This is a genomic window from Paenibacillus taihuensis, assembly GCF_003386535.1.
Lineage (GTDB): Bacteria > Bacillota > Bacilli > Paenibacillales > Paenibacillaceae > Paenibacillus_Z > Paenibacillus_Z taihuensis.
In genome coordinates this window covers 1-97341 of record NZ_QTTN01000025.1, presented here as the reverse complement: position 1 = coordinate 97341, position 97341 = coordinate 1, and the positions used below count along the sequence as shown (strand labels likewise).

The 97341-nt window shown below is 51.2% G+C and carries 98 protein-coding genes and 3 pseudogenes; 21 read left to right on the top strand and 80 right to left on the bottom strand.

The annotated features are described in order from the left end of the window. Together A8990_RS19855 and A8990_RS19850 are read right to left on the bottom strand one after the other, a co-directional pair. Positions 1 to 181, bottom strand: a pseudogene (locus A8990_RS19855) (IS4 family transposase); the annotation flags it as partial. A gap of 205 nt (positions 182 to 386) precedes the next feature. Then, a complete protein-coding gene (locus A8990_RS19850; RefSeq protein ID WP_116190787.1) occupies positions 387 to 719 on the bottom strand; it encodes a winged helix-turn-helix transcriptional regulator in 333 nt (110 codons plus the stop codon). 184 nt (positions 720 to 903) lie between these two features. On the opposite strand from A8990_RS19850, the gene A8990_RS19845 reads away from it, so the two are divergent. After that, complete coding sequence (locus A8990_RS19845; RefSeq protein ID WP_116190786.1) at positions 904 to 2112, top strand: MFS transporter; 1209 nt, start codon at positions 904 to 906, stop codon at positions 2110 to 2112. 33 nt (positions 2113 to 2145) lie between these two features. Here A8990_RS19845 and A8990_RS19840 read toward each other — a convergent pair whose 3' ends face one another. The 4 genes from A8990_RS19840 to A8990_RS19825 form a co-directional block, all read right to left on the bottom strand. After that, the gene (locus A8990_RS19840) at positions 2146 to 3015 is read right to left on the bottom strand and encodes a DUF5666 domain-containing protein (protein WP_116190785.1); all 870 of its coding nucleotides are present in this window, start codon (positions 3013 to 3015) and stop codon (positions 2146 to 2148) included. Further along, on the bottom strand, positions 2996 to 3493 hold the full coding sequence (locus A8990_RS19835; RefSeq protein ID WP_116190784.1) for an RNA polymerase sigma factor: 498 nt from the start codon (positions 3491 to 3493) through the stop codon (positions 2996 to 2998). The genes A8990_RS19840 and A8990_RS19835 overlap by 20 nt, the downstream gene beginning before the upstream one ends. A 234-nt stretch (positions 3494 to 3727) precedes the next feature. Next, positions 3728 to 4378 (bottom strand): alpha/beta hydrolase, encoded by a 651-nt coding sequence (locus tag A8990_RS19830; RefSeq protein ID WP_116190783.1) that lies wholly within the window; start codon positions 4376 to 4378, stop codon positions 3728 to 3730. Positions 4379 to 4431: 53 nt separating this feature from the next. Then, entirely contained in the window at positions 4432 to 5532 is a 1101-nt protein-coding gene (locus A8990_RS19825) for a sensor domain-containing diguanylate cyclase (RefSeq protein WP_116190782.1), read from the bottom strand. A 236-nt stretch (positions 5533 to 5768) separates the two neighbouring features. On the opposite strand from A8990_RS19825, the gene A8990_RS19820 reads away from it, so the two are divergent. Further along, positions 5769 to 6419 carry an MBL fold metallo-hydrolase gene (locus A8990_RS19820; protein ID WP_116190781.1) on the top strand — a complete coding sequence of 217 codons (651 nt, stop codon included), beginning with the start codon at positions 5769 to 5771 and terminating at the stop codon, positions 6417 to 6419. 242 nt (positions 6420 to 6661) lie between these two features. Here A8990_RS19820 and A8990_RS19815 read toward each other — a convergent pair whose 3' ends face one another. From A8990_RS19815 to A8990_RS19795, 5 genes and pseudogenes are all read right to left on the bottom strand, one after another. Next, a complete protein-coding gene (locus A8990_RS19815; protein WP_116190780.1) occupies positions 6662 to 7069 on the bottom strand; it encodes a DUF1398 family protein in 408 nt (135 codons plus the stop codon). 52 nt (positions 7070 to 7121) lie between these two features. After that, a complete protein-coding gene (locus A8990_RS19810; RefSeq protein ID WP_116190779.1) occupies positions 7122 to 7880 on the bottom strand; it encodes a helix-turn-helix domain-containing protein in 759 nt (252 codons plus the stop codon). Between the two features lie 132 nt (positions 7881 to 8012). Beyond that, positions 8013 to 8267: pseudogene (locus A8990_RS19805) on the bottom strand (macrolide family glycosyltransferase); the annotation flags it as partial. Between the two features lie 50 nt (positions 8268 to 8317). Further along, complete coding sequence (locus A8990_RS19800; protein ID WP_116190778.1) at positions 8318 to 8896, bottom strand: TMEM175 family protein; 579 nt, start codon at positions 8894 to 8896, stop codon at positions 8318 to 8320. Next, on the bottom strand, positions 8893 to 9279 hold the full coding sequence (locus tag A8990_RS19795; RefSeq protein ID WP_116190777.1) for a winged helix-turn-helix transcriptional regulator: 387 nt from the start codon (positions 9277 to 9279) through the stop codon (positions 8893 to 8895). The genes A8990_RS19800 and A8990_RS19795 overlap by 4 nt, the downstream gene beginning before the upstream one ends. 147 nt (positions 9280 to 9426) lie before the next feature. Between A8990_RS19795 and A8990_RS19790 the strand changes: the two genes are divergently transcribed. Continuing rightward, positions 9427 to 9780, top strand: a complete 354-nt coding sequence (locus tag A8990_RS19790; RefSeq protein WP_116190776.1) for a DoxX family protein — start codon at positions 9427 to 9429, stop codon at positions 9778 to 9780. A 64-nt stretch (positions 9781 to 9844) separates the two neighbouring features. On the opposite strand, the gene A8990_RS19785 is transcribed toward A8990_RS19790, so the two are convergent. Beyond that, a complete protein-coding gene (locus A8990_RS19785) occupies positions 9845 to 10294 on the bottom strand; it encodes a YdeI/OmpD-associated family protein (protein WP_116190795.1) in 450 nt (149 codons plus the stop codon). A 127-nt stretch (positions 10295 to 10421) separates the two neighbouring features. Between A8990_RS19785 and A8990_RS19780 the strand changes: the two genes are divergently transcribed. Next, positions 10422 to 10805: a MerR family transcriptional regulator gene (locus A8990_RS19780; protein ID WP_116190775.1), complete on the top strand. Its 384-nt coding sequence runs from the start codon at positions 10422 to 10424 to the stop codon at positions 10803 to 10805. After that, complete coding sequence (locus tag A8990_RS19775; RefSeq protein WP_116190774.1) at positions 10802 to 11560, top strand: SDR family oxidoreductase; 759 nt, start codon at positions 10802 to 10804, stop codon at positions 11558 to 11560. The genes A8990_RS19780 and A8990_RS19775 overlap by 4 nt, the downstream gene beginning before the upstream one ends. Before the next feature lie 251 nt (positions 11561 to 11811). Here A8990_RS19775 and A8990_RS31630 read toward each other — a convergent pair whose 3' ends face one another. From A8990_RS31630 to A8990_RS19750, 5 genes are all read right to left on the bottom strand, one after another. Further along, the gene (locus A8990_RS31630) at positions 11812 to 12201 is read right to left on the bottom strand and encodes a hypothetical protein (protein WP_181909681.1); all 390 of its coding nucleotides are present in this window, start codon (positions 12199 to 12201) and stop codon (positions 11812 to 11814) included. A gap of 26 nt (positions 12202 to 12227) precedes the next feature. Continuing rightward, positions 12228 to 13424: a ParM/StbA family protein gene (locus A8990_RS19765; RefSeq protein ID WP_116190773.1), complete on the bottom strand. Its 1197-nt coding sequence runs from the start codon at positions 13422 to 13424 to the stop codon at positions 12228 to 12230. 338 nt (positions 13425 to 13762) lie between these two features. Next, positions 13763 to 13942 (bottom strand): hypothetical protein, encoded by a 180-nt coding sequence (locus A8990_RS31280; RefSeq protein WP_147306836.1) that lies wholly within the window; start codon positions 13940 to 13942, stop codon positions 13763 to 13765. Between the two features lie 76 nt (positions 13943 to 14018). Next, the gene (gene dnaN / locus A8990_RS19755) at positions 14019 to 15152 is read right to left on the bottom strand and encodes a DNA polymerase III subunit beta (protein WP_281272516.1); all 1134 of its coding nucleotides are present in this window, start codon (positions 15150 to 15152) and stop codon (positions 14019 to 14021) included. Between the two features lie 16 nt (positions 15153 to 15168). Next, positions 15169 to 15405 carry a ribbon-helix-helix domain-containing protein gene (locus A8990_RS19750; RefSeq protein ID WP_245996109.1) on the bottom strand — a complete coding sequence of 79 codons (237 nt, stop codon included), beginning with the start codon at positions 15403 to 15405 and terminating at the stop codon, positions 15169 to 15171. 213 nt (positions 15406 to 15618) lie between these two features. Between A8990_RS19750 and A8990_RS19745 the strand changes: the two genes are divergently transcribed. Further along, positions 15619 to 16386: a class I SAM-dependent methyltransferase gene (locus A8990_RS19745; RefSeq protein ID WP_116190769.1), complete on the top strand. Its 768-nt coding sequence runs from the start codon at positions 15619 to 15621 to the stop codon at positions 16384 to 16386. A 119-nt stretch (positions 16387 to 16505) separates the two neighbouring features. Here A8990_RS19745 and A8990_RS19740 read toward each other — a convergent pair whose 3' ends face one another. The 4 genes from A8990_RS19740 to A8990_RS19725 form a co-directional block, all read right to left on the bottom strand. Next, complete coding sequence (locus A8990_RS19740) at positions 16506 to 16706, bottom strand: hypothetical protein (protein WP_116190768.1); 201 nt, start codon at positions 16704 to 16706, stop codon at positions 16506 to 16508. 3 nt (positions 16707 to 16709) lie between these two features. Further along, a complete protein-coding gene (locus A8990_RS19735) occupies positions 16710 to 17069 on the bottom strand; it encodes a VOC family protein (RefSeq protein ID WP_116190767.1) in 360 nt (119 codons plus the stop codon). A 175-nt stretch (positions 17070 to 17244) separates the two neighbouring features. Further along, positions 17245 to 18648 (bottom strand): MDR family MFS transporter, encoded by a 1404-nt coding sequence (locus A8990_RS19730; RefSeq protein WP_116190766.1) that lies wholly within the window; start codon positions 18646 to 18648, stop codon positions 17245 to 17247. Positions 18649 to 18792: 144 nt separating this feature from the next. Continuing rightward, on the bottom strand, positions 18793 to 19371 hold the full coding sequence (locus tag A8990_RS19725) for a TetR/AcrR family transcriptional regulator (protein ID WP_116190765.1): 579 nt from the start codon (positions 19369 to 19371) through the stop codon (positions 18793 to 18795). A gap of 166 nt (positions 19372 to 19537) precedes the next feature. Here A8990_RS19725 and A8990_RS19720 point away from each other — a divergent pair, with 166 nt between their 5' ends. Next, complete coding sequence (locus A8990_RS19720) at positions 19538 to 20242, top strand: SDR family oxidoreductase (protein WP_116190764.1); 705 nt, start codon at positions 19538 to 19540, stop codon at positions 20240 to 20242. An 86-nt stretch (positions 20243 to 20328) separates the two neighbouring features. On the opposite strand, the gene A8990_RS19715 is transcribed toward A8990_RS19720, so the two are convergent. Continuing rightward, on the bottom strand, positions 20329 to 20844 hold the full coding sequence (locus A8990_RS19715) for a GyrI-like domain-containing protein (protein WP_181909680.1): 516 nt from the start codon (positions 20842 to 20844) through the stop codon (positions 20329 to 20331). A 171-nt stretch (positions 20845 to 21015) separates the two neighbouring features. On the opposite strand from A8990_RS19715, the gene A8990_RS19710 reads away from it, so the two are divergent. Next, complete coding sequence (locus A8990_RS19710) at positions 21016 to 22098, top strand: bifunctional transcriptional activator/DNA repair enzyme AdaA (protein ID WP_245996108.1); 1083 nt, start codon at positions 21016 to 21018, stop codon at positions 22096 to 22098. Positions 22099 to 22173: 75 nt separating this feature from the next. Here the strand turns inward: A8990_RS19710 and A8990_RS19705 are convergent, their stop codons facing one another. The 5 genes and pseudogenes from A8990_RS19705 to A8990_RS19685 all read right to left on the bottom strand — a co-directional run. Continuing rightward, a complete protein-coding gene (locus tag A8990_RS19705; protein ID WP_116190761.1) occupies positions 22174 to 22776 on the bottom strand; it encodes a class I SAM-dependent methyltransferase in 603 nt (200 codons plus the stop codon). A gap of 73 nt (positions 22777 to 22849) precedes the next feature. Continuing rightward, the gene (locus tag A8990_RS19700; RefSeq protein WP_116190760.1) at positions 22850 to 23176 is read right to left on the bottom strand and encodes a YciI family protein; all 327 of its coding nucleotides are present in this window, start codon (positions 23174 to 23176) and stop codon (positions 22850 to 22852) included. Positions 23177 to 23204: 28 nt separating this feature from the next. Continuing rightward, positions 23205 to 24128: a GNAT family N-acetyltransferase gene (locus A8990_RS19695; RefSeq protein WP_116190759.1), complete on the bottom strand. Its 924-nt coding sequence runs from the start codon at positions 24126 to 24128 to the stop codon at positions 23205 to 23207. 41 nt (positions 24129 to 24169) lie between these two features. After that, entirely contained in the window at positions 24170 to 24520 is a 351-nt protein-coding gene (locus A8990_RS19690; protein ID WP_116190758.1) for a nucleotide excision repair endonuclease, read from the bottom strand. 85 nt (positions 24521 to 24605) lie between these two features. Then, positions 24606 to 24857: pseudogene (locus A8990_RS19685) on the bottom strand (TetR/AcrR family transcriptional regulator C-terminal domain-containing protein); the annotation flags it as partial. A gap of 8 nt (positions 24858 to 24865) precedes the next feature. Here A8990_RS19685 and A8990_RS32760 point away from each other — a divergent pair. Genes A8990_RS32760 through A8990_RS19670 form a run of 3 tightly spaced genes read left to right on the top strand, consistent with a single transcriptional unit; the run spans position 24866 to position 26205 of the window. Then, entirely contained in the window at positions 24866 to 25153 is a 288-nt protein-coding gene (locus tag A8990_RS32760; protein WP_116190756.1) for an MFS transporter, read from the top strand. Next, the gene (locus tag A8990_RS19675) at positions 25057 to 25683 is read left to right on the top strand and encodes an MFS transporter (RefSeq protein WP_116190755.1); all 627 of its coding nucleotides are present in this window, start codon (positions 25057 to 25059) and stop codon (positions 25681 to 25683) included. The genes A8990_RS32760 and A8990_RS19675 overlap by 97 nt, the downstream gene beginning before the upstream one ends. A gap of 3 nt (positions 25684 to 25686) precedes the next feature. Next, positions 25687 to 26205, top strand: coding sequence for an MFS transporter (locus A8990_RS19670; protein WP_116190754.1), 519 nt, complete (start codon positions 25687 to 25689; stop codon positions 26203 to 26205). A gap of 61 nt (positions 26206 to 26266) precedes the next feature. Here the strand turns inward: A8990_RS19670 and A8990_RS19665 are convergent, their stop codons facing one another. The 6 genes from A8990_RS19665 to A8990_RS19640 all read right to left on the bottom strand — a co-directional run bounded on the left by A8990_RS19665 (position 26267) and on the right by A8990_RS19640 (position 32750). Continuing rightward, positions 26267 to 27814 (bottom strand): ATP-binding protein, encoded by a 1548-nt coding sequence (locus A8990_RS19665; RefSeq protein ID WP_116190753.1) that lies wholly within the window; start codon positions 27812 to 27814, stop codon positions 26267 to 26269. 245 nt (positions 27815 to 28059) lie between these two features. After that, positions 28060 to 28680, bottom strand: a complete 621-nt coding sequence (locus tag A8990_RS19660) for an NADPH-dependent FMN reductase (protein WP_116190752.1) — start codon at positions 28678 to 28680, stop codon at positions 28060 to 28062. A gap of 141 nt (positions 28681 to 28821) precedes the next feature. Next, on the bottom strand, positions 28822 to 29502 hold the full coding sequence (locus tag A8990_RS19655) for an ABC transporter ATP-binding protein (protein ID WP_116190751.1): 681 nt from the start codon (positions 29500 to 29502) through the stop codon (positions 28822 to 28824). After that, entirely contained in the window at positions 29499 to 30629 is a 1131-nt protein-coding gene (locus A8990_RS19650) for an ABC transporter permease (protein WP_116190750.1), read from the bottom strand. The genes A8990_RS19655 and A8990_RS19650 overlap by 4 nt, the downstream gene beginning before the upstream one ends. Positions 30630 to 30696: 67 nt before the next feature. Beyond that, a complete protein-coding gene (locus A8990_RS19645; RefSeq protein WP_116190749.1) occupies positions 30697 to 32076 on the bottom strand; it encodes a sensor histidine kinase in 1380 nt (459 codons plus the stop codon). Further along, positions 32073 to 32750 carry a response regulator transcription factor gene (locus A8990_RS19640; protein WP_116190748.1) on the bottom strand — a complete coding sequence of 226 codons (678 nt, stop codon included), beginning with the start codon at positions 32748 to 32750 and terminating at the stop codon, positions 32073 to 32075. Before A8990_RS19640 ends, A8990_RS19645 begins: the two co-directional genes overlap by 4 nt. A gap of 116 nt (positions 32751 to 32866) precedes the next feature. Between A8990_RS19640 and A8990_RS19635 the strand changes: the two genes are divergently transcribed. After that, a complete protein-coding gene (locus A8990_RS19635) occupies positions 32867 to 33514 on the top strand; it encodes a Dph6-related ATP pyrophosphatase (RefSeq protein ID WP_116190747.1) in 648 nt (215 codons plus the stop codon). A 129-nt stretch (positions 33515 to 33643) separates the two neighbouring features. On the opposite strand, the gene A8990_RS19630 is transcribed toward A8990_RS19635, so the two are convergent. After that, a complete protein-coding gene (locus tag A8990_RS19630) occupies positions 33644 to 34579 on the bottom strand; it encodes an aldo/keto reductase (RefSeq protein WP_116190746.1) in 936 nt (311 codons plus the stop codon). 280 nt (positions 34580 to 34859) lie between these two features. Between A8990_RS19630 and A8990_RS19625 the strand changes: the two genes are divergently transcribed. From A8990_RS19625 to A8990_RS19615, 3 genes are read left to right on the top strand one after another with little or no spacing between them, the layout of a single operon-like run. Beyond that, on the top strand, positions 34860 to 37103 hold the full coding sequence (locus A8990_RS19625) for an EAL domain-containing protein (RefSeq protein ID WP_245996107.1): 2244 nt from the start codon (positions 34860 to 34862) through the stop codon (positions 37101 to 37103). Position 37104: 1 nt separating this feature from the next. Next, on the top strand, positions 37105 to 38766 hold the full coding sequence (locus A8990_RS19620; protein WP_425463919.1) for a thiamine pyrophosphate-binding protein: 1662 nt from the start codon (positions 37105 to 37107) through the stop codon (positions 38764 to 38766). Positions 38767 to 38784: 18 nt separating this feature from the next. Then, positions 38785 to 39177 carry a carboxymuconolactone decarboxylase family protein gene (locus A8990_RS19615; protein ID WP_116190744.1) on the top strand — a complete coding sequence of 131 codons (393 nt, stop codon included), beginning with the start codon at positions 38785 to 38787 and terminating at the stop codon, positions 39175 to 39177. Between the two features lie 450 nt (positions 39178 to 39627). Here A8990_RS19615 and A8990_RS19610 read toward each other — a convergent pair whose 3' ends face one another. The 7 genes from A8990_RS19610 to A8990_RS19580 all read right to left on the bottom strand — a co-directional run bounded on the left by A8990_RS19610 (position 39628) and on the right by A8990_RS19580 (position 49511). Next, the gene (locus A8990_RS19610) at positions 39628 to 40575 is read right to left on the bottom strand and encodes a DUF1861 family protein (RefSeq protein ID WP_116190743.1); all 948 of its coding nucleotides are present in this window, start codon (positions 40573 to 40575) and stop codon (positions 39628 to 39630) included. Between the two features lie 13 nt (positions 40576 to 40588). Next, on the bottom strand, positions 40589 to 42973 hold the full coding sequence (locus tag A8990_RS19605) for a hypothetical protein (protein ID WP_116190742.1): 2385 nt from the start codon (positions 42971 to 42973) through the stop codon (positions 40589 to 40591). 17 nt (positions 42974 to 42990) lie between these two features. Continuing rightward, complete coding sequence (locus A8990_RS19600) at positions 42991 to 44649, bottom strand: hypothetical protein (RefSeq protein WP_116190741.1); 1659 nt, start codon at positions 44647 to 44649, stop codon at positions 42991 to 42993. 148 nt (positions 44650 to 44797) lie between these two features. Next, complete coding sequence (locus tag A8990_RS19595) at positions 44798 to 46486, bottom strand: extracellular solute-binding protein (RefSeq protein WP_181909679.1); 1689 nt, start codon at positions 46484 to 46486, stop codon at positions 44798 to 44800. Between the two features lie 55 nt (positions 46487 to 46541). Then, entirely contained in the window at positions 46542 to 47426 is an 885-nt protein-coding gene (locus tag A8990_RS19590; RefSeq protein WP_116190739.1) for a carbohydrate ABC transporter permease, read from the bottom strand. 16 nt (positions 47427 to 47442) lie between these two features. After that, a complete protein-coding gene (locus tag A8990_RS19585) occupies positions 47443 to 48408 on the bottom strand; it encodes an ABC transporter permease (RefSeq protein WP_181909678.1) in 966 nt (321 codons plus the stop codon). A 41-nt stretch (positions 48409 to 48449) separates the two neighbouring features. Then, on the bottom strand, positions 48450 to 49511 hold the full coding sequence (locus tag A8990_RS19580) for a glycoside hydrolase family 130 protein (RefSeq protein WP_116190738.1): 1062 nt from the start codon (positions 49509 to 49511) through the stop codon (positions 48450 to 48452). A 266-nt stretch (positions 49512 to 49777) separates the two neighbouring features. Here A8990_RS19580 and A8990_RS19575 point away from each other — a divergent pair, with 266 nt between their 5' ends. Continuing rightward, a complete protein-coding gene (locus tag A8990_RS19575; protein ID WP_116190737.1) occupies positions 49778 to 50794 on the top strand; it encodes a LacI family DNA-binding transcriptional regulator in 1017 nt (338 codons plus the stop codon). Between the two features lie 145 nt (positions 50795 to 50939). Here the strand turns inward: A8990_RS19575 and A8990_RS19570 are convergent, their stop codons facing one another. From A8990_RS19570 to A8990_RS19550, 5 genes are all read right to left on the bottom strand, one after another. Continuing rightward, entirely contained in the window at positions 50940 to 52496 is a 1557-nt protein-coding gene (locus tag A8990_RS19570) for an SAM-dependent methyltransferase (protein WP_116190736.1), read from the bottom strand. A 69-nt stretch (positions 52497 to 52565) separates the two neighbouring features. Then, a complete protein-coding gene (locus A8990_RS19565; RefSeq protein WP_245996111.1) occupies positions 52566 to 54167 on the bottom strand; it encodes an ATP-binding protein in 1602 nt (533 codons plus the stop codon). An 8-nt stretch (positions 54168 to 54175) separates the two neighbouring features. After that, positions 54176 to 54640 carry a MarR family winged helix-turn-helix transcriptional regulator gene (locus tag A8990_RS19560; protein ID WP_116190735.1) on the bottom strand — a complete coding sequence of 155 codons (465 nt, stop codon included), beginning with the start codon at positions 54638 to 54640 and terminating at the stop codon, positions 54176 to 54178. Positions 54641 to 54882: 242 nt separating this feature from the next. Further along, entirely contained in the window at positions 54883 to 55311 is a 429-nt protein-coding gene (locus A8990_RS19555; protein ID WP_116190734.1) for an SRPBCC family protein, read from the bottom strand. A gap of 65 nt (positions 55312 to 55376) precedes the next feature. Continuing rightward, positions 55377 to 56366 (bottom strand): sigma-70 family RNA polymerase sigma factor, encoded by a 990-nt coding sequence (locus A8990_RS19550; RefSeq protein ID WP_281272515.1) that lies wholly within the window; start codon positions 56364 to 56366, stop codon positions 55377 to 55379. Positions 56367 to 56456: 90 nt separating this feature from the next. On the opposite strand from A8990_RS19550, the gene A8990_RS19545 reads away from it, so the two are divergent. Continuing rightward, on the top strand, positions 56457 to 57623 hold the full coding sequence (locus A8990_RS19545) for an MFS transporter (protein WP_116190732.1): 1167 nt from the start codon (positions 56457 to 56459) through the stop codon (positions 57621 to 57623). A 140-nt stretch (positions 57624 to 57763) separates the two neighbouring features. Here A8990_RS19545 and A8990_RS19540 read toward each other — a convergent pair whose 3' ends face one another. From A8990_RS19540 to A8990_RS32755, 7 genes are all read right to left on the bottom strand, one after another. Then, positions 57764 to 58606 (bottom strand): N-acyl homoserine lactonase family protein, encoded by an 843-nt coding sequence (locus tag A8990_RS19540; RefSeq protein WP_116190731.1) that lies wholly within the window; start codon positions 58604 to 58606, stop codon positions 57764 to 57766. Positions 58607 to 58774: 168 nt separating this feature from the next. Further along, a complete protein-coding gene (locus A8990_RS19535) occupies positions 58775 to 59254 on the bottom strand; it encodes a DinB family protein (RefSeq protein ID WP_116190730.1) in 480 nt (159 codons plus the stop codon). Positions 59255 to 59366: 112 nt separating this feature from the next. After that, positions 59367 to 60203, bottom strand: a complete 837-nt coding sequence (locus tag A8990_RS19530) for a PPK2 family polyphosphate kinase (RefSeq protein ID WP_116190729.1) — start codon at positions 60201 to 60203, stop codon at positions 59367 to 59369. A 352-nt stretch (positions 60204 to 60555) separates the two neighbouring features. Beyond that, the gene (hemG, locus tag A8990_RS19525) at positions 60556 to 61962 is read right to left on the bottom strand and encodes a protoporphyrinogen oxidase (protein WP_116190728.1); all 1407 of its coding nucleotides are present in this window, start codon (positions 61960 to 61962) and stop codon (positions 60556 to 60558) included. 479 nt (positions 61963 to 62441) lie between these two features. After that, on the bottom strand, positions 62442 to 63149 hold the full coding sequence (locus A8990_RS19515; RefSeq protein WP_116190727.1) for an ABC transporter ATP-binding protein: 708 nt from the start codon (positions 63147 to 63149) through the stop codon (positions 62442 to 62444). Further along, entirely contained in the window at positions 63149 to 64270 is a 1122-nt protein-coding gene (locus A8990_RS19510) for an ABC transporter permease (protein ID WP_116190726.1), read from the bottom strand. Before A8990_RS19510 ends, A8990_RS19515 begins: the two co-directional genes overlap by 1 nt. Before the next feature lie 183 nt (positions 64271 to 64453). Further along, the gene (locus A8990_RS32755) at positions 64454 to 64888 is read right to left on the bottom strand and encodes a DDE-type integrase/transposase/recombinase (protein ID WP_220376827.1); all 435 of its coding nucleotides are present in this window, start codon (positions 64886 to 64888) and stop codon (positions 64454 to 64456) included. 152 nt (positions 64889 to 65040) lie between these two features. Between A8990_RS32755 and A8990_RS19500 the strand changes: the two genes are divergently transcribed. Continuing rightward, positions 65041 to 65940 (top strand): hypothetical protein, encoded by a 900-nt coding sequence (locus A8990_RS19500; RefSeq protein WP_116190725.1) that lies wholly within the window; start codon positions 65041 to 65043, stop codon positions 65938 to 65940. Positions 65941 to 66053: 113 nt separating this feature from the next. Here the strand turns inward: A8990_RS19500 and A8990_RS19495 are convergent, their stop codons facing one another. The 7 genes from A8990_RS19495 to A8990_RS19470 all read right to left on the bottom strand — a co-directional run bounded on the left by A8990_RS19495 (position 66054) and on the right by A8990_RS19470 (position 74333). Next, a complete protein-coding gene (locus tag A8990_RS19495) occupies positions 66054 to 67967 on the bottom strand; it encodes a collagen-like triple helix repeat-containing protein (protein WP_116190724.1) in 1914 nt (637 codons plus the stop codon). 26 nt (positions 67968 to 67993) lie between these two features. Further along, positions 67994 to 68455: a BclA C-terminal domain-containing protein gene (locus A8990_RS31275; protein WP_147306835.1), complete on the bottom strand. Its 462-nt coding sequence runs from the start codon at positions 68453 to 68455 to the stop codon at positions 67994 to 67996. A 172-nt stretch (positions 68456 to 68627) separates the two neighbouring features. Beyond that, positions 68628 to 69941: a YheC/YheD family endospore coat-associated protein gene (locus tag A8990_RS19490; RefSeq protein ID WP_116190723.1), complete on the bottom strand. Its 1314-nt coding sequence runs from the start codon at positions 69939 to 69941 to the stop codon at positions 68628 to 68630. 560 nt (positions 69942 to 70501) lie between these two features. Beyond that, positions 70502 to 71203 (bottom strand): TetR/AcrR family transcriptional regulator, encoded by a 702-nt coding sequence (locus A8990_RS19485; protein ID WP_245996106.1) that lies wholly within the window; start codon positions 71201 to 71203, stop codon positions 70502 to 70504. A 470-nt stretch (positions 71204 to 71673) separates the two neighbouring features. After that, positions 71674 to 72171 (bottom strand): DinB family protein, encoded by a 498-nt coding sequence (locus A8990_RS19480; RefSeq protein WP_116190722.1) that lies wholly within the window; start codon positions 72169 to 72171, stop codon positions 71674 to 71676. Positions 72172 to 72184: 13 nt separating this feature from the next. Then, positions 72185 to 73000 carry an alpha/beta fold hydrolase gene (locus A8990_RS19475; protein WP_116190721.1) on the bottom strand — a complete coding sequence of 272 codons (816 nt, stop codon included), beginning with the start codon at positions 72998 to 73000 and terminating at the stop codon, positions 72185 to 72187. 94 nt (positions 73001 to 73094) lie between these two features. Beyond that, complete coding sequence (locus tag A8990_RS19470) at positions 73095 to 74333, bottom strand: YbfB/YjiJ family MFS transporter (RefSeq protein ID WP_116190720.1); 1239 nt, start codon at positions 74331 to 74333, stop codon at positions 73095 to 73097. Between the two features lie 117 nt (positions 74334 to 74450). Here A8990_RS19470 and A8990_RS19465 point away from each other — a divergent pair, with 117 nt between their 5' ends. After that, entirely contained in the window at positions 74451 to 75326 is an 876-nt protein-coding gene (locus A8990_RS19465; protein ID WP_116190719.1) for a LysR family transcriptional regulator, read from the top strand. Positions 75327 to 75474: 148 nt separating this feature from the next. Here A8990_RS19465 and A8990_RS19460 read toward each other — a convergent pair whose 3' ends face one another. The 6 genes from A8990_RS19460 to A8990_RS19435 form a co-directional block, all read right to left on the bottom strand. Continuing rightward, complete coding sequence (locus A8990_RS19460; protein WP_116190718.1) at positions 75475 to 75900, bottom strand: DUF6157 family protein; 426 nt, start codon at positions 75898 to 75900, stop codon at positions 75475 to 75477. 44 nt (positions 75901 to 75944) lie between these two features. After that, a complete protein-coding gene (locus A8990_RS19455) occupies positions 75945 to 76247 on the bottom strand; it encodes a putative quinol monooxygenase (RefSeq protein ID WP_116190717.1) in 303 nt (100 codons plus the stop codon). Positions 76248 to 76384: 137 nt separating this feature from the next. Beyond that, positions 76385 to 77242, bottom strand: coding sequence for a helix-turn-helix transcriptional regulator (locus tag A8990_RS19450; protein WP_116190716.1), 858 nt, complete (start codon positions 77240 to 77242; stop codon positions 76385 to 76387). 139 nt (positions 77243 to 77381) lie between these two features. Continuing rightward, on the bottom strand, positions 77382 to 77861 hold the full coding sequence (gene rlmH / locus A8990_RS19445) for a 23S rRNA (pseudouridine(1915)-N(3))-methyltransferase RlmH (RefSeq protein ID WP_116190715.1): 480 nt from the start codon (positions 77859 to 77861) through the stop codon (positions 77382 to 77384). A gap of 4 nt (positions 77862 to 77865) precedes the next feature. Next, positions 77866 to 78033, bottom strand: coding sequence for a CxxH/CxxC protein (locus tag A8990_RS19440; RefSeq protein WP_116190714.1), 168 nt, complete (start codon positions 78031 to 78033; stop codon positions 77866 to 77868). Between the two features lie 132 nt (positions 78034 to 78165). After that, the gene (locus tag A8990_RS19435; RefSeq protein WP_116190713.1) at positions 78166 to 79611 is read right to left on the bottom strand and encodes a S1C family serine protease; all 1446 of its coding nucleotides are present in this window, start codon (positions 79609 to 79611) and stop codon (positions 78166 to 78168) included. A gap of 166 nt (positions 79612 to 79777) precedes the next feature. Here A8990_RS19435 and A8990_RS19430 point away from each other — a divergent pair, with 166 nt between their 5' ends. Next, complete coding sequence (locus tag A8990_RS19430) at positions 79778 to 80011, top strand: hypothetical protein (protein ID WP_116190712.1); 234 nt, start codon at positions 79778 to 79780, stop codon at positions 80009 to 80011. On the opposite strand, the gene A8990_RS19425 is transcribed toward A8990_RS19430, so the two are convergent. The 14 genes from A8990_RS19425 to A8990_RS19360 form a co-directional block, all read right to left on the bottom strand. Beyond that, positions 79980 to 80786, bottom strand: a complete 807-nt coding sequence (locus A8990_RS19425; protein ID WP_116190711.1) for an MBL fold metallo-hydrolase — start codon at positions 80784 to 80786, stop codon at positions 79980 to 79982. The genes A8990_RS19430 and A8990_RS19425 overlap by 32 nt on opposite strands. Positions 80787 to 80873: 87 nt before the next feature. After that, positions 80874 to 81590 carry a two-component system regulatory protein YycI gene (gene yycI / locus A8990_RS19420; protein ID WP_116190710.1) on the bottom strand — a complete coding sequence of 239 codons (717 nt, stop codon included), beginning with the start codon at positions 81588 to 81590 and terminating at the stop codon, positions 80874 to 80876. A gap of 69 nt (positions 81591 to 81659) precedes the next feature. Further along, entirely contained in the window at positions 81660 to 83159 is a 1500-nt protein-coding gene (locus A8990_RS19415) for a YycH family regulatory protein (RefSeq protein ID WP_116190709.1), read from the bottom strand. Further along, on the bottom strand, positions 83159 to 84997 hold the full coding sequence (gene walK / locus A8990_RS19410; protein ID WP_116190708.1) for a cell wall metabolism sensor histidine kinase WalK: 1839 nt from the start codon (positions 84995 to 84997) through the stop codon (positions 83159 to 83161). The genes A8990_RS19415 and walK overlap by 1 nt, the downstream gene beginning before the upstream one ends. Then, positions 84994 to 85770, bottom strand: a complete 777-nt coding sequence (yycF, locus tag A8990_RS19405; protein ID WP_116190707.1) for a response regulator YycF — start codon at positions 85768 to 85770, stop codon at positions 84994 to 84996. The genes walK and yycF overlap by 4 nt, the downstream gene beginning before the upstream one ends. A gap of 184 nt (positions 85771 to 85954) precedes the next feature. Next, entirely contained in the window at positions 85955 to 87472 is a 1518-nt protein-coding gene (locus A8990_RS19400; protein ID WP_116190706.1) for a M23 family metallopeptidase, read from the bottom strand. 134 nt (positions 87473 to 87606) lie between these two features. Then, entirely contained in the window at positions 87607 to 88323 is a 717-nt protein-coding gene (locus A8990_RS19395; protein ID WP_116190705.1) for a hypothetical protein, read from the bottom strand. A gap of 137 nt (positions 88324 to 88460) precedes the next feature. Beyond that, complete coding sequence (locus A8990_RS19390) at positions 88461 to 89747, bottom strand: adenylosuccinate synthase (protein WP_116190704.1); 1287 nt, start codon at positions 89745 to 89747, stop codon at positions 88461 to 88463. A 189-nt stretch (positions 89748 to 89936) separates the two neighbouring features. Then, positions 89937 to 91301 carry a replicative DNA helicase gene (gene dnaB / locus A8990_RS19385; RefSeq protein ID WP_116190789.1) on the bottom strand — a complete coding sequence of 455 codons (1365 nt, stop codon included), beginning with the start codon at positions 91299 to 91301 and terminating at the stop codon, positions 89937 to 89939. 34 nt (positions 91302 to 91335) lie between these two features. Then, positions 91336 to 91779: a 50S ribosomal protein L9 gene (rplI, locus tag A8990_RS19380; RefSeq protein ID WP_116190703.1), complete on the bottom strand. Its 444-nt coding sequence runs from the start codon at positions 91777 to 91779 to the stop codon at positions 91336 to 91338. Beyond that, positions 91776 to 93737 (bottom strand): DHH family phosphoesterase, encoded by a 1962-nt coding sequence (locus tag A8990_RS19375; protein ID WP_116190702.1) that lies wholly within the window; start codon positions 93735 to 93737, stop codon positions 91776 to 91778. The genes rplI and A8990_RS19375 overlap by 4 nt, the downstream gene beginning before the upstream one ends. A gap of 19 nt (positions 93738 to 93756) precedes the next feature. After that, entirely contained in the window at positions 93757 to 94671 is a 915-nt protein-coding gene (locus A8990_RS19370; RefSeq protein ID WP_245996110.1) for a DUF2232 domain-containing protein, read from the bottom strand. A 148-nt stretch (positions 94672 to 94819) separates the two neighbouring features. After that, complete coding sequence (locus A8990_RS19365) at positions 94820 to 95260, bottom strand: CBS domain-containing protein (RefSeq protein WP_116190700.1); 441 nt, start codon at positions 95258 to 95260, stop codon at positions 94820 to 94822. Positions 95261 to 95325: 65 nt separating this feature from the next. Beyond that, positions 95326 to 96414: an LCP family protein gene (locus A8990_RS19360; RefSeq protein WP_116190699.1), complete on the bottom strand. Its 1089-nt coding sequence runs from the start codon at positions 96412 to 96414 to the stop codon at positions 95326 to 95328. A gap of 203 nt (positions 96415 to 96617) precedes the next feature. Here A8990_RS19360 and A8990_RS19355 point away from each other — a divergent pair, with 203 nt between their 5' ends. Next, on the top strand, positions 96618 to 96965 hold the full coding sequence (locus A8990_RS19355) for a DUF4870 domain-containing protein (protein ID WP_181909676.1): 348 nt from the start codon (positions 96618 to 96620) through the stop codon (positions 96963 to 96965). The last annotated feature ends 376 nt before the right edge of the window (positions 96966 to 97341 follow it).

Below are 97341 nucleotides of genomic sequence, written 5' to 3'. Positions count from 1 at the left end.
GCTCCTTGTATAGGCTGTTTCCGCCCATTGAGATCAGGAGCTGCATAACCGTTTCAAAGGGTAACTTTTTCTTTCGCGTAAAGTCTTTTTCGGGGTTTTTGACATACAGTGCTGGTGCGGCTGACATTTCTTGAATAAGGGATGTCAGCTTTTGTTTTAGTGAATTCGCGTACGTATTCATGGGCGAAACCTCCTCGTTTTTTCAAGGGGCTTCGCCACACATTTTCAACTGCTTGTCAAGTTCTTTTACTCTTTTTCACGCAAAAAAGGAGCAGGCTATCTTTCGATAACCTGCTCCTTTGCATAGATATTTGGTTCAACACCTTAACTTAATGACATTGCCCTCTCACGGAGGGGCCTTCTATCCTCATGTTCCACCTGCAAATTCATTCTTCTTTGGCCCCCCACTTCACGGCCCACTTCTCCATCTCCTGTAGGGATAGCTGAAAGTCCATTCCTTTTTCCGTCAATGAATATTCGACAGTTACCGGTACGGTAGGGAATACTTGCCGCCGAACGATACCGTTCTGCTCCAGGTGCCGCAGTGCATCCGTTAACGATTGTGTCTTCACAATCGCCAGGTCCCGGTGGAGCTGATTGAACCGCTTTGGCCCTTTCGATAACTCTGCGATCGCTAGAAACGCCCATTTCGCGCCGAGAATCTGCAGCACTGCGCAGATGTTAGGATACCCTTGTGCTTCTTCCTTCTGTGGCTCCATTCGTCACCCACTTACTTCAAGTATAGTAAGTCCATATACTTTGATTATATCCAAATACTTTGCCTTCTTACTAAAATAATGTAACCCCATTATACTGCAATTAGATCGCAAATAAGTTTTCTCTGCTCAGCAGTGAAACTTATTTCGAGTAACAGAAAAAAAGACCACGAAAGGACGGATTATCATGAATCGACTGGCGATTTATGTTCTTGCTCTGGGGGTATTCCTGACGGCGACCTCCGAGCTCGTCGTCTCTGGTATTCTTCGTATAATTGCTGGAGATTTGCACATTTCCATTGCCCTTGCCGGGCAATTAATTACAGCCTATTCGCTATCGTTTGCCATTGGCACTCCAGTCTTCGTATCGCTCACTTCGCGCATGGAGCGCAAAAAAGTGCTGTTAGGCTCACTTGCGATCTTTATCCTAGGCAGCATACTCTCCACTGCAAGTTCGACTATTGTACTCTTGATGATCTCACGCATCATCTTAGGGATAAGCGCTGGAGTCTATCTTGTCGTTACCTTTGGTACAGTTGCTAAACTTGTACCCGCTGATAAGCTGGGCGGTGCAATCAGCATTATTGTTCTTGGCTTCAGCAGTGCTATGATTCTTGGCGTACCTGTGGGAATTATCATTTCCAGCTGGCTGAATTGGCGGGCCATCTTCCTTATTCTAAGCTTACTCAGCTTGTTAATTGCCTATATCATCTACCGGCACCTTCCCCAGATCGATGGTGATGCACCAGTATCATTCAGGCAACAATTTAAGGTGCTCGGAAGCGTCGTTATCGTTAGCGGTTTGTTTCTCACTTTCTTGAAGGAGTCCGGAAATTCGATTTTCTTTACGTATCTAACATCCTATCTCCAAGACATCCTTCATCTGAAAACCTCTAACATTAGCGTCATGATGCTTGCATTCGGCATTGTTGGTGCGGTCGGTTCCCGACTAAGCGGATATGGCGTTGATAGATGGGGTGCTGCTCGCATGATTACAGCGAGTATGGTCGCTCATGTCCTCGTTTTAGCAATTCTACCGACAGCAACAGGATCTCTCGTCTTCGAAATCGTGCTTCTCTCCCTTATGGTAATGGCTATGTTCACATCCGGCCCCGCTATCCAGACTTATTTCATTCAGCAGGCACCACTGTCCTCCAATCTCGTCCTTAGTCTTAACACCTCCATCATTCATTTGGGCTTGGCCTCCGGAGCTGGGGCTGGCGGCGTCATGTTAGATGCGACCTCCACACTGCGTTATCACCCGTGGCTGGCGAGCACCATTGTCGCCCTAGGGTTAGCAGCTGCTGCCGTTAGTTTTACGATGCGATTTACCGCTCCGCGTGCTGATCGCAGCAGTAAACGGGACTTCTTCATACAAAAAGAAGGACACCGTTAAAGGTGCCCTTGCTGTTCATTCCGCGATCTCTCTTTATTTTTGCGGAGCCATGTTGTTGTAGATGCGAGCTGCATGTACTTTGCCCGTGCTCAGATCGTCTGTTGTAAAGCCGGATACGAAGTTGCCGACTTTATATTCCTTCTGCAGCAGGTCCTCGGATGGCGCAGCAGCATTAGGACCGCCGATACCCAGCTGCGTGTCATCCGATACCGTCACCCAGAGATCGCCCACCTTGAAGCTTTTGCCGTCCGCGCTTACTTCGGTGATTTCTCCGTTAATATTGGCAGCCATTTTGCCGCCTTTAGTAGGCGCGGTCGCACCGTTATCCTTCTGCGGCGCCATATTGTTGTAAATGACAGTTGCATTTACTTTGCCCGCGCTTACATCCTGCGATGTGAAGCCGGAAACGAGATTGCCCACTTTAAACTCCTTCGACAGGAGATCCTCGGATGGCGTAGTCGCTGTCGGTTCGTTGCTGCCCCACTTCGTTTCATCCGTAACCGTTACCCACAGATCGCCCACTTTGAAGCTCTTGCCGTCCGCGCTTACTTCCGAGATCGTGCCGTCGATATTAACCGCTACTTTGCCTTGGATTGGCGGCTTTGTTGAAGTCGCGGCTGGCGGCGGAGTCACGTTTGCTGCCGTATTCGTCGGCGAAGTCGAATCATTTCCGTTCAACGCGAAAATACTTACTGCCAATACCGCACATGCTGCAACTCCTGTCCAGCCGATCATCACTTTTCTTTTTTTTGCTTTTTCCATATGAAATCTCTCCCTCGATTTGTTTTTATAGGTTCCAGCATTCTTTGCCATCTCGACAAGCAGCTTCTGATACGTCTTCGCTTCAAAATCCTCGCTTGTCTTCACTTTCGACATTGCTGATTTATACACTGATTTCTTCATTATCCAGGCCTCCGATCTTCTCTTTTAGGAGCTGGCGTCCTCTAGCAAGCCACGTTCCGACCGTTGCGGGCTTTGCCTGCAAAATAACCGCAATTTCCTGGATTGAATAACCTTCGTAATAGTGCAAATGGATCGGAATCCGGTACTTCTTATCCAAAGAGAGCACGGCCTGCAGAACCTCGCTCTCTTCCCTTGGGAGGTAGCTGAGGTCTTCCGGAACCGGGTTTCTGCTTCTGAACCAGCCGGTTTTCAGCATGTTTTTGCTTTTGTTAATGGTTGTTCGGATCAGCCAAGCTTTCTCATGCTCACTGCTTTGGAAGACAGGACGCTTCTGCAAATAAGCGAGAAACACATCCTGAGCGACCTCTTCCGCGTCAGCGGTATTCTTCAAATAGGCAAAAGCGACTTTGATCATGCTTTGCGAATATTTATCCAAGGCCCGTCGCACGGATTCATTGAGCTCATATGAATCGTACACCTCAAGCACCTCCTTACACTTGTAATACAACTGAGCAGGCTGCTATTTTTCACAGCGGCAAAATTTTTTTGAGAGAACACTATTCCAGACGGTCCAGCGGAGGGAAAGGAATGCAAATACGAGGCTAGTAAATTCGACCAAAACAAAAAAACCAAACAAAAAAGGCAAACTCCCGTACCTGCAAGCAGGACTAGGAATTTGCCTCTTTTTCTCTCTCTTACGAAGTGCCTGTGTTTATTCGACCGCAGCATCCTTCTTCAGCCAATGCACGAAATCCTGCTGATTCTCCTCGGAGACAGCATGGTCGATCGGATAGAGCTTGAAGGTCAGCTTAGACGTCAGCGGTTCGAAATACTTCGCCGTCTCATGGCCGATTCGAACCGGGAATACGCCGTCGAATTCTCCGTGCGAAATGAACATCGACACGTCCTGGACGCTCTTCAGCGGATACTCCGCCTTCACGAACTCAGGCACGTAGCCGTTCAGCGCAACGATCCCTTTCAGTTGGTCGCCCATCGTAAGCGCAAGCGTCATCGACAGGATGGCGCCTTGACTGAAGCCGAGCAGATACCGCCGAGCCGCGTCGATCGGGTATTTCTCCGTTGCATACGGGATGAAACGCTGCAATTGCTGAATCGCCTGATTGAACATCAGCCGGACCGGGTTGCCAAGACTGTGCAGCTCATAGTATTGAAACCCTGCGCCGAGCGTCAGGTTGCCGCGAATACCGACAATAATGAATTCATCTGCAAGCGGCTCCACTAGGCCAAACATATTCCGCTCATTGGACCCTTTGCCGTGCAAGGTGAATATAACCGGATATCGTTTATTCGGGTCCATATTGGCCGGAAACCGAATGTCGTGTTCATAAGCTGGACTCGTCATGCGTACATCTCTCCTTTTGCGCGTTGCATGGACATTATTAGTTATAGAGATTTTTATTTATTATAACTAATATAGAGCTCCCCATCAACCGCAATCCGATTGGTGCCGCTCGACTTGGCGAGATACATGGATTGGTCCGTCACACGTATGAGATCGAGCTCCGTCCTGCCCTCTGCCCATAGCGTACATCCGACGCTGGTGGTCATCGGGAGAAGAAGCTCTTTCATCTGCATTGGCGACTCCATCTGCTCGATTATTCGCTCGGCAGCCTGCATCAGGCCGTCGTGGCCGTTCTGCACCCATGCCGCCACCACGAACTCATCGCCGCCTACGCGCGCGACCAGATCGGTCTCGCGAACTGCATTCTTGATGCGATTCGCGAATTCGACAAGCACGAGATCACCGACTTCGTGTCCGTAAGTATCGTTGCATTGCTTGAATTTATTCAGATCGAGATAGAACACGCCGAATAAGCCTTCCCCTTGGCCGGCTTGATTAATCCAGTCTTGGATTCGAACGCTGAAGCCTCTGCGATTCAGTAATCCCGTCAGAATGTCGCGCTCTGTCAATTGGATCAGCTCGCGCTCCAGTTTCTCGCGTCTTTCAATTTCCGCTCGTAATTGAATCAATAGTTGCTCGTAATCGTTCAGGATTCGAACTTTGTCGTCGTAGTTGATTTGCTTGCCCAGCTCCGAGCCCAGAGCGAGCGATAGCAGCTGCAGCGTCTCGATATCGCGGGTGGAGAACGCATTAGGACGGCCGGAGATGATTTTCAACACGCCGACAGAATTGCTGGTTTCAAACAGGGGAACGCAGACCATGCTCCGCGCGCCGACTCTCAAACACGCTTCCTTGTTGACGCGATCGTCCTGCTGCGTATCCTTCGAGTACAAGATTTCTTTCTGCATTACGCACAGGCCTGACAAACTCCCGTTCTTATGAAGCCGAATGCCACGATGAGGCTGCAGAGAGCCGCTCACGGCAGCATACACCATCTCATCGCCTGCCAGCATCTCAATCGTAGAACCATCGGCTTCTGTTAATAGGCACATTCGATCGCATATCGTCTGCATAAACCGATTTAGATCAAAGTTAGATAGCAGCATGTGCTGCTGCACTTCCATGATGACTTTCAGGCGGCGGTTCTCGATCATCGACCCTATTTCCCCTTCATGCTCGCATAGTTATCTGCCTTTTATTATTAAAATACATGCTAGCATTTTTAAATAGGTTTGTCAGCCGAGTGATATGGGTTAATTTTCCTATAATAATTACACCGATGCTCCACCGCCTTGACAGGCGGAGACATCTCCGTTTAATATTTAATATTAAGTGGAGATATCTCCGCTTAATATAATCCATCGCCATAAACGTGAGGAGTGCGTTACTGATGCAGATTAAATGGTATGGCCATTCTTCTTTTCTACTAACTTCGGATGCCGGCACAAGAATTCTCATCGATCCCTACTATAAGTTTCTTGGCTACCGCATGCCGGTTCCGATTGAATCGGATATTGTCGTCGTTACGCATAATCATGGCGATCACAATAAAATTAACGCTGCTTCAGGAGATTACTTACTCGTGAACGAGCCGAAGGAATACAGTCGCGGCGATGTGAGCATTAGCGGGTTCAAGACTTTCCACGATAAGGTGAACGGCAAGAAACGAGGGCCAAACATTGTGTTCCGCTTCCAAATCGACGGACTGACCATCTGTCACTGCGGGGATCTGGGGCATCTGCTTACCGAAGAACAAATCAAAGAAATCGGCAAAGTGGACGTTCTCATCGTACCCGTAGGGGGAAGGATGACGCTCGACGGGCCAGAGGCCGTCCAAGTGATGCGTCAATTGCAAGCGACTGTGGCGATTCCGATGCATTACAGCACGAAGGCACTCGGGCTTCTCGGAAGGATCATCTTCGCTAAGGTGGACAAATTCATCAATGCTGCAGGGACGCGGACGACAGACGTGAGAACCTTAAGTCTGTCCAAGGAAAATCTCCCCGGATATGCTGGCATTGTTACTATGCAGTATGAATAGAATCGTTTGAATTAAAAACGGAACTAAGCGGCTTGTATATGAACTCTGAGAGACGGAAAATCCGACTCTCACAACGACAAAAGCCGCCAATCGCGGCGGCGCAATCCCCGATCGTCGGAATTGCCGACTCTCAGCGGTGGATTCCTCTCTCGGGCCGAGAGTCGGAATACCCGACTCTGGGCAAACTAAGCCGCCCAGCAAGTCGCACAACAACGCAGGCTTGCGGGATAGCCTCCTAAAGTTTACTCAAATGGCGGTATCGCCTCGACATACGACTCGCCAGGTCTGCCGCTGGTATAGTTAATCGTCCGCTCTTTCATATTTACCTCGTAATAGTGCACGCCCGCGTCTGCCATGTCTTTTATAAAATCCGTGAACGGCGTCCGGTGCTGCTTATGATGCGCGAGCCCTCTCCTGACAGCGTCGGACTGGAACTGCTCCGCTACCTCCAAGCTCGATGCCGCCGACTTATCGTTCGGCTCCTCATACGAGCTGCTTCCAGCTTCGCCCATAAACACGGTTTGGTTGTCCGCAATGCACGTCCGGTAGGAAGCAACCCCGGCATCCTGCAGCTCCTGGAACGTTCGTGGATAAGGCCATTTCTCCTGCTTAGACACCTTGCTGATTCGCTTCACTTCTTCGATATTCATTCCCTATCTCTCCCTTCGTGGTTACCGCTAGTATAACCGTGAAGGAATCCGATCAATTGTACAAATGCGACATCTGACCCGGCGTCGCTCCGGTCTTCTTCCGAAACTCCCGAATCAGGTGGGATTGATCGTAATAATCCGCATCATGCGCCAGCTGCGTGAGCCGATCCGCCGTTTGCAGCGATTGCAGGACGCGCTGGAACTTCACGATCTGCGCCAGCGATTTCGGCGTGACGCCTACCCGCTCGACAAACCGCCTTTCGAACTGTCTCCGGCTCAGCGTGGACTCTTCGGCCAGCTGTCCCACACGTATGGAGCCATGTTCAGCGCATATCCGATCAACAGCCCAAGCAGCCCAGAGGTCAACTTCATTCCCGTTAAAAAGCTTCCAGAGCAGCTCTTCGATGACGCGCAGCAGCTTCCAAGGATCGTCCGCAGCCTCAGGGTCGAGAAGCCGATCCCAATGCGCCCGGTTCAGCCCCAAGTCGGCAAGCGCAACGCTCGTATCCGACAGCTCCTTCGGACTGCACAGCCTCCACTTGAAGAGTGCTTCCGGTCGGAAATAGACAAGGATCGACGAGTATGCAGCGGTGGCCTGAAACACCTTGGGTTGCCCGTGAATCCCCGTCAGACCTGCCGGTTCAAGAGGCTGGGTCTCATCGCCGTTTACGAGCGCGACTTGTCCGATATTTTGGAAGCCCATCACAGGATAGATATCGGGGTACACCGTGAAAGGTGCCGTGCTGCCGCTCCCGAGCCAGACCAGCTTCTCGACATAGGGCGCAAGCCGCTCCGGACGCCAAGTGATCATTTTCCCACCCCCTACTCTAGCTTACTTACCAACCTTATATGCGAAAATCTCATCGACCGCCTGTCGATATCCGCCCGATGCCGCCAAAGACTCTCTAATACCCGCGGCAGCCGTCTTGAATGACTCGTCGCCCAGCACCTGATCTACCGCTTCGCGCAGCTCCGCCGTCAAGCTCTGCATGTTCAGACGAACACCCGCGAAAGCTTGAATGAACCGTTGATCGTCCAGCGTCAGCACGGTTGCGCCCGTCTTCTCCATCCGCTCGCGATACGCATCCACACAGACGTACACGACCTCTTCCCCGCGCGATATCAGCTCCTTCACGACGCCAATGGTCGGATTAATATGCCCCTCCGAGCCCGCATTGATAAAAAGTGCACGTGCCACAACCGCCACTCCTCCCTTTAACGTCGCTTTCACCACCATAGCATCACCTATCAGCGGCTTCTCAAAGCATGCTCGATCCGCTTATCCGGCACAAACCAGATCACGGCAACCAGAACAAAGAAGAAGCCTGAAATCCATGGACTCACATATGCGGTAAGAATCGCGATCAGGTACAGGAACGGCGATATTTTACCTTTAATATCTCGTCCTACCGCCATCACGAAGGCCGAATCGCTCGTATGCTGCTTAATGATGGCGCGCTGCAGCAGCCAGTAGGCGAAAGCCGCCAGCATTAGAATAATGCCGTACAGCGCCGTCGGCGTCCCTGCAAAATGGCTCTCCCCCATCCATGCCGTCGTGAACGGCACAAGAGATAGCCAGAAGAGCAGCAGCAGGTTCAGCCACATCAGCCGCCCGCTCATATTTCGGACCATGTGCAGCAGGTGATGATGATTGTTCCAATAGATGCCGACGTAAACAAAGCTGAATATGTAGCTGAGAATCTTCGGTCCGAGCTCGACTAATGCGCCCCAATCATGATCTTCCGGCACTTTGAACTCCAGCACCATAATCGTAATAATAATGGCCAATACGCCGTCACTGAAGGCTTCCATCCGATTCGCTTTCAGATTGCTCCCCCTCCCTCTGCTTCTGCTCTCGCTCCTGATTCGTACTCTGAGCGGCCCTCCCCGTACAAAGCATCCATGTGCTCGACATGCGTCGCACCCCAGTCATTCAATGCTTGCAGGACGGTGCTTAGCCCTTTGCCATACTCCGAAATCGAGTATTCCACCTTCGGAGGAATTTGGCTGTACACCTCCCGGCGCACGATATCGTGATATTCAAGCTCTCTTAACTGCTGCGTAAGCATTCTCTTGTTGATATCCGGTATCGCTTTCTGCAGCTCGCTGAATCTCATCGTTCCATTCGCAATGAGCCGAAGCAGAATGACCGGCTTCCACTTGCCGATCAGAATGCTCAGCGCCGACTCGAACTTACAGTATTGCTTCACTGACGCCGTCCCCTTCCCCTTGAGATATGCACGGTAACTTTTTCATAACCAAGTCTAAATAAAGTGCCTACTTCCGGCATACGAATACTACAATCTATTATACCTGTAGAGGGTATCGAAAAAGTAGTCGGGAGGCTTGCAGCATTTATGAATATTACATTGTGGATTGTCCAAGGGCTTGCAGCTTTGGCTTTTGCCTACGGAGGCTGGCTGAAGGCGTTTCAGTATGAGAAGGCGAGGTCGGAATGGGGATGGGTAGGGACGGTTCCCCGAGCGTTTGTCATCTTCATCGGGCTAGCCGAGCTGATCGGGGTGATCGGGCTCATCCTTCCTGAAGCGACGGGAATCGCGCCGATATGGACGCCCATTGCCGCGACCACGCTTGCCGCAGTCGTGCTGCTCGGCGCCTTGCTCCACCTATCGCGCAAGGAGTATAAGGAGGTTGGGATCAACTTGGTCTTCATTGCGCTGGCGGTCATTGTGGCAGTTGGGCGGTTTTAAGCGAGCTTCGTGAAGTTGGGAGATGGAAAAGGGACATCCGCCGTGGATGTCCCTTTCGTCTCTATTATTGGAGCTTGCCCTCTCGGAGCAGCTCGACCGATTTCTCAATGCGCCGCTGCCTCGTGTCGGCATTCTTCGTACCTTCAATATTCAGGATGAACCGCCGCTTGTTGCTGTAGGACAAGCCTTCGAAGAACCGCAGCGCCTCTGCATGGCGACTGAGCGCCTCCTGAAAATCTCCCGGCACGCTCAGCTCGCGCGGTTCCGTGTCCAGCTCAAGCTCGACCACAACCTCGTCCCCGGCCTCTATGCCCGCCCCTTCACGGTTCTCCTTGCTGACAGGCAGCATGAATACTCTGCCCATCGTACCGATTGAAGTCCGGTAGGAATAAGAACCGATCGTCACTTTAACGGCCGGCTTCTTGCTCCCGCCAAGCGCTTCCACCATTTCATTCGGCACCTGGATGCCAGTAGCCGTTTTTCTGCTAAGCTCTAGCGTTGCTGTAAATTTCATAGGCGATCCCTCCTCCTGCGCAATATTTTCGTTGTTCTCGAAGCGATCTCCTGCCTGTTGACTTGAACCAAGGTTTAAGTCGTATACTAGCTCTGTCGACGCGAAAGAGTAGTTGGAGGTCTCCATCATGAAGTACTGTTCCATTGGCGAAGCTGCTTCCAAGCTTAACATACCTGAATCTACGATACGCTATTACGAGAAGAAAGGACTGCTCCCCCTAATGGAGCGCGATGGAGCTGGCAGACGGTTATTCTCAGAAGACCAGATGGCCCTTCTCGAAACCGTAATGCGTTTGAAGAACACACTGATGCCAATAAGCAAAATTAAGCAATATGTGGATTGGGTCATAGAGGGCAGCAGCACCAATGACCGCCGGCTTGATATGATGACCAAGCATAAGCAGGCCGTGCTTGCTCAAATTGCGCTGATGACTGAATCCTTAATCGGGATTGACGTGAAGATTGCACGATATACGAAGCGAAAACATGAGGAGAAAGAGGGATTGGAATGAAGCTGACAGGGAACACCATACTCATTACTGGCGGAGGCGCGGGCATCGGACTTGCTTTTGCAGAACGGTTTATGAAAGCCGGGAATACCGTCATCGTTACGGGACGACGCGAGCATGTCCTTCAAAGCGCGCAAGAGAAGCTGCCCGGACTCATTACGCATGCAAGCGATTTGAATACAGAATCAGAACGTGCGGCGCTGTTTGATTGGGTCACCTCGAATTATCCGGACGTTAATGTGCTTGTGAACAATGCAGGCATCCAGCAGCGATTTCATGTGTTGAAATCGGACGCGAAGCAGGATTGGGCTTACTTCAATCAGGAGCTGACGACAAACATTGAAGCTCCTTTCCATCTTGCGATGCTGTTCGCGCCTTATTTTGCAGGCAAAGAGGCTGCTGCGATCATAAACGTGACGTCGGGGCTCGCTTTCACGCCGCTCGCGATTGCACCGATATATTCCGCCACGAAGGCGGCGCTTCACTCGTTTACCGTCAGCCTGCGGCATCAGCTTGCCGGCACATCTGTCGAAGTTATTGAGGTTGCGCCTCCCGCCGTTAACACGGATTTAGGCGGGACCGGTCTGCATGTGCATGGAGAGCCGCTTGATGCCTTTGCCGATGGAATCTTCAACGGGCTGGAAGAAGGCAAAGAAGAGATCGGTTACGGCACTTCCGTCAATCGACTGCGCATGTCGCGCGATGAGGTCGACGAGCACGTCGCCAATATGTATAAGATGCTTAGAAACACAATTTAATAAACGGTATGTATGTTAGGTTAACCCAAAAAGACTCAGCCACCGTGGTTGAGTCTTTTTTTGGTACCTGGTAAGACAACCGTTAGCGATCACGAGGATCCTCGGCATGACTAGGTATTACCGAGCAAGGCCTGAGCATCGGCAGGTATTGCTTGGTGTTACCTAGTGTTACTTGGCATGACTTGGTGTTACCGAGTGTTACCAAGTACGCCTTCATGATACTCGGTGTTACTCAGTGTTACCACGTCCTACTAACTCCAAGCTTCAATATCCTCATCGTCAACTTCATCCTGATTATCGGAGAATCCATCCTCATGGTCGGCCGCTCCAGCATCGCCCACGAATTCCGCGACTTCCTCTGCCTCTGGTGCTTGTCCAACTTCCTCAGCTGTAGCCGCCACTGGGCTAGAGAATGCTGCAGCATGTCCTTGTCCCTGACCCTGGCCTTGAATGCCCGCCCGCTCCATCGGAATAAACATCTGCAGATTCCGAACGCCGTGCTGCATGATTTCATTCTCCACCAGATAGCGAAGCGAATCCATCAGATTCGTCTGCGCATTCAGCCACGCCATGACAAGCGGATCCTCTGTCTTCCTCGTCTTCAGGCTAATGTTCTCGCCCGCCAGCTTGGTCTTCTTCATCGACATCACCTGCTTGCTCCGCCCGATTATGCGGGCTGCTCCGCCTTATTTTTCAGCGCCTCATAGATCTTGCCTCGTACGAAAGCATCAAGTCCCGTTGCATTCAGCTCGACAGCGTACTCCGCTGGAATGTAGAACAGCTTGATCTCGCGCACATCACATAGCTCTTTCAGGTACGGGTACAGAATCGTCCGCATCAGAATGCTGCCTCCGCCGTATACGCAGATCAAATCGATCTCATTCCGCGCCTTCGTCAGCTGCTTCTTCACATGCGCCACGATCTGCTTGACCTGACTCTCAAGCGGTCGACGCAGTGTCTTCAGTGCACGCGCATGGTACTTATGCTTCGGATTCTTGAGCACGTCGCTGAAGAACTGTCTCGGACTGTCCGGCAGATGGATCAGTCGGTTGAATTCTTGAAGTGCCTCCTCAATGGCATAGCCCGCTCCGTGATGGCTGCCGTGCACGAACTGCCGCAGGAAGCGATTCCCCTCCGTAATCGGATACTCCGTCGACCCGTCGCCGATATCGACATGCAGAATTCGTTTATCCTTAAAGAAGTTTCCGTTGAACTTCTTCTCCATTCCATATGAGGCAGCAAATTCGGCAAAAATCTCGCCTTCCCGCCAATTGCCCGCAGCATCCTTTTGCAATGTGAAAATAACAGGGGTCGCTTCCGGAACGACCTTCACGAACGGAAAACCAATATTGACCGACACGCGAAGCGTGCCAAGATGGACCGTCACATGATGCCGGCCTGACGTAAACCGCTTCTCGAATCTTGCCGATGTTTCGTCCGTATGCTGCGTCACCGGCAGCGCCGTCGCCATATCGACTTCGATGTCGAGCTGAGCCGGGATTTTCTTCTCCTCTTCGTAGGACTTCTGCACCGCGACCGCGGCGATTTGCGCCAATGTGTTCACAACCGGCAGATCCATCTCGCTCTTGGAGTCGATGCCGATCTGGATATTATCAAGAATTTCGCCGCTCTCCAGCGCAAACTTGCCGATATAGTACATCCCCGGCTGAGCGGAAGGCGAGTCGATCGTGACGACAAGCTGGTCCTGCAGATTCTTGATGAAGCTCTCCGGCACCTGCTCCTCCCGCCACGGCAGCTCGTCCACTCTGCAATTGACATTAGGCTGCTGAATCAATCGACCGTCGATCATCAAATCATGCTCGCTGTTCCCATTATCGTTACCTACAAAGAAGTGATAGTTCATGATTACGTCCTCCTATCGTTAGGTTCGCATGGCCCTCGCATGCCTTGGTATTACTTTGCCATACCAGGTGTTAGCAAGCATCATGCTGTGGTCCCACGATAGATTAGGGTTCTCTCATTGGAAATTGTCGAATGGAATTTACGATATGGACTCGCTGTCTAGATCAATCGGATGAATTCTGCGGAATATGTCCGCAAACTGATCCTCTTCAACGAAGTGGCTTACGACCTCTGCTATTTCTGCTCTGCTGCACGCTTGGACAAGCACCATATCACTCGACCAAAAGTATCTGCCCTGCAGGCATTCACCCGTCCCCCTGTTTATCTCAATTAAGGCAGTCAGGTTCTTGTAGGTAAAGAATGAAGCAACCCAACGGGACTTGTCTTCAAATTCCACAATGACATCGGCATTGCAGACGAGCTCGTTCCATTCTCCATCCGCCCATCGCTGAAGAACAATATGAACATGACGCCCATTACAAGATCAAGCGCAAACTTTACGATATTGATTTTCTTCAAAATCATTCACCCTCCATACACGTATGTATGCAGTATGGGACCTGAAGCTTTAGTGAACCTTAAATGGTTTGGTCGGCTAGTTATGAGTTCTCACCGGAGTAACCAAGAAAAGCGCCGATATGTTCGGATCATCAGGGAGGATGACAATTGGACTGGTTGGACCTGCATATCGAACTCGGACACCTGAGCAATCGCTGTGGCGCAAAATATCAGTTAGAAACTTGCCGTTCACTGATATGGCGAATCCCTCTCCGCTCATCTCCGTTAGAGGAACAGCATTTTCAATATCCCCCACCTCGGGCGTTCTGGACAATAGCTTTAATAAATGATGACTAGCCACTAGCTTGATGATATTATCACTTGCCAATACCGTTACACATTCAACCGCCGCTAACAAATGGGCCCTTTCTACTGTGAATTCACAAAGATACGCCTGTGGGATTGCATTCATTATTGATGGGAAAGCCCCCTCGATACGTGCAGACTCGACCTTCAATCCATGCGTAGCAAATCTTACTCGACTGTTGCTCACTTCGATTCCAGTTATCTCATCCTCGCTGCTTAGCATTTTGGACATCTCATAAAGGTTTTTTGCTGGAATGATTGCACGGAACGTTTCGCTTATGTTGCCTTCTGCATCTAAATTACGGGTAGCAAGTCGCACCCCATCTGTTGCAATGAACGTTATGGAATCATGATTACACTCTACGGATACTCCCGTTAGTACCGGTCTAGTCTCGGAGGTTGATGCCATGGTCGCCACCTGTTTAATAGCGGACTTAAGGGATGCACTATTAATACTCAGTCTGCGAGGTGCACTCTGTTCTCCACTGAGAGACGGGAACTCGTAAGGATCCATGCCACATAACCGTACTTGAGAATGCCCCGACTTGACTGTAACAATGAGTTGTTCATTCGTTTCAAGTAAAATCCGTTCATCGTGAAGCTTACGAATAACGTCATGGAAATACCGTGATGGGATCACGACTGCGCCTGTTCTTCGAACCGTTACGCTTGCGCCGTCCTGAGGGGACTCGGCCCGTATGGTCATACTTGCGTTACTAGCTGTAAAAATAATGCCATCAGCGCGCGCCTGAATATGAATGCCTTGAAGTATCGGTATTGGATTATGGACATCAACAGCCTTTGTGACGTGCTGCAAAGCGTTCATCAGCGTATCTCTTGCGATCTCAACCAGCAATGGTCTCACCTAACCTCAACGTGGATTAGTTTGAATAATAGGACTCCAAGATCGTACGGATCACTTCCGAGCGAGATTGTTCGTTGTCTGCACATTGTTTCTCGATCATTTCCCATATTTCATCCGTAAGAGTGAGCGACACTTTCTTAGTCACACCAATACTCTTCCTTCCAGATCCCTCTCGCAGTCCTCCTCTCGTAAATACAAAACCTAACTGGCCTTCTTTGTTAGAGACACCGACTTTGATCGTTTTGTCTTTCAACTCGTGTCGCCTCCTCATTCCCGCTCTGCATTTGAATTAGGTTACCTTTTTCAATTTACGTTATCTTTATCATAGCATGTTTGCTCGTAGTCTTACAATATTTTCAAAGGTACCTCTATAACGGAAAATTATAAACTAAATAGCCTTTATATATTTCACGCATAAGCAGACCTCCGCTACAATGAAATTACCAAGTACTAGGAGGGACGTATCATGAGTTCAATTCATGTCTGGCAGACGGAGCTTTACGACAAGAAGCTGGATTTTGTATCCGAGTTTGGCAAAGGTGTGGTCGAACTGTTGAACCCCACACAGGGGGAGACCGTTCTTGATCTCGGCTGCGGAACGGGCGATTTGGCAGATGAGATTTCGAAGGCTGGCGCGGACGTTATTGGCATGGACTTATCTGCGTCGATGATTGCCGCAGCAAAGGAGAAGTATCCGGCGCTTCGCTTTCGCGTAGGCGATGCCACCAGCTTCAAGCTGGAAGAAGAGGTCGATGCCGTGTTCTCGAATGCAGCTTTACACTGGGTGAAGGAGCCCGAGAAAGTCATTGCGTGTATATGGGATGCATTGAGGCAAGGCGGAAGGTTCGTAGCGGAATTCGGGGGTCAAGGCAATGTGGAGACGGTCGTTAAAGCAGCAAGCCGTGTGCTTGAACGTGATTATGGAATCGATGCATCCGCATTGAATCCCTGGTACTTTCCAAGCATCGCTCAGTACAGCACGCTTCTAGAGCAGCAGGGCTTCCGGGTTACGTACGCCGTTCACTTCGATAGACCGACCAGGATGAAGGACGGCGATGACGGACTGAAAATATGGCTGACGGGATTGGCGGATGATCTCTTCAAAGGTTTGTCTGCGGAGGAGAAGAGTGCGGCCATTGCAAAAATCGAGGCCGAAGCGCGTCCGGAGTTATATCACGACGAAGCCTGGTACATCGATTACAAACGGATTCGGTTCATGGCGATTAAAGCTTAAACTTGGAAGACCTCACTCCCGATTACGGGGGTGCGGTCTCTTCGCTTGGAATAGCGGGAAAAGCCTTTCTCGACGCCGGATTCTCGGGAATTGTGAGCCGTGAGAGGGAAAAGCCTCTCTCAGCTAGCTGAAAGTGGCGCCATAACCTCAAGCGTCTTCTGCAACGCTTCAACAATCTCTTTGACCTCGTCAGCGTTGCAGTGCACGGTGACGTAGTTCGGCTGCAACCCGCCATCGTTGATCTCTAGGATGACGTTTCGATCTGCTGCGTCGTATCGAATGCAGACGTGGTCTGCATCGAGCATCGTTTTCCAAGCCATCGATTACGCCTCCCCTAAGCTGTGGGCTACAGGATGAAGCGGCTGGTACAGCGGAAGCTTCGCACCGCTAGGAAGCTGAATCGCTGCAAGCTTGCCCCATCTCTGCTCGCTGACCGGCTCCAAAATGGAGACACCGCGCTCGCTTAACTCCGCCAACGTTTTCTCGATATCATCGCACAGGAAATAAAGCTCCTGACTGCTTGGCCCATCCGTAGGATGAACCGCAACCTCTGCAGGAGGCAGCTTGAAGATCATCCATCCGCCGCCTGCGTCTACACCGGCAAATCCGAGAACGTCTTGAATGAAAGCCCGGTCCGCCTCTGCGTCCGTGCTGTACAGGATAATGTGTGCTGCGTTGATCATGTGTTTCTCCTCGCTTCCCTTTGATACAGATAGTTTGACCATTACGTTTACATTAGCATTCACCACATTACCATTTCCAGCCAAACTTTAAAGGCCATCCATTTCTGGACGGCCCGCTTGTGCATTTCGCTTATGTGTTCCGCTTCTCCGCTTTTCCTCTTTTCCGCTAATTCGCTTACCCGGCCACACTCGACTGCGACTTCCCCGACTCTTTGCGCTGCGACGGCAACAAACCGACAACGAGCACGACCGCGACCGATATCGCGAAGATCGATATGAAGACGACATGCATGCCATGCGCCACCTGCTTCGTGTCGAGCCCCGCCGCCGCGTTATTGAATAACGTGCCGAACATCGCCACGCCGACGGTCTGCCCGAGCGCGTTCATCAGAGAGTTCGTCGAAGTCGCCACGCCCCGCTGGCTCCAATCCACGGCATTCTGGATGAGAACCAGAATCGGCGTCGTCAATAAGCCCATGCCGAAGCCGATCACGACGAGGATGCCGACCAGGTACGAGTACGGCGAGTCGGAATCAATCAGCATGAGCCATAGGCTGCCTGCTGCAACGATAACCGCGCCAGCGACGATGAAGATCCGAGGGCCGTACTTGAACATCAGCCTGCCTGCCATCGTAGCGGCGAAGGGCCAGGCAAGGCACATCGGCATGAGCGTGAACCCGGAGTTCGTCGCGCTATGTCCGAGTACGACTTGAATCCATTGAGGCGCGTACACCATCACGCCCGCCGTGATGGCGAAGCCCAGGAAACTGAGCAGGTAGATGACGCGAATCTCTCTTGTCTTGAACAGCCCAAGCGGCATCATCGGCTCCTTCACCCGCATCTCCACGAAAAGGAACAGCGAGATGAAAACAACCGCGACACACAGCAGGCCGATAATTAGCGCGGAGTTCCATTCGTACTTCTCCCCGCCGTTCAGCAGCGCGTAGAGGAGTGCCGTTAATCCAATCGTGAATATGGTCGCGCCGATAAAGTCGATCTTCTTCGCCTTCTTCTCGAACTTCTCATGCAGAAATCCAACAACAAGAATGAAGGCAATGACAAACACGGGCACATTCATGTAGAAAATCCAGCGCCACGAGATGTAGTCGACGAACGTTCCGCCCACGAGCGGACCGAGCAATCCCGCAACCGACCATACCGAAGCGAAAATCCCTTGAACCTTCGCGCGCTGCTCGCCCGGATACAAGTCGCCGACAATCGTGAACGTGACCGGCGTAAGCGCCCCTGCGCCGAAGCCTTGTAACGCGCGGAACCAGATTAAGGCGGTCATGCTCGTCGCCGCTCCGCACAGGATCGAGCCAATCGCGAAGATCAGCAGCCCCGCGGTGAACACCGATCTTCTTCCATACAGGTCTGCCAGCTTGCCGAAGACAGGCGTCGCGACGCACATCGTCAGCGTATAAATCGAGAACACCCAACTGATTAAGCTAAACCCGCTTAATTCCTTCGTAATATGAGGCATTGCTGTACTGACGACCGTTGCATCCAACGCCCCGATGAACAGTGCAGCGAGCAGGCCAATCGTTACAACCTTCCGATTCGTCGTTTGCTGTACCAACTCTGAATGCGCCTCCTACATTTGGCTTTTTGATCAGATATCCTCAAATCTATTCGCCCTCGCCGAAACAATTCCCTTCTAACGAAAAATGGCCGCCCTATGGGCAGCCATCTTCCTTACTCTCTATATCTAAGCTTTAGCTCGTCACGCTTGTTCCCAGGAGCTCAGCAGCATCTTCGCATTGATTTTTCCCGCAGCCAGAATGCCGTCGCTCTGCTCCAGATCACTGACAGAACGCGCTAGTATGACTGTGCCGATCAGAAGACTTAGCAGCGCTGTTCCATTCTGCTTGTTGATATCGGCGATTGAAGATACGAAAGCGATGATTTTATCCAGTTCAGCCGTGAAATGCTGCCGTATCTCTTCGGATAAACGAGGCATCTCTCCCGAGAAAGCGGGCAAAATACAGCCGAGCTCCGTATTATCCCGATGCTCCGCGCTCAAATAATAATCGATGATGGCGTTGATCTTCGATCCGCTGCTCACATGATCAACTGCCTCCTGAAGCAGCTGAATCGTATGATCAACCGCATAGCTGCAAGCTTCGCAGACAAGCTGATCTTTACTCTCGAAGTGAGAATAGAAGCCGCCGTGCGTTAAGCCGACGCCCTTCATAATGACAGGGACGCTTATGTCGCGAATACCGCTCGATCGAAAAGCGTTCGCAGCACTTTCCACGATCCGGCCGCGAACTTTCAACTTATGACCTGCTGGATAGGGCATCGTACTTCATCCTTTGCTGCAATACTGATTTTTAAAATATTGTAGTCATCATAATATCTCTTGTCAATCATCCGGTTAGGAAATCAGTGACATTTGACAATCTATAATATGATGCTCATAATATATTATATGCATCATATTTTAAAACGCGAAGGAGACTTATCTCATGAATATTTCGAATCAAGTTGCTCTTGTTACTGGCGCTAACCGTGGTTTTGGCAAAAACTTGGCTGCAGAGCTTCTGGCAAGAGGAGCAAAAGTATATGCAGGCGCAAGAAACGTAGATACGATCGATCTGCCCGGAGCTATTCCGCTGCAGCTCGACATTACTGATCCAGCATCCGTAGCCGCTGCCGCAAAGACGGCCAGTGACGTTACGCTGCTAATCAACAACGCAGGCATTGCAACAGGAACTTCCCTGCTGACGGGCGCCTTTGAAGATATTCATAAGGAGTTCGATACGCACGTGTTCGGTACGTTAGCGATGGTCCGCGCCTTTGCGCCGGTTATTGAGAAGAACAGCGGCGGCGCGATGCTAAACGTCCTATCCGTGCTCTCATGGCTCAGCGTCGGTAACGAAGGTGCATATGCTGCAGCCAAATCCGCGGAGTGGGGCATGACGAATGCGCTGCGTCTGGAACTTGCGCCGCGTAATGTTCGAGTTGCTGGGCTGCACGTGGCCTACATGAATACAGACATGACGGCTAATATTACAGCGCAGAAGTCCGATCCGAAGGACATTGCGCGCATTGCAGTCGACGGTCTCGAAGCGGATCAGTATGAAATTGTTGCCGATGATATCAGCCGCCATGTCCAACAAGGACTCGCCGGCGGAGTCAATGCCCTATACCCTAATTTGTCCGCAAAATAAGGATTATAACAAAATGACGAAAGCTCCCTTCGCGGTTCGAAGGGAGCTTTCTATATGCGTGCACGACTATTCAGTTCAGATCAGATCTATGAAGACTTCTTACGAACGGGGTACAGCATGGTGAAATGAAACGTTTGAAGCTCCGAATAAGGAACAGTAAGTGCATTCAGCGGTTCGAATGGAACGGTCTCCATCCCAAGCACGCCCTCACTTGAATCGATCTCATAATCAGGCGACTGATCCAGCCATCCGAATATCGCTTCATATACGCGCCACATATGGGCTTCATCACCGTTCACTTGGGCGCTCACGCAAAGCCCGCCGCCCATCTCCAGTTTCTCGATGCCGTCCGGTACGTCTCCGAACTCATGAACCGCCAGCCCCACCCACAGCGTATCGACTTCCCCGCTCCACTGCTCCTGCGGAATGAACACATAAGCGGACGGACTATCCGTCAATCGTTCATCATTAAGCGGAACCTGTGCGGTAAGCTGGCTCCACGCCGCCCGCGTCCCGCTCTTATCGGGCGTCATACCTGTTCTTACTGCCAATGCCTTGAAAGGAGCCACTTCAATCAGATCAATTGCGATTGTTTCTTGCAAAAGCACCCTCTCCTTAACCTCTAAATTCCGGGCTCAGGTATCTCACCCGACGCGTGCGAATGCTTACATGTACATATTCATTGAACAACCATTATTTTCCTCCTTTTTGCACATGAATCAAAAAAATAAATGCCTGATTTTCGGCTGCGATCGTCGTTCGTGCGAGGTATAATGAACTCATTCTTAAAACATGTAGGTGCGATGATGATCCATAACGAGGAACGCAAAGCCGAATATTATAAAGCGCTTGTCGAGAAGAAGTCCGACTATGAGGGCATTTTCTACGTGGGCGTCACGTCTACCGGGGTATTCTGCAGACCGACTTGTCCGGCTAGAAAGCCGAAGTACGAGAACTGCGAGTTCTACGAAACGGCGCAGCAGGCGCTTCTCGCTTCCTTCCGCCCTTGCCAGCGCTGCCGGCCTTTGTCCCATCCGAATCAAGTGTCGGATATGATTCGGGTACTCGTCGAGGCGATTGAGCAGAACCCCGAGAAACGATGGAAGGGGCAAGATTTCCGGGCACTATCGATTGATGAATCAACTGCCCGCCGCCAATTCAAGAAGCGCTTTGGCATGACTTTTGTTGAATACGCGAGAGCCCGTCGAATGGGACTCGCTCTGAAGAGCATCCGATCGGGGGAGAAAATAATCCGTACGCAATTAGCTTCAGGCTACGATTCGAGCAGCGGATTTCGCGATGCCTTCTCTCGCATTATGGGAGCGCCACCTACGCGGTTTGACGACAGCCGCATCCTTAAAGCAGCTTGGCTGGACACACGGCTCGGCCCTATGATCGCGATAGCGGACGATAACGAGTTATATCTCTTGGAGTTCGTGGACCGTCGAGGGTTGGAACGCGAGGTAGAACGATTAAGGAAACGATTGAAGGCGGCCATTATTCCTGGACAGACACTGCCCATTCAGTCCATTGAGCGCGAGCTGACCGACTACTTCGAGGGGACATTAACGGAGTTCAAGACCCCTCTCCATCTTGTCGGCTCCGATTTCCAGCAACGTGTATGGGAGCAGTTACGGCAGATTCCGCCGGGAGAGACCCGCTCCTATGCCGATATCGCCGTAGCGCTTGGCAAACCAACCGCCTATCGTGCGGCAGCACAGGCGAACGGCGCGAATCAACTGGCGATCGTCATCCCATGTCATCGCGTTATCAACTCCGATGGCGAGCTCGGTGGATATGGCGGCGGAATCGCACGTAAAGAATGGCTGCTGAGTCATGAAAAAAGCGGTAAATAAGAAGAATGGCCATCCTACGGCGGATGGCCATTTTCTCTAATCTCACTAAGTAACACCAAGCATGACTTCAAGCGCTCACTTCTGTGAATCAAAAACGAACATCGACGCATCCTGCGCCATGAATATTTTGCTTCCGGAATAGAAGGTTTCGGACCGAATGTTCTTGTACCCGACTCTGGTCATGATACCCGCCAGCTCCGCCTGATGGAATCCGTTATGGACGAGATCGGACACGACATGCTCATTCTTGTCAAAATCAACAATGAGCAGATGCCCGCCGTCGTTCAACACTTCAAACAGCCTTGCCAGCAAGAACTCCACGTCCTTGATATGCAGCAGCACCTGAGCCATAAAGATATAATCCGCCCGCAGCACCGATAACCCTTCACCCTCGAAGTCAAAGCATAATGTTTCTGCATTTTGAATGCCCAGATCAGCAATCTTCTGCTCCATTTGCCCGATCATCCCTGGTGACGTATCCAGAAAAAGCACCGATTGAAACTCGTCTACTAGGTTCATGCCTACGAGTCCCGTCCCACAGCCGAAATCGATCGCGGTCTTGCCCTTCGCGTCACTTACATAGTTACGAATCGCATCGGACGATACCTGTGCAATGTGGATTCTCTCAGGCGTGTCATACGTATTAGCAATCATTTCGAACTTATCGGTATTCCCCATTTGGTCGACTCCTCCAATCTGCCTTCTTAAAAGGCTGAACCGATTTTCTCGGTCCAGCCTTCTTCGTTTCGTGCTATTTCGGCAGAACAGCCATCATTGGATAATATTCCGTCGTCATTACGCCCCCGATAACGGCGGGATCTTCTGCGATAAGCCCTGGGACTTGATCTACATTCTCCACTTCGATAACGGCGAGCCCGTGAGGATCGTCCGGCTTCCGAACAGGTCCGAATACAAGCGCGATGCCCTGCTTCTGCTTCTCCGTCCAATAGGCGATGTGCCGGTGCATGATGCCCCGTTCTTCTTCGGTCATATCTTGAGAAAAAGTCGCTCTGGGCGGCGTCGACCATAGCATGAAATGCATTTTGCCCGGATTGCTGCTTGCCGTGTTATCTGACATGATGACCAAACCTCCATAGCGTGATTGTTCAACGAAGCTCATAATAATCCATCGTCGACGTTTCCTTGAAACCGCAGGATTGATAGAGCCCCAGCGCGTTCGCGTTCTCCACGGCCACTTGCAGCATAATGTCCGCCGCTCGCGCCTCCTTCAGCTTATCGACCGCCTTCAAGAGCGTCGCTCTCCCGTATCCCTTGCCGCGGTGCTCAGGCAGAATGCCTAAGCCATAGATGCCGCCAGTCCCGCCGGGAGACAGCTGGATATGAAACTTCCCGATGACCTGCCCGCGGGCCTCTGCGAGATAGATGATCATGCCCCGCTTCTCTTCCTCTTCCGGCAAAATCATCCCTTCCCTAGGATGCTCTGTTTCTTCCTCATCCACGGGCTCATCGCCAAAATAAATCGCATTCTGCCGGCGAATTTCCCACGCATCCGCGTTCGTCGCCTTCCGGAATGTGAGGCCTTTCAGGTCGCCATGTATGTCCGGGCGATCCATCTGAAGATACATCTCGTACTCCGAATGATGGTAATGGGCACCGGTTCCCTGAATGAATGCCTGCCCGCCTTCTGAATTCCGGTCGCTCAAGAGAAGCAAGCTCTTGGGAGCTCTCCGCTTCCACTCATCCAAGACCAGCTTGCTTAGTGTCGCAAAGACGCCTTGGCGCCTATATTCAGGGTGCACCATCCCGTTCACTTCGAGCGGTGTGCTGGCGTCGCCGAACTCGCAAATACCTATATAGCCGATCAACTCTTGTCCATCGAAGTACATGAATTCATTGATCTTGCGCATCCCTGCACTTCCTGAACTCGCGGCAAGCTTATAATCCAGCTCCAGCTTCAGCGCCGTCTGATCCTCGCGGATACACGTTTCCTCGAGTGTATGTATCAAGTCAAAATCCTCTTGATTGATTCCCTCTCCGAGCTTCAACCACGGGTTACTGATCGTCTTCATATGTCACCTCCGTCTCAGTCCGCCGCATTCGGCCTTTGGTTCTACAGCACCCGGTCCGGATTGTACTTCGCTCTGAACTTATTCGCGATGTAAGTCTCATAGATCGCGCGGTCCAGAAGGCCTTCCACAAGACAAACCTCGATCTTGGTCACTTCGTCTCTGTGGTTCTTGATAGGCGATACCGAATCTTCAAAGTGCTTCTTGATTCTAGGGCGCAGCTTTCTCGCCTTGCCGACAAACAGGAGCTCGTCCTTATTGTTGTAGAACATGAAGATCCCGCCTTCTTCCCTGGTGATCAGGTGAAAATCCGTGAATCCATAAATATGGCTTAGCTGAGGATTACTCTGCTTCGTAATGGTAACGTCCGGTGTTGGTACAGTAATTTTGATCATGTTCGGCTCACATCCTCTTCGAGTTAGGTCTACATACTACCATGAACTTTAGTATAAAGTGATTTTCGGCATACATCCACGTTTACTATTCTTGCTCCTTAATCACCTGCTCAATCCCGAGCAAAATCAGATTCAGGCCGAATTCGAACGACCCGTCGGACCCCATCAGCTCGAACAATCCGCCCCCCAACATCTTCCGGAACAGTCCCGCTTCCGCTTCGCTCATAGCGTCCATCAGGCCATTGAGCTCCTCTAGCGGGAGCTCCCCCTGATCCTGATAATCGTCCAATACGAAGCCGAGCACATAGTTCGTAAGCGTAGTAACCGCTTGTAGTCTCGACCGCTATGCCTACCATTATCCGCGATCTGCATGACATGACGCTGTATGGTTGGGTAGCCGGCATCTACATGCTGTCCATGACCGCCTGTATGCCCATCATGGGCAAGCTGTCCGACATCTTCGGACGCAAGCGGCTTTATCTAATCAGTATCAGCCTCTTCATTCTCGGCTCGCTCGGAGCGGCCTCGCCCCTACGATGGAACTGCTGCTTCTCGGCCGCGGCATCCAAGGCGTCGGCGCTGGCGGTCTCATGCCGCTGGCCATGGTCATCTTCGGAACGACCTTTACCGTAGAACAGCGCATGAAGCTGCAAGGGCTGTTCGGCGTCATGGCCATTCTGCCTCAGCTGGTCGGTCCGATAATCGGCGGCTATGTAGTCGACCACATCAGCTGGCACTGGGTATTCTTCATCAATCTTCCCGTCAGCCTGTTAGCTGCACTTCTGATGTCCCTTGGTCTGCATGAGGGAAAGCAGCGCGAATCGCGTTCCATTGACTACGCGGGCGCGCTGACTCTAATGGGGTCCATCCTGTCTCTGCTGCTGGCTCCCGTTCTCATCGAGAACAAAGGCCTGGCTTGGACTTCTCCGCTGGTACTGGCGCTGCTCGGAGCCTCCGCTGCCCTGCTCGTTCTGTTCATTCTCGTCGAGCGCCGGGCCAAGGAGCCCATCATTCCGCTGCGCTTATTACGCAACCGCAATATCGTTGCCATGGCGCTCCTCATGTTCACGGTCATGTGCGGCTTGATGGGGGCTTCGTCCTCCTTCCCGTATTATGCCCAGATTGCCATGGACTTCTCGGCAACCGTATCCGGCTACTTCTAGCTCATGGCCATGGCTGGCGCGATTCCGTTCAGCCTGGCTTGCGGCTTCCTAATGGCCCGGATGACCTATCGTACACTGTTCATCGTTTCGTTCCTGTTCCCGGTTGCGGGACTATTCATGGCGCTCTCGATTCATCTGAGCGAAAGCTTTATCTATCCCGCCCTATGCTTCTTTATCATGGGTATCAGCACTGGAACCTTGATGGCCGGGGATACCATGCTCATACAGGAATCCGCAGAGGAAGAGGACCGCGGCATGGCGCAATCCACGGTCCAGCTGTTCCAAACGATGGGCGCCAGCATCGGGATGAGCGTCTTCGGAAGCCTCCTGGCCGGGTGGCTCTCGAGCGGCTTGTCCCTGACGAGCGCCTTCCATCAGCAGTTCGGAATGGCTCTTGTTTTTGCCCTCGCGGCCGTCGTCATCTGCTTCTTCTTCGGCAAAGGGAAGCTTGTCGCGGAAGCTCCTGCGAGCGAATCACCGAGCGAATCTGCCAGCGAGTCGCAGAAGCTATTACGCTCATAATCATAAGAAAACCGCCTTCCAATGGAGGCGGTTTTCTTCCGTGCAAACTTACACCCCTATGCTAATGCGCCGGCAAATGATCCTCAATCGCCTGCTGCAGCGACACCTTCGTGATCGCCTTTTGCTCAAAGGACAAGCCTGACCGAATCATCTTCTTCACAATCTCTGGCCTCAGCCCCGTAACGACCGGTTGGCAGCCCATCATATTGATTCCGTCAAAGACGCTGATGAACTGTTTGACGACATCGTCATCCATCTCCATCGCGCCTGACAAATCAATGATTAATGTTTCGATTCGGTTGTTCCCGATTTGTGAAATGACCTTATCCTCAATGGCATTGGCACGGAACTCATCAATGGCTCCGATAATAGGGAGAATGGAAATCGCCTGCGTCAGCGGAATAATCGGAACGGATAGATCCACGACCATTTCCCGCTGCGCCCGAATCAGATCGTCCTTAAACAGGGAATAGCTAATAAAGAACTGATTAAGGAACTGGTCCATCAACTGATTAATGCTCTTCTCCATGCTATAGTAATGTTCTTTGTTTTCATTGTGATTGTGCATACGGTCATAATTGTACAGGAAGTCCCACAATACCCGCCTTACCGCCTGAACCCATTCCAGTTTAAATGCCAAGGTGAGCGAATGCTTCGCCCACGTGATTCCTTCTTGCTTGGCAAAGGCGATGGCCTCATACTCTTTCCCGTCAATAATATAGAGCACCAGCTTATGTGCGTTATCCAGCAGGTTTATGTTACCGATTGCAAGAATTTCATCGATTTTATCGCGAACGTTGACTGCCTCTAATAACAGCCGCTGCTCGAAATTACCGCGGTTTACAATGAAGAATTCTTTGATACCCATAGTTGCCTCAAGCTCCAAATAAACCACTTCCTTTAATCTTATATTTTTGGTCTCCTTCGGAAACGTAATCGTAAATTTGGTTCCACCGTTTTCTGCGCTCTGTACTTCGATTACGCCGTTATGCTGATAAATCACGGAGAACACAAGCGTTAACCCCATGCCGGTCCCGTTCTCTTTGGTCGTATAGAAAGGTGTGCCGAGCATTCTGAGCTTGTCCTGCGGAATACCAACTCCGGTGTCCTGGATCGAGACAATGACTTCCTGCTCGGTAGCCATATGCTCAATATGAATAGCTCCCTTTCCCGGGATTGCCTCGAAGGCGTTCTTCAGCAAATTGAAGAACACTTTCTTTAGCTGATTCTTCCTGCCTAATATGTATGAGCCCGGATTCTGCAGCCTGCTATGGACCGAGACCCGGTACATCTGATCCTGAAACAGCTGCGTTAAAGCATCCAATTCGACGGATAAATCAATCGAGCTATGTGCCTCTTCCTCAAGGTCAGGCTTGGACACATGCAGCAGATTTTGCAGAATGTTAATCGCATTTCCCAGTTCCGCCTCAGCAATCTCGATGTACTTGGTATCCTTCTTCTCTTTCATGAGCTGTAAAAATCCTTTAACGGCGGTCAGCGGATTTCTAACCTCATGTGCGATACCAGCGGCAATCTGCCCTACGGAAGCCAGTTGGCTCAGATGAGTGTCTTTCTTCTTATTTACGGCCACGCCTTCCTTTTCCTGCATCCCGAACGGTCTCCGATCTGCTGCAAGTCGCCTGTGCGTCTCAGCTAGTTGTAAAACTGGATTCAATTGGTAGAATTGCCAATTGGGATATTTCTAGTATACATAATAGACTCGTATGTTTACTATACCGATTGGACCGCTTATTTCGTTGATAATTGTTGCATCATTGCTATTCATGTCGAAAGGGACAAAAAGCAAAGGCCACCCCTCAAAAGGATGGCCATTACTTTACGTATATAGCTCTATTACGAGAGGACAGCCGATGCCTCTTTCCATTGACGGCGCATCCGTGCCGCGACGCTCTCTCGACCCTCGAGCTGATCTGCGAGCTCCGATATTGCGCGTCTAACCTGCGGCGCGAAATGGCGAAAATCCCGGTCCGGGCTTAGCTCCGCTCCCTCCCTGATAACCGCGTCCGATAACCGGAGCGCCGGGGAAGTCGGCACGATGCGCATCCTCAGCCGAACGGCCACTCTTCTCAACTGCTTGGCACATCTGCCGCCTCCATGACCGCCGTAGGTGACGATCATGACTGGCTTATCCCGCCACTCGTGGTAGAGGTGATCGATCGCGTTCTTAAGAACCGCAGGATAGCCCCAGTTAAACTGCGGGGTGACGAAGATCACGCCGCTCGCGCTCTTGACCTTGTCGCTCCATGCTTGCGTGTGCGGCTGGCTGTAACCGTCCAATGCCGGAATCCCCGGTTCATCGTCCATTGGCAGCCGCCACTTGGCCAGATCGATAATCTCATACTCGTAGTTCGAATTCGCTCGTCCGATGGATTCGACCCATGCCGTAATTTTCGGGCAGTTTCTGCCTGCTCGTATGCTCCCCATGACCAGGAGGATGGTCTTCTTCTGACTCATCGTTTCACGCTCATTTCATATATTATAGTGATGTTCGCTCATTTAGTACGTGATACAAACAATATAGTTTGTGTCGCGTACTTCTGTCAATAACAAATATAAAAACGGCCGCCAATCATGGACTGGCCGCCGCACTCTCATTCAGTATTTTTCGATTAAACTGCCGTGCTCGAGATAAAGAACACGATCGCACAGCGATAGAACGCGCTCGTCGTGCGTAACCATAATGGCGCTCTTGCCTCGTTCTTTGGCCTCTCTGGCGATCATGCCTACAACGTCCATTCCCCTTCCGGCATCCAGACTCGCCGTCGGTTCATCCGCCAGCAGCACAGCCGGGTCGTTCATGAGCGCTCTTGCAATCGCGACGCGCTGCCGCTCGCCTCCTGACAGCTTCTCAGGATAAGCATGCCTGCGGTGATCCAAGCCCAGCTTATGAAGCAGCTCGCCGATGCGATCATTCGCCTTCGCTCGACTCATATCCCCCAGTTTTGCGACCAGCATCAGCTGCTCTTCCACCTTCAAGTATGGAATCAAATTGGCATTTTGAAAAATAAAGCCGAGCTTGTGCAATCGCATATCAGATAATGCCTGCTTCTCTTTCCCAGCCATCGATTCCCCATCCAGCAAGACTTCGCCGCTCGTAGGCTTAAGAAGCGCGCCTGCTATCGACAGGAACGTACTCTTGCCGGAGCCGGAAGGCCCCATCACAGCGACCAATTCCCCTTCTGCTACTTGCAGGCTTAAGCGATCGAGCACCGTTCGCTGCATCCCGCCATCCTCGAAAGTATGCGTAATCTCGTTCAGAATCAGCCTGTGTCTCATGCTGCACTCCTCCCTATCGCATCCAAGGCGTCGATTCGCGTCACTTTCCAGACGGAAAACAATGAACCGGCGAGCGTCATCACGATGAAAGCTGCACTCGTATACGCTAGCGTAGAGGCTTGCAGCCGGAATGGCATTCCGTCTGGCAGGACCGCCTCAATCGCTTGGACAAGCAGTATGCTGACCATAAGACTGGCCGACGATAAGAGCAGTACTTGAAGGGCGACGCTTCTTACAAGATAGCCGGTGCGTGTACCGATTGCCTTCAAAATGCCGAATTGGCTGCTCTTCTGAATCGTGATGACGTAGAAGAACACCGCAAGGACGAATAATGAGATGATAAACAGGAAGATGGTCATCAGCAGCAGCGATCCCTGCTCCTCCTTGTAGCCCGGAATGGCCGAAACCGCATCTGACTTGGTCACGATCTCGTCGTCCGGCAGTTCTGCAGCAAGCTGCTCCGCTTGATGCTTATTCGCCTTTACCGCAATCGCACTATAAGCTCCGCCGTCCTCTTCTGCTCCTCCCGCTTCCGGTCGTGCCGCTGTCCCTGTCTGAAGCTGCTGCCAGTCGTGCTCGTTCAGAAATACCGCCGGCGAATGGCTGAACGACTCGTGGCTGACGAAGCCGCTGACCCGCCATTTCAAGCCGGAAGCTTGATCGACCAGAACCGTACCTAGGCCAATTCCCGAATCCTTCAGCTTGCGATCCACAAGCACATCGCCAGTCTCGCCCGTTGCAATACCTTCACCTTCCGTCACCTGGGGCATCAGCCAGCCTTCCGGCCTGATTCCGAGAAGCGTCACATCCAGCTTCCCCGCTAATCCTTCTGCCTTCATGGTGGTCATCTTAACGCCAAGCGGCTGGACGTTGTCTTCTCCGGCAATCACGCCCGCTTGCGCCAATGCTTGGCCGTTAAGCTGTGACCGGGTGAAACGATGATTCGAACCCTTCTCCATCACAAAATGCGTTGCGTCCATATTCTGAATCGATGCCGCGTTATCATAGGCGAGCCCGCGCGCAAGCCCGGTAACGAACAGTACCAGGAAAGCGATGAGCAGCATAATAGTCGCAATGAGCGAATAGCGGACTTTCGCGAACCTCATCTCTCGAATAGCCAAATACATGGTGCTTCCCTCCCTCTTGGATGGCTTCAGTTTAGGGAGTGAATATAAATGGCGCATAAATAACAAGTTACAATTTGGGCAGTGTAATGGTAAAACTAGTGCCTGTCCCTGGCGCGCTGCTCACCTCGATCGTTCCCTCGTGCAGCTGCACAATCTTCTTCACGATGGCAAGCCCGAGGCCCGTTCGCCCCGAAGCCCGTTCCCGTGCGCGATCGACACGGTAGAACCGATCGAATAGAAAGGGCAGATGCTCGGGAGCGATCCCTTCTCCAGTATCCGATATGACGATACGGGTGTGAGCCTGCAGTGCTTCTGCAGCCACTTCAATACTTCGGCCTGGCGGAATATGGTTTACCGCATTGCTCAGCAAATTCGTCCATACCTGCATGAGCAGCACTTCGTCGCCATGAACCGAAACCGATTCCGGAATCGATAGCTTCAGCAATAGCTGCTTCTCTTCCAGCTGCCACTGCAGCATCTCCACTGCTTGGCGGATATGACCGCGTAAGATAATAGGCTTCTTGTTCAGCGCCTCTTCACCTTGCTCCAGCGTTGAGAGCAGCAGCAGTTGTTTGCTCAGCATGGAGAGGTGCCTACTCTCCGCTTCGACAATCGAGGCATATTGCTGACGTTCTTCTTGTGCAAGATCCCCTTGCGCTAATACTTTGGCAAAGCCTTGGATGGACGTGAGCGGCGACTGGATTTCGTGCGATACATTCGATACAAACTGCTGACGTGCCAGGTCGACCCGCTCCAGCTCCTGACTCATCGTCATGAAATGCTCGGCGAGCTGCCCGATTTCATCGCGTCTTCCTGTCGTCAGCCGAAGATTGTAATTTCCCTGTGCGAGGCGTTTGGTCGCTTCGGTCAATCGCGTAATCGGTTTGACGATATAGCGTGTACTGATCAAGAACAATAGAATACTGATGACAATGGTCAGCAATCCGATCAGTGCGAAGAAAGTACGCAGCTCGCCGAACTGCAGCAGCACATCCGGCCGCATGAACAGGGCATAGCTCTTCGCTGATGTTCGGACGAGCACACCTACCGTGTTGCTTAAGCTGTTCTCGAAGAAGCCCGTGATGAAAGGCTTGTTCGGAAACTTCGCCACGCCATGATAGATGTCTCCGCCAAGGACGAGCTGGATGTCTTCCTTATCCAGATCCCGCTCCCGGAAGCTCTTCCCGTAGAAATGCGAGTCTCCTTGCCCATCCGTTACGTAGATTTCGTATCCCAATGAGGCCGCATTGCGAAGATATCTCTCCATATCCGCAGGATCGGATTCAATAAAGCTCTTCATCTGCTCGGCAATGGAGATCAGCTTCCCATCGTTATACGGCTTGAGCTTGATATGGTAATAGCTGTTCGAAGCGAGGAATCCGAGCATGCTGCTGACGAAGATAACAGCTAAGGTGATCAGAAACACGCGATAGTACAAGCTTTTCAACGGTCCCTCACCACGATCTTGTAGCCGATGCCCCGAACCGTCTGAATAACAAAGTCATCCGCGTAATCGGAGAAGCGCTGGCGCAGCCTGTTGATATGTACATTGACCGTATTATCGTCTCCTTCGTAATCCTGACCCCACACGAGCCGGATCAGCTCGTCGCGGGAGAATAAACGCCCCGGGTACTGTGCCAGCTGGGCTAATAACTCGAATTCTTTCATCGGCAGCAAAATAATAGATTGCCCGTCGGATACTTCAACGTTCTTCCGGTCAATGGTAACGCGGCGCATCCGAATGATGTCATCCGATGCCCGGTTATAGCGGCGGAACAGCGCTTTGACCCGGAACAGCAGCTCTTCCGGCTCGAAGGGCTTGGTCACGTAGTCATCCGTCCCTTTGAGATAGCCCTGTTCTTTATCAGACAGCTGATCTCTAGCCGTTAGCAGTATGATCGGGATGTCGTAATGCTGCCGAATATGCTCGCACAGCTCGAACCCATCCATATGCGGCATCATCACATCAATAATGGCGATATCGATATGCGTACGCGCCATGACTTTTACCGCTTCGGCCCCGTCCCCAGCCTCATGTACGCTATATCCTTCGCGGGTCATGACATATCGTACCAGCGCTCTAATATGAGGATCATCGTCTGCCAGCAGCAGATGTTTCAACGCGGGTCCCTCCCGTTCCTGTTCCTATGTTCGTTGCGGAATAGATAAATTATGCAAGAGATTATTTGGTCTTTCAATTAAAATAGTAGAAAACACGAACATGAGGAGAAGCCACAATGAAGTTTGCTATGATGTACAGCTGCGGCAAGGATAGCAGTTTGGCGCTTTACCGGATGATCAACGAGGGTCATACGCCGGTGGCATTGATCTCCGCATTCAATCAGGAGCAAGGCCGCTCCTGGTTTCACGGTATCCCGGAGGAGCTATTAAGATCGGTTTCAGAAAGCTTGGGCATTCCGCTTATCATTTGTCATTGCCGGCCGGAAGATTACAATGAAGCCATTGAAGAGGGTCTAAGAAAAGCGGTGCAGCTCGGCGCCGAGAGCTGCGTTTTTGGCGATATCGACATCGAAGGGCATAGAGAGTGGAACGAACAACGCTGTACCCATGCCGGTTTGACATGCGTACTACCGCTATGGCAGGAGGGCCGAAGGGCTTTGACGGAAGAACTGATTCATGCGGGATTTAAGGCGGCCATCAAGATTGTTCAAAGCGATATATTGGACGACAGTTTCCTCGGGCAAACGCTAACCGCGGATCTCGTGGATCGAATCGAAGCCGCAGGAGCTGACCCCTGCGGTGAGAATGGTGAATATCATACCTTCGTGTACGATGGACCTCTATTCCCGGAACCCATCCCCACCAAATTCGGTGAGATTATCGATTTTAAGACCCATAAGGCAATCGACATCCAATCGATGTAGCTTCCTTCTTTCTCGCAGCCGCCAGAAGGTGCATGCAAGGAAAATGGCGTACAATCTCAGCAACGAGACCGTACGCCATTCCGCCATTCATAGATCAGCCGAACTATTCCACGCTCTGAAGCTCTCCAACTACCATGGCAGCGGATCGTGCCCAAGCCTTTCTTCCCAGAAGCTGCGCAGTCGTGCCGCCACTTCCTCAGGTATCTTTTTATCCGAGCTAGACGCGTTCTCTTCCCACTGTTTGACGCTCTTCGCTCCCGGAATGATCGTGCTCACTTCGGGGTAGGACAAAATAAACCGCAATGCCGCCTGGGTCATCGTCGATCCGTCGTCTTCTACAAAACGAATCCGTTGCACGAGATCGGCGCGCCGGGCGATGACATCATCGGACCAGCGTTTCCTCACCCCTTCGAACCGGCTGGCTTCGTTATATTTTCCGCTAAGCCATCCGGAGTCGAGCGGTACCTTGATAATCAAGCCAACCTGTTGACGCTCCGCCTGTGCGAACGCACGGGAGGTTTCTTGGTAGAAGACATTAAACAACACTTCGAGCACATGGCTGCCCGATGTGTTTAGAACGATCTCCATATCTTTCAGCGTATCCACGGATGCCCCGTACGCGCGGATCACACCTTCATCCTTCAGCTGCTGTAATGCGCGCATCTGCTCGCTATCCCCGTATAAGCACGCTTCCGGCGGGTTGTGCAGCAATACAGAATCTATATATGAGGTTCTCAGCCGCCGAAGACTGGACTCAACCGAGCTCCGAATGCCCGCCGCTGAGAAATCGGTTTCCCCGTCAGCCGTATGGCCCACTTTGGTGTTGATGACCACGCGATCCCGTTTACCTTCTAATGCTTCTCCAAGCAGCCGCTCGCTTGCTCCGCGTCCATACCCTGGCGCCGTATCGAAGAAATTGCATCCTTGATCCACAGCGGTGTGCACGAGTCCGATTGCTTCGTCGTTCGCCATGGGCGACCAATCGATCTGATTCCCCAATTGCCACGCCCCGAACCCGATCTCTGACACCTCCGTCGTTAGATTGCCGTACTTCCTGTATCGCATCTCAAACCCCGCTTCTTCGTTATGTATTTCCAGTATAAGTATGCTATAAATCATACTTTACAATGCCATTGCTAGACGCATCAATTTTTGAAAAAATGCAGCAGCCTGTAGGATATTAGTTCATCAGATGCAGGAGCAATTGCACATCCACGGTAAAAACAGAAATAAATTGACAAGAAACGATATGGGTTGACATAATGAAAAAGAAACGATAATAGTGGGATTTCCATGGTTAAAGTGTATTTTTATGCGTTTTCATGGTAGCGAGGGGGGGATTGCTTTGACGAAAATAGCTTTGATCTCGGAGTCTAAGAAGAGATGTGAACAGCTAGGTATTGATCCACAAGGGATTCCCTCCTTTACAAACTTTTATTCCGAAGACGAATTGAATGTAAAACGGGCCGAATACGAGGAAATATTGTCCGTCATTAACTTCTTTGTTCATAAAATGTTGGAGCTTATGAAAGGAATCCCGCTGCTCATCCTAATCTCCGATGAGAATGGCTGTATTCTGGAAATGGCCGGAGACGAAGCGATCAAGAGCGTGGTTCAGCAATCGGGCATTCAGGTTGGCCTCGTGTTCAACGAACAAGAAGCCGGCACCAACAGCATTAATTTAGTTCTGGATTCCCGCCAGCCCATTCAGCTTGTCGGGGCAGAGCATTATTACGAATTTTTAGGATCATCGGCTTGCTACTCCGTACCTTTCCAATATACAGATATCTCCAACTTGCTCGGGACGATTACGATCATGACGACGATTGATCAGCATAACCCCTTCTTGTTGGCGATGCTATGCACAGTCGTAGATTCTATTGAACGTGAACTACTGCTGAAAAAACAAAATAAACGATTGCACATCTTGAATCAGGTGGTTATCGAAACAACAAGAAACGGCATTATTATTACGGATCGGGATGGTGCAGTTACCGAGTTTAACAAGTTCGCCGAAATTATAACCGGTTCCAAAAAACAGGATGTCATTAATAAGCCGATTTTGGATGACAAAACAAATAACTTCATTAAAGAGGTCCTTCACACAGGGCAGGATTACGAAGATATGGAATTGGTGCTGCGTTCTCAGATGGGGCAGGATGAGCTGGTTTGCCTGTTCGACGCCTTCCCTATTCGCGACGAGAATATGCAGATTATGGGCGCGTTTGCGCAGTTCCGGGATATCACGGAGCGTTACCATACGCAGAAGCAGATCAATTACTTGGCCTATCATGACGATTTAACCGGCTTGCCGAATCGAAGGTTTTTCACCGCGCATATTGAAGAATTGCTGAGCTGCCGGGTGAATGAGAACAGTATCTTTGCCGTCATGTTTCTCGATCTGGACAGCTTCAAGAAGATTAATGACACGCTGGGTCATAACAACGGGGATATCCTGCTGAAGCTGGTTGCCGAGCGTCTGAAAGCTTGCTGCCATGCTCCGAACCAGCTGGTTTCCAGAATGGGCGGGGACGAATTCACGATCCTCCTCGAAGAGATGACGGATCATAACGAAGCGATTCATGTAGCGGAAGAGATTATTCAAGCCTTCGAGAAACCGTTCGCGGTGGACGGCTACGAGTTTTATATAACCGCCAGCATCGGTATTGCCTTCTATCCTCAAGACGGCAGGAATGTCGAGATGTTAATGAAGAATGCCGACATTGCCCTTTACCGGATGAAGGATGACGGAAAGAACAACTATACGATCTTCAAGCCTATTCCGAACAGCGGCATTGAACGGCTTACATTGGAGAATTCAATCCGCAAAGCCTTGCAGCTCAATGAATTCGTGTTATATTATCAGCCCAAAATCGATACGCTGACCGGACAAATCATCGGCACCGAGGCGCTCGTCCGCTGGAATCACCCGACTCTCGGCTTGATCCCTCCAGGTAAGTTCATCCCGATCGCCGAAGAGACCGGACTTATTGTGCCCCTTGGGGAATGGGTGCTGAGAACAGCCTGCTCCCAGAATAAAATATGGAAGGAAAAGGGATACCCTCCTATGAGCGTATCGGTCAATCTCTCTTCTCGCCAATTTTCGAAGCATAATTTGGTAGAGAGCATTAAAGAGATCTTACTCGAAACCCGCATAGATCCCCAATACCTGGAGCTCGAAATCACCGAGTCGATGACGATGAATGTTGAAGTCGCGATCGAAGTACTCGGAAGACTGAAGGAGCTCGGCATCCAAATTTGCATCGACGACTTCGGGACAGGCTACAGCAATCTCTACTATTTGAAATTATTCTCGATTGACCGGCTGAAGATTGATCAGTCCTTTGTCCGAGATATTATGACGGATTCGAATGACGCGAACATTGTAGCTACGATAATCGCTATGGCCCATAACCTTGGAATCGATGTTATTGCAGAAGGTGTAGAAACCAAGGAACAATTGGATTTCCTGCGTAGCCAGGGCTGCCATGAAGTACAAGGTTTTTATTATCACCCACCTTTACCCGCAGAACAAATCGAGCAGCTGTTACTGAAAACGTTATCAATGAAACCCACATCGCAAAGGTGATATGATGAAAAAGAGAGTGTATGCCCTATTAGTCGAGCTTTTTAATAGTTGGGGGATTTCGCACGTATTCGGCATTCCCGGGAAGTCCATTTCTCCATTGATGCTGGAGCTTGAGAACTGTGGAATTGAATATGTGCTGGGTCGTCACGAGGCCGGCTGCGGGTTTGAAGCGTCAGGCTATGCGCTGGCCAAAAAAACGATGGGAATCGTGATTGGCACGTCCGGGCCGGGCGGAACGAACTTGATTACGGCCGCAGGACAGGCTAAGGAGTTCCAGCTGCCTGTATTGTTCATCACAGGACAGCCTTCGATGAAAGAGACTGGACGCGCCTTAAGTCAGGACTCCAGCCAATTCGGGGCAGATTTGGTCAAAATGTTCGAGCCCGTAACTTTGTTCAGTGCTCGCATCGAGCGCGGGGATCTTCTTCACCTATACCTTAAGCATGCCCTGGAAAAAGCCTACACGGGTGAGAAGGGTCCCGTTCATCTTTGTATCCCGTTTGATGTGCTGATGGAGGAAGTGGATACTTTCAGCCTGCCTTTGCCGGATCACATCTCACCGGTCGTATCCCCCGATATCGATAAGGCCATATCGATGCTCAATGAGGCTAAGAAACCGGTCCTCTTCTTGGGCAAAGGCGCCGTCATGTCGGATGCCTATGACCAATTGCGGACCATTGCGGAGCACTGGGGCATTCCTGTCATGACCACGCCCGGCGGGAAAGGGGCATTTCCCACAAGTCATCCGTTATACTTGGGCGGATATGGGCTTGGTGGCTCCAAATATGCAACGGAGTATATGAAATCGGGCGTTGACCTGATGATCGTCGTCGGCAGCAAATTGTGCGACATGTCCCTGTCGGGGTTTACGGACGATATGGAGCCGGATAAGGTGCTGCAATTCGAGTATGACCTTAAGTTCGCGGGCAAAACCCTTCAGGCACCGACTCAAATCATCCTTGGCGATATTCACAGCAACCTGACTCAGCTCATATTGCGTAGCGGCGCGTCGGTCAAAGCGTACGAAGCGCTGGAAGCCCGGGCACAAGCGGCGGCAGCCGCGGCCTCCTGCACGGAAACCGCGATGTCGGCGGGAACGGCGTTCAGGAGCTTGCGTGCCGTGCTTCCCAAAGAAGCCGTTCTCTTCGGGGATGCTGGCAGTCACTCCTTTCATGCCGTGCAGAATTTCGAAATCATCGAGCCCGGGACCTTCTATTTTGATGAAGTGTTCATAGCCATGGGGGCGGCGATCGGCTATTCGATTGGTTATTCGATTGGTGCGCAAGACGACATGCACGAACGCCCTGTCGTCTGCGTGACCGGCGACGGCTGCATGATGATGCACGGCACAGAGATATCAACAGCAGTTAATCATGGGGCGCCGGTTATTTTCTTCGTGCTCAATAACGGTCGTTTAGATATGGTAGAAAAGGGAATGTCCTATAACACGGGTCGCTCCGTTGGCGCGATCTACGAGCGGCCGCTGGATGTCAGCTTATTCGCCCAATCCATGGGCGCACTGGCATTTCGCTGCGAGAACGAAACAGACGTTAAGAAGGCGGTCCAGTCAGCTTTGCAGTCCAATACGACTACGGTCATCGAGGTAATGGTGGACCCGCATGAAGTCCCTCCAATTCTCACCAGACTGCTTAGTTTAGATTAGCGCTTACGGAGGACGCATATGGAAACGAATCGCTATAATAAAGGAATAGAAGTCTTGCAACAGATGGTAAGTCAAGAAACGCTGAATGCAACGGTTAAGCATATCGAGAAGTTCAGTCCGGATATGGCTAAGCTGATTGTCGAGTTCCCTTATGGCTCGCTATATTCCCGTCCGGGTCTGGATTTAAAACAAAGGAGCCTGCTGACCATTGCGGCTATGGTTGCTTCCGGATCAGCTGCTCAACTCGATTTCCATGTTCAAGGTGCCTTGAATGTCGGACTTGCGCCAAATGAGATTGTAGAAGCCGTGATGCATTGCGTATCCTATGCGGGCTTTCCCAAAACGTTGGATGCCATGTTTGTGGTCATGAGAGTGTTTAATGAACAAGGAATTACTTACGAAGAAGTATGACACTCCGCTGTCGTACTTCTTTTTTTTTGTAATTTCGGTAAGCTTTCTTGGCAATATCCCCGATGCCAATCATGCCGAGTCCGCCCCACTCCCGCTCCAAGCTCTACAATCGTCACGGGCTCTGAACCATATCCCTTATTCGCCCGATCTTGAAGAAAACCGAATATCATTTCGGCGTATGCCGTGGCGATCATCTTGAACCTTGCTTACTTCCATGATATCCAAAACGAAACGACCGTTTCCCCGTAAAATACAAGGAAGCGGTCGTTTCAGCGTTAATATTGGTTTTACTTAATTCCGAGGGTCTAGATCCTTCTCGGGTTAGCACACTTCCGGCGTACCGCCGGGAGCGCGCTGACCGCCTGCCAAGAGGCGCCTTGTTTCGTGCTTTCGTTCACCGCAGCCGCCGGAACGGAAACAATTGCGGACCGAAAGCCGGCACAACGGCTGTTACAGCTTCTCGTATTCCTCGAACGGATCGGGAATCGTCGTCCGATATGCTTCTGCGTCGCTTGCGCCGACATACAGCTCCGCAACGCCGCCGCGTTGGCGGCGGATGCCACCGCTGAAGATAACGTCAACCAGATCGTCGCGCTTAGCAGGACCTGCCGGGAAATCGTTGCGGGCGGCAATAATTTTCATTGGTGTTTTCGCAAGCGTCCCGGGTTGGATCGCAAACGTCATCGAATAATAATGGCGGTTGCCCGCCTCGTCGAAGCTGGCGATATGGCCGAGCACGCCGATCAATCCGTTGGCCAGCAGATGCGCCTCATTCGCGCCGCCCCACTCTTCATCGATAAACTGATCGCGGAATATATGTGCCTGCTCGAACAGATCCGCCGTCACCGCATCCAGCGAATCGGCTTTAATGAAGCCGATTTTACCTCTGCCGCCGACCTCGCCCTGCGGCCGCGTCAGCACGCCGACAGCTCCTTCTGTCAGCTCGACGAGGCGGATGTCCTTCATCCGGTCCGGACCGGTCACGAAAGGCCGGAGCGATGCGATGCTGCGTCCGCGGTAGAACCGCGTCACCCAAGACACAATATGCTCGGGATTCGCCGGGTCTGTAATCACTTCTACGCCGCCGAAAACCAGCTCCCCAGCGATATGCGTCATGAACGGGTCCTGCAGCTTGAATGCCGTCAGCTCCGGGTGCGGCGTCCATACGTCGCTCGCTTCCGCGCGGCGGAAGAACAATACCTCCGACAGCTCGGTTTGCCGTCCTTCCACCCGTCCCGCGATAATCCATTCCCCGTTATCCTGGAACGGAGCGGAAATATTGTACACATCGCGCCCCTGGACGCCATCGAATACGATCCGTTCGCCGTTCCCTCCGCTTGGCGCACGGCTTGTCAGCAATGCCTTCGTCGTTTGCTGCGCTGTCGTAAAAGTAATCATGGTTTTTCCTCCATCAGTCGAAATTTATTGCGTTCGTCTCTTCGCGAACGTCCTTGTCCGCTCCCGTACCGTGCGCAAACGCGTGGCTGCCATCCACCACTCGGTTCGCCACGACCATGAACGTATTCCACGCAAATACGCCCGCCGAAGGCCACCAGTCGTCCTCATGCTCGCTCAGCGGTATGAACTCATGGGAGTACGGTTCGTTCTCACGGCCGAATTCCATCTCCACCCGCCAGCGCATTCTATCCTCGCCTTTGTCCCAGCCATGTCTAGCCGCAGCCGCGTAGGCGAGATACTCGTACAGGAACCAGCTTCCGCCGTTATGGTAGACGCCGTCCCGCCACGAGAATTTCCCCTCCCACGGCTTGTTCTCGTTGGTGAAGAACTGGCCGTTCTCATCACTGATGCACGGCACGCCGCGGATGATAACCGGCAGCCGCTCGACGGTGCCGATAACCGCTTCGGCGGACAGGATCGGCTCGCCGAACAGCCACTGGTTCAAAAACTCGCCAAGCAGCACGCTCGGTGAGATGTATCCCTCGTCGGCGCTCCACTGCACATAGCCCTTCTCCGCATCATACAGCTCTCGGTACGCATCCTTAGCCAGCTCGATTTCGCGCTCCTCCACATCCATGCCGAGATCGCGAGCGCACTGCAGGGCAACCGCATAATGTCCTTGGTTGATCGCCCGCACCTTCTTATCAGCATGCCAGATCGTATCCAGCCAGCCGGCCGTCCGGCTTAAGTACCGCCCGTCCCTCATCGGCGAATGGTTGGCGATAATATTGCCAAACGTCCTCTTGATCACCTCGTCGTTGACTGCCGTGCCGTATTTCTTCTGATTGAGCCATGCCCACATAAGGAAGAACAGCGTCGATTCGTTGTCGTCAGGCGAACCGGGATGGAAGTATGGAATGATAAGCGTGTACAGCTGTCCATCATCCTTCTGACTTTCAGCATAACGCTGCCAGCACTGTTCGGACACTTCACGGTTGTCGATTGCACTCGCATGCCAGAACGCGTCGCGCAAATACATGTCCGGATGATAGTTCATATTCGGCACGAGATGGGCGCGGAAATCGTCATGCTGCGCGATCCAGATTTGCATCTGATTATCGGCGTACATGATTTTCTCGTGCTCGGTTCCTTCGAAGCCGAGTCCCTCCGCTAGCTTGACCTGCGAAGCAATCTGCCGATCCCGGTGCGTGCCGCCTTCGCTTCCGAACAGAAACAGACGTAGCGAGGCCGGCTCATCCGGACGAACAACGTGGAACTGCCGGGCGTTACCTTCGTATTTGCGGATGCGCAGCTCTCGCACGACGAAGTCAAGCTCGCCGCGCGCGTTCACGTCGTGGACGACCTTCAGCAACAGTGACTGGCTCATCTGCTTGAAACGGGCTCCGAAGAAACGCTTCGTGAAGACGCCCGTCTCGCCGGCTGCCGTCGCCGGGATATTGTCCCGAAACGCGCCATATTCGTAGCCCCACTCAAAGTAGCTCGTCTTGTCTGCGTCAAGCAGCTTAACCGTCAGCGCATGGGCGGCGCTGTATGTCATCTCGATCTCGTACATCTCATTCTTGTCGAGATGAAGCGGCAGCTCGATCCCGCTCTGCAGCGTAAAATCGAATTCGCTTTGCTCGTCGATCGGACCGCTTACGCGCAGCTCGCCCTCGCCGCCGATCGCCAGAGAAGCCCCGTTGCTCGCCCGCCAAGCGTCCGTGCCCGGCAGGTTCACATACGAGAAGCCGCTGCCCCTGAAGTCGAGCGCCTCGCCAAACTTGAACTGCACGTAGCGGCGACCCGCCTCTCGCTCAGCCTTGCCCGCTATGGAAGTCAACTCCGCATCGGGCTGCACGTCCAAGCCGACCAAATAACCGTCGTCGTCCTTCCGGCGGCTGATCCGCGTCCAACGGTTGCGATAGCCGTTGTCGGTGAGCAGACCATAATCGGTTCCACCGAGCGACATGCCGACAGCCGGGTAAATTTCGTATACCGGTCCGCCCTCAGCGTTCGGTTCCTGGAACGACCAAAAGCTGTCCGGCTCCGTCTTTGCTTCCAGCCGGTTCGCCAGCGAGAATGTCAATGCCGTGTCGGATGCCACGTCGATTTGCTTCGATACCAGCCCGTCATTAACTTGCGTATACGTGATGGTGATACTTACGCTCGCATCCAGCTTCGAAAGCGGGATTATCCCGGATAACACGAGGCTGCCGTCCTGCTTCCGCTCCGCCTTCGCGGCGCGAAAGCGATCCACCTGCTCAGAGACCGTACCTTCCGGATTCGCGAAGACGGCCGTAAGCTCGCCCTCCCCATTCTGCGTGAGCACCGGTCCACTGCGACCGAATTCGACCCAATACCCTATTTCATCATTACCTTGTATAAACGATTGCAACATACGATTCTCGCTCCTCTCTATGCCTCCGGCCCGCCTTCCGGACAATGGAAATCGATGACGACGCCTCCGGCGCGCAGCTTCGCCCCTTCGCGGACGATTTCGGCGCCGGAAGGCACAATGACAGCCACGACAGCCGTATCGGCAGGCAGCAGGATAACTGTTCGGCCTTGCGCGCCTCGCGTCAGATATGCATGCGAAGCCGCATCGTAGATATCTGATGCCACGGATCCGGCGTCGATTGCCACCGTCCTCGGCCCATCATGGGGGTTGTAGATCAAATACGTCGGATAGGCTTTATCCCGGAAATAATCGGTCTTGAGGCAATCCAACTGAAGAATAGCCGGCTCCTCCGTCTGCCCGACGATGCCGCCGAAAATGCCGACATGCGAGGAGCCGTACAGCCCGAGATCAATCGCGCCCCAGCTGTAGCGGATTGCGTCTCCGGTCGCATACGGGCTCTGGCCATCCCAACGCTTCCGCAATCCCTCGTAAGCGATGACATGCTTTGGATCGCTTCGGAAGAAGTAGCACGATTCCTGGTTCTTCGGCAGTGCCCCGGGATAGAACAACCGGGCGTTGTTGGCCGCGTTCAGCATCCATTTGCCGATGTCCCGCGCAAATCGGACGTCGTAACGGACGAGCGGCACGAAGGCGGCTGCCAGCGAGAACGTATTGGCCGCGAACGCATAGCCGCTCGAATCCTCGCGGTATTCGTCCGAGGCGTTGGTGGCCATCATATCCCAGCGCTGCCCCCAGTCCGTCAAGCTGCCGCACAAGCCGTGGCAATCATAATCTCCCCAGCGCTCGGCGATCACGCCCCAACCCGGCCTTGCCTCGCTGTCACCGTCGAAGCACCAGTTCAGTAGCTTCGCCACGTCATAGTTGCGACCAAGCTCGGCGTTCATCCGGGCAGCGATATAAGCGCCGTACGGCAATAATATTTCGTAGAACGGATTGGACTTTGCCCGCTCCAGAAACTTCATGCAGCCTTCTGCCGCTTCCAGATGGCGGACTTCCCCCCATCTGGCGTAGGCCATATATTCGATCCAAGCAACGCCGGCTGCAGCCTCCGGTTCCTTCCACTTGCCGTTGTCGACCGGCCGGCCGCTGCGGAAATCGTAGGCGAGGTGGTTGAAATCCGGTACGCCGCTCCCATCCGTCAGCCCCGTGCAAGCTTCCAGCCATTTGTCGGCCGTGACCGACATGATGCGATCCAGCCTGCCGACGCCCGGATAGTAGTAAGCAAGTCCGTAAGCAAGCAGATGCGGATAGATTTCGTACCAGAAGCTTCCTCCGGAGCGCTCGCCCGTCCGGTTCAGAAACAGCTGCTCTCCGTTATCCGTATTGAAGTAGCTCTCGCACATCTCTACCCAGTTATGTCCGTTTTGGCTGCTCTTGTCGATGCCGGAGAGCGTGGCGCCCAGCACGGCCGTGACGCAATTAATCGCCTCGTGGCCGTTTCCTTTCTTCTCGAAGCCGACGTAGGATGGCAAGCCGAACGTAGCACGCGGCGTGTTGTGCTGCGTCGTATCCCACCAGATGAGCGGCAGGAAATCACCCTTCGCTTCGAAATCAAACACCAGCGCGTCATAGTCGATGCTCGCCTGCTTCCAATCCCTCATTTCGAAGGGGGACGGTATATTGGGCATCTGCGCGATTTTGCGGATTAACGTCATCGGTCATCTCTCCCGAACGATTTGTGGAACGGGCGCCTCGAACCGCAAGGCGGCCGCATGCGGGGAACTTCTCCCCATGAAGACCAGAGGAGCATGCACCATATGCATGCTCCCGCTAGTTTCGCTTATTCTTTGCGTCTAAGAGAAGTTATTGTGCCGCTTTTTGCGTATCGAGGAACGCCTGTACCTGCTTCAAGAGCTCGTCCTTGATCGCTTGGATGTCCGACTGAAGCGTCTTGTTGCCTTCCCATTTCTGCTGAAGCTTCGCAAGATCGTCTGCCGGATTTTTCATCATCCCGAGCTGGAGTGGCAATTTCTCGCTCTGAATCGTACCGAAATCAGGGTTCGAGAGCTGGTTCTTGACCGGGTCGCCATTGAAAGCAAAGCCGGCCAGCGCCGATTTCACGAATGACTTCTCGTCCGCCATATAGCGGTAGTACTTGACGAACCCATCCGGCACGTTTGCCGACAGGCGGATATACGTCGGATTCCAAGTGAACTCATACCCAGGGAACGTATAGTTGGAGGCAAGATCCACGCCGTCCGGAATTTTATACTTATCGTCGCCGACCGGCTCCCAGTTCTTGCCTTTGACGCCAAGCTCGAACAGGTCATGATTGTCTTGGCTCGAGTACATCCAGTTCAGGAATTCCATGACGCGGTCAAGGTTCTTCGACGTTTTCGGGACGCACAGGAAGTTCCAGACGCGGAAATCGGTCACCATGCTCGGCTGCTTCATCTCGCGCTCCGATGCGGAGTTAATGAGCATGCCGATCTCGGCACTCGGAACAGCGGCTTTCAGACCCGACTGGATCGAATCCAGATTTGAGATATTCTCCATCATGGACGCGGCCGTACCTGCCGTAAATGTACCTTTGGCATCCTTGCGCGTAATCGGCTCTTTCTCGGTGTAGCCTTTGTCATGGAAGTCGCGGACCGTGATGAACGTGCTGTTATCTTCTTGATTATACGGCTCAGGGAACGCCTGCTTCGATTCCGACTTCTCGCCTGTAATCGAAGCTGCGACAACCTTGTTGTCCTTGATCAGCACAGTGCCCGTTACTTGCGGTGCAAGTGGCACGTCCCACAGTCCGGCAGCCGCTTTGTCCGCCAGCGTCGCCTTCGTGCCGTTCACGATGTCGACCGCGCCGTAATTGCCGTCATTCTTCTCAACGAACGGAATGATGCTCGGATCGTTCTGCTTTACGTTATCGAAATATTTAATAAGATCATCGTAAGACTGCAGGTCGGACATGCCGTATTTCTTGGCCAAATCCTTGCGGTAGTAAATGACGCTGAGGTCGGTGTAATACTGCCCCATCGGCACGCCGTAGACATGGAGCTGCTTGTCCGTACCCATAAACATGTTATTGTTCAAATATTGATCGGTAAACGCTTTCTTGAGACCCGGATACTTATCTGTATGGAAATACGGATCCAGATTGTTATAGTTGTCCTGTTGAATGAACTGGTTCATGTTCATCCATGGCGCGTCGAACGCCAGGTCGACCTGTTCGCCGGCGGCCAGCTTCAGCTTCAACTTGTTGACGTAGTCGGCCTGCGGCGTCCAAGTGACGTCGAGCTTCACGTTCAGCGTATCTTTCGTCTCTTTCTCGAATTCGGCGATGACATCGTCGAACTGCTTCGGCTTATCGCCCCACAGCATGATTTTGAGCGTGACCGGGTCCTTTGCAGCGTCTGCCGTTTGGTTCGTATTCGCGCCGCCGTTCGTCCCGCTGTTCCCGCCATTGTCCGAATTTCCGCCGCAGCCTGCCAATGCCCCCGACACAAGGCCGAGGACGGTCAGCAGGGAGGCTGCTTTCATCTTTCTGTTCATGTATACCCCTCCTGAAATAAGATGCATGAATATGCCATTCGGCTGTTGGCCGATATTAGCCTTTGATCGCGCCGACCTTGAGGCCGCCCACGAAATAGCGCTGTAAATACGGGTAGAGGAAAATGATCGGCCCAACCGTGACCATCGCCGTCGCAAGCCTTACCGTATAAGCCGGAGCGACCGGCGTCGTTCCCTGCGGCACCCCGTTCACGGCGATCGTCTGGGCCATGTCGATATTGCGGATAATCTGCATGATGATATATTGCAGCGAGAACAACTTCGGATTGTCGATATAGAGCATAGCCGGCGTCCAGGAAGACCAGTAGGCGAGCGCGTAAAACAGGCCAATGGTCGCCAGTGCCGGAAGCGACAGGGGCAGCACGATCCGCGTCAAAATTTTGAGTTCGCCAGCCCCTTCAATCTTCGCCGCCTCGAAGAGCCCGGCGGGGATTTCATTGAAGAAATTGCGCATCAGAAACATGTTCCATGGCGCGAGCAGCGAAGGCAGAATATAGACCCAGATGGTGTTCTGCAAATGTAAGTATTTAGTGACGAGAATGTAGCTCGATACCATCCCGCCGCTGAACAGCATCGTGAAGTAAAAGAACAAGGCAATCGGCGTGGCGTAGTACAGTCTTCTGCCCGATAGCGCGTACGCGGCCGTGCTCGTGAGCACGAGGCTCAGGAAGGTGCCAACGACCGCCACAAAGATCGTAACGAGATACGCGACCGGAATCGTGCTCGTATTGAATATCGCCTCGTAGGCGGCGATCGAGAATTTCTCCGGAAACAGGGAGTAGCCGTTCTGCTGCAGCGTCACCTCGTCCGTAAAGGAGCTGATGACCACGAGCAGGAAAGGATACAAGCAGAGGAGGGAGAACCCCGCTGCGAAGATATAGAAGATCACATTCAGCGTTTTGTCCAGCTTAGTGCCGTTCATCAGGTTTCCTCCTCCATTAGAAGATCGCGGAATCTTCATCCACTTTTTTGGCTAATTTGTTCGCGAGCACGACGAGAATGAAGCCCACGACGGATTGATACAGACTGACCGCCTGAGACATGCCTAGCGAGCCTGCCGTCCTCAGCGAGCGGAAGACGTACGTGTCGATCGTATCGGTCGTCTGGTACAGGAATGAATTATCGCCGACGAGCGAATACACCATTTCCAGATTGCCGCCGAAGATCCCGCCAAGACTGAGCAGGAACAGCATGACGATCGTGCTCTTCAGCATCGGCAGCGTAATGCGGAAGATGCTCTGCATCCGAGTCGCCCCGTCGATTCGGGCCGCCTCGTACATTTCCTTGTCGATGCCGACTATCGCCGCCATATAGACGATCGCGCCGAAGCCGGCCGTCTTCCAAATATTGAGCAGGACGAAGATAAACGGCCAGACCTTCGCATCGGTGTAGAAGTCGATCGTGCCAAACGACAGCGAGGACAGGAAGCGGTTGATCACGCCGGTATCGGCAGTGAAGAACGCGACCGAGAACAGCCCGACGATCGGCCAGGAAATGAAGTTCGGCAAAATCATGACCGACTGCATCGTCCGGACGAAGAGATTCTTGCCGAGCTCGGTCAGCACGATGGCAATCGTCAGCGCACAGATCGTTCCAGTGACGATAAACATCAAGTTGAACATGACCGTGTTGCCCGTAATGATCAGCCAATCATGGCCGCGAAAGAAAAACTTGAAGTTGTCGAGGCCAATAAACTTGCTGCCGAAGATTCCTTTGATCGGGTTAAAATCCTGAAAGGCGATCGCGAGCCCGACGAGCGGTAAATAAGCGAACACGATACTGAACAGCACGGCCGGTAAAACGAGCAAGTACAAATACCGGTTCATAATGAGATCCCGAAGCCCCTTATGCCGAATGAGCCTCTGTCTGCCGGGTTCAGCCCCGGCGGCTTTGCGGCTTGCCATTATCGTTCAACCTCCTATCCACGTAAGCGTTGCTCAAGCGGTTATACATGGATCGTCCGACCCAGACCCAGATGATTCAGCACGTCGTCCACTGTTGTCTCGGCGTAGCCGATCGACGTATCTCCCGCCCCGTAATAAATGCCGATCTTGCCGTTCTCCACCAGCGCGCCGCATGGGAAAATAACATTGCCGAAGAATCCCTCCAGCTCGAACGGCTGCTCCGGCTCCATGAGCGGCAGCTCGCTTCTTGCGATGACCTTCCCGGGATCGTCTTTATCGAGGAGCATGGCGCCTACGCAATACCGGTTTTCCTTATCCGCTCCATGATAGATTTCCAGCCAGCCCTGCTCGGTGAGGAACGGAACCGCGCTCGCGCCGATCCGGCCGTCATCCCACAAGCCTTCGCGCACGCCCGCCAGAAAACGGTGGTTGCCCCATTGCAGAAGGTCGCTTGATTCCGCGATCCACATCTCCGGGCGGCCGTAATGGGAGCACGACGGACGGTGGAGCGCATAATATTTGCCCGCGATCCGCTCCGGGAAGATGACGACGTCCTTGTTATCCGGATGGAATATGTTTCCCTCCCGCTTGAATGACCGGAAATCGGACGTGGAGATCATCGCCGTCACGATGCCGTATTCGGAAATTGCCGAGTACGTAATATAATATCTTCCGTTAAGTTGCGTAATTCGAGGATCTTCGATGCCGAATTTTTCATAAATCGTCTCGGGAAACACGGTCGGCTTCTCATCGATCGCGAAATCGATGCCATTATCGCTCCGCGCTACCCGCATATGGGAGATGGACGTTAAGTAGTTACCGGCAGGCGTCTTGATGACCCTTACATCGGAGAAGTCGTTCTCTGGGCTTCTTGGAATGCTGTGCAGCCGGAGCTCGCCCGATTCCGGCTCGAACACCGGCGTCACATAAATGCTCGGATCGTCGTTAATCGGCCGCTCTGCTACCCGGAGCAGAAGAATGACCTCGCTGCCCAGCTTCGCAACGCCTGCATTGAATACGCCGATGACTTCCATATCTGCTCTGGAAGCGGTAACATCACTTGGCACTATAATTGGATTATTGGCGGAACGTATAATCACCATCTGGTTGTACCTACTTTCTATCGCTGTCTTTTAGTTTACGAAAATTAAAAATTACCTTATGTAAGCGATTATAGTTTTCTATAATTACTTTTGTCAATCGATTAATTCAAGTTACAAACAAACTTAAATATCTTTAATATAAAGTAACAAAACTTTGATGATGTCTCTGAATACCCATTGACTTAAACTCGTCAATTCGTTAATATTTTTGTAAAGTTACAAATCCGACACCTTAAACTAATAACAGAACTTAGGAGATATCCGCTATGACGAAGCAGCGCAAAGTAACTCTTGAAATGATTGCGAATGAAATTGGGGTTACCAAAGTTACGATTTCCAAAGCGCTGAACAATCAACCCGGCGTCAGCGAGGAATTGAAGAAAACGATCCTTCGCATCTCCCACGAGCTTGGTTACATTCATAAGAAAGCGGAGAAAAACCAGAAGGGAATCACGAAGCTAGGACTGCTCGTCCCGAAACGTTTCTTTCTCGACACGGACAATTTCTACACGCAAATTTATTATCATATGAACCGGGATTGCGCGTTGAAGGATATCAATCTGGCGCTGTACGTGCTGAATCCGGAGGAGGAGAAGAAGGGGACTCTGCCGCTGTCGATTCATCAGGACAGTGCCAATATCGGCGGGCTGTTCGTGGCCGGCGAAGTGAGCGACAGCTATATGGAACTGCTGTCTTCGTCGCTCTCTGTGCCGATTGTCGCCATCGACTTCTACAAGCGGAACGAGACGTATGACTGCATCGTCACCGACAACTATCGTGCAGGATATACCGCTGCTTCCTATGTCGCAAACAAGGGCCACAAGCGGATCGGCTTCGTCGGCAATCCGAACTATACGAGCAGCGTCATGGACCGGTTTTGCGGCTACGTCAAAGCGCTTACCGAATTCGGACTCGAATACCGAAAAGACTGGCATATCGTGAACAACGACGAAGACGGCGCGTACATTAACGATTTCGCGCTTCCTGAGGAGCTGCCGACCGCGTTCGTCTGCCATTGCGACATGGCCGCCTACAAGCTGCTCGTCAAGCTGCAGGGGCAAGGGATAAACGTGCCTGAGCAGGTATCGATTATTAGCTTTGACAACACCGATCTCAGCCAATCGATCGTCACCGCGCTGACGACGATGGACATCAGCAAATCAGCACTCGCCGAGAAGGCGCTGGAGCGGATGCTGTGGCGGGTCGAGCATACTAACGAAGAACCGCAGCATATTTACGTCAACACGAGGCTGATCGAGCGGGATTCGGTCGCTGCTCTCTGATGCAATGCTTGCAGCCGGCAGGGCTTCTTCACACATCGGCCACTGTAGAAATGCATAGTTAGGAACTAGAATAACACGTTTAAAAGGCCATCCTTTTCGGGATGGCCTTTCTTCATTATACCTTTAAGATCGCTTGATCGGGTATTCACTCTTGAATCGCACTCAGCAATGCCATGGCCTCTTCATGATCACGATCGAGTGCTAATAACTTACCCAAGTAACTCGATGCCTCTTCGACTAACTCCAGCTCGAGACAACAGATGGCCAGACAATAATAAACAGTCGGTACGACTTCATCTTGTTCTTCACGGATCGATATTTCCAAGAATCGTTTGGACGCCTCGTACATGCTCATCTCAAACAGAACCAGCCCCGCATCAAGCGCAAGATCGTACCGCTGCTCCATGACGTAGTAAGAGGACCACATCCGCTGTATGCCTGTCAGGAGATCCTGCGTATCTTCATCGTTCATTTCCGGAATCAGACTCGAGATCCGCTGCGTGCTCTGAATGAAGAATTCCGCATCGTATCTGCCCAAACGCCAAAAACTTAAGATTTGCTGCATATCCATGCTTTCTAAGTGGCGGTCGACCCATACCTTCATGCTATAAAATTCATCCGGTCCGAATCGCTCAATAAACCGATGATAGGCTAATCTCGTTTGGGGGTAGCTCATCGGTTGATCCAAATGGAGAATGCAGCCGACATTAATATCTTGATGATGCTGCGGTGGAAATAACGCCGCCGCTCCTCTTTGTTTATAGACATATTCAATCGCATGGTAGTTCGCCGTTAAAGAAAAGCTTCTCCCATGCAGGACCAGCTCCGGCGCTTCTGCGTATTTCCAGTTATCCAGTAAGTGATATCCTTTATCGGCCGTGACTAATAGAAATCCATTCTGCGACAGCTTGTTCAGCCGCTCCAAGCAATCCAAACCTACGACCGGGAATAGAATATGCGAGTCTTCGAGCTGCTCCTTGTAGAAGGCAATGACATCGCGATATGAATAGCTTTCCTGCTCGTACTCCGTTGCTCGCCGATGCTCATAGCTTAGTCCGATTTGATTCAGCAATTCCGTTGGTTTCATTGAATCATAATGATCCGGATATTCAACGTACACGTCCACTTCATTAATCTGACCATCGTCGATATACAGCAGCTCTTGCGGGATGACGTCAAAAAAGTAATTGGCAACGATGACTATCGGCTGTTGCAAGTCACCTGAGCGAATCGTTACATCTGACTGCACGAGGTGTAAGGTTGTATCTTGAATAGCATCGAACCGCGCGAAGTCCAGAATCCCCTCGGCAGTGAAAGCTTGCAGAGCGGGATGCTCCATCCAAGCTCGAACATTGCTCATCGCCAAGTCCGTCATCACATAACGGAATGCAGGCAATGCGATCCCTGCGTAATCTCTCAGCCGGCATAACTCGAGCAACGCATGGTAAGCTAAGCGCCCCGCTCCCGCTCCAAGCTCTACAATCGTCACGGGCTCCGAACCATACCCCTTATTCGCCCGATCTTGAAGAAAACCGAATATCATTTCGGCGTATGCGGTCGCGATCATCGGATTGCTCGTTATGTATTGCGGTACCTGATCGTTCCTCCAGGCCGTCAATCCTTCTTCTTCGTAATATTGCCTCTGTAAGTCCCATATCGGCGCTTCGCTGAATCGGTAACGCTGTTTGTGATTACCTGTCATTTAACTTGTATCCTGTTCTATTCGAATTGTTGAACCTTGCTTACTTCCATGCGGTGCTCCCCGTTTACGTTAATACTTGGAATGCGGCAGCCATACCGTAAAGGTTGTCCCTTTTCCATTCTCGCTTTCTACTTTTATTCTTCCTTTATGCAATTCAATAATACTATAGCTCATCGATAATCCCAGGCCTAATCCGTACTTTTTCGTTGAATGAAAAGGAGTAGCCAGCTTCTCTAACGTATCTTCATCCATACCGAATCCATTATCCGCGATCACAATTTCAATCCCATGATCTAGCTGGCTCTGCCGGATAACCACGCATATGTTCCCATCAAAATCAATGGCATCAAAAGCGTTCTGCAGAATATTGAGGATGACCTGCTTTATTTTATCCTTATCGATATAAACCTCCTCTTTGCACAGAGGCTGATAATGAATCTTGATGTTCTTATCATGAAAGTCATTTTCCATTAACGCCAAAATATCTTCGATAAGTGCATGCAGGCCCACTCTCGTTTTTATGATTCCTTTCTGATCAGGCTTGGCCATCATGACAAATTGCTGAACCAAATTTTTTATTCTTTCCAATTCGCTAAAGATGATTCTAAAATAGTCCTTTTGCTTATGGTCCGCTGTCTTGAAATTTTCTTTAAGGAGCGTCAATAACCCTATGATCGACGTAAGCGGATTTCTAATCTCATGAGCAAGCCCCGCGCCGATTTTGCCTATGGCCGACAATTTCTCGCTTAGCATGAGCTGTCTTTCTAGAACAAGTCTTTCTGTAATATCTCTAAACTGGCCAAATACGCCGATGATTTGGTTGAGTTCATCATAGATTGGAAACGAGTCAAATAGAAACGTTTTATTCGATATCGTGATTTCGACATCCTCATACTTTTGACTATCGCTCAGAACACGCTCCATGTATGCTCCAATAACCGCTACTTCTGCAATTGGACGATTGCATAGTTCATCTTTCTTGCTGGATAAGACCTTCTCCGCATAAGGATTTATTTCAACTATTATGCCGTCCTCATTGGTCAGGATGACCCCGTTTCGACTGTTCTCCATAAGCACTTGATTCAAGACGATTAATTTCTTGTTCTGCTTCTGCGCGATGACCTCTCGTTCGATAGAATCTACGGCAGACTGAAGCAGTCCGATATGGTATGGACTTGCATGATGAGCGGCCATCATCATCGAAATCGTCCCGCCTATCTTGCCTGTTGAGTAGAATGGTACAGAAACGCAAGCACTTTCATGCAAGCAACGGAAGAAATGGTCTGGTCCAATAAGTTGTGCAGGTTCTCCCATTCGTAAAGCCATTTCGATACTATTCGTCCCTACTTTCTCTTCCTCTAATCGGGTTCCGGTATATAAACCTAAGGATTCAATTTGCCGCTTTATCATGTCGTCGCCGTACAGTTCTAGAATGTACCCTTCATGATCCGTGATGCAGACCAGAACAGAGGTCCTGTCCAAATTAGATATTAACTTCGTCATAAATTTTCTTGCTACAGAAATCGTAGCATCAAGCATCCTCTTCTTCTGCTCCAACACGTGAATTGGCAATTTTTCTTTGGGAGCCGGCAAATCATCAGGATGCAAATTTTTACTCAAACATGTTTGGTGTGAATGTTGTATATATCTACTTCTTGATTCCGTCATCATTATTGTCACTATAGAAAACCTCTCAAACCCATCGTTTCATGTAAGGCAGAACCTCGAAGGAATCTTTCCAAGATCGGGTTAACCTCACTTAGTTCGGCTTCTGAGGCCATTTCCTGCATGTGATGATAGAGTTGTTCTTCAACGAACTTTACTTTCTCCGCTGCTTCCTTCCCTTGCTTAGTCAGCTGTAATAAAACAAATCGCGAGTCATCGGGGTGGGTCATCTTTGCAACGTGTCCATCCCTGATCATTCGTTCAACCAACCTTGACGGGCTGCCGGTCTCGCAAATCAGCAATTGCCCCAAATCCTTTAACGACAACGGTTGCTTCATCTCCAGAACTCGGATCACTTCTGCCTGGGAAGCAGTAACCCCCACTTCTTTAAGGGCTTCATTCAACAATCGATTTCCATGGCGCTGGACAGCCAGAATGAGGTAACGGAACTTTTCAACTTCGTCAAACCCTTTTTTCAATTAGACTGCTCCTAACGGTTATCCTATTATTTGAGGTTTAATCTCTACATCATGATTCGCTATGGCCATCAAACAATCCTCTCGTGCCATGAACTCCTTTACCCAATCCAACGACCTGATTCCCCTTATCTCAGTGTGCCATCCGGTATCCACTAAAATCAACCCGGCGCCCCAGGAGTCCTTTTACCCAAAATAAAACGACCGTTCCCCGATAAATTACCGGGAAGCGGCCGCTAGATCTATTACTCGGATCCTTCGACGTATCGTTTGAAGCTGTCCATGATCGCTTGCCAGCCCGCCTGCTGGAACTCAACGGGGTGCGTGTTCTCGGGGTCGAAGATTTCAACGACCTTCGTTGTGTCACCCTGAGCAACGAAAGCGATGTCCACCTTCCGCCCGTCTCCCATCGTGTAGGAAATCGCCTCATGCAGCTTCACATCGTCGTAAATTCCGCCGAAATCGAAGCCCATGCTGCCGTCTTTCGCTTCCATTCTTGTCACGAACGCGCCGCCGACCCGCAAATCGTTCTCCGCTCTTGGCGAATGCCAATCCTCGGATGGCTGATTCCACTTCGTGATGTGATCCGGCTCCGTCCAATAGCTCCATACCTTTGCCACTGGGGCTTGAATGACGGTCTCAACGGTTACTTTCGCTTGATTACTTGTTTCCATTGTAATGAACACCTCTCTCGGTAATTTTCCTTCTCATTTGTATAGACGAATACCGATCTCGTTATTCATCGGTCTAAATGCGCTGGGAGACCCAATCGAGCAAATAATTTTGTATTTATGAAATTTTGAACATGCAGGATTCGATTGTCCTTCACTTCAAGCACATGAATCCCCCAAGGCACTAGGACAGGCGCTTCCTTACTCGGCATATACTGCGCCAGAGCGGGATAACCGCCATTGACTGTCGTCCACACAAACTTAGACCCCTCGCAATGCCAGCGCGTAAGCGCGAAAAACGTGGACAAATCGTCTTGACCGCTGATCCACATTGGGAAAGGCGGCATCGACATACAGCCTTCTTCATGGAACAACGACACAAGCGCATCGATATTAAATTGTTCGAAGGCCTCTACGTAACGAGAGAGAAGAGCAGGATCGGGGTCGACGTCCATCTTGCTATATTCGTCGGAACGAAGCTGCGTTCGATTCATCGTCTCCCTGGCCCGCTGCAGCGCGCTGTTCACCGCCGCCGGCGACAGCCCTAGCGTTTCCGCGATTTGCTTGGACGACCACTCGAAGACGTCCTTCAGGATAAGAACCGCACGTTGACGAGGCGGCAACGTTTGTAAGAGTGCAATGAAGCAGAGCTGAAGGGTATCTTTGCGTACGAGAATATCTTCCGGATTTTCTCCAAAATCAGGCGAAGGCCAGATCCAGGACGATTCTGGCAGCATCTCGTTCGGCTCGACAATGGCGACAGCTGGGTCAGATAGGTCAACGGGAAGCATGCGTCGCTTGGCTTGCCTCAGCTTGTCCAAGCATAAGTTCGACGCTATACGGTAGATCCATGTCTTCATGGACGAATCCTGCCTGAACATGCTCCAGCTTTGCCATGCCCGAATGCTGGTTTCCTGAACAGCATCGTCCGCATCATCCATGGATCCTAACATTCGGTAACAGAACGATGTTAACCCCGGCTTAAAGCTTTCAAATAACTGCATATCAAAAGCTGCTTCGTTCATCTGGGCCTCCTTGGAACGATGTCCTTGTAGCATTTTCCATTAGCTTTATTATAGCGTACGAGCCGTATTGCAGGTTCGAAAATAATACTGGAATGTTCGTTCCGGAACACATAACCCATCGAGATGTTCTTCTCTCGGACAATTATCCTTATTCTCGCCGCCGCCTGCGGCCTAATCGTAGCCAATCTCTATTATGCACAGCCGTTAATCGGGCCGATTAGCGAGGATCTCGGGCTGTCCTCCGGGGCAGCAGGCTTGATCGTCACGCTAGCCCAGGTAGGTTACGGTCTGGGTCTGCTATTCCTTGTCCCTCTGGGCGATATTGTGGAGAATCGAAAGTTGGTCGTGATTCTGCTGGTGCTTGCGGGTATTGTTCTTGCGCTTGGGGGAGTCCTCCATAACGTCACGCTGTTTCTATTTGCTTCCATGATGATTGGAACGAGTTCCGTTGCGGCTCAGATTCTCGTGCCTTTCGCGGCTCATCTGTCGCCTGAAGCATCGCGGGGCCGTAACGTCGGGAGCGTCATGAGCGGCCTGCTGCTCGGGATTATGCTGGCTCGCCCCGTTTCAAGTCTGGTGGCAGAATACCTGGGATGGAGAATCGTCTATTACTTGTCCTCAGCAGCTATGCTGGTCTTGGCGCTGGTACTACTTCGAACGCTTCCGGTGAGACAGCCTTCAACCTCAACCGGTTACTCTTCTCTCATACGCTCGATGCTCAAATTATTGAAATCGACGCCTATCCTGCAGCGAAGAGCCCTCTACCATGCATGCGTGTTTGGGACGTTCAGCTTGTTCTGGACGACAGTGCCTCTGTACCTGACTGGACCTGCCTTCAGATTCTCCCAGCAGGAAGTCGCATTGTTCGCCTTGGTCGGGGTCTCTGGCGCACTGGCCGCGCCGATAGCCGGCCGTTTGGCAGACCGGGGATGGATTCGCCCCGCTACCGGAATTGCGCTGGGCCTCGTCCTGATCTCAATGGCGCTTCCCTTGGCTAACCCAAGCGGCTCGACGTTCGCACTTGTTCTCCTTTTCATTGCAGCCATCGTTCTGGATATGGGCGTGACGACCAATCTCGTTCTAAGCCAAAGAGTAATCTTCTCGCTCGGATCAGAGGTCCGCAGCCGGCTGAACGGCTTGTTCATGGCCATTTTCTTCGCCGGAGGGGCCATCGGCTCCGCGCTAGGCGGATGGGCGTACGCTGCGGCCGGCTGGAACACAACCTTGTGGATCGCCATCGCCATGCCGGCTCTGGCATTAATCTATTACGGAACGGAAAGGCCGTCATAACGAAGGGCAGCACTGTCAGTATCGGCAAGCTTCTATAAAAGCCCGTAAACCCAACAAATCGCGAGTCATCGGGTTGCCTCATTCCCAGAACACGGATCACTTCTGCCTGGGAAGCAGTAACCCCCTCTTCTTTAAGAGCCTCATTCAACAATCGATTTCCATGGCGCTGGACAGCCTATTATTTGAGGTTTAATCTCTACATCATGATTCGCTATGGCCATCAAACAATCCTCTCGTGCCATGAACTCCTTCACCCAATCCAACGAGCGTCGTGCTGCTTTCTTATCCGTAGTCGATCCAGGCAAGATACCATGAGCGAACGATGCAGCCCCGTAGCCTACATCACTCGCCAACAATACCCACCCTTGCTTCGTTCGAACCAGTACTGAGAATTGACCCGCACTATGTCCCGGTGTATGAACCAGATAAACGGAACCGTCTTGAAAAAGATCCAGTCCCAGTTTATAGGGCCCGTATGGGATTTGTGTCCATTCAAATGGCGTTACATTAACGCCTTGCCACATGGATTTAATATAACCTATCCCACGTTGAGCCGCATTCCACTCCGGCTCACTGACGAGTATTTGCTTCGCCTCAGAGACATGTTTAAGTCCGCTGACATGATCAGAGTGCAGATGGGTCAGCAGCACATAATCGATATCGGCTGCTTTTACGCCATAACGGGACAATTGTTCATGCACAGCCTCTCCCGCAGGCAATCTCCCCTTAAACATGGATGAAGCGAATGCCCCCAGATGCTTTCGCTGGTTTTCCCTCATCTCAGTGTGCCATCCGGTATCCACCAAAATCAACCCACTCGGATGTTCGATGAGGTATACAGATACGGGAACCCACCTCTTCTTAGCCCTTGGTCTTAACCAGCCTGTGTAGGGTAACGGATGCAGGGTTTTCTCTCTGAAAGCCAAAGACTGGTCAATATAAACTTCGCCTGTATGCCAAACATGTATTCTCGCGTTCGTCATGAGAAAATGCCTCTTTTCATATTTTAAATTAGATGACACATCATCTATATACATAGTAGATGATGTGTCATCTAATTTCAAGCAGGTATTTTGATGGGGCATCCTCTCCGCCAGCTCCGAATTCAAAAAAAGAGCGCCGATATGGAATCGGCGCTCCTACCCTGTTTGTTATTTCGCTTGCATTTCTCTCGTCGGTCCAACGACTCCCGGCACGATTAAACCTGCTTGACGAAGCAGAACCGTCATTTGCCCGCGATGGTGCGTTTGATGATCGATAAGCAGGCGCAGGAATTTACCTCGCATCATTTTTCCGCCGAAGGCTTGGATCTCCTCCGACATCTGCTCATCTGTCCATTGGTTAGCTTCTCGCTTGTAAGCCTCGTTGATCTCTTCGTATTTGGCGACGATCTCCGCCATATGAACAGGCGTCGTTCCAGCCCCGCGTTCTACTGCCGGAACTTGAAGCCCTGCGATTTGTCCGAAGATCGCTGCAGTCCCCGTTAAATGCCAAGCCAACCAACTTAACGAGTTATGCCCTTCCACAATTGCAGTATCCATCTTCTCGTCCGTAATGGATTTCATTACAGCCAATGTACCTGCTGCTGATGCAGCCCAGTCACTTACAAAGTCCTCTTTCATCCGGTACATATGTATTTCCCTCCAAATCGAAAGTATGATCACTTTCATTCTAGTCAAAAAAGGGAGAGAGCTCAAATGCCTACTTCATTAAGTATTTTCGACATAGACGATCATTATCAATTTAGCTGCTTTGGGGTGGTGGTTCACTGACATGAAGTTGTTCCATCAGCTTTCGAGTCTCAATATCCGGTTCCGGATAAGAAAGGTCCAGCTTCTCCAAGGAACTTAGAATAAGCTGGAGCACCACGTAATCGCGAAACCATCGCTCATTGGCCGGAACGATATGCCATGGGGCGTATTTGGTTGCTGTTTGCCGAAATACGTCTTCGTACGCGTCAATGTATGAGCTCCAGTATTGTCGCTCGTTAAGATCGCTCGGATCGAATTTCCAGACCTTCTCCGGGTTACTGAGCCGTTCGCGGATCTTCTCGAGCTGAAATTCGGGCGATATATGCAAGAAAATTTTGATCAGCAGTATGCCATTGTTCGTTAGCATCTTCTCGAAATGCCGGATATGCTTCATCCGAGTGGCCGCTTCATCATCCTGAATCGTTCCATGCACCCGGGTGATGAGCACATCTTCATAGTAAGAGCGATTAAATGCGGTAATATAGCCTTTGGCAGGGACAGCTTTATGCGTTCTCCATAGGAAATCATGAGCGGATTCTTCCGACGTCGGCGCCTTGAAACTCTCCGCACGAAAGCCCAGAGGATTCAGATTGGAAAGTACCTTCTTAATGACTCCGTCCTTGCCGCTGCAATCCATCCCTTGGAACAAAACAAGCACGCCATTCGTTTTCGAGGCAAACAACTTGTCCTGCAAATGGCCAAGCTTCCTCTCCATGTGTTGAAACTCATCTTGAATCTCCTCTTTACTCGCAAAGCCGCCGGTATCCTTTGGATCGAAGTGGCTCAGACCGTGCTTCTCTGCTTTAGTCAACCGATAGTTTTTTAACATGAGCTATCTCTCCTCGCACACTTCTTGTATTCTCGAATTAGTCGAGTTTATGTAATGGACCCGACGATTCCGTTCATATAAGCGTATTTAGCTATAATTAACCAAATTGAATCCGAGGAAAAACATATTGCCATTTATAAATAAAAAAGAGTAAAGCAGATTAAAGCCTCACTCTTTAATATGAGCTATCCCAAAATTATTAGCCATTATTTATGATACGGTTCAGCTTAACGGATCTATCGGCGAAAAATAGACGGTGGCGCTTAGATTTTCACTGTTGCTTATAATAAAGTTCTCCCCGCTGTTGGTAACGGTTAGTTATAAAGCCATCCTCAACTATTATCTGATGCCCCTACTTATTGGTTGGGGAATAGCTTTCTTTCAATAAATCAATGATTTTTCTTGCCGAATCGGCCCCGTTCTTCATGCAGTCCGAGATTCCTGCGCCATAATAAGAGCATCCAGCAAGGATAATGCCTGGGAATATATCTGCCATGATGCTTTCGAGTGCATGGACGCTTCGTGGATGGGTAATCGAATAAATTGGCATTTGCCCGGACCAGTCGGTGATCTCGTTAACGACAGGTTCGGTGGTAATTCCAAGCCCCTTCTCAATATCGCTAAGCGCCACCTTTAGCAGGCCATCGTGATCCAGTTCCTTAATTGAAGCGTACGAAGGATGGCTGCTTTTATAAAATAGCCGTACTAGCAAATTTCCGGATTTGGACGTATGCTCCCATTTGCGACTTGTCCATGTGCAAGCGCTGCAGAACAATTCATCGGTCGTCGCGGTAATAAATCCCGTTCCATCGGCGGGGAGCACTGAATCGGGCACGTCAAAGCCGACATATACGCTGATGAGCGAGCTGCTCTTCAATCCCGAGAATTGCTCCGAAAGTTTCGGATCGTCAAGAATCGGTTCTGCTGCCGTATGCGGAATGCTTAGTACAACATAATCCGCTTCGATCATGTCCCGATCGTCTAAGTGCACGTGATAGCGACCATTCTCCTTATCAATTCTGCAGACTTTAGTGTTTAACAGCAATTCTTCGGTCAGACCGGCTTGGAAGGCGTCAATAAGCGAGCCCATACCGTTTTTCAGCGAGAAAAACTTCTTCTCACCAATCCTGAACTTCTGCTTGTTTGCTTCGAGCCCTTTAATAATACTTCCGTATTGCTCCTTGTAGTCGATCAAGTAAGGTAGTGTTGAGGCAATTGTCAAGTCGCTCAAATTCCCTGAATAGACCCCGGAAAGGACGGGGGCAATTTGCTTCTCGACGAGTTCGCGCCCTAGAAAACACTCCAGAAACGCGCCGACAGAATCGTCCTTCGTAAAAGTCTCATTTTTCGTATATAAATCTTTTAGCGCCGCAACTTTTCCTTCTGCCGAGACGAGCGTACTCTTGGCGAGCGACTCGATGCTTGCCGGAATGCCGAACACCGCGTCGTCCGGAATCGGCTTCAGATGTCCACCCGCGTATATAAAGGAGCGTCCAGTCGCGTTATAGACCACGTCATCCTTCAAGCCCAGTTCTTCAATTACGTCCATGTCATCCATTTTTCGCGCTACAATAGAATCCGCCCCGGTCTCCATTACGAATTGTTGATGTTTGACGGTATGAATTTTACCGCCTAGCTGTGCCGACACTTCAATTAATAAAAGCCTGACCGCAGCTCCGGTTGCTTTACTCCATTTGCGAAATTCATGCATGGCCGACAGCCCGGTAATGCCGCCACCGATTATAATTATTGTCTTCAAATTTAACACCTCATGGTTTAGTTCTCAATAGATTAACATATCCACGCAATTTTCTGGTATGATTGCCGTCACTATATCCCGAGTTTAACGGCTGCTAACCGGCTAACCTCATGGTAGGATATGGTAATTATCTGAAGTTTACCCTCAATTATAGCTCATTAAAAAGAGGTTAACCATTGAATGGCTAACCTCTTAAGCATACAACAATTAATTCTCACAGGATTTCTTTAAGCGATGCAACCTCATACGTAATCAGTTCACTTCCGAGAATCGGAGATTGTTTAGAAGAAGCTTCCGCTCCCTTGCTCCCGACGTTTATGAGCAGCTTTAAAGCTATCGCTGGCTTTCCACGCTGTGAAGTACTCCATCGACTCCCAATACATATTTACACTTTACTCATCGTGATCGAATAAGTTCTGGGTCAGCAGGACCTCTACCTTGACAAGTCCCTTCGTCAGATCTAGCGCGTCCGAAGCAATTCAAACCTGTGTTGCCTCTAATCTTGTCGTTCCCGCTAGCGACAATCTGCCATCTTCCATTCGGTACACCTTATCGCAATATTCAAGCATGCGTTCATCATGCGTGACCATAATCGCTGCTTTACGGCGCGACTTTACCTCATTTGCGATCAGACTGACCACCTCATGGGCACGCTTGGTATCCAGACTGGCCGTGGGCTCATCCGCCAGGACAACGTTGGGATTGTTTATTAAAGCCCGCGCGATGGCCGTGCGCTGCTTCTCGCCGCCTGACAGCTCCTCCGGAAAGCTCTTCAGCTTCGATCCGAGTCCTAACTCCTCGAGTAACTTAACGGCGAACGTCCGATCCTCGGCTCTAACCTTCCCCGACATTTTCTTCACTAAGAGCAATTGGTCAAGGACGTTCAGATAAGGGACCAGATTGGACGATTGCATAATAAAGCCGATTTCCTTCAATCGTACATTCGAAAGCTCTTTCTCGGAAAGCTTAGAGAGAAGATGCCCATTCAAGTTGACTTCTCCTTCTGAAGCTTTAAGCAATGCACCCGCAATCGAAAGAAACGTACTCTTGCCCGACCCGGAAGGGCCGACGACAGCAACAAGCTCCCCGGGCTCCACCGAGATAGAGACCTTTTCAAGCGCGGATATCCGGTTGCTTCCCTCGGCATAATACTTCGTAACATTGCTGATTTGCAGTCCTGTTGACATTATTCTGCCCTCCCAAGCGCCTTCAACGGATCAATTTTAGTTATCATGCGAACCGAGACTAGTGAACTAAGCACTGCGATGACAAGAAGGATGATCGAATACTCCACGACGAGGCTCGTCTCCAGCTTGAACGGCATTCCCTTGGGCATGATTGCCGCAGTCCCATAAGTGAGCAGAACCCCAATAACAATACTCGTGAGCGATAGAACAATGACCTGTGAGACAATGGCTTTGCTGAGAAAACCGTTTCTTGCGCCTATGGCTTTCATGATGCCGAATTGATTGGTCTTCTGCATCGTAATGACATAGAAGAATACACCGAGCACGAACGCGGATATCGCAAGCAAAAAGCCTAGCATCATCATAATGGATCCATTCTCTTCCTTGTACCCCGGCATGCCGTGAATCGCGGCTCCGCGCGTGACGGTATCGGTATTGGAGAGCTTGCTGCTAATATAAGCAGGATCGATATGTTTGCCCTGCAGCATGATTGCATTAACTGGGCCTGCAATTCCCTTATCCGAGCCCGGCGCGGCGAACGTGATCTTCCGCCATTCGGACATCGGAACAAATACGGCTGAGAGGTGATTATACGTCTGATTATCGACGAAGCCGATAATCGTCAAGGCTTGTGTCGAACCGTCTAGTTGAAAAGTATCCCCAAGCTTAAAGCCGTCATCCTTCATCGTCTTGTTCACAATGACGCCTGTAGGATTGGCTGCAGCTAGCCCTACACCTTCAATTACTGCCGGCTCTAGAAAGCTGCCTGGAAGAACTCCTAATATTGCGAGATCAACCTTATCCTCGTTCTTTGTGCTGTTTCCTTTCAAAGCGGTGGCCATTGTACTGCCCATTGGTGATGCAGCTGTCACATTAGGCAATTTCTCCGCTTGCGCCACTAATTCGTCGGATAACAGGGACTTGCCCATGGTCGACTGCGATCCTTGTTCAAAAACGACATAATCGGCTTTCATGTTCTGGAAAGTGGACGCTGCAAGCGTCGATAATCCATTACCAAGTCCCGATAGGATGAACACTAACCAAGCAACTAAGACAAAAATAATGACAATCATCAAAAATTTCATCTTGCTGTGCATGAGTTCCTTTACAGCTAAAAACATGCTTTCCCGCTCCTCTTTGTTATTTATGACACATGTGTCATTTTTGTTATGACCCATGCATTCATTCCATCTCCATCTAATTAAACTATATATTCAACACATGTGTCAAATTCATAAAGAGCACCTTACTGGAATAGTCAAGAAAAGTGCAGTTTGAAAACACCCTCATGCGGAAGCCCCTTGCTAGGCTGCGTTTGACAGCAGTCGTTCGCGATAAATGGCGGGGCGCCAGCCCCCCGGGTTAGAAGTGTCGATCCGGCGCCTGTTGTAGTAAACCATGATGTACCTGAAGATAATGGATTTTATCCGAGCCATCGGATAGTGTTCGGTTTTAATTTGGTACAGCTTTTCTTTCTTTAACGCAGCAAAAAAGCTCTCCATCCTGTCGTCCATGGCTAGGCCTACAATTTCGCCGTTAAAACAATCCATTACGGCGGACAAGTAAAGCTTGCCATCTGAAGAAGGGACTTCAGTGATATCCGAGAGCCACTTTGCGTTGGGTGTGGAGGAGCTGAAGTCTCTTTGGATCAAGTTTTCGCTCTTCTGAGCTGCGGCATCCTCGCGTGTAATCCCGTTCGGATAGCGCTTTGCTTTCTTGAGCAGGTCGTGCTTCTTCACGATCCGATAAACCGTGCTGTAGCTCGTTAAAAAAACGCTTTCTTCATCTCACATAGCAGCGTTTTTTCAATTGGGCCGTATGCTCTACATCATGTGTGGAAAACCCGCATACATATATTACAATTACAATATCCAAGGTGGGATTATTTTGTATGTCCTTTTTCATGCTGCCAGCCATCACCGATTTCGATCGCCTTACAACCAAGGTCCTCGTCAGCAGTTCCGTTCAAATTGACGGTCATCCAGGAGGACTGTTTCTGATTGACTTTGAACAAAGGAAACTAGAACAGCTCTATACCGGAGATTGCCGAGGGTTTGTACAGCTGCCTGGCCAAATATTAATTGCATCTCATCAACGCGGCATGCTTCGAATGAACCGAAACTACCACATTGAGCAAACTCATAATTCAGCTGCTGGCAGAGATGCTCATGGCATGGCAATACTAAGTAGCGACATCGTATTAGTCGCCGAAACGAAACACAATTCGATCGGTTGCTACAAAATTCGGACCTTAGAACGAATCGGCGAAATTCGCTTTCACCTCTCAAATAACGATGAACTTCACTTAAATGATCTATGGATAGACAGGTCGTCACTGTATGTTTCTATGTTTACGCCCCATGGTAAATGGAGGGAAATCCCTAATAAAGAAGCCGGATGTATTGTAAAGTTAAATGGACCTGAAATTAACCCTTACACAACCACTCTAATTGAACCGAATCGTCATATCATCAAGGATCAACTCTCTCAGCCTCATAGTATTCTTATGTATAACGGACAGATGGCCTATTGTGATTCTATGCTGCATCGTGTCATCACCGACCGTTCGACGCTGCAATTAAAAACTTTTACAAGAGGCTTGGCGGTGCAGGATGGGGTATGGTTTGTTGGACAGAGCGGACGTAAGAGTCGGCCTGAAGCTTTGAAGCATGTGCCTGATACACAGGTCAGCGGCATTCATCTCTATGATTCTCGTGACGGCAAGTACGGTTTCCTGCCCATACCGGCACGACAAATTTATCAATTATCGATCTTTAAGTCTTTTAACTAAACGCAGCATCATCGAATGGTCTTCTGATAAAGTCATGGACCCGTAAGAGACCAGTCGCAGCAGTTTATGCACCTTACGAGCCCAATCAAATTCAGTTTCCTTCCATAGTGCAACTAAAATTCTGTATTATCAATGAGATCAAAGATATTCAGCAATAATCCACCAGGTGCATTGGAACTGAAGCCTACAGGAGCAATACTGCTTGCGGTATCAGTTAGGCTCCCCCATGGACGTGTATAGAAGCTAAACTTATTAAAGTACACCTTGAACTGTTTTTCTGCTGGACTAGACGGATTACCGCCATCATATCGAAAGTCGATGTACACCATCAAGCGTGTCTGATTCATATTGATGACGATATTATCTTCAATTAGAATCTCGAGAAATTCATCGAAGTCCCAGTCCGCCCCTACGGTAAAAATAAACGTGCTCCCATTCGAGGCTCGTGTTGGAATGTTAAGGTAATTCTCAGTCGCGATGAAGGTCACATTTTGAGGTTTCGATATAAATTCGATCCCTCTTCTAAACCCTGTGGACGTATTATTGGAGAACTCCAGTGTATCCCTGAAATAATCCTGATCGACACGCACGAAGCGGTCATTATTAGGCCCTCCAAATATTTGGTTTCCATATATATACGTCCTTCTCTCATTTCTGGCTAAATCCAACACATTGCTGTTGCTGTTAAGAACACATTGATTCGCTAGAAAAGTAACATCTCGTGTGTCATAGAGAAATGCGGTTTTACGGCCCCCTTCAAATTTGCAGTAACGAATGATGTTCCCCTCTGCCAACACACTGCTTATAGGAATGGCAATATTAAATATAGAATTCGTGGAGAAAGGATCCTGATTAGGAACCGTGGTAGGTGTAGGACCAATCCAATGAATATTCTCAACAATGGCGTTATTCGCTCGAATTGTAAAATAAGAATAGGATAAGAGCGGAGCTGGAGGTTCCACGATCACCTGAGCATCTAAGTTGACCACCGTTAATCTCTGGCTAAGACCACGCAACGTCAATTCCTTATCAATCACGAACAAGGTGCCGGGATCTGGCGCCGTTACGGTGTAAGTGCCGGGATTCAATTCAATCGTATCTCCTGGAATAGCAGCCATTATGGCCGTTTGAATCGTCGTATACGTGGTCATCGTTCTCAAATTAATAATCCGATTCGCATTGACGAATACATGTTCACCGATCGTGATGAAGTTAAAGGTCTGCGAACCCACCATCCCTACGGTCGCTCCAGGGGCTGTTGAGATCATTCTCACCGCTGTCTCACGTATAATTACACTAGCAACGGTATAATCGCCGGGATCCAGTACGATTCTGCTGACAGCCTCATCCATTAAGGCTTGCGTCAGCTCCTCATTGGTTTTGACCGTCCGGCTTGCTTGCTCACCCAGCTTTCTTATAAACACAGAGGCTGTGGCATTATTGGCCGAGCCACCTGACTGAGCTGTTAATGTGATAGGAAATACGACTAGGGTATTCGCATTTCTTAAAGTGAGCACTGCTGGCAGCGTATCAATAGTTACCATTACTCCGCCCCGATTTAGCTGGTTGGAACTATCCGAGCCATACAGCGCCCCCTCAATACGTTCATCATTTAAATAAAATGCAATTTGGTTCGTTTGAGCACCGGCGACCACATATGTCACCAAGTAATCACCCGTTTGATTCACTCTAATCTCGGGGCTGCCAGCACTATGCGAGAAGCCCTCCGATACGAAACCATTCGTTTCGAAGCTAATTTGCTCCTGAGGTTCAACTGATTGGTTATTACTACTAAATAGGTATGCAACATCTGCTGACAAGCCTGCAGGACCGGTTGCGCCAGTTAAACCTATTGGGCCTGCTTCACCCTGCCTCCCTACGGGACCTTGAGCACCACGTGGCCCTATCGGGCCACTGATCATCCCCGATGGACCTATCTCACCAATCGGGCCTGGTGGTCCCTGCGGTCCCGGTGGCCCCGGCGGCCCTGGAGGCAACGCTGTCACACATTTGGTGTGTTTCTTCATGATGATCTCCTTTCCCAGCAACCCAGCTATAATTTCACGATAGTTAGGGATGCCGTTACGTTTGCTTCTGTTCCACCCGCTAAGGTTTCCAGTACAACTGTATCTAAGGACAAATAATTTCGCAGTGTAAGAGTCCCGGGGACTCCCTGCACCCTAACAATCGCTTGCCCTGCATCTTGATGATTGCTTTCAGCTGAACCATAGATCGTTCCTGGATAAAACTGACCGTTCACAAATAGCGCAAATTGACAGGGTTGCTCGCTTGTGACAGAAAACTGAATGTAATACGTTCCAGCAACATTCAAAGAAACTTCAGCATCCCCTACGGTATGACCAATTCCGCCAAATAGTACACCATTCGTATCGAAGGTGACACTTTCTCCAATCGCTACCTCTTGTGCAGTGGATTGATACACATATCCGTAATCTGTAGAACCTGCTGATCCAGTAGGCCCCTGAGCACCAGTTGCACCTGCAGGACCTTGCACACCCTGCGGTCCTCCTTCACCTTGGGCACCACTTTGCCCTGCAGGTCCTTGAGGTCCCGGCGTTCCCTGTGGTCCCTGCGGTCCCGGAGGCCCTGGCGGTCCCTGAGGTCCTGGCGGCCCCGGTGGTCCAACCTTCTTCTTAATTCCCATTCCTTTATTCCTCCTTATTGATTTATGAAAATCCAGCAAGCGCTTTGGCAAACTTCAAAGGTGTAGTGAGCACCTTTCTGTACAAATCAGGATCGTCTCTGACATACGAAGCTACATCATGCCGATGTAAGGTGTTGATTTCCAGCAGCCAAATGTGCAAATTGGATTGCAGTACAATGTCGATGCCGACATCGCCAAATACCCCAAACCTGTGATCGATCAATTGGCAAGCGGATGTGCAGATTTGCTTAATCTGGTGATACACGCCCTCTATCTGATGTGCATTCAGTCCATATAGGTGTTCTAAAGCATGTTGTCCAGAGAATATCTGATGAACCTCGTTGGTGCAAATCTGCTTCTTGTGGCCATATCGTGCTATAACAGCAGAGCATTCCCACGCTTGATGCTCATTCTTCTGCATGATGACTCGGAAGTCGATATGACGCTTGTGATCGGTAAAGGCTACAGACTGCTGCAGCAAATAGCTTCGATTCCTTTTGAGTGCCCGAATGACTGTGATCAAATCATGCATATTTCTTACATATTTCCGCCTCATTCGGTTGGTTATCACTGCGTATCCTGATCTCAGCTGATCGACCCGAATAATCCCATCCCCTAAAGCGCCGCGCACCGGTTTTAAATACACCGAACGGAAGGAATTGAGCATGCGAGGCAGCGTACGGCTATTCTTCCACAACTGCGTAGACGGAAGATGGTGACGCAGTTGCGGATGCTCCTGAAGGCTGCGCCAAAGTTCCAATTTACTGAAGAAATACGGATTAAATACTTTCCATCGTATGGATTCAATTAAATGATCATAAGCACGATTGCGGTTATATTTCTTTCTTCTGTAAATCACATCAGGGTAAGGCAACCGATCGCTCTTTCTCCAGTACCCCTCGGCTTGAGGGTCATAGTAGTAGCCCGTTAGAGTGCGAGTTCGCGGGTTGATCCCGTCAAGTGAACATATATACACCAGCCCATTAATGGATGCATAGTCTAGTAAAAAACGTCTAACCGTCTCAAGCTTTTCTTGTGAAGCCTGCTTTCCTTTGTACGCTAATATACCAATTACAGGGCCTAACCGAAGACATCCCTCGGACACATTGATGTCATAGGAGAGTGTATCTGGAAGCGATAATGTATGCCTTAGCTGTTCAGATAGCCCGATGCTCTGCATCGAACAAGATGCGTCGATTGTGACCGTTACATGCTGCACCCAACTGCCGATCGTAATTTTACAGACACTGGTTAACAAAACTTCCCAAGATGCAGGGATCAGGATTTCATGGAGCGGTAATGATGCATTCCAACGAATAAATACATTTCTCCACATACCATCCCCCCCAATAGGCTAAAATCAATCGCACCACATTGTATTCCCAGACGTTTTCCCACGCAATGCACAATCACCCATGTAACACCAAAAAGAACAGAATAAATGCTGTCAGGTTGTTGAGAAACCTCAGCAGCCTATTAAAAGGTGGTGTTCGTATGTTTCACCCCCGGCAGGAAGTTCAGCTTAATGTCGCCTATCGCTGGTTGCTGGACTTGGATTAACGTACCGAATACCCGATCACAGCACCTTAAGCCCGAGAGTGGCTGCATGGTTCATGATGGAAAACCGGAAGACTTCTTTTATCGCAACCACAAGTTCATCAATTACCTATCGCCATTTGACGTTGATTAGTCATCGCAAAAAAAACACCCTCCACCTAGCATAAATGGCCGGGTAGAGGGCGATCACCAGTTATCTTGCTTCTACTGAATCAGCTGCTTACGATTCTCAAAAACTTCATCTTGCTGTGCATCAATTCCTTTCAAGCTAAAAACATGTTCATCAACACCCCATCATTTCATTTGTGACACTTGTGTCGAATTAAAAAAGAGAGCATCCTACCGCTGCGCTCCCCCCATCCACATCTGAAACAATAGCTTGCTCCACTCGGGAGTAGGGACGTTTATCATGTTTGGGGTATTTATGAGGTTGAAAAATCCACCGACCAGTACCAGGAGCGGAATGTCTTCTCTGAGGCTTTTCTCTTGTTGCGCTCTTTGGAAGAGACGCGTTAACTGAACCTTTAGCGTGGTATGGGCTTGCTCGACAAAATCAATATCCCGACGAGCCGCATCCGAATTTGTTGTGTTGATTTTATGAGCATCGCCCAACAGCTGATGAAGCTTGGCTTCTTCGACATAAATGCCAAGCAGTTCCTGAAGGGCTTGCATTGGACTAGTCTCATCGATTGCCGAAGCCTTCTCGATGATGCTCGTAATCACACGCTTCATGCAAGCAGCCACAATTTCTTCCTTATTCGCATAATACTGATAAATCGTACTTCTGGCACCTGGTAAATGCTGTGAAAGCAACTTGAGATGAAAACCGTCATACCCATGCTCAAGTACTAACCTTTTTGTAAGATCCAGTAATTCCGACTCCGTATAGGATTGCTTTCTGCCCATGGCTGCGTCTCCTTTCAGAAGTTCAAACATACATATTGCTCTTTCTTTTTCAAGATTCCAGTCTAACATACCTGCATTTGAAATGGCACGCTCAGAATAGCTGAACTCAATTATCGTTGGGCAGGTATTGCCCATTCCGCCTCCTATATGGATGCTTAGTACGGCGGCGGAACATGCTTGGCTGAACGTCGTGTTTTCTGCCGGAGTCGGAACAGAGGTTGAATTCCGGCCTCTACCCGCTAAATTTAATGCCCTTTAGAAAGATATTCCGCTTTTTTCGAACCTTTTGGTCTCCTATAATAGCCCAACGGATGTTATGTAACTGGTCAGCTCGGATCGCCCCGACGTAGATGAGACTGCAAAATCAATCCGAATCATATTTAGACTGGGGAATCTATTATTTGTCCGTGCTGTTCTGACCAATAGTTCTCAGGTGGTTCAGTTCTATCTCATCAAAAAAAACAAGATGCAGATTTCAGATTGTGAAACGTACCTCACGATTTGTGATACGGTTCACCGTATCATCTATAGAGCGAAAGTCAAGGCACCCGAGCGGGTGCCTTAAGGAAGCTTCCATTACGTGTGTACTTGACATTGCCGCACGCTCAAAGCGGCGGCTCCGCGCCCAGCTTCACCCATCCCTCCTTCGAAGGACCATATACCGCAGGTATAGGCAGCCCCGCTTGACGCAACAGAACCGTAACTTGACCCCGATGATGAACGATGTGTTTGATCAGTCCCATGAAAATCGTCGCGTTGGACTCCTTTCTTCCGAACGCTATTTGGACTTGCTTCAACGTATCGTCCGTCCACTGCTCTTGAAGAGCAATTGTCACCTGGGCGCTCACTGCTTTAAACACCTCTGCAATCTCCTTCGCAGACGGTACTTCGTTCGGATCCGGTACTCTTGCTATTGAGACGCCAAATCCCGTTAAATAATCCGGAATATTCGTAACCAAATGCCACGCTATCCTTCCCAACTTGCGCCCTTCGGGATAAACTAGCTGCGAGAGCGATTCATCAGTCAAGCCGTCCAGCACCTTTTGAGTTAATGCGGCTTCGTTCATCCACTCGCCTATAAAATCCTCAACCGTGCAGTACATTCGTCCCAACCCCTTATTTTTGTTCCATTAGAAAATCATTCACTGCTTGAAAATAGCCGTCTATATCGTCGGCATGGACCCCGTGACCGCATTGATCGAAAACGATCAGCTTGGTATTAGGCCTGTTAGCTTCCATCCGTTTCGCTTGTTCAGTAGCAAGAATGAAGCTCTTCCCCCCATGAATCAGCAAAATCGGGCAACTCGACCCTAACCAATCCTTCCACCAATTGCCATTGGATTGGGGGACGGATACTTGAAGCCCTTTCAGATCCGTTCGGAATCCCCAGCCGAGCTCATCCTCAAACACGCTCTCGGCGAAATAATCGATTGCCCGGAGTCCTACGCTTGCAAGCCTTTGTCTAAGTTCCTTTAATGAGGCAGACCGGAAGGGAAGCTTTTCTGCAAAGGAGAAATCAGCCTGAATCTCCGCGCCGATATCCTCAACGATAACGGCATTCACTAATTCAGGGTAACGAGCCGCGAATTGATAAGCATTCAATCCGCCCAGTGAATGCCCCAGAATCGTGACCGGCCGTCCCCCAAGCTCCGACTGTATCAGAGTCCGAATATCCTCCACGTAATCATCCCTTGCATATTCCTTCCCTGGCGGCTGATCGCTCCAGCCATGTCCGCGTTGATCCATAGCAATAACGCGCCAATCCTTAAATCGTATGGCCAGCTCCGAGAATGATCTTGCATTCGCCATATACCCATGTAGCATAACGAGCACTCGTTCGTTATCTCCTCCATTATCAAGGTAAGAGAGCCGAAGATCTCCCGCGAAGAAGAATTTCCTTGCTGCCAAGCTCCTATCATAGCTGTTCGACATCCTCATTCACTCCTCTTTGTTTGAATTTAATCGCTCTTAACCTCAATTTTAAACGTTAATGGTGACAGCTCTTGTCATTGTCGTAATTGATTTATCAGATTCCGAGAGAGAGTTGCCGGATCGACTGCTGTCGTTGTTGGTGTCCGTACCAACCGGCTAATGCGGCTGCTATGGCCATAAAGATCGCGCTGGACGCGACGCCAAACTGCAAACCGTATTTTTCAACCGCAACACCCCCGACAATAGGACCGATAATCTGTCCGGAAGCAAAGAAAGCAGTGGCTAGGCTTAGGCTTGCCGCATAGGCGTGATGAGGGACATGGCGCCTAAGAAGCGCGGTCGTCATCAGCGGCGGAGTAATAAATGAGACCAGCCCAATTATGACGGCGCCTAATGCTGTCACCATCGTATGATTGATGGTGACGCCAATTACGCCGATCGTACCCAAGGTTAACCCTGTCGCAAGCGTATATCCACTCGGCCAGCGGTCTATAGCCTTCCCTCCGATCCATCCGTTAAATAAGCCAGCGAATCCTATACAAGACCAGATTAGCCCGGAATAGAGAGACGGAACGCCCTTGCTTACCAAATAGGGGATCAGATACGTAAAATAGATGATGTAACCTGAACCGAAGAAAAAATAAGAACCGATTAAGAATAACAGCTTCTTGGGACTCAACAGGAGATGGTACACATTCACGCGTTCAGGGTCTTGCGGATCCAGTTCCGTCGTCGAAAGTATGGGGGTGGATTCCCGCTTACCCGTGACGAACTCGAAACCGAACGCGACGATTACACCGAACAAGCCCATAGCCGCCCATGCATACCTCCAACCATCCAAATGCGAAGGTTCAATGGTAATGGGAGCGAATAAACCAGTTACTAAAATGCCTGCGGAACCGCCTAGCCATATTAGACCCGATGCCACTCCTCTCTCGGCCGGCCGAACGGCATCCACTGCAATGGACAGGACTAGCACGGTGGCAAGGGCAGATAACAAGCCAATTACGAACCGCCATAGCCCTAGCTGAATGAAATGATAACTGAATGCCGAGCCGATCATGGCCAATCCAAGCAGGAAACACGTTATTCGATTGATGACAGGCTTGCGATCCGGGAATCGCGAGATCAAAGGCGAAAGACAGAGTGTCCCGATCAAATAACCAACAAAGTTGACCGTTCCTAACATGCCCAGTTGGCTGTAGCTCCCCCCGATCTCCCTCTGTATTCCCGGCAAGAACATGCCATAGGAGAGTCGAGAAAAGCCAAGAATGACGACAAACAAAAGTGATGCCCACAGAGTCATCCAGTTGAATGCGGATTTCGTACCCAATGCTCCATCTTCCCCCCAAATTATTTTGTTGACCTTAGTATAAATTCAAGGCAAAGTTTAGTAAAATTGAATTATATGAATAAATGATTCATAAATCTTAAACCTGCGGTGATGACAATGGATCTTCGAGCTTTAAAAACCTTCGAAGCGTGCGTGCGTCTTGGCCACTTTCAGAAAGCAGCAGAGGAGCTTCGATTTGCTCCTTCTACGGTAACCCTTCACATACAGCGCCTCGAAGCTGACCTAGGCGTGTCTTTATTCATACGCGATGGCAAGCGCGTGATCGTGTCCGAAGCCGGACGGTGGCTCCGCCATGAGGCTTCAGCATTACTGAATTCGATCAGAACCATGAGGCGGACCGTCTCCGATATTGCGGCGGGAGACGGCGGAGCCGTTCACTTCGCCGCTATTGAGCCCATAGCAAGCCAGAGACTTGCAACCGTCGTTGCCGACTTTTGTAGGACTCGCCCGAAAGTGCAGTTAACGATGGAAGTGGGTGGAAGCAACTCGATCGCGGAGAGGGTTCGCGCTGGAGAATTAGATTTCGGCATATGCTCCGTTCCAGCGGCAGCTCTTATGCTAGAATTCGAACCCCTTATGGAGGACAAATTAGGGGTGATGATGAGGGCAGACCACCCGTTGGCCAATCAACCTGACATCACGGCGAGCGATCTCGCCAGGCAGACTGTCCTGGTCAAGGAGCCTACTTGTATCTACCGAGAGCTGTGGGATAGGGCACTCTCGCAAACCGATAACTCAGCTATCTCATATCATGAGGTTGGAAGTATCTTTGTGATTCAGCAAATGGTCAAACAAACATGCAGCGTAGGTGTTGTTCCAATTTATAGCGGTCTGGAAATGGAAGGCTCTGTAGTCATCAGACCCTTCACCAATCTGAATCCCGTAGTCACCTTGGGCATCGTTTATAGAGATAAAGACTCCTTGGGCAAGGCATCGATATTGTTAATGGACGCAATCAAGGAGCTCCATTAGTCAAGACCACATAGGTATTTTCACCATCATCATTCGCCCTATTTATGATACGGTTCAGCTTAACGGGGGCATCGGCGAAAACAAATGGCGGCCCTGTGGCCGCCAAGCTTCATCTTCGCTAATGTGTCTACTGAAACCGTGATTGCACTCACTTCTTCTTGTTTCTCATAGCGGCGAGCAGCTTCACATTCCCATTGGCTCCTTCCGCGAAACGCCTATATTCTGGGGATTCCATCGGAACGATCGCGATTTCCCCCTTCGCATTGAAATGAATACCCCATCCGTATTTTTTCGGGAGCATTGATGTTCTCAAGCATGGTTTCGGTTTCATAAAAAACTCGTCTCGAATCTGGTCACCCCTCTCAGCTAACTCCTCCTCCGGAATGCTTTTGTGTCGGATATGCACGATGTACAAGAGTTCCTCCTGCGTATAGCCATACGGATTATTCGCGAGTAACTCAAACTCGATACCCGGCTTTGTTTTCCCGTTTTTCTTGTCCATGGGCTTTATTCCGGTCTCTGAGGGGCAATCCGCGGCAACGGTAATGAACGTATCATAGTAATTCCAGTCCATCCTCATTCCTCCTGAATCAGGTATAGCACCGCTCATCGCTTTAATTAAAATCCTTTTCCTCCGAGCGGCCGAACCTTTATGGCACTGCCTCCTGCGATTAAATGCCGGCAACGCCCGATTAGCTCCAATACCTTCTCGTTTTGCAAAGACGCGGCATGAAACTCCTGGCTCTCCCATAGCTCCGTGATCCAAAGATCGTTAGGATCGTCTTCAGCCGCATGCAGGATATAATAGATGCAGCCCTCCATATCGTTCAATGTCGCGCTGGATGCTAGCATCATCTCCGCGAGCTCTTCCCGTTTCCCCTCATGGGCCGTTAATTTTCCGAACATGGCGAACTTGCTCATCGTTCATCTTCCTTTCTTCTTGCGGAATTTGCCAACATGGCTTCGTAATGCGCAAGCATTCGAGCGTTTGCCTCCACCATCTTTCCGATAAGTAGCTCCGACTCAATCTGCAAGGCTGTGCTGTACGGCATCAAAAATTAAGGTACATACGTCTGCAACATCGAGTGTTCTAAATGGAACACTGCCTCTTCGGGCATACGCTCCACGACCGCGTGGCCGAACAACCAGTGATGGCACAACTCGTTCAGAATCTGCTCTTGACCCTTAATCCGAACGGTCTCGAACTTAGCTGGTCCGGTTGGATCGGGAAGCAGATTATCGAGCAGATGATCCTTAGCCGAGAAACCCGCTGGACGCTCGAAACGTCCCTCCGTCTCCCGCAACGAGCGAATACGGTCCACTCGGAAATTCCGTAACTCCTCCCGATAACCGCAATACCCTACCGTATACCAGTTCCCTTTCCAGAAGACAATGCCATACGGGTCGAACAGTCGCGGAAGGCGGTCTTCCCCCTTGCCCCGGTCATATTGCATTTCCACCGTCCGTCCCTGTCCTGCCGCCGCCTCCAGCATTTGAAGATAGAGTTGGAGCACTCCGTCCGTTCGTGGATAAATGACGGATAAGGCAGTACTATGACTTTTAAGATGATCCAGTTGCTTCTCGTTCGCGTAACGCATCATTTTGTCCATCGCTCGGGTTAAATCATCGGAGTAGGGGTACCCAGCCTCTTTAGCAAATATCGAGGCATGGATCAATGCCTTCTGCTCCTCGATATCGAAGAAGAGCGGGGAATCGGTAAACTGGCTTAGGATGCTATAGCCGCCGTTTGGGCCCGAATCCGCAATGATTGGAACCCCGCTGGCGCACAGAGAATCGATACAGCGATAGACGGTCCGCACGTGAATCTCAAGCTCTTCCGCCAACTGCTTAGCGGTCATCCGCTTGCCTGAGCGCAGCATCCAGAGAATCGATAACATATTGTCCGATTTCGTCATCGACTAATCCTTCTTTCCAAGTTTGCCTGGATTATTCCAACCTTGTTTTGAGTATAACCCTACATCACTGACAAATGCAGTCAGTTATTTTAAAATTTCCAAAGCAATGATTAGAGGCTATCAGAACCAACTTTCGCCGTTACTTGTGATACGGTTCTCCCCGGTTAATCTTCACCGCCCGGTACACCTGCTCCAGCAGCACCAGCCGCATCAGCTGGTGCGGCAAGGTCATGCGCCCGAAGCTCAGCTTCTGCTGGGCGCGCTTCATGACGGCGGGCGCGAGGCCGTTGCTCCCGCCAATGACAAAAGCCACGTGGCTCCGCCCATACGTGGCTAAAGAATCGAGCTGCCCGGCGAGGTCCTCGCTCGACCACAGCTCGCCGTCCAGCGCCAGCGCGATGACATGCGCGTCCGGCTTAATGGTCGCGAGCAGTCGCTCACCCTCGCGCTCGCGGACAATCGCTTCCTCCGCGGCGCTCATCGTCTCGGGCGCGCGCTCGTCGGGCACCTCCGTGAGCGTGAGCTTCACGTACGGGCCAAGACGCTTCGCGTATTCGGCGATGCCGAGCGTCAGATACTTCTCCTTCAGCTTCCCAACAGCTGCGATCTGAATATGCATCCGCCTACACCACCAAGTACTCGGCAATATTCTGACACATATCGCAGGTTGCCGGCGCTTCCCATTCCGTGAATTTCGTCGTCACCAGATCGACGATATCCGGCGCATCCTCGTACTCGTCCACAAATTTATCAATCGCTAGCTCCACATGCTCTTTGCATACACAATACATCGTTTCTATATCCCCCAGCTCTTCTCGATTACTTCCCAAATCCACGTAAAATACACGCAAAGAGATCAGCCCGTCATACGCGGCCCCCCAAGGAGAGCGCTGCACGAGCTGATCTGCTTCATGACTATACCGCTAGTCTTCCGTCTTCTCTTCAAGCTTAAACGTCGTTGTTTGCTTCTCGCCGTCGCGATAGTACGTAACTTTGATTTCGTCCCCGATGGACTTCTCGCCGTACAAATATTTGCGAAGCTCCATCGTGCTGCTGATCGGCTGATTATCCAGCTTCACAATTACATCGCTGTACTTCAAGCCCGCTTCTTCAGCCGGTCCAACCGCTTGCAGCACGATTACGCCGTCATGTACATTATCCGGAAGCTTCAAATCTTCCTGAGGCGCCATCACATCATCACTGCCGTCGCCCGGAGCAACACCAGCTCCAGCTCCAGCACCGGCACCATCCTCTGCACTCGCTCCAGGAGTCAGGCCATCAGCCCCGTCCGCAGGTCCATCCGCCGGACCCGCTTCATCTCCTTGCGGAGCATTAGCCATAGCTGCCTGCTGCTCCAAGTACCGCGACAGATCCATCGTGTACACGCCAAGGTACGGACGCAGCACTTTGCCATGCTCGAGCAAGCTCTGCACGATTGGCATCGCCGCATGCGAAGGAATCGCAAAACCAACGCCCTCAACGCCATAATCAGCGATCTTCATGCTGTTGATGCCGACCACATGCCCGTCCAAGTCGATGAGCGGACCGCCGCTGTTGCCTTGGTTGATGGACGCGTCAATCTGAATGACTTCCTGCTCCCAATCGTAATTGCCGTCTTGGCTGAGCGACACCGGAATAACCCGCTTCGTCTTGCTCACAATGCCCATGGACAGCGAATCGCTCAGACCAAGCGGATTGCCGATCGCCATAACCCATTGGCCTGCCCGCAGATCCTCGGAATCCCCAATTTGCGCCACGGTATCGATGCCGCTCGCATCAATCTCAAGCACGGCCAGGTCCGTAATCTCGTCCTTGCCGATGATCTTCGCATCGCGCATCTCGCCATCGCTCAGGACCGCTTTTACCGCCACCGCATCCGCAATAACGTGATTATTCGTGATGATATGCGCTTTGCCTTTCACCTTCTCGAAAATAAACCCGGATCCCAGCGCCGCCTGCTCCAGCTTCGAAGAAGAACCGTCACCGGACGCAGCGGCATCCCCGCCGCCATCCGAAGAACCCGCGCCAGAGCCATTCGTGCCAGCCGGCATCGCTTGCTCATTAATGATGCTCACGACTGCCGGACGCACTTTGGCCGCAGCGGAGATCGTCTTATCCATCGGATCGTTCATCGATACATTCGTAATGCCCGCTACCGCCTTCACCGCATCGCTACCCCGGTCAAAACCGGTAAACAGGCCAAACACAAGCGCCACCCCTGCTGCGCTGATCAGAGAAGAAGTAAGCGCAATGCGCAAGGTCGAGCGGCCCCCGCCCCCGCTCCGTCTTACGCCGGCTGTGCGGTCCTTCTCCCATCTCGTACGGCGCGATACGCGCGTCGAGTAGAAATCATCATCGAATAAGCTCATCTATAATCGCTCCTCTCGACACTCCGCTCACCCGCGAGCCAGCATCAAGATTATTATTTTTCGAATCTAGGAATGATATCGGTAGAATAGACTACAATAATAATATAAACTTCCAAATTGACCCATCGACCGCCGCCAAAAGGCGATATCAAAGGAGCGAATCCCTATGCCGCGCAAAGCATCTGCGTCTGCAGCCTCAGCCCTCGATCATCTGAATCTAGTAGCCAAGCTCGCTGATCTCAAGGAGGATCACTACCGCACCCTGCTCACGCTCAGCGCCATGACCGAGCTGCTCATCGACAAAGGACTGATCTCCCCGGAGGAGCTGGAACGCAAAATCGCCTCGCTCGACACCGAGCTGGACGAGCTTATCGTCGCCTCACTTCATCCCATGCCGTAGGCCGGTCGTGGTACGTATCCCGCAGTGGATGCTCGTCCCGCTTGAAGAAGAAGCCGTTGTTCTCCAGCACTTCGTTCACCGTCATTCTCGCGAGATCCATCATGTTATGATCGAGACTGAGGTGCGCGAGATAAACCCGCTTCGTCCGATCCGTCATGAGCTGACATAAAGCTTCGCCAGCCGCTTCATTCGACAAATGACCGACATCGCTTAAGATACGCCGCTTAATATTCCACGGGTAACGTCCCATCCGCAGCATATTAACGTCATGATTCGACTCCAGCACGAGCACATCGGAATCCTCAATCATGCGCCTAACTTTATCGCTCACATAGCCAAGGTCTGTCGCCAGACTCAGCTTCACATTATCATCCTCAAACACATAACCGACCGGCTCAGCCGCATCATGCGAGATCGCATAAGACGTCGTTCGCATCGAGCCGAATGCGGCCGTCTCGCCTGTCTCCATAATGACGCGCTGCTCGGCCGTAATTTGCCCGACATGCCGCTCCAGCGCACCCCAAGTGGCCTCGTTGGCGTAGATCGGCAAGTTGTGCTTCCTTGCGAAAGCGCCGAGCCCTTTTATATGATCGGAATGCTCATGCGTCACAAGAATCGCACTGATCTCGTGACCGGCAACGCCTTGCATCCGCATGAGCTCCTCCAGCCGTTTCGCACTCATACCGGCATCAATGAGAATTGTAGAATCCTCACACTGCACAATCGTTGCATTCCCCGTCGAACCGCTCCCCAGTACCGTAAACCGCATTCCCATCCCCTGTTTAAACCTGTCCTTTCTCCAATGCCCCAATGAAAACTGCCTATATTGCCTCCACCTGTATTGCCTCTATCTGTACTGCCTTTATTCCGTTACAACTTCCCCGCTGATCGCATTCATATAGTACTGCCCGCCGTCTTCCAGCAGCACGCGCCAAGTCGGAGCCGATACCTGCGTATCCGAGTTGAATATCTGCCCGTGATACCCAAGCTTAATCTCTTCTATAACCGCGCCGTTCTTCAGCTGGTTCTCGATGAGGCTTGTGACCACCTTCGTAGCCGATAGCACCGATTGCGCCGCCTGCTTGTCCGATGGCAGCAGCTCAATCAAGTCCTGCTTATACGCCGTAATCTTCTGATTGCTGTAGAAAAGCTCCAGCTTCACATCGAACATCGGACGACCCTCGGCCATCCGGTAGAGAATAAACTCATTCTCCAGTACCGCGCCAAGCGTATATTCATCAAGCTCCGGAATAACGCCGCCAAGACTCGCCTGCAGCTCCTTATCGACGAACACGACCTTACTGTCGACCGGCGTCTTCAGCTCGTGCCGCTCCCCTTTGCCAAGACCGACCTTCACCTTGTACGTCAGATCGTGCAGCGCCGGCGTCTCCGACGGGATGCTCGTCCCAAGCTTGATCTTCTTCTCTTCCATGAGCGCCTGCGTCTCAGGCCGCAAATCGCCTACATCGGCACTCGTGCGCAGCCCTTCCCGGATGTTGGACCAGAGCTGGTAGCCAAGCACGAGATTTAGCAGCAGAAACGCAAAAATCAGCACACTCTTCGCCCTGCCCCAGTCCATCCCTTCAACTCCTTCAATGAGCATGCCACCTGAAAATAGTACCGTCCGCTATACCTGCCACTGCCAGCATTATTTAGAAGCGGTCGACGTTCCTTCATCGTTGTGGTCCGCCGTCGCGCCGCCGCTTTCATTCGCGGCGCTCCCCGCATCGCCACTTCCGCCGCCCGGCAAGTTCAGGCGCCCGTCAGTCAGACCGATGCCCCCGCCGCTGCCTGTCGTAGGCGTGTCCTTCACAAGCGGCGCACCGCCCGGCTCACCCGGCTGCGGCTTATAACCGCCCGGGATCGCCTTCAGCAGTACCGCCTGCGACCCGTCGAGCAGCCGCACCGCCCATACGGGCGCGAGCAGCATCTTGTTCTTGTCTGCCGGCGAAGCGAGCAGCGCCGGATAGAGCGCGGTCACTTCGAGTCTGCGCGAGTAATGCTCGAGCGCGTTCTCGACCATATCGCCGCCTGGCAGCCAGCGGATATCCCGCTTCTGCGGCTTCTTCTGCAGCGTCAGCAGCGATCGCTCGTACTCGGAGACGACGCCCTGGAGCAGACGCAGCTTCATGCTGCCGAACAGGAACGGATCCTGCGGAATAATCGGATACGAGCCGTAGTACTGCTGGAATCGCAGCACCTGCACGCTCTGTTCGAACGAGCCCGCATGCACGAACCGGTGCATGCCGTCCCAACCGCCGTGCTGGTTAATGAACTGAATGGCTGCATACACATTTTGACTCTCATTGTCTTCTTGGCCTTGCAAGGCAACCGGGTCGGTATAACTGATCCATCGCCCGTTCTGCTCGACCTGCAGGCCGCGCTTGCCGTCCGTATAAATCTGCGTGCCGCTGCGATCGCTAATTTCTCGCGTCACGCCGGGATCAACGAACAGATAACGCTGCATCTGCTCCGGCGAATAACTGTCATAGCCGACCGTCGATTGCATCGATTCGATCGGTCCGTCCGGAATATACATATCGTCGCCGACTTTGCGATAGCTCACTTGATACTCGCCATAACCGACATACATCTGCACGTCTTGGGCGGTCAAGTCGGCTTTTACCGATTCATAAACCGTTATATTGTCCGTGCTGAAGAAGTACGTGCGCACCTCGTCACGGTCACTGCTCTTGTAAATCCAGATGCGATTGATCACGTCGTTCATGAAGTCCACGTCGCCCTCGAGCTTCAGCACCTTGCTGAGCAGCTCAACCGGCACGCCGCGCCCGAACCGAAGCTCAAGCCCCTGATCGCGATCGCGGATATCCTCCCAATCGACGACAACGGCTGGGCTCCGCTGGAACCCTTTGAACTCACGGCTTTTGATTTTGCCGAAGATCAGATTGTAGAAGTTGGTCGCCGGATACAGCACCGTATGCTTCCCTTTGCCGAGATGCAGCACCATATCTTCCGGGAAAATAACGTTCTCAACCTTCTCCTCTTGCCCCATCGGTTCCGGCTGCACATAGGGCTGCAGCGGCGACGCAGTCACACCGAGCCCAGGCATGCTGTAGGCAAGCAAATAACTTTGAACCAAACTCATAATAACGAGCGCTGTCAGTACAATCGTCTTCAGCTTGTCCATTACGTGCGCTCACCTCCGCTCACCTGTGTCGGGAGGATGGCTGTTACCGTTGTTCCTTCGTTCAGCTCCGAATCGAGCGTAATGGTACCGCCATGCGCCTTCACAATTTCCCGGGCAATTGAAAGCCCTAAGCCTGTCCCGCCCATGTTGCGGGAGCGCGCTTTATCAACGCGGTAGAACCGGTCGAAGATGCGGCCCAAATCCCGCTTCGGAATCCCAATGCCCGTGTCCTTCACGCTGATCGCAATGGAGGCGGGCTCGATTCGGCGGGCCGCGAGCTCAATGCGTCCGCCATCAAGCGTATATTTGATCGCATTGGACACAAGGTTGTCCAATACTTGATCGATCTGATCCCGGTCGAGCCATACCGACGTAATCGAATCCTCGACCCGCACGGTTGCCCGAATCGCCTTCTTGCGCAGCTGGAAGGAGAAGCGGTCAGCCACTTCCTCCAGCATATCCGGCACATTGGTCTGCTGCCGGCGCAGCGGCGCCTGGTTCGAGTCCAGACGCGACAAGTGAAGCAGATCCGTGACGAGCCGGATCATCCGCTCGGTCTCGTTGCGGATAACACCGACGAAGCGCTGTCCGAGTTCACGCTCATCCATCGCGCCGTCATCGAGCGCCTCCGCGTAGCTCTTGATCGTCGTCAGCGGCGTCCGCAGCTCATGCGATACGTTCGCGACGAACTCGCGACGCGACTGCTCCAAGCGCTCTTGCTCGGTAACATCTTGTAATACCGCGATCGTACCGGATATGCCTTGGTCGCGCCGGTGAATCGGCGTCATCGTAAGACGCAGCAGCTCTTCTTCCTCTTCGCCTTCCGTCTGCACCTGATACAGCGCCGCCGATTGCTCGCCGCCTTGCAGCATGGCCGCAATTTGCGCCTCATCCATGCTGAACAGCTCACCGAGGCGGATGCCTTCGCAATCCTCCCGGCGCAGCATTTCCTGCGCCCGCCGGTTCGTAATCATCACGACGCCGCGTTCATCTGCCGCAACGACGCCGTCGCTCATGTTCGCGAGAATGGAGGAGATCTTCTCCTTCTCCTCTTCATTGGCCGACAGCGCGTCGCGCAGGCGCAACGTCATATCGTTGAACACTTCGCTCAGACGGCCGATCTCGTCATTGCCGAGAACCGGCACGCGTTGGTCGAATTGACCCTCCGCGACGGCAGCAGCCTGCCTGGTCAGTGCTTTTATCGGGTTCGTAATGGTCGTTGCCAGCAAAATGCCGAGCACGCCCGTAAGTCCAAGCGCGAACAGCATCCCCGACATGAAGATCCGGTTAATCCGGTCAACCGTCGCATACAGCTCTTTCATTGAAGCGACGAGGTAGACCGCGCCTACGATCTTATCGCTATAGACAATCGGCTTGGCGATAACCTTCTTGCGGATACCGTCCTCGTCGATAATCTCTTCTTCATTGTCGCGAATGTTCTGAAGCGCGCGGCTCACCACGAGCGACGTATTCTTCTTGCCAATGTAGGACTGATGGGATTGCAGCGACGTCGCAAGCACTTTGCCGCTCGCATCGAGTATTTGAATCTCGGCTTCGCTAATGCTGAACAAGCTGCTTACAAGGACGCTCAGATACTCTTCCGTCGTCTGCTCGCCGGAATTGCCCGGCTGATCCGGCTGGTTAGACAACGTCTGTGCCGAGATTTGCGAGAGCAAGTTCGCCTGCTCGTTCATATTATTCGTGAACGTCGATGTCAGCGACGTTTTCATTGTACTTATGAAATAAACGCCGATCAGCTGCATTGCAATAAGAATGAGCAATACATAGATGATGATCAGCTTTACTTGAATCGTCCGGAAAAAACGTATCCCGTTCATCCGTACCCGAAACCTCCGGACTTCGGATTACGCATCAAATACCCGAGACCGCGCCGCGTCAAAATATATTCCGGACGGCTCGGGTCGTCCTCAATCTTCTCGCGCAAACGGCGAATCGTCACATCGACGGTACGCACGTCGCCGAAATATTCGAAGCCCCAGACCGCTTGCAGCAAATGCTCGCGGGTCATGACCTTGCCGCAGTTGCGCGCCAAGTAATAGACGAGCTCGTATTCGCGATGCGTCAGGTCTAGCGGTTCGCCATCCTTATAGACGACGTACATGTCGGTGTCGATAAACAGGTTGAAGATCGCTAGACCCTGTTTTTCCTCCACACCAGCAGCCGTCGTCGTGCCTGCGCCGGAAGCTGCATTGCTAATTGCCGCAGCAGCTGCAGCAGAAGCTTCATTCTTCGTGCGTCGTAAATGCGCTTTCACCCGCGCAAGCAGCTCTCGCGTGCTGAACGGCTTCGTGACGTAATCGTCCGCGCCCAGCTCGAGTCCGAGCACTTTGTCCAGCTCGGTATCCTTCGCCGTCAGCATAATGATCGGGGTCTGGAGACGAGTGCGCACCTCGCGGCACACGTCCATGCCGTCCTTCACGGGCAGCATCAAATCAAGCAAAATCAAATCAGGCAGCTCCTCGAACGCGAGCCGCACCGCTTCTCCCCCGTCGAAGGCACAGATCACCTGGTAGCCTTCCTTCTCGAGGTTGAACTTTATAATGTCCGCAATCGGTTGTTCATCATCAACTACTAATATTTTACCGTGCATCGCTACACCGCCTGTCGCTTATGCAATCTCTATCTATTTTAACATAGGTAGGACAGCAGTTCCCAATGAAAGTTCCCTCATATCAGGGGAGATTTGGTCATAACTTGTCGGCAATTGCAGCTTATCCTTCATACCCAAAAAACACCACCCGATATCCCTATCAGGTGGTGTCCTCAACGCTCAATTATAGATATTTCAACGGGTTCTGCAGAACGCCGTTCTTATGAACTTCAAAGTGCAGATGCGTACCGAAGGAGTGGCCCGTGTTACCCATTACGCCAATGCTTTGTCCTTGCTCGACGGTCTGGCCCTTCTTCACTTTAAACTTGCTCAAGTGGCCATAGTACGTCTCGTAGCCATTGTTATGATTGATAATGATGCAGTTGCCGAGTCCTGGACGCTGCCCGACGAACGTAACTGTTCCATTATCCGCAGCCATAATATTATGGTTGCCGACCATATCAACCCCGCGGTGAAGCGCTCCCCAGCGCTGGCCGAAATAGCTCGTCAAGCGATGACCAGTAACCGGCCATGAGAAACGTCCGCTGCCTTCATTCAGCACCACTTTCGTGCCCTTCATCACAATCGCCGGAACGGAAGGCTCCAGCACGACCTCACTGATAAGCTCCTCGCTCATCAGATAGCCGTTCTGCTTCACGAGGCGATACACAAGCTGCTTCTTCCCGCTTTGCCCTTCGCGAATAACCTTTTGCTGACCTGCCTTCATGTTGCTGTTCTTCTGCACGACCGTGATCGGATCGATCGATTCCGTTTCCGTCACGTTCTCTACCGTCTGGACAGTCACTTGCGGTTTAAGTACAGTCAGATCAAGTACGTCGCCAACTTTGATCATATCGTCCTTGATCCACTTGTTCCGCTCATAAATAACCTGAGGGGATATGTCGAATTTCTGCGCAATACATCCAACACAATCGCCATCTTGTACGGTATACTTCGTCGGCTTTACAGTTCCCTTAATAATCTGCAGATAAAGTTGCTCCGGATCTGCAATGTCCGTCGGCTGTACTTCCGCCTCTTTAACTGCGACATCTTCGACAATCTTCACCGATTTAAGCGCCGTCTTCGACTTCAAGCTGCCATCGGCAGAATACGACAATGCCGTTACTTCTGCCTTGCCTGCCTTCACTTGCGGCGTGTACTTGTTCTGCACCCGCTTCAGCAGCGCGCTTGCCGTCGCTTTGTCTTTTACGACACCGACACGCTTTCCGTTCACGACCAGCTCAAAGCCTTCAGCGTGAGAAGCGAACATGCCTTCAAGCTTCGACAGTGTAGCCGCTGTGTCCGGCTCGGCTTTGTAAGCGCTTTTAGCCCCAAACGTGATCTTACCCGTTTCGAGGACCATCGTAACATCTTTGTTGCTTGCCGCTATTTCCTGCTTCTTACGGGTAATGAGGTCAGCGACTTGATCCTGCGACTTCACCTCACCAATAAGCGAGCCGTTCTGATATACTTCAACAAAATCTACTGTATGAGCTTTCACATATTGTGTGCCGGTAAATCCGACAATCGCAAGCAATGCCACTCCACTGACTGCAGCGATGAACGGCTTCTTGCGCAGCATCCGCTGCACCGTATTCCCTTCGTTTGCCGCATCAGCATGTCCATGCGCGCTAACGGGTCTATCGCCCCGGATAGATTGAATCAGCTTCCGGAATCGACCCTTATCATTAAAAAAGGCCATATTCGTCTCCTTATTTCGCGATATGTTTCGTAAAATTGATCGTTTTCGACAACAAAATCGTCCATTGTCAGGCTACGAGTTATACTTTAACATAACGCAATATATGGGTTCAACCAAACGGCCTTTAAGTAATATTAATATTTGCTCAGAATTGACAGCATTTCATCATATTCATTCCGGTCCAAATGCTGCGCCATCAGCTGCTGCACCTGCGTCATTTCGCTGTCCGTAAGCCCGCCCTCCATCAGCTTCGAGATCGTCTGCCACGTCTCTTGCGGCAGCTTCTGCATCATCACGCTGAACAGTTTCTCTTTATCTGCATCGCTGATTTGCGATTTCGCTTCATTAAGTTGATCCGTCGTCATCGCCACTTCATCTTGGGATGCATCGGCACTTTCCTGCGACTGCGTCTGGGAATGATCTGTGTTCGTATCGGAACCGGCCGCACTGCTGTTGCCTTTCGGACCTGTGCCTCCCCCGATATCGCTCAGCTCGCCCGATGGCTGTTGATTGAACGCATCCACCGAGTCAGGCTCATCCTTGCCATCGCTGCTGTTCGTCTGTGTCTTATCCGACCCCGAGCTTGTACTCGAATTCGTACTCGAACCGGAGCCTGAATCCGCCGAAGTACCGCCTTTCGACTTCACCGCTGGATCAGCTCCCCACAGCTCTCCCCACACGCCGCTTAGCGCGAACGGCTTCTCATCAAGTGGTATATTAAACTGCTTGAGCAGCGTCTCCACATAACTATTGACGATATATCCGGTCGTCCAAATCGACAAGAAACTGACCAGGAGCGCCACAGCGATTGTCTTGGCGAGCCATCCACCTATTTTCGATAATTTCCACATTTCATTCACCCTCCCTTGAAGGGGCATTTTGCCCATACTTCTTAGTATTTCCCCCCTTTCCGGGAACCATTCATCATTTCTGGCAAAAAGAAAAAGGACAGCGACATTGAAGTCGCTATCCTCTATGCATTCCATTCTTATACGTAGATCGGCACAACCGGATTCGTCTGCTCGCGATTACGTCCAACCGAGAAGATCGCAATCGGAATGCCTGTCAGTTCAGATACGCGCTCTACATAACGGCGTGTATTCTCCGGCAAATCCTCGAGCGTCTTCGCGTTCGAGATATCTTCGCTCCAGCCTGGAAGCTCTTCATAGACCGCTTCGCATTCGGAGATGAGCTTGAGGCTCGCTGGGTAGTGCTCGATGACTTCGCCGCGCAGCTTGTAGCCCGTGCAAATTTTCACCGTTTCAAGACCGGACAGCACGTCGAGCGAGTTCAACGACAAGCCCGTAATGCCGCTTACACGGCGTGCATGGCGGACGACAACCGTATCGAACCAGCCAACACGGCGCGGACGGCCTGTAACCGTACCGTACTCGTGACCCTTTTCACGGATCAGGTCGCCTGTTTCATTGCTCAGCTCTGTTGGGAATGGACCGTCGCCAACACGAGTCGTGTATGCTTTCGCAACGCCGATAACTTGTTGGATCTTCGAAGGGCCAACGCCGGAGCCGATACATACGCCGCCAGCTGTCGGGTTCGAAGAGGTTACGTATGGATACGTACCTTGGTCGATATCAAGCATAACGCCTTGTGCGCCTTCGAACAGCACTTTCTTGTTCGAGTCGATCGCATCGTTCAGAACGACCGAAGTATCCGTTACGTATGGACGAAGAATCTCGGCATGGGCAAGGTATTGTTCCAGGATTTCGTCTGCGTTCAGCTTCTCGCCGCCGTAAACTTGCTCGATCACTTGGTTCTTCTCTGCCACCAGACGGCGCAGCTTCGTTTCGAACTCTTCTGCATCCATCAGGTCCGCGACGCGGATGCCGTTACGAGCAGCCTTGTCCATGTAGCAAGGGCCAATGCCTTTGCGCGTTGTACCGATCTTGTTATCGCCCTTGCGCTCTTCTTCAAGTCCGTCCAGCACAAGGTGATAAGGCATGATCAGATGCGCACGGTCACTGATCTTCAGGTTCTCTGACGAGAAGCCATTATCATGGATATAGTTAATTTCGTCGATCAGGGCAGCTGGGTTGATGACCATGCCGTTACCGATGACGCATACTTTATTCTCATTGAAGATTCCGGATGGAATCATGGTAAGCTTATATTTTTTATTGCCGATCATGATCGTATGGCCAGCGTTGTTGCCACCTTGGTAACGCGCTACAACATCAGCACCATCCGCCAGAAAGTCGGTAATTTTCCCTTTGCCTTCGTCTCCCCATTGGGTACCGACTACTACTACCGTTGACATGGTTATACCCCCATTACAAGTTTTGCAAGTGCACGACTAACATGACTAAAATGGCCGCCAGTTGTTGGCAGCATGTTAAGTGTAGCAGTCCCCCCCTGTAAAGTCAACGAAATTCCGAACGATTGTGGTAGACGTCACACAATCGTTCGGAATTTCAGAAGGGTCGTTATCGGTGCTAAATCGTGGACGTTAGGAGGCCTGTCCAGGCTCCTGGTGCGTACGGTCTAGTCCGACAAACTTATTGAAGCTTTTAAGGAACGCCAGCTCGACCGTACCAACCGGGCCGTTACGCTGCTTAGCAATAATGATCTCGATAATATTCTTCTTCTCGGATTCCTTATCGTAGTAATCGTCCCGGTAGAGGAACGCTACGATGTCGGCATCTTGCTCGATGGAACCGGATTCCCGAAGGTCAGACATCATCGGACGCTTGTCCTGCCGCTGCTCAACGCCCCGGCTCAGCTGCGAAAGTGCAATAACCGGCACTTCGAGCTCACGCGCGATTTGCTTCAGTGTACGGGAAATTTCGGATACTTCCTGCTGACGGTTCTCGCCTGCCTTGCCTCGCCCTGAAATGAGCTGCAAGTAGTCGATCAGAATCATGCCAAGACCGCGCTCTTTCTTCAACCGGCGGCACTTCGCGCGAATGTCCGCAACGGTAATACCCGGCGTATCATCGATGTAGATCTGTGCTTCACTCAGTGAACCAATCGCCATCGTTAGCTTTTCCCAATCGTCGCCTTCCAAATACCCTGTACGCATACGCCCTGCATCAACATTCGATTCCGCACAGATCATACGTTGTACGAGCTGAGCGGCGGACATCTCGAGCGAGAAGATGGCAACGGTCTCTTTGGCACGGACGCCGACGTTCTGCGCCACGTTCAGGGCAAACGCCGTCTTACCTACGGAAGGACGGGCCGCGATAATAATCAAGTCGCTTCGTTGGAAGCCGGCCGTCATCTTGTCGAGGTCGGTGAAACCGGACGGAATACCGCTCGAGCCCCCTTTGTTCGTATAGAGGAACTCTACCTTCTCGAACACTTCCATGAGTACGTCACGAATAGAGATGAAGCCGCTGCTTGATCTCAGATTCGAAATTTCCAAGATCCGCGATTCCGCTTCGCTCAGCAAACTGCCGACATCTTCTGCCGCTGCATAACCATTCGAGACGATATTCGTCGCTGTCCGAATCAAACGGCGGAGCATCGACTTCTCTTCTACGATTTGCGCGTAGTAATCCACGTTCGCTGCAGTCGGAACCGAATTGGCGAGCTTCGCCAAGTAGCTGACCCCGCCGATCTCCTCCAACTGCTGATGGTCCTGCAAATAAGCAGTAAGGGTAACCAAATCGATGGGCTGACTCGCTTCACCGAGCTGAACCATCGCTTCAAAGATCAGCTGATGCGAAGGCAGATAGAAGTCTTCGCTCTTCACCCGCTCCATCGAAGTTATTAACGCTTCCGTCTGCAAAAGAACTGCACCGAGCACCGCTTGCTCTGCTTCCATGTTCTGCGGCGGTACTCGGTCAAACATCAGCTGCTCGTCACTCATCTGGTCGTTTGCTTCCCCCTTGATGAATCGCTTATTATTCTTCTGCTGCATGGACACTCAACTTCGCTTTTACTTCTGGATGCAGCTTCACAGGCACTTGTGTTACGCCAAGTGTGCGGATCGGCTCTTCCAGTTCGATTTTGCGTTTATCAATCTTAACGCCGAGGCCTTCAAGCGCCTCCGCGATTTGTTTGCTTGTAATTGCGCCGAATAGACGACCGCCTTCGCCAGCGCGTGTCTTCACGACCACTTTCATTTCCTCCAAACGAGCAGCAAGTGCTTGCGCATCTTCCTTCTCTTTGTCTTTCTTTCTCTTCTCGGCGATGTTTTGCTGGTCAAGTGTCTTCAAGTTGCCATCCGAAGCAGGCTTTGCCAGATTTTTCGGGAATAGGAAATTACGGACATAGCCCTCTGACAAGTCTTTAACCTCACCCTTCTTGCCTTGCCCTTTCACGTCTTGCAGAAAAATTACTTTCATTCGAATAACCCCTCTTCCTTATCAAGATCATGCAGCACCTGCTTGAGACGCTGCGCAACTTCTATGACTGTACCATCTTGCTGAGCTGCGGCATTCGTCAGATGACCTCCGCCGCCCATGCGTTCCATGACAATCTGCACATTCATATGCCCGAGCGATCTTGCGCTAACCCCGATCAGACCATCGGGACGCTCGCCAATAACGAACGAGGCAAGCACGTCGGTCATGTTGAGGAGCGTATCCGCCGTCTGCGCAATTAAGAGCTGCGTATACTGGCGGCCTTGCTCCGTGACTGCAATCGCAATATGATCGTAGACGATCTCGGCTTGCTTGATCATCTCGGCCTTCTTGATGTACTCGGCGAGATCCTCTTTCATCATCCGCTGGATGAGTGCTGAATCCGCCCCATGACGACGCAGGAACGAAGCCGCCTCAAACGTTCTGGAGCCGGTACGGAGCGAGAAGCTCTTCGTATCGACTGTAATACCCGCGAGCAGCGATGTCGCCTCTCTGACGTCCAGCAGCACGCGGTCGTGGATATATTGGAGCAGCTCGGTAATGAGCTCGCACGTCGAAGACGCATACGGCTCCATATAAACGAGAATTGCACCTGTAATAAACTCTTCGCCGCGGCGATGGTGGTCGACGACGACGATTTTGTCCGTCTGCGTCAGGAGCTTCGGCTCCTTCACCATCGACGCCTTATGCGTATCGACGACAACGACGAGCGTGTTGCTCGTAATGAGTACCTGCGCCTGCTCCGGCGATATAAACCGCTTCGCGATTCGCTCATCCTCGCGCAGCATCTCCATCATCTTCTGTATGGAAGGATTGACGCCTTCCAGCACGATGTACGCTTCCTTGCTGTACATTGTAGCAGCTTTCAGCACGCCGATGGCAGCCCCAATTGCATCCATATCGGGCATCTTGTGGCCCATAATGACGACGCGGTCGCTGTCGCGGATCAAGTCGCGCAGTGCATGCGCCACAACACGTGCGCGGACGCGGGTCCGCTTCTCAACCGCATTGGACTTGCCGCCATAGAACGATTGGCGCTGTCCCAGCTTTACGGCCGCCTGGTCGCCGCCGCGGCCAAGCGCATAATCGAGACTCGTCTGCGTCCAGTGGCCGAGCTCGACAATGCTCTCTGCCCCTGATGCAAATCCGATGCTCAGCGTCATCGGAATTTTATTTTCGGCCGTAATCTCCCGCACTTCATCCAGCAGGACGAAACGCGACAGCTCCAGCTGCTTCAGCGTCTTCTGATCCGTAATCACGAGGTAACGGTCCGAGGTAAGCCGCTTTAAGTATACGTGGAACTTATTCGCCCACTCCGTAATCTCCGCTGTTGCCTTCGACATCAGCGAACTGCGCTGCTGGTCGTCCATGCCTTGCGTAACCTCTTCGAGGTTATCCATCATGACGATGCCCAGCGCCACCTTCTCATCCTCATAGCGCTTCGCGAGCTGCCAGCGCTGCGTAATATCACGGATATAGAGCAATCGCTCGTCGATGCGGAACATAAGCTCATAGACGGAATGGCCAATGACCGCTTCCACCGTGCCTTCCCGCTCCTTCGCCTGCGACAGAGACGGGAACAGATCGTCCAGCGACTCGCCGACGACGGACTCCTTGTCGAGCATGTGCGTGACGAAAGAGTTATGCCACTCGACCGTCTTATCCTCGTTGTACAGAATAATGCCCAGCGGCAGATCGCTGATAACCTCTCTGCCTGCTTTTTTCACCCGGTACGATAACGTCCCGAGATACACCTTCAAATCCCGGCGAAAAGCCCGCTCCGCCATAACGGAGTAGAAGCCGACGGCGCCTGATAACACAAGCCCGATAATGCCAAGCTTCCACTCGTACGCGGCGAGCGTCACCGTTAATAGAATCATTAGCACGAATGCCCACAGATGGTGCATGCCGTGCCATCGTTTGATTAGAAACTTCGGCATCCTCTACACGCCCCTGTAGTTACGATTTCTTAAACGCTTTTCGAATGGGGAATGCGGCATCGAATACCCCTATTAAGCTAAGCGGATGGAGGAAAATCGCAACCAGCACGGACAAGAGCACTGGTACCGCCTTGTTCCACTTTCGCTCATGGGCAATATAGAAGAACAATCCCATCGCTTGAATCGTAAAAGCGATTTGCATAAGCGGAATCAGATTCAGCAGCACGACCGTCATGAAGGACGTTCCTTTATCCGGCGTAATCAAATCCGCCAGAAGCGCAATCAGGTAGTAGAAGACGAAGATTCGCGGCAAACGCCATTCTCTCGCTTTCTGCAGCTTGGCGATCGACAGACCGGACGAACGCAGCGCAGGAGCGGCAATCGCATGTGCGATAACAGCGAGTAAGAAGGATACCGTAATGAAGGCCATCGGTATGGAGTGAATCAAGTATTGGACGTACGTTTCTGTTACTTCCGCAGACCAGACGCTCGGCATAAGCCCGTCAGCCCGCAAGTTTTCTGTCGTCGTTGTAATCATTTTACGAATTTCGCGCAGCAGCGAGAAATCGAACAGCACATCGAACATGACAAGCTCGAGCAGCAGCTCGGCGAGCAATGTCAGCACGGTCGCTGTCAGCACTTTGCGTGCCGATGCGCCGATGCGGTAATAGTGCCCCATCACAATGGAAGGAATGAGAAAAAACAGCCCGACAATCAATGCAGGAAGCCCGAGTATAAGAACGCCAATTCCATATACAGCAGTCATATGCAGTGTGAAGGCCCGTTTAGACAACATCGTGTATAGAATAACAGTCGGAACCATCATGACCGCAGCCGCTAACGTGTTCAATCCGGGTACCGCAATGGAGAGCAGAAGCAGCAGCGCCGCAACGCTCCATAAGATCGACTTTAAGCCGGTTTTCAAGCTGTTCACCTCTTGCAAGTTACTAGTACGACCCTTAAGCTTTACTCCCCATTATAGCATAAAACTTTTGCGGCAACACAGGGGACGTTGTCCAGCCAGGGTATCCCAGTTGACTAGCAAAACGCCGCCCCCATGTGTAGAGGACGGCGATTTTCCATTAGCCAGCAGCCATTTCCTTATTCGATTGTGCGGATGATTGAACGATTAGTGCTTCGCAGTAATCAATGATGTCGCTCCGGCGTACGATGCCGATGAACCGATTCATATCGTCGACGACAGGCACGAAGTTCTGTACTTTCGCAAGCGAGACGAGGTCTTCCATATTCGCGTCGATCTGCACAGCGCGATTCATCAGCCGCATCTGCACCTCCGACAGCTTCACTTTGTTCGTCTGATCGAATGAGACCTGCGGGTTGTTCTTCATATACCAGAGGAGGTCGCCCTCCGTAAGCGTCCCTGCGTAGCCGCCTTTATCGTCTAGAATCGGAACGGCCGTATACCGGTGATGCTCCATTCGTTCTAATGTCTGCCTGAGCGTGGCGTCCATTGTCAGCCATACAACTTCCTGCTTGGGCAATAGGAAAAATGCAATGTTCATGTTTGACTACCCGTCCCTTCTTCTTCATTCCTTTTGCACGAAGAGCTCTGGGCTGCTACTTGCCGTTATTTCTTATCTGCTGTAGTTTTCGATTGGGTCGCGGAAAGCGACTGCACCGGCTTCTTAACCTTTTGCTGATATTCCTCCGGAAGCGGCAGCATTTCTTTTGTCTTCGCCGGATCCAGCCACGCTTTGATAAGTGCTTCAGTCTTCGCCAAGTCGTCATCGTCGGCAAAATAATACCACGCGCCGCCTGCCTTCTTGCGATGACCTTCACCCTTTAGCGTATGGCTGTAAATCGTGCGTTGATCGCTTTGCAGCATACTTTTCGTCAAATCGATCATATGCTGCGGCGTCAGGTCGGTCGAGAAATTTTGGCCCATAATATCAATAAGTTCGGGAATCTTCGTCCACTGGCCGACTTTCGACGCCTTGTTCATAATCGCGTTCAAGAAAATTTGATGACGTCCGGCACGGCTCGTGTCTCCGCCCGCATCTTCGCGGTAACGGACATAATTGAGCGCTTCTGTGCCGTTGTACAACGGTTTGCCGGCCTTCACAACGAACTTCTCATGATCGGGATCATCATTGACGAGATCCTCTGTAATCGGCAGCGAAATGCCGCCCATCGCATCAATGACCTCGCGAAAGCCGGTAAAATTAATTGTAGCATAATGATCGACCCGCGAGCCAAACAACTTCTCGGTAGTTTCTACCGACATTTTCGCGCCGCCGAACGCATACGCATGGGTAATTTTGTCCTGCCATTGATTGCCGGTCTTCGTTGTTTTACCGACGATATCGACGTAAGTATCGCGAGGAATGGACACCATCAGAATGGCGCCATCGACCGGCCTTACGACCGTGTAAATCATCGTATCGGATCGGCCAACTTCCTTCCCCCGCTGGTCCACGCCGAGGAGCAACATGGAGAACGGCTCTTCCTTCTTGTATGCCGTCGGCTCCGGGGTATGTCCTTCAATCGGCTTATACGAGTTCTCCAGCTTCTTCTTCACATTGTCCGACAAGAATAGGTCGAATCCCCACATCGCCAGGGCATTGCGGTTGTAATAACCAGCTGTCCCTGCAAGCACCAACACGACGAGCACCGCTGTCAACCATTTATACAAGCGTGTTCTTTTTCGCTTAATCATGATGTATTGTAACGCTCCTATTCTGTACCAATCATATTTAAACGCAAGCTTCGTTATTTTAAACGATATTTCTGATGCGAAAGTTACAATTGGTTAACAAGTTTCGATTGTCAAAACTAGCCCAATTTAACAATTGTATTACGGCCTGCATAGTTTGCATTTTGCCGGAATACATACCTAGTAAAAGGAGGGTGAGCATCCATATGCAAGCATTCGGAACTGATCCTTCATCCAAGGGGATCGATCCTAAAGTGGTTGGCCTGCTCTGTTATTTGGGCAGCTTCGTAACGGGCATTCTGTTTCTCGTGCTCGAGAAGAAAAGTACATTCGTTAAGTTCCACGCGATGCAGTCCATACTGGTCTCCGTGGTTCTGTGTGTCCTCAATATTGTGCTCGGCTTCATCCCGTTTATCGGTTGGCTGCTTGGGATTTTGCTTGCTCCGCTGTCATTTATATTATGGATTGCATTAATGCTCCTTGCTTTGCAGGGCAAGCGGTACAAACTGCCGTTTATCGGCAATTATGCAGAGGAACAGTCTGGACGATTCTAAAATAAAGACATGAAAAAAAAGGCAACCCCGAGGGGCAATGTCATTAAGTTAACTCAATGACATTGACCGAGAATAGAAATGGAATCCAAAATGGCATGAGGGAAACCCCTGTGCCGTTTGTTTTTTTGGTGCAGTCTGAAAAAAGTGTACAGCAAACAAGCGGATAGACAATCCGCTTAAAAAATGTTCATTCGAACCGATTTATGCTACTCTGTAGACGAAGCTTACAGATGATTTATAGCGTGTTTTGCGCGTATTCTGCTGCCCTGGTCGAATCGGGCGAATCGGCAAAACGTTTCTTCGAATCAGTGCTTCAACATCAGACGGGGGTTCATCGTCTCTTGAGCGCAGGAAATGTCTACAAACATGAACGGCA

What these genes read in the sequence shown, in the direction of transcription:
- A8990_RS19810 (WP_116190779.1), bottom strand. Translation starts at nt 7,880, where the DNA reads ATGATCACTTGGCGTCCGGAGCGGCTTGCGCCCTATGTCGAGAAGCTG.
- A8990_RS19415 (WP_116190709.1), bottom strand. Translation starts at nt 83,159, where the DNA reads ATGGACAAGCTGAAGACGATTGTACTGACAGCGCTCGTTATTATGAGT.
- A8990_RS19480 (WP_116190722.1), bottom strand. Translation starts at nt 72,171, where the DNA reads ATGTACTGCACGGTTGAGGATTTTATAGGCGAGTGGATGAACGAAGCC.
- A8990_RS19815 (WP_116190780.1), bottom strand. Translation starts at nt 7,069, where the DNA reads ATGAATATCGAAGAAGTGAAGCGAATCAGCAAGGTGTCTAAGCAGGAG.
- A8990_RS19375 (WP_116190702.1), bottom strand. Translation starts at nt 93,737, where the DNA reads ATGCCGAAGTTTCTAATCAAACGATGGCACGGCATGCACCATCTGTGG.
- A8990_RS19460 (WP_116190718.1), bottom strand. Translation starts at nt 75,900, where the DNA reads ATGGACTGGAATTACTATGATACGTTCATTACCGTTGCCGCGGATTGC.
- A8990_RS19585 (WP_181909678.1), bottom strand. Translation starts at nt 48,408, where the DNA reads ATGGCAAGCCGCAAAGCCGCCGGGGCTGAACCCGGCAGACAGAGGCTC.
- A8990_RS19610 (WP_116190743.1), bottom strand. Translation starts at nt 40,575, where the DNA reads ATGATTACTTTTACGACAGCGCAGCAAACGACGAAGGCATTGCTGACA.
- A8990_RS19615 (WP_116190744.1), top strand. Translation starts at nt 38,785, where the DNA reads ATGGAAACGAATCGCTATAATAAAGGAATAGAAGTCTTGCAACAGATG.
- A8990_RS19635 (WP_116190747.1), top strand. Translation starts at nt 32,867, where the DNA reads ATGAAGTTTGCTATGATGTACAGCTGCGGCAAGGATAGCAGTTTGGCG.
- rplI (WP_116190703.1), bottom strand. Translation starts at nt 91,779, where the DNA reads ATGAAAGTAATTTTTCTGCAAGACGTGAAAGGGCAAGGCAAGAAGGGT.
- A8990_RS19650 (WP_116190750.1), bottom strand. Translation starts at nt 30,629, where the DNA reads ATGTATTTGGCTATTCGAGAGATGAGGTTCGCGAAAGTCCGCTATTCG.
- A8990_RS19365 (WP_116190700.1), bottom strand. Translation starts at nt 95,260, where the DNA reads ATGAACATTGCATTTTTCCTATTGCCCAAGCAGGAAGTTGTATGGCTG.
- A8990_RS19395 (WP_116190705.1), bottom strand. Translation starts at nt 88,323, where the DNA reads ATGTGGAAATTATCGAAAATAGGTGGATGGCTCGCCAAGACAATCGCT.
- A8990_RS19605 (WP_116190742.1), bottom strand. Translation starts at nt 42,973, where the DNA reads ATGTTGCAATCGTTTATACAAGGTAATGATGAAATAGGGTATTGGGTC.
- A8990_RS19455 (WP_116190717.1), bottom strand. Translation starts at nt 76,247, where the DNA reads ATGAGCAAGTTCGCCATGTTCGGAAAATTAACGGCCCATGAGGGGAAA.
- A8990_RS19440 (WP_116190714.1), bottom strand. Translation starts at nt 78,033, where the DNA reads ATGTATTGTGTATGCAAAGAGCATGTGGAGCTAGCGATTGATAAATTT.
- A8990_RS19825 (WP_116190782.1), bottom strand. Translation starts at nt 5,532, where the DNA reads ATGATCGAGAACCGCCGCCTGAAAGTCATCATGGAAGTGCAGCAGCAC.
- A8990_RS19450 (WP_116190716.1), bottom strand. Translation starts at nt 77,242, where the DNA reads ATGACGAAATCGGACAATATGTTATCGATTCTCTGGATGCTGCGCTCA.
- A8990_RS19655 (WP_116190751.1), bottom strand. Translation starts at nt 29,502, where the DNA reads ATGAGACACAGGCTGATTCTGAACGAGATTACGCATACTTTCGAGGAT.
- A8990_RS19850 (WP_116190787.1), bottom strand. Translation starts at nt 719, where the DNA reads ATGGAGCCACAGAAGGAAGAAGCACAAGGGTATCCTAACATCTGCGCA.
- A8990_RS19540 (WP_116190731.1), bottom strand. Translation starts at nt 58,606, where the DNA reads ATGACGAACGCGAGAATACATGTTTGGCATACAGGCGAAGTTTATATT.
- A8990_RS19485 (WP_245996106.1), bottom strand. Translation starts at nt 71,203, where the DNA reads ATGGGCAATACCTGCCCAACGATAATTGAGTTCAGCTATTCTGAGCGT.
- A8990_RS19840 (WP_116190785.1), bottom strand. Translation starts at nt 3,015, where the DNA reads ATGAAGAAATCAGTGTATAAATCAGCAATGTCGAAAGTGAAGACAAGC.
- A8990_RS19780 (WP_116190775.1), top strand. Translation starts at nt 10,422, where the DNA reads ATGAAGTACTGTTCCATTGGCGAAGCTGCTTCCAAGCTTAACATACCT.
- A8990_RS19700 (WP_116190760.1), bottom strand. Translation starts at nt 23,176, where the DNA reads ATGTCAGATAACACGGCAAGCAGCAATCCGGGCAAAATGCATTTCATG.
- A8990_RS19765 (WP_116190773.1), bottom strand. Translation starts at nt 13,424, where the DNA reads ATGAACTATCACTTCTTTGTAGGTAACGATAATGGGAACAGCGAGCAT.
- A8990_RS19720 (WP_116190764.1), top strand. Translation starts at nt 19,538, where the DNA reads ATGAATATTTCGAATCAAGTTGCTCTTGTTACTGGCGCTAACCGTGGT.
- rlmH (WP_116190715.1), bottom strand. Translation starts at nt 77,861, where the DNA reads ATGCATATTCAGATCGCAGCTGTTGGGAAGCTGAAGGAGAAGTATCTG.
- A8990_RS19740 (WP_116190768.1), bottom strand. Translation starts at nt 16,706, where the DNA reads ATGGCTTGGAAAACGATGCTCGATGCAGACCACGTCTGCATTCGATAC.
- A8990_RS19725 (WP_116190765.1), bottom strand. Translation starts at nt 19,371, where the DNA reads ATGCCCTATCCAGCAGGTCATAAGTTGAAAGTTCGCGGCCGGATCGTG.
- A8990_RS19580 (WP_116190738.1), bottom strand. Translation starts at nt 49,511, where the DNA reads ATGGTGATTATACGTTCCGCCAATAATCCAATTATAGTGCCAAGTGAT.
- yycI (WP_116190710.1), bottom strand. Translation starts at nt 81,590, where the DNA reads ATGGACTGGGGCAGGGCGAAGAGTGTGCTGATTTTTGCGTTTCTGCTG.
- A8990_RS19665 (WP_116190753.1), bottom strand. Translation starts at nt 27,814, where the DNA reads ATGCAGGAAAAGGAAGGCGTGGCCGTAAATAAGAAGAAAGACACTCAT.
- A8990_RS19575 (WP_116190737.1), top strand. Translation starts at nt 49,778, where the DNA reads ATGACGAAGCAGCGCAAAGTAACTCTTGAAATGATTGCGAATGAAATT.
- A8990_RS19600 (WP_116190741.1), bottom strand. Translation starts at nt 44,649, where the DNA reads ATGACGTTAATCCGCAAAATCGCGCAGATGCCCAATATACCGTCCCCC.
- A8990_RS19500 (WP_116190725.1), top strand. Translation starts at nt 65,041, where the DNA reads ATGTCCTTTTTCATGCTGCCAGCCATCACCGATTTCGATCGCCTTACA.
- A8990_RS19745 (WP_116190769.1), top strand. Translation starts at nt 15,619, where the DNA reads ATGAGTTCAATTCATGTCTGGCAGACGGAGCTTTACGACAAGAAGCTG.
- A8990_RS19790 (WP_116190776.1), top strand. Translation starts at nt 9,427, where the DNA reads ATGAATATTACATTGTGGATTGTCCAAGGGCTTGCAGCTTTGGCTTTT.
- A8990_RS19355 (WP_181909676.1), top strand. Translation starts at nt 96,618, where the DNA reads ATGCAAGCATTCGGAACTGATCCTTCATCCAAGGGGATCGATCCTAAA.
- A8990_RS19710 (WP_245996108.1), top strand. Translation starts at nt 21,016, where the DNA reads ATGAACTCATTCTTAAAACATGTAGGTGCGATGATGATCCATAACGAG.
- dnaB (WP_116190789.1), bottom strand. Translation starts at nt 91,301, where the DNA reads ATGAGTGACGAGCAGCTGATGTTTGACCGAGTACCGCCGCAGAACATG.
- A8990_RS19490 (WP_116190723.1), bottom strand. Translation starts at nt 69,941, where the DNA reads ATGTGGAGAAATGTATTTATTCGTTGGAATGCATCATTACCGCTCCAT.
- A8990_RS19545 (WP_116190732.1), top strand. Translation starts at nt 56,457, where the DNA reads ATGTTCTTCTCTCGGACAATTATCCTTATTCTCGCCGCCGCCTGCGGC.
- A8990_RS19670 (WP_116190754.1), top strand. Translation starts at nt 25,687, where the DNA reads ATGGCCATGGCTGGCGCGATTCCGTTCAGCCTGGCTTGCGGCTTCCTA.
- yycF (WP_116190707.1), bottom strand. Translation starts at nt 85,770, where the DNA reads ATGCACGGTAAAATATTAGTAGTTGATGATGAACAACCGATTGCGGAC.
- A8990_RS19565 (WP_245996111.1), bottom strand. Translation starts at nt 54,167, where the DNA reads ATGATGACGGAATCAAGAAGTAGATATATACAACATTCACACCAAACA.
- A8990_RS19705 (WP_116190761.1), bottom strand. Translation starts at nt 22,776, where the DNA reads ATGGGGAATACCGATAAGTTCGAAATGATTGCTAATACGTATGACACG.
- A8990_RS19630 (WP_116190746.1), bottom strand. Translation starts at nt 34,579, where the DNA reads ATGCGATACAGGAAGTACGGCAATCTAACGACGGAGGTGTCAGAGATC.
- A8990_RS19620 (WP_425463919.1), top strand. Translation starts at nt 37,105, where the DNA reads ATGATGAAAAAGAGAGTGTATGCCCTATTAGTCGAGCTTTTTAATAGT.
- A8990_RS19555 (WP_116190734.1), bottom strand. Translation starts at nt 55,311, where the DNA reads ATGGAAACAAGTAATCAAGCGAAAGTAACCGTTGAGACCGTCATTCAA.
- A8990_RS19530 (WP_116190729.1), bottom strand. Translation starts at nt 60,203, where the DNA reads ATGTTAAAAAACTATCGGTTGACTAAAGCAGAGAAGCACGGTCTGAGC.
- A8990_RS19390 (WP_116190704.1), bottom strand. Translation starts at nt 89,747, where the DNA reads ATGTCAACGGTAGTAGTAGTCGGTACCCAATGGGGAGACGAAGGCAAA.
- A8990_RS19590 (WP_116190739.1), bottom strand. Translation starts at nt 47,426, where the DNA reads ATGAACGGCACTAAGCTGGACAAAACGCTGAATGTGATCTTCTATATC.
- A8990_RS19775 (WP_116190774.1), top strand. Translation starts at nt 10,802, where the DNA reads ATGAAGCTGACAGGGAACACCATACTCATTACTGGCGGAGGCGCGGGC.
- A8990_RS19845 (WP_116190786.1), top strand. Translation starts at nt 904, where the DNA reads ATGAATCGACTGGCGATTTATGTTCTTGCTCTGGGGGTATTCCTGACG.
- A8990_RS31630 (WP_181909681.1), bottom strand. Translation starts at nt 12,201, where the DNA reads ATGAAGAAGACCAAGCTGGCGGGCGAGAACATTAGCCTGAAGACGAGG.
- A8990_RS19550 (WP_281272515.1), bottom strand. Translation starts at nt 56,366, where the DNA reads ATGCTACAAGGACATCGTTCCAAGGAGGCCCAGATGAACGAAGCAGCT.
- A8990_RS19735 (WP_116190767.1), bottom strand. Translation starts at nt 17,069, where the DNA reads ATGATCAACGCAGCACACATTATCCTGTACAGCACGGACGCAGAGGCG.
- A8990_RS19535 (WP_116190730.1), bottom strand. Translation starts at nt 59,254, where the DNA reads ATGTACCGGATGAAAGAGGACTTTGTAAGTGACTGGGCTGCATCAGCA.
- A8990_RS19675 (WP_116190755.1), top strand. Translation starts at nt 25,057, where the DNA reads ATGGAACTGCTGCTTCTCGGCCGCGGCATCCAAGGCGTCGGCGCTGGC.
- A8990_RS19495 (WP_116190724.1), bottom strand. Translation starts at nt 67,967, where the DNA reads ATGAAGAAACACACCAAATGTGTGACAGCGTTGCCTCCAGGGCCGCCG.
- A8990_RS19660 (WP_116190752.1), bottom strand. Translation starts at nt 28,680, where the DNA reads ATGAGTCAGAAGAAGACCATCCTCCTGGTCATGGGGAGCATACGAGCA.
- A8990_RS19425 (WP_116190711.1), bottom strand. Translation starts at nt 80,786, where the DNA reads ATGGGAATGCGGTTTACGGTACTGGGGAGCGGTTCGACGGGGAATGCA.
- A8990_RS19400 (WP_116190706.1), bottom strand. Translation starts at nt 87,472, where the DNA reads ATGGCCTTTTTTAATGATAAGGGTCGATTCCGGAAGCTGATTCAATCT.
- A8990_RS19695 (WP_116190759.1), bottom strand. Translation starts at nt 24,128, where the DNA reads ATGAAGACGATCAGTAACCCGTGGTTGAAGCTCGGAGAGGGAATCAAT.
- A8990_RS19435 (WP_116190713.1), bottom strand. Translation starts at nt 79,611, where the DNA reads ATGAGCTTATTCGATGATGATTTCTACTCGACGCGCGTATCGCGCCGT.
- A8990_RS19785 (WP_116190795.1), bottom strand. Translation starts at nt 10,294, where the DNA reads ATGAAATTTACAGCAACGCTAGAGCTTAGCAGAAAAACGGCTACTGGC.
- A8990_RS19515 (WP_116190727.1), bottom strand. Translation starts at nt 63,149, where the DNA reads ATGTCAACAGGACTGCAAATCAGCAATGTTACGAAGTATTATGCCGAG.
- A8990_RS19595 (WP_181909679.1), bottom strand. Translation starts at nt 46,486, where the DNA reads ATGAACAGAAAGATGAAAGCAGCCTCCCTGCTGACCGTCCTCGGCCTT.
- A8990_RS32760 (WP_116190756.1), top strand. Translation starts at nt 24,866, where the DNA reads ATGCCTACCATTATCCGCGATCTGCATGACATGACGCTGTATGGTTGG.
- A8990_RS19820 (WP_116190781.1), top strand. Translation starts at nt 5,769, where the DNA reads ATGCAGATTAAATGGTATGGCCATTCTTCTTTTCTACTAACTTCGGAT.
- walK (WP_116190708.1), bottom strand. Translation starts at nt 84,997, where the DNA reads ATGAACGGGATACGTTTTTTCCGGACGATTCAAGTAAAGCTGATCATC.
- A8990_RS19830 (WP_116190783.1), bottom strand. Translation starts at nt 4,378, where the DNA reads ATGACGAGTCCAGCTTATGAACACGACATTCGGTTTCCGGCCAATATG.
- A8990_RS19510 (WP_116190726.1), bottom strand. Translation starts at nt 64,270, where the DNA reads ATGTTTTTAGCTGTAAAGGAACTCATGCACAGCAAGATGAAATTTTTG.
- A8990_RS19465 (WP_116190719.1), top strand. Translation starts at nt 74,451, where the DNA reads ATGGATCTTCGAGCTTTAAAAACCTTCGAAGCGTGCGTGCGTCTTGGC.
- A8990_RS19475 (WP_116190721.1), bottom strand. Translation starts at nt 73,000, where the DNA reads ATGTCGAACAGCTATGATAGGAGCTTGGCAGCAAGGAAATTCTTCTTC.
- A8990_RS19690 (WP_116190758.1), bottom strand. Translation starts at nt 24,520, where the DNA reads ATGATCAAAATTACTGTACCAACACCGGACGTTACCATTACGAAGCAG.
- A8990_RS19360 (WP_116190699.1), bottom strand. Translation starts at nt 96,414, where the DNA reads ATGATTAAGCGAAAAAGAACACGCTTGTATAAATGGTTGACAGCGGTG.
- A8990_RS19430 (WP_116190712.1), top strand. Translation starts at nt 79,778, where the DNA reads ATGCCGCGCAAAGCATCTGCGTCTGCAGCCTCAGCCCTCGATCATCTG.
- A8990_RS19570 (WP_116190736.1), bottom strand. Translation starts at nt 52,496, where the DNA reads ATGACAGGTAATCACAAACAGCGTTACCGATTCAGCGAAGCGCCGATA.